Raw genomic sequence first — 115343 nt, forward strand, 5'->3', positions numbered from 1 at the left:
AATATCTCCTTCATCGAGTTGAAGGTTCTCCATCCGGTCGCTTTCCATACGCATCATCAATTCGAGCCTGTCGGCAGAAACTCTTTGAAAATAGGCCGTATAATCGAAGCTCGTGAAGGCATTATCGCTGCCGCCATTGCGCGATACGGTGGCCGAAAACTCACCGGGTTCAAGGGTTTCGGTGCCTTTGAAAAGAAGGTGCTCAAGGAAGTGGGCCACACCGGAAACGCCGGGTTTTTCGTCGGCGGATCCGGCCTTGTACCACACCATGTGCACAACGACCGGGGCGCGATGATCCTCGATCACCACAACGTCCATACCGTTGTCGAGTGTGAAGGATGTCACCTGATCCTTGGCGCGCGCGGGCAATGCGATCACGGCGGTCATCATCAGGCAGGCAAGAAGCAGGCGCATGGAGTCCCTCCAAGGTTTGCATATCCCACGAAGATACGCCCGGACCATCCAGTTTCAAGCGTGTTGACGTAGCTGTGAGCGCCGAGCTCAGTCCACTTTCGGAGGAGGTGCCGTTGGTGTTTCGATGCCCAAACGACGGAGCCTGCGTTGCTCGGCATGGCTGTCCAGCCACTGGCGTTTGTAGGCATCGGTGTAGTCATCGGTCGGACCAAGGCGCAGGATATTCACGCGTCCATGGCGGCGGCGAACTTCCTTGTCTTCGACGGCGAGGGTTTGGCGAATACCAGCCTGCACCCCATAGCGAGAGGTATGCCGTACCAAACCGGCATCCCTTTGAGATGCCGCACCTGCGCCAAGGGCCGCAGGATTGCCGCCGAGGGCGGCCACGCCGTCACCTTTGGGGTTCTGGTCGGTCAGGTTCGCAGCACCCGGCGTGGGCGCGGGCAATGCCGCGTAATCTTCGGGTGCCTGAAGTTTCTTGCCGGGCAGAATCGCAAATTCGTCCGGGCCTTCGCCGGGTTTCTCGATCCGCCTAAGCTGAATATCCTCGCCGCGGTTCGAGCACCCCGCCAAGAGTGCCAGAACAACGACCAATACTGTTGCGCGCGACAAGATCATCGCCCCTCTCCGAAACAATTCGCCCTAGGCTTATCGCATCCAGACGCCAAGGTCACGAGGCGTTTTTCGACTCGGTGCTGAAGATCACCATACCGAAGGCTCCGGCGAAAACTGCGATGTCAGCAATGTTGAATGCATAGGGGTTGTTGATCCCGCAGCACGACATGTTGATGAAATCCGCAACAGCCCCGTACATCAGGCGATCAACGACGTTGCCAAGCGCCCCGCCCACCAGAAGACCGGCGGCGATTTTTTGCCATCGGCCTGCCGGGTCGGCGCGTACCCACCATATGACAGCTGCTGAAATGACCAAGGCAACCGCGATCAAGGTCCAGCGGGTCAATGGGCTGTCCTGGGCCATGAGGCCAAAGTTGATTCCATAATTCCACGCCATCCGCAGATTAAAGTATGGCGGCCAAATATCGATTGCTCCGACCCGCGGCAGCTCGAGCATGTGGACGACGACATACTTCACGACCTGATCCGCGAGAAAGGTAACGGCCGCCACCCAGAAAACGGTGCGCATTGTGCTCTCCTGCCTCGGGCGGCCAAGTCTGGCCACCCTGCTTTTTCTCGTGTTGCGTCGTTTAGTGCCGGAAGTGGCGCATGCCGGTCAAGACCATTGCAAGCCCGGCGTCATCCGCCGCCGCGATCACTTCGTCATCACGCATGGAGCCGCCGGGATGGATCACAGCAGTTGCCCCGGCTTCGGCTGCGGTCAGAAGGCCATCGGCGAAGGGAAAGAATGCATCCGATGCGACGACGCTGCCTTGGGTCAGTGGCGCCGACAGGCCAAGGGCATCGGCCATGTCCTGTGCCTTGCGGGCCGCGATACGGCAACTGTCGACGCGGCTCATCTGCCCGGCGCCAACGCCCACGGTGGCACCATCCTTGACGTAAACGATGGCGTTCGATTTCACGTGCTTGGCAACCTTCCAGGCAAACAGCATATCCGCCATTTCCGCCTCGGTCGGGGCACGCTTGGTCACGACTTTCAGGTCGTCTTGTGTCAGGCGCCCGTTATCTTTGTCTTGCACAAGGAAACCGCCCGATACCTGTTTGAGCGTCAATGCCGCCTCGGCGGGGTTTGCCAGACCTTCGGTCGTCAGAAGGCGCAGATTTTTCTTGGCTGCAAAGATGGCTTTCGCATCCTCGTCAGCACCGGGGGCGATGACGACCTCGGTGAAGATTTTCGAGATTTCCTCGGCAGTCGGGCCGTCAAGCGGCTGGTTCAGTGCTATGATCCCGCCAAAGGCCGACGTGCGGTCACAATCGAACGCTTTGCTATAGGCCTCTTGCAGGGTCGCGCCTTGCGCGACGCCGCAGGGGTTGGCGTGCTTGATGATCGCACAGGCAGGGCCCTCGGCCGTTGCAAATTCGCTGACGAGCTCAAAGGCCGCGTCCGTGTCGTTGATGTTGTTATAGCTCAGTTCCTTGCCCTGATGCTGTGTTGCTGTGGCGACGCCGGGGCGAGCGGAGCCATCCGTGTAGAACGCCGCTGATTGGTGCGGGTTCTCACCGTAACGCAGGGTTTGGGCCAATTGTCCTGCTACAGCACGGCGGCGCGGTGCGGTCTCTTCAAGAGCTTTGGCCATCCATGTCGAAACCGCTGCATCATAAGCGCCTGTCCGGGCATAGGCCGTCAGTGCCAGTTTCTGGCGGAAGGCATAAGAGGTCTGGCCGTCATTGGCAGCAAGTTCGTCAAGCAGGGCCGGGTAGTCCTCGACATCCACAACCACGTTGACGAAGGCGTGGTTCTTGGCTGCGGCGCGGATCATCGCCGGGCCGCCAATGTCGATGTTCTCGATGCAGGTGTCATAATCGGCCCCCTTTGCGACGGTTTCCTCGAAGGGGTAAAGATTGACCACCAGAAGATCGATTGCACCGATGCCATGATCGGTCATCGCCTTGACGTGATCGTCGTTGTCACGCAGGGCCAGAAGCCCGCCATGCACCATGGGGTGCAGGGTCTTGACGCGGCCATCCATCATTTCCGGGAAGCTTGTTACATCCGCCACGTCGCGCACCTCAAGCCCCGCGTTGCGCAGGGTTTTCGCGCTACCGCCAGTGGAGAGGAGTTCGATCCCGCGCTCGGCCAGGGCTTGGCCAAGCTCGACCAGTCCGGTCTTGTCGGAAACGGAAAGTAGGGCACGGCGGACAGGGGCGAGATCGGTCATTGGCAGCAGATCCTTGAGTCTTGAATTTTTGTCATTCGTCTTCGGTCATCAGATCGGGCTCAAAATCATCCTGTGTCAGGTCGCGGATACTTATCGGCGTGTCCTGAGCCTTGGCCAATGACCAACGTATGCGCGTCGCATACTCCATTGTGCGGCCGGATAGAACGATTTGTTTGGTCGCACGTGGCTTGAGGCGCGTTCTTTCGAGGTAGACACTGGATTGTAGCGCCATCTTGGTGCGGCCATCGGTACGAAAAACCCAGATTTCGCCACTCTTGAGGGCCATGGATACTGCCGTGCCCGCCATGTCTAGGGAGGCGTCGACCTCGGGGTGGAGGTGGAACCGGATCTCGAAGGGTATGCCCTCCAGCCGTTTGGCATCCATGGCCTTATCAAATTGCTTTTGGTCCTTGGGCGTCAGCGCCGCAAGCATGTCTTCGCCGGCAACGGCGCGACCGTCGAAGGTCAGGTCGATGATGCGGGCGTGGGTCAGGCCATAGGAGGAAACATATCCATCATGACCGCCCTCAAAGCGCAGGCCGTCGGGGGCCTTGGCCATTTGAATGGGGACGTTCGTGGGAATTTTCGTGAGTAAATCCAAATCCTTACGGGCATTTCCAAGCCGTGAGCTTGAGCGACCGTCAAGCATCAGGGTGGAATGGGAGGGAGTCGCGCGGCCCGCGCGGCGCCAGTCTTGACCGAAATTCGCACCAGAGCCGCAGTTGACGATCAGGGGGCGGCGGCCCGAGGTGAGCTCGAACGCGAGGGTCGAGGCGTGGGCATTGATCGAGGCTGCGCCGCTTGGGGGTGGGGCGGCGTCGATGATCAGGCTGGAGCGGCCCGCGCTGATGCGGGCGTAACCCATTGATAAGCCATCGGATTTACGGCCCTTTACGCCGCTTGTGGCAAGCGCGTTGTCCAAACGCCCTTCAAGCCCGCGCCCGCCACCGTGAAAGCGGGCAAGGCCGCCGTCAGCATGGCGCAGGGTGCGCAGGGTGGGGGCGATACGTTCGATCGCGGCCCAATGGGCATCGCTGGCGGAGCGTCCGGCTTCGCTGAGGGCCATGGCGGCCCATGTCAGCAAAGTGAAAACGTCCAGTAATTCCTCGGGGTTACGGGTTGGAATGCCGCCCTCGTCGTCGATCTGCGACTCACATTCGCGCGACAGGGCGTGCAGGGCCGGATCGACATGGCTTTCCATTCCCTCAAGAGAGAGACCGGCATAGACAAGACCCGTTAACGCCTCGAATCGAGGCAGGCCGGGATGCGCGCCCTTCCAGCGACGTGATAGGAAAATTGTCTGTTGTGCCAATGACTTATAGAAAGCGTCCGAGGCCTCGCGATCCCGCGATTGGAGCAGGAACAGCGCATGTGAAATCCAGCGGATCAGGCGCCGGCCCGTCAGGTCGGGCGTCCAGCCGGGGCCGCGGCCGGGGCCGAAGCGGGTGATCCATGTCCAAAGCCAATCCTGTGCGCGATTGCGGGCGGGAAGATCGCCCGCGGCGGCCAGATCATCCAGCCAGCCAAAGCCGTGCAGGGCCTCGGCGTAGTCGGAATCGGGGGCTTTCAAATCCCAGATGTTGGTATCGGGCTCTTGCAAAAGGTGACCTGAAAACAAGAAGTTACCGGCACAAAGTTGCCGTCCGCGGGCAAAGCTGCCGATGGTGCGCGGCTCGGGGTTGTAGGTGAATCCCGTGGCCGGGCGCGAGAGGGTGGCGCGCTTGGCTTCGATACGATCAAGGATGCGCGATAGCCGCGCCGACAGGTTTACGGGGTGTGACATATGCCTTGCCTCTGAACGCTCTTTCCGGCGCTGTTTTGTGGGGACTATACCGCGAGGGGCCGCGCAAGTCACCGTCGGATTGGCAGATCAGCGGCACCAAGGCGCAATTCTGTACAGTTTGTACAGAGACACCCCGAGTTTTGTACAGAAGTCGACGATGCGCCGAGCAAGTATGTACAAGTTGTACAGAACGCCCGGCGGAAAACCCCACTCAGCGTCGGAGACAGGCGATGTAGAACCCATCCATCCCGCCCAGATCGGGCCAGTGATCGGGGCGCAGGCGAAGGCCGCCTTCTTCGGTGGTCCAGTCGGGGTCAATGCCCGGACGGTCAAGCGCGTCACGATCCACGGTCAGGCCGGGGTGACCTGCGCACGCATCGTCAACCTGACATTCACCTTCGTCCGGCAAAAGCGAACAGGTGCAAAACACCAAACGCCCGCCGGGCTTGAGGAGGGTCAGGGCATGAGCGAGCATGGCCGATTGCAGCGCGATAAGCTCGCCGAACTCAGAGCCGTCCTTGGCGAAGGGCAGATCAGGGTGGCGGCGGATGGTGCCGGTGGCCGAACAGGGCGCATCGAGCAGGATGGCGTCATAGGGCCCGCCATCATGTTCCAGCGCATCGCCGGTAAGGCAATTGGCCGTGAGGCCGCAGCGGGAAAGGTTTTCGGTGACACGCTCCATCCGGCGGTGCGAGAGGTCGAGGGCGGTCACATCGGCCCCGGCAGCGGCGAGTTGCAGGGTCTTGCCGCCCGGTGCGGCGCAAAGATCAAGGATTTTCTCGCCCGGTTGGGGGGCGAGGATTTGCACCGGCAGGGCGGCGGCGGCATCCTGCACCCACCAATCGCCGGTATCGAAGCCGGGAAGGGTGGAGACTTGGGCCGCGTCGGTGAGGCGGATCGAGCCGGTGGGTAGCAATTGGCCGCCCAGTTTTTCGGCCCAAAAGGCGGCGTCGGCCTTTGGCGTGATATCAAGCGGTGCGCCTTGGAAGTGCGCGCGTTCCATGGCATTGACCCGCCCCGCGCCCCATGCGGCCACAAGCGGATCGCGCAGCCATTTGCGCAGGCGGGGAATGCGCAGGTCATTCCATGAGCGCGCGCCATCTTCGGCGGCCTTGCGCAGCACGGCGTTTACCAACCCCTTGAGGTTGCCATAACGTTTGTTGCGCCCGACAAGGCCCACCAGATCGTTGACCACGCCATGGGCATCGCCGCCCATGCACAGTTCGACCGTACCGAGCCGCAGGATGTTGAAGACATGCAGCGGCGGGGGTTTGCGCAGGTGACGATTGAGCAAGCGGTCGGCCCGGTCAATGCCGCGAAGGGTGTCGTTGGCAAGGCGCTGGGCGCGGGCGCGGTCGGCCGGGTCGAGCCGGTCAAGCTTTCCAGCGGCGATGAGATCGGACATGAGCCGCCCTTCACCGATCACCTGATCGAGAAGGTAAACCGCGCTTTGGCGGGCGTTTGGCGCGGGTTGCGGCATGGGAACTCCTTGGACATGGGCGTGGCGCGGCGTATATCAGGGGCAAGTAAGCAAAGGAAGAACCCATGACCGACGAGCAAAAGGACCTTCCCGAGGCGGCCAAGCGGGCCTTGGCCGAGGCCGAGGAACGGCGGCAAAAGGCCGAGGCGCAAGAGATGCCCAAGGAATTGGGCGGACGGCGCGAGGGGCTGGAGCCTGTGCGCTATGGCGACTGGGAAAAGAAGGGCCTTGCGATTGATTTTTGATCGCGTTGGTCTTTGCGGTTGACGCTGGTGTGGGCACCCATAGGTTAACCTTGCGACAGGGGCGCCCCGTATCGGGCTGAGACGGACCCTTGGAACCTGAACCGGATCGTACCGGCGGAGGAAGTCGCGGGGATGACCGGCCTTTTTCGCATTTCGTGGTCTGCTGCCCCGCCTTGATCCGGCGGGAAGGAGAATGACGATGATAAATGCAGAACAGTATCCAGAGACAATGCGCGCCGTGTTGCATGTGAGCATCCGGGGGCGCGCATGAGCGGGCGCGTGGCGAATATCCTGTCGATTGCCGGGTCGGACCCATCGGGCGGCGCGGGCATTCAGGCGGATCTGAAGGCGATTTCGGCCAATGGTGGTTATGGCATGGCGGCCTTGACGGGCCTGACCGCGCAGAACACCCAAGGGGTGCAGGGCGTGGAGCTTGTCGCGCCGGAGTTCGTGGCGGCGCAGGTGCAGTCCATTCGGGAGGACATCCGGGTGGACGCGGTCAAGATCGGGATGCTGGGCACGGTGGAGATCATCGAGGCCGTGGCCAAGGCGTTGGACGGTTTGGAAGCGCCGGTTGTTCTTGATCCGGTGATGGTGGCCAAGGGCGGTGATCGGTTGTTGCACGCGGAGGCGGTGGCCGCGTTGCGCGATACCTTGTTGCCGCGGGCGACGGTCATCACGCCGAACCTGCCCGAGGCGGCGGACCTGCTGGATGAGGGTGAGGCCGGTGGTCTGGACGCCATGGAGCGGCAGGCGCGGGCCTTACTGGACATGGGCGCGCGGGCGGTCCTGTTGAAGGGTGGCCACATGGGCGATGTCGAGGCGGTGGATTTGCTGTGCGAGGGCGAGGGGATGACGCGGTTGCGTGCGCCCCGACATGACACCCGCAATACCCACGGGACGGGCTGTACCCTGTCGTCGGCCTTGGCGACGTGGTTGGGGCGGGGGGATGCCCTTTCGGAGGCGGCGGCGAAGGCCAAGGATTACATCGGCGCGGCGATTGGGGCCGCGGATGAATTGGAGGTGGGGCAGGGCCATGGGCCGGTGCACCATTTCCATGCGGTGTGGCGCGGTTAAAGCGTTTCCAGTTACTGTTGCATCACCAGTACCCTGCCAGGCCTACGGCCTTCTCGGGACATTGGTGAAACACTTTGATTCAAGGTAAACTGGAAACGCTCTAATCGACCTCTGACAGTAGCGCCTGTAGGCCGCTGCGGTAATCCGGGTAGATGAGATCGACGCCCAGTTCGTCCTTCATCCGGGTGTTATCGACGCGTTTCGACTCGGCATAGAAGCTGCGGGCCATGGGCGTCATCTCGGCGGTCGCGAAGTCTTCTTCGGGGGGCAGGGGCGCGCCGAGGAGGTCGGCGGCATAGCCGATCACGTCTTGCGGCGGGGCCGGGTCATTGTCGCAGACGTTATAGGCCGCGCCGGGGTTGGGGCGATTGATCGAGGCCTCAAGGACCTGTGCGATGTCGTCCACGTGGATGCGGCTGAAGACCTGCCCTTTTTTGACGATGCGGCGCGCGGTGCCCTTGCGGACCTTGGCGAAGGGGCCGCGCCCGGGGCCGTAGATGCCCGCCAGCCGGAAGATATGCAGCGGCAGGCCGGGGATGGATTGCCAGTCGGCCTCGGCCTGAACCCGCAGGTGGCCGCGTTTGGTGGAGGGGGTGAGGGGGGTATCCTCGGTCACCCATCCGCCTTGGTGGTCGCCGTAGACGCCGGTGGTGGAGAGGTATCCCGCCCAGTCGAGCCGGGGGGCGAGTTTCGTGATCTCGTCCCGGTACTGGTTTAGGATCGGGTCGCCGTCTTCGTTCGGGCCGGCGGAGATGAGCAGATGCGTGGCCTGCTCGAAAGCCTGCGTGAGGTCATCTCCGGGCCAGATGACTGGCATGATGCCCTCGGCGCGCAGCGCCTCGGCCTTGTCCGCGCTGCGGGTGGTCCCAAAGATGCGCCAGCCTTGGGGCAAAAGTCGGCGCGCGAGCGCGCGCGCCGAATAGCCGTGACCGAATGAAAGCAGTGTTTTCGTCATGCCACATGAATTGGAGATACAGGACGGAAAGGCAAGGGTCAGCTTGCGTAACTGTCGCCTTCTTCGTCCAGAATCGCCTTGAGTTCGGCAAGGTGGCGCGCGTCCTGCTCGGGGTAGTTTTCAAGCTCCTGCGCGGTTTTCTCGGCCACGTCATCGGAGAGGACGCGCAGGGGCTGCCCGGTTTGCAGGGCGCGGATGTAGGTTTCGGCGGCGCGTTCGAAATAATAGAGCCGGTTGAAGGTCTCGGCGACGGTGTCACCGATGATCATGACGCCGTGGTTGCCCATGATCATGACCTTTTTCCTGGGGTCATCGAAAAGCTGGGCGCAGCGCTCGCCCTCGTCCTCGAAGGCCAGCCCGCCATAACCGTCGTCAATCACATAGCGATTGAAGAAGGTGGCGCAGTTCTGGTCGATCGGGGGCAGGCGGCTGTCGGCGAGGCTGGCCAGAACGGTGGCATGGATGGAATGGACATGCATGGCGCAGCGGGCGTGCGGGCAGTGCCGGTGCAACCCGCCGTGCAGGCCCCATGCGGTGGGGTCGGGCGCGCCGGGTTTGTTCAGGGTTTCGGGGTCATTTGCGTCGACTTCGATCAGGTCCGAGGCCTTGATGCGCGAAAAATGCATCTGGTTGGGGTTCATCAGGAACCGCGTGCCATCGTCGTTGATCGAGAGGCTGAAGTGGTTGGCGACGGATTCGTGCATGTTGAGGCGGGCCGTCCAGCGGAAGGCGGCCGCAAGATCGACCCGTTCGTCCCAGTGGGTGAGGTTGGCGGTTTGTTTCGGTGCGTTCATGGGTGTGTCCTTTCGCGGTTTGGCGAAAGGGTCGGGGAGGGCGTTGGGGAAGTCAATGGGGCCTGAGCCTAGTCTTTCGGTCTAGACGGGACCCAGCAGTAGCCATCGGGACACAGAATAAAGCATTCGCGCAGGCCGTGGGGCTTGTCGGTGGGTGGTTGCAGGATTGTGCCGCCTGCGTCCTCGGCCTGCGCCGCCGCCTTTTCGGGATCGCAATCATAGAGCCGGATTTCGATGCCCGCGCCGCGGGGCGGATTTTCTGGCAGGAGGTTCAGCAAGGGGTTTTCGGCATAGGTGCCATCGGCATGTAACTGGAGGATATTGCCGCCATGCGTCATGATCGCGAAATCCTTGCTTTCGCGATGCGATGTCATGCCGAAGACGGTTTCCAGGAAGCGGGCGGTGCGGGGCACGTTGGTCACAAGGATGTTGAAGCCGAAGCCGCGTAGCGAGGCGCCGAACTCTTCCGGGCTGACGGTTTCATAGTCCATTGCGGCCTCCCCTTGGTGTCATCGTCAGGTTGATCGTGCGGTGGGGGCGTGTCAACGTGGGTTCCCGACAGGTTGTGAGAGGAAAGCGAATGGCGAGTGACGATCCTCAGGTTCTGGAGCCGGAGGTGCCTGCACGAGAGGCGTTTACCGATGCGGCGGAGGCGGTGGAACGGCTGGAACTGCTTTATTCCCGCGCGGTCGAGCATCTTTGCGCCGCGTTTCGCGGGGCCATGGCGGGCGATGTGCCACAGGACCGGGTGCGTGCCTATTACCCCGAGATTCGGATCACCACCCAAAGCCATGCGCAGGTGGACAGCCGGTTGAGCTTTGGCCATGTGGCCAACCCCGGCACCCACGCGGCAACGGTGACGCGGCCCGCATTGTTTCGGAAATACCTTGAACAGCAGATCGGGCTTTTGGTGAAAAACCACGAGGTGCCGGTGGAAATTGGCGTGTCGGACACGCCGATGCCGGTGCATTTCGCGGTGGCCAATGATCCGGGCATGACCGTACCACAGGAAGGGGCGGCGCAGTTTACCCTGCGCGATGTCTTTGACGTGCCCGATCTGGCGACGACGAATGATGACATCGTGAACGGGATTTTCCAGTCGGGGGCGGATGGTGTGGGGCCGCTTGCGCCCTTTACCGCGCAACGGGTGGATTATTCGCTGGCGCGGTTGGAGCATTACACGGCGACTGACCCGGGGCATTTCCAGAACCATGTGCTGTTCACCAACTACCAGTTCTATGTCAGCGAATTCGAAGCCTTCGCGCGGCGGGCCTTGGCCGACCCCGAGAGCGGCTATACCTCGTTCGTGGGGACCGGAAATGCCGAGATCACCGGGCCGGACGATGCCCTGGAGGTGCCCGGCAAGCTTCCGCAGATGCCGACCTATCATCTCAAGCGGGCGGATGGATCGGGGATCACGCTGGTCAATATCGGCGTGGGGCCGTCGAACGCGAAGACGGCCACGGACCATATCGCGGTGCTGCGCCCGCATGCATGGGTGATGGTGGGGCATTGCGCAGGACTGCGCAATTCGCAGCAGTTGGGCGATTTCGTTCTGGCACATGCCTATTTGCGGGAGGACCGGGTTCTGGATGCGGACCTGCCCGCCTGGGTGCCAATCCCGGCACTGGCGGAAATCCAGATCGCGCTGGAACAGGCAGTGGCGCGGGAGACCGAGCTTGAGGGCTATGACCTCAAGCGGGTGATGCGGACGGGGACCGTGGCCAGTTTCGACAACCGCAACTGGGAGCTGCGCGAACACACCGGACCGGTACAGCGGTTGAGCCAAAGCCGGGCGATTGCCCTGGACATGGAAAGTGCGACGATTGCCGCCAATGGGTTTCGCTTTCGTGTGCCGTATGGGACATTGCTGTGCGTGAGTGACAAGCCGCTGCACGGGGAGTTGAAATTGCCCGGCATGGCGAGCGATTTTTACAAGGCGCAGGTGGCGCGACATTTGATGATCGGCATCCGTGCGATGGAGACCTTGGCGACCATGCCATTGGAGCGGATTCACAGTCGGAAACTGCGAAGTTTCGAGGAAACGGCCTTTTTATAGGGAAATTCTCAAGAAAATCGTGACAAAATGCAGGAAAACGGCTTGCCTTTGCCCACTATTCGTTGTGTTTAATCGCTATATACAGTTAGATTATGCGCATGAGGCCCAAGAGACGGGCAGACACAGGAGACCAGAAAATGGCAAAACCGATGACCAAAACCCAGCTTGTTGCGGCCCTGGCCGAAGAAATGGGCACTGACAAGAAATCCGCCGGCGGCGCGCTGGATGCGATCGTGAACATCATCACCCGCGAAGTTTCGGGCGGTGGTGCCGTGACCCTGCCGGGCGTCGGCAAGATCTATTGCCGTGAGCGCCCCGAGCGCATGGTGCGCAACCCCGCCACCGGCGAGCAGATCAAGAAAGACGCCGACAAGGTGGTGAAGATGACCATCGCCAAGGCGCTGAAGGACAGCGTGAACGGCTGATCTTGCAAACCTTCGAATTTCAGGAAAGGGTCGCCACAAGGCGGCCCTTTTCATTTTGGGCCATAAGGAACGGGGACAGGCATGGATATTCGCGCAATCGTCATGGGGGTCGCTTTCGCGGTGATGTGGTCGAGTGCCTTTACCTCGGCCCGGATCATCGTGGCCGCGGCGCCGCCGTTGACGGCGCTGAGCCTGCGGTTCCTGATCTCGGGGCTGTTGGGGGTGCTGATTGCCCGGATGCTTGGGCAAAGCTGGCACCTGACGCGCGGGCAGTGGCGGGCGACGATTGTCTTCGGGGTTTGTCAGAACGCGCTTTATCTTGGCCTTAATTTCGTTGCCATGCAGACCATCGAGGCGGGATTGGCCGCGATCATCGCCTCGACCATGCCGCTATTGGTGGGGCTGGCCGGGTGGTTGATTTTCGGGGAACGCATCGGCGCGCTGGGTGTGGTTGGCCTTTTGGCCGGGGTCTTGGGCGTGGTGATCATCATGGGCGCGCGCCTGAGTGGCGGGGGTGTGGACATGTACGGGCTGGCCCTTTGCGTGGCCGGGGTCTTTGCCCTGACCTTTGCCACCTTGGCCGTGCGCGGGGCGACCTCGGGCGGTAATTTCCTGATGGTCGTGGGGTTGCAGATGCTGGTGGGCAGCCTTGTCTTGGGCGGCGCGGCGATGGGGTTGGAGACCATCGTGGTCGACTGGAGTTGGACGCTGATCGCGGCCTTCGCCTATACCACGCTTGTTCCCGGGCTGGCGGCGACGCTGGTTTGGTTCATGCTGGTCAACCGGATCGGGGCGGTGAAAGCGGCGACCTTCCACTTTCTCAATCCCTTCCTGGGGGTGGCGATTGCCGCGGTGATCCTGAACGAGCAACTGGGCCTGCGTGAAGGCTTTGGCGTTGCGGTGATCATGGGCGGTATTCTGGCGGTGCAGCTATCGAAGCAGAAACGCGTGCGCTAATTACAGCGGCGCGTCACGCCTTTTCCAACATCCGCCCCAAGGGGCGCCCGCCAAGGATATGCACATGCAGGTGCGGCACCTCCTGCACGCCGTTATCACCGGCGTTGGAGATCATGCGAAACCCGCCGTCCTCGACCCCCTTGAGTTTGCAGACCTCGCCGATGGTGCGGGTATAATCGGCAATCTCGGCGTCCGAGGCGGTTTGCGCGAAATGATCGTAGCAGACATAGGGCCCTTTCGGGATCACCAGAACATGCACCGGCGCCTGCGGCTGGATGTCGTTGAAGGCAAGGCTGTGCTCGGTTTCCAACACGGTATCGTTGGGAATCTCGCCGCGCAGGATTTTGGCAAAGATGTTCTGATCGTCGTAGGTATAGGGCATTGGGTTGTCCTCAATCGGCAAAGAGATGCTCGGTCCGGGCGATTTCTAGCGCCTTGTCGTGGGGCACATCAAGGAAAGGGGCGATGGCATTTGCGTGTATCTCGCTGTCCTCGCCCTCGCGCAGGATGTGGTGGTTCTCAAACTCGGCATCGCGGATGCGGTCGGATTCGAAAACCATATCGGCGCGGATCGTGGGCAAGAGCCGCTCAAGGGTTTCATCCGGGGTCTGCTCACCCGCAAGGCCCACGCGCATGGCGTGGCCGATCATGTAATCGTCGGAAAACTTGGTTTGAATTTCCAGCAGCTTGGTCACCGACCGATCGCCGCAGAAATCCTGTAGAAGGTCGATGTTGCCCGGGTCCATGCAGACGATCAGGCGGTCGGTGTCGTAATAGTCGAACAACATCCGCATCAGGGCGCGGCGGTGACGGGTGCGTTTGCCCAGCGTGGCCTGAATGCCACCCAAATCGGGAAGCGGCGTCGATTCCTCGTTAAAGAGGTATTCGACGGTGGGAATATTGGTTTGCTGGCGGATTTTATCCAGCAGGCGTTTGGCCACGTGCCATTTCTTGCAGACCACGATCATCAACTCGCGGTCGCGGCCAAGGGTGCTTTCGGTTTCCCAGAAACGCGTGGCGAAGCGGCGGCCGATGCGGCCCCGGCCACTGAGGAACTTGAACAGGCTGCGGCCTTCGTTGGAAATCTTGAACTCGGCCTCATCATTGGCATAGAGCGCGCCGAGGCGGGTCTTGAGTTCGGTTGCCTCGGCGCTGATTTTCCGGGCAAACAGGAAATCCTGACTCAGCAACAGGTCGTAGTGATCGTTGTAGAAGGTCACCGGCATACCGTAGTCGGTGAACATCAGGAAGGTCAGGGTGCGCGTGCGGATTTCCTGTTCCGGGACGAGGTGGCGCACAAGGGTCTGGAAAAAGGTTTCATCGGGAATCCATGTGGTGCGGAAAAAGCGCATCACGTCGCGGCGGCGGCGGGTAAAGTCGATGATCCATTCGATGGTGCGGCGGCGCAGGCACCACCATTGGCTACCGATCTGAACCTGGATGTCCTCGGGAATCCTGCGTGTCAGGCCAAGGCGTTTTTGCAGGTTGTAGGAGGTGTAGAAGCGCCATTTCTGGGTGCGTTCGTTGAAGAAGTGGCGGTAGACCAACCGCTCTTCCTTCATGCCGGTCTTGATCCAGTCACTGTCGAAATAGTCAAAGCTTTCGATGTAATCGACATCGTTGGCATCAAGGAACTCATGCGCATATTGGGCCGATTTTATCGCCGCGCAATCGCCCGACAGCATGTAGAAATGCGTGGCGCGCGGGAATTGATCGACGGCTGCCTCGACCGCGTAAAGCGTGGCCTGCACGAGGGACCATTCCCCCCAGCCGCATTTGATGCGCTTTTTCGCGAAGGTGACGTTGGGATTGTCGGCAAGGCTTTCGCGAATCTTGTTGAAATGTTCGGGTTTGGCGCGGGCGTCGAAATGGATCGACATGTAATCCCCGGCGGCCGTGAGCATGTTGGCCTGCTTGATGATCGCGTCCGGATCCTTGTGGCACAGAAGTATGAACGCGATTTTCGCCATTGCCGAAACAATTTACCTTTATCTGTTTTGCTGTTTACAGTGATAGTCCCGAAGCCGTCCTGAATAAACAGGGTTTCTTTGTATTTTTTAAAGGGTTAAATAACGAACAACCCGGAAAAAGGGATTTTATCGCGGAGGCTGCGAGCATGGGATTTCCCGGAACATGGATGACCGAAAGCGAAAGCGTGGTCTATCGCGTGGTGCCGAAGTGCGCCTGTTCGACCATTGGTCAGATCATGTATTATTCCGATCATGGCGAGTTCTTTGACGGCGACATACACGATGCCGAAACGGGCCTGCACAAATGGGCGCGGGAAGACAGCCAGCCCTTGATCAAGGCGAACGTGAAAACGCATACCTCATATGCCTTCACCTGCGTACGCAACCCCTATACCCGCATTCTGTCCAGCTTCTTCGACAAGATCTGCGGCATCCAGCGGAACGGCAAACGCTATCGCGGTAAGCTGGTGCCGCTTCTGATCCAGAAATACGGGATCGAAGTGGGCGGCGAGGATGGCAAGCAGGAGTTCGACCAGATCCAAAGCTTCCGCCGCTTTTTGTTGTTCGCCCGCGATACCATCCGCTGGCGGCGACCGATGGACCCCGATATTCATTGGTCGGCGATGGCCGGGCATGTCTCGACCTTCATCGTGAATGGCGGCACCTACGACAAGATTTTCTGGACCGAGTCCTTCAACGACGGGATGAGTGAGGTTCTGGATGCGATCAAGACCAAGCACGATGTCGATTTGGAGACCATTCCACGTTTCAACGAAAGCGAGGGGCATGGGCCCAAGCGGGCGCATCAGGTGGAGGACTATTTCGACGATCTGTCGATGCACCTGGTGAAAGAGATTTATCACCGCGATTTCGAGTTGTTCAAATACGACTTTGACGACCCTTCGAACAAGATGCCCATCGGCGAGATCGATCTTGACGAGGTACACGCCAAGCTGGGCGAATGATCTGTTGAAACCAGTGATCTGGGGGCGCTGCCCCCGACGTTGAACCCCTGCGGGGTTCAACGCCTCCCCCGGGGTATTTTCACCAAGAAAAAGCGGCTTACGCTTTGTTAACCCTGCTCTGACTAGAGTGGTCGTGCGGTACAGGCTGGGGAGCCGATGACCGCCCAAGGAAAAGCCGCCGCGCTTTGGTCGGTTTGCATCGGCAGAGGTCCGAACGACGCCGCCAGGCAAGGCATGCTTTCACGGTGCGCCCTGTGCCCCGAGACCGGGGATGGGGCGCACCTTTTGGTTTTTTCTTGGTAAAAATACCCAAATCCGACAGGTGCCGTTGGAGTGGTGGTCGGAGGTTCAGATCAAGCCTTCGGCAGAAAAAAGCGCCTTCACATCAGCCTGCGGACGCGCGCCATAGTGGGTGATGACCTCACCAGCGGCGATGCAGCCCATGCGTCCGGCCACGTCGAGCGGCGCGCCGCTGGCCATGCCGAAGAGGAAGCCGGCGGCGAATTGATCGCCCGCGCCGGTGGTGTCGAGCGGGGCAATCGGGCTGACCGGGACGCTGATGCTGTCGTCGCCTTCGGTGATCACCACGTCATGGCCCGAGCGGGTACAGACGATCAGTCCGCTTTCGCTGGCGGCGTGTTCGAGGGCGGTGCCGAGGTCATCGGTTTCGAAGAGCGATTTCCATTCGTGTTCGTTGCCGAGGACGAAGTCCAGTTCTCCCAACAGTTTGCGGAAGTCGCCGCGGTGGCGGTCGACGCAGAAGGGATCGGAGAGGGAAATCCCGGCCTTGCCGCCACCTGCGCGGCAGGCGCGCGCGGCGGCTTGGAAGGCGTCTTTACCCTTGGGTTTATCGAACAGGTAGCCTTCGAGGAAGAGCAACTCTGCCGCGCCAGCCACGCTATCGTCAACATCGTCTGGGCCGAGTTCGGAGGAGATGCCGAGGTAGGTATTCATCGAGCGTTCGCCGTCGGGCGATACGAAGATCATGCAACGCGAGGTGGGCAGTTCGCCGTTGGGCACGGGTGCATTGACGAAATCGATGCCCTCGTCGGTCATGGCATTGGCATAGTAGTGGCCCAGTTCATCGTCGTGCACGCGGCCGATAAAGCCGGTCTTGAGGCCCATGGCCCCCAGCCCCGCGATGGTATTTGCGACCGAGCCGCCGGGCATTTGCGTGCGGTTTTCCATTTGGTCGAACAGGAATTCGCCGCGCTCTTGCTCGACCAGTTGCATGACGCCCTTGTCGATGCCCATGCGGGTCAGGAAGTGATCGTCGGCCTGGGAGATCACGTCGACCACGGCGTTGCCGATGCCGACGGCTTGGTATTTCGTCATATGGTTTTGTCCTCGAATTGGCAGAGGTCGCGGATGATGCAGGTGGGGCACATCGGTTTGCGCGCCTTACAGTGATAGCGCCCATGCAGGATGAGCCAATGGTGAGCGTGTTGTTGGAAATCCACGGGGATATTGTCTTCGATGGCGCGCTCCACGGCGTCGACGTTCTTGCCGGGGCAGATGCCGGTGCGGTTACCGACGCGGAAAATGTGGGTATCGACGGCCTGTGCCGGGTAGTGCCACCACATGTTCAGCACAACATTCGCGGTTTTGCGGCCCACACCCGGCAGGGATTGCAGGGCGGCGCGGGAGTTGGGAACCATGCCGTCATACTCCTCGACAAGGATTTTCGACAGCTTCATCACGTTCTTGGCTTTGTTGCGGTACAGGCCGATAGTCTTGATATGCTCGATCAGGCCGTCCTCGCCCAGGTCCAGCATTTTTTGCGGGGTGTCGGCGATTTTGAACAGCTCGCGCGTGGCGCGGTTGACGCCCGCATCGGTGGCCTGTGCCGAAAGGGCGACGGCCACGACAAGAGTATAGGCGTTGACGTGCTCCAACTCACCTTTGGGCTCGGGCTCGGCCTCGTGGAAGCGGGTGAAAATCTCGCGGATCGTATGGTAATCTAGCTGCTTGGCCATGGCGCCCCATATGCCCCGAAAGGTGAGGATGCGCAACATTCGGGTCGCGGTGGGGGCGTGGGGCGCTTAATCTGGCGGTCAACAGACATGAGGACCCGCGATGTCAGAAGCCGGATCAGAGCAAACCTATCATTACAACGTCATGCGCCGGGCGCTTGATCTGATGGATGAGGCGGAGGCGCCGCTGTCGCTTGAGGCGTTGGCGGCGCGGATGGATATGAGCCCGGCGCATTTCCAGCGGGTGTTCTCGGCCTGGGTGGGTGTTTCGCCGAAGCGGTATCAGCAATACTTGCGGCTTGGTCATGCCAAGGCGTTGTTGGCCGAACGGCACACGGTTCTGGAGGCCGCGCATGAGGCGGGGCTGTCGGGCACGGGGCGATTGCATGACCTGTTCCTGCGGTGGGAGGCGATGAGCCCCGGCGAGTATGCCCGGGGCGGTGCGGGCCTGACCATTCGCTATGGTTGGTTCGACAGCCCCTTTGGCGAGGCATTGGCCATGGGGACGGACCGCGGGTTGTGCGGCCTTGCCTTTACGGGCGAATTCGGGCGCGATTGGACATGGGAGGATATGGCCGGACGTTGGCCCGGGGCGCGGTTTGAGGAGGTGCCCGAGGCAATTGCCCCATGGGTCGAGGCCGCCTTTGCAGGGCGCGGGGAAGCGGCGCTGCATATGATCGGCGCGCCTTTCCAGATCAAGGTGTGGGAGGCCTTGCTGCAAATCCCGTCGGGGCATGTGACCACCTATTCCGATATTGCGCAGGCCATCGGCAACCCGCGCGCGGTGCGTGCCGTGGGGACGGCGGTGGGGCGCAATCCGGTCAGCTTCCTGATCCCGTGCCACAGGGCCTTGCGCAAGTCGGGGGCCTTGGGTGGCTATCACTGGGGCCTGCCCGTGAAACGCGCCATTCTTGCGTGGGAAAGTGCCCGCGCCGAGGCCTGAACCTGTTAAAATGCGCGAAATGATGCCGATTTCCCCTCGGATTTGCCTTGGGGAATGCCGGTAGGTTGCTTATTTTCATCGTAAGCCCGAGCGTTCGGGCACCATTTTTACGAGGCGATCATGATGCGAGCGAAAAAATCCATTCTGGCCCTGTCGGGCCTGTCCCTTCTGGCCGTGACGGCCTGTACCGATCCGGCGCAGGTGGGCAACGACCCGCGGCAAAACACCAAGGGCGGTGCCGTTCTTGGCGGTGTCATCGGGGCCGGTCTGGGCGCCTTGGTCAGTGATGACAAAGCCAAGGGGGCGATCATTGGCGGCGCGGTTGGCGCGGCCGGTGGCGCCGCGGTTGGCAATGCGCTGGACAAGCAAGAGGCCGAGTTGCGCCAGCAGTTGGACAACGACGATGTGCAGATCACCAACACCGGTGATCGCCTGATCGTGACCATGCCGCAGGATATCCTGTTCGATGTGGACAGTTCCACGGTTTACCCGGGGCTTCGGTCTGACCTTCTGACGGTGGCGGATAACCTGCGGTCCTATCCGGATTCGACGGTGCAGGTGGTCGGGCATACCGATAACACCGGGTCTGCCAGCTATAACCAGGCGCTGTCGGAGCGGCGGGCAAATGCCGTGGCGGACGTGTTGATGGATGGTGGTGTGGCCTTCGAACGCATCCAGACCTATGGCCGGGGTGAGAATCAGCCCGTGGCCTCGAACCTGACCGAGGAGGGCAAGCGCCAGAACCGCCGGGTCGAGATCGTGATCCTGCCGACGGCGGCCTGATCTGAGCGACACGCAAAAGAAAACCCCGGCTGGTTTATAACCTGCCGGGGTTTTTTGTGTCTAAGCAGGGGCTTACATGCTTTCGATCATTTCGGCCTGTTTGACGATCACCTCGGCCTGCTTGATCGACGCGATGTCGACAAGGCGGCCCTTGTAGGTGGTTGCCCCTTCGCCGCGCGCCTTGGCCTCTTCCATGGCTTGCAGGATTTCGCGGGCTTCCTGCACGGCCTCGGCGGTGGGGGTGAAGACCTCGTTCGCAAGGGCGATCTGCTTGGGGTGGATGGCCCATTTGCCGACCATGCCGAGGGTGGCCGAGCGGAGGGCCTGCGCACGGAAGCCTTCGTCGTCGGAAAAATCGCCGAAGGGGCCATCGACCGGCAAGAGGCCGTGGGTGCGGCAGGCCGCGACGATGGCGGTTTGCGCCCAGTGCCACGGATCGGACCAGTATTTCTCGCCCTCGCGGATCATGTAGTAGTTTTCCTGCGTGCCGCCGATGCCGGTGGTGGCCATGCCCATGGAGGCGGCGAAGTCGGCCGCGCCAAGGCTGAGCGCCTGCATCCGGGGGCTGGCGGCGGCGATGGCTTCGACATGGGCGATGCCGGCGGCGGATTCGATGATCGCCTCGAAGCTGATCCGCTTGGCACGGCCCTTGGCGGCCTCGATCGCGGTGACGAGGGCGTCGACGGCATAGATATCCTCGGCGCAGCCCGCCTTGGGGATCATGATCTGGTCGAGGCGGTCGCCGGCTTTCTCCAGCAGATCAACCACGTCGCGGTACCAGTAAGGGGTATCCAGCCCGTTGATCCGGACGCTGAGGTACTTGTTGCCCCAGTCGACATCGTTGATCGCCTGAATGGTGTTTTCGCGGGCGACGTCCTTGTCGGTGGGCGAGACGGAGTCTTCGAGGTCGATGTTGATCACATCGGCGGCGCTGGCGGCCATTTTCTCGAACAGCTTGGTGTTGGAGCCCGGGCCGAACAATTGGCAGCGGTTGGGGCGCGCGGGGGCGGGGGGTTGGAGGCGGAAGCTCATCTCTGACACCTTTTCAAAAGTTTCAAGAACGGTTGCTTCAGCGGTATATAATTGCACACCCACCTGCAACCCGGTTTTGTGACGCAGTGCAGCATCGCGCCAGCCGGTACTTATCGGTGAATCAAAGTTAACATACTGAAATCACGGGAAAACCCCGATCTGCAAACCATCGGTATCGCGTCGGTATTCCGTCGGTGTCGAATGCGGCAGTGCAGCAGATTAACGGGCGGCGTGCATTTCCCATGCCTTTTGGCCTTATTCGCGTCGAGTGGTATCGATGCGACCTTTGCCGTCGGAAACAGAGGTGCAGCGGATCTTCGTCCCGTGGCACTCGGGGGATATGCGACGTGCCTTGATCGACAACTGGCCCCTGTTTCTGGGGATGCTCATGCTGATGGTGGCCAACGGGTTGTTGGTGACCCTGCTGACGATCCGGGGCAGCACCCTTGGATTTTCGGAGCTGGCGATTTCGATCATGCAGGCGGGGTATCCGCTGGGGGCGCTGGTGGGGACGATCCTGACCCCGCGGCTGATCGAGAAAGTCGGGCATATCCGTGTGTTCTCGGCCTTGGCCTCGATGGTGTCGGCGGCGGCGATCATGCACCTTTTGACAAGCGACCCCGTCACATGGACCGGGATGCGCCTGTTGGCAGGCTTCTGTTTTCCGGGGCTTTACGTGATCACCGAAAGCTGGCTGAACGCCAAGACGGAAAACCGCATCCGGGCGCAGGTTCTGTCGGTCTATTTCATCACGCAATCGGCGGGCCCCGCCATCGGGACGGCCATGGTGGGCCTGCCCGACCCGTCGGGCAGTTTGCTGTTTGGCTTGGCATCGATCCTGCTGTCGGTGGCGATTGTGCCGTTGTTGCTGTCAGGCGTCCGTGCGCCGGACTACACGGTGCCTGACCGGATGCCGGTGAAGCGGCTTTACAAGGTGTCGCCTGTGGCGGTTCTGGGAATCGTTGTGACCGCGATTGGCGTTTCGGCATGGTTCATCGCCCTGCCGCTATATGCGTTGCAAGCCGGGTTCAGCGAGGCGCAGGCCTCGGGGGCCCTGGTGGTGGCGATGATCGCCGGGGCGGTGGTGCAATACCCGGTGGGTTGGATTTCGGACCAGACCGACCGGCGTTTCGTGGTCATGGGGTTGGCGACGGTCAGCGTTCTGGCCGCGCTATGGATGATCATGGACAGCGCGCCGGGGCATCTGGTGGCCGGGTTCGCGGTGATCGCGGCGATGACCCTGCCGCTGTATTCGATCCTTGCGGCCCATGCCAACGACCAGTTGAGTGCCGGGCAGATCGTTCCCGCCAGTGGCACGATGGCCTTCCTGATGCAGTTGGGACAGGTCTTTGGCATCTTTATCGGGCCAAACGTGGTGCCCTTGTTAGCGGGGCGGGGCCTGCCGGTCCTGGTGGCGGCAATCGGCGCGATGGTGGTGTTGATCGCCTTGACGCGGAAACTACGCGCCGAAGCGCCGGACGACACCGGGGAGTTCGTGCCGACCGGCGTGATCGGCATGGCGCAACCGGGCATGTTGCAGGCCGAAGTTATGGCCGAAGACGAAGAAGAATCTTCGTGAAACTTGGCGAAACCAAGAAGAACCTTGCGCAAGTTGCGCCTCTCTAGGGGATTTCCGTAGGATTTCGCGCCTTACGCGTCGCAAACTGTCGTGAAGCTTTGATTCCCACTATGAGAGGTGCTGCCATGTCGATGATCGAGACCCCTTACCTGCTGTTTCTGGGTGATGCCCCCGATATGCTGGCGGCCAAGGTGGCCATTGGTATTCGTGACTGGCGGCCCGATAACGCCGTGGGACAGTTTCGGCTTGAGGGCTGCGGGGCCGATCTGGGCCTGACGGACATGACCCTTGAAGAGGCCAAGGCAGCGGGAGCCAAGACGCTGGTGATCGGCGTGGCGAACCGGGGTGGCGTGATTTCGAAAGAGTGGAAAAAGGTTCTGGTGGCCGCGCTGGAAGAAGGGTTCGACCTTGCGGCGGGCCTGCACAACTTGTTGCGCGACGAGCCGGACCTCGTGGCGGTGGCCGAGGCGACGGGCCGCTCCCTGCATGATGTGCGGGTGCCCGAGGTGGAGTACCCGATTGCCGATGGCAAGACGCGGCGCGGCAAGCGGTGCCTGCCGGTGGGGACCGATTGTTCGGTTGGCAAGATGTATACCGCCATGGCGATGGAGCGCGACATGAAGGAACGTGGCATGAAGGCCACCTTCCGCGCTACGGGACAGACCGGCATCCTGATCACCGGGGATGGTGTGCCGCTGGACGCGGTGATCGCCGATTTCATGGCCGGGTCGGTCGAGTGGCTGAGCCCGGACAACGACGAGGATCACTGGGACCTGATCGAAGGACAGGGGAGCCTGTTCCATGTCTCGTTCTCGGGGGTGACCATGGCGCTTATTCATGGCGGTCAGCCCGATGCCCTGATCCTGTGCCACGAGCCGACCCGCGCGCACATGCGCGGCCTGCCGGATTACACGCTGCCGACGCTGGAGGAGTTGCGCGACACGGCGCTGCCCTTGGCGCGGGTTGCCAACCCGGGGTGCGTGGTGGCCGGGGTTTCGGTCAACACGCAGCATATGGGCGAGGAGGAGGCCAAGGCCTATCTGGCCGAGGTCGAGACACGCATGGGCCTGCCCGCGACGGACCCGTATCGCTTCGGGTCGGGCAAACTGGTGGATGCGCTGGCCGCCCTGTGATCTGATCTTGGTGCCGGGTGTTCCCGTCGGATGCCTCCGGCGGGAGAGATACCAAGCGTAAAAACACAATTTTCTATGCACCTATGCATTTTGCACCCGGTAAAACCTCATTTTTATCCACATGCCGTTTTCAGCCAAAATCACCTAACCTGGCTTGCCACTGATGCCGCTGTAGAAATGATCATACTGTGCTTATTTTGTTGAAAAATTGGCGTTTGATCGAATGATAGGTCGCTGATTCAATTTGCCGCTTAGGGAAGGAATGGTGATGAATGGGCCGAGGCAGGAAACACAAGCGGTGTCGGTCTACTAGGGTCTGTGGGCAGAAATCATAAAGCGATGAGAGCTGCGGCGAGGATCTAGTTGGCGGTGTAGCTGCAATCAGTTTTTTTTCGTAAAGTGTGGCTATTCTCCTGAATTCATTCATTTTGGCAAAGTAGTTCTCGACCAAGTGACGCCACTTATAAGTGCTGGCGTCATAGTCACGCTGGCGCTTTCGGTTCGTTTTCGAGGGGGCACTGCGGTTGCCCCTCGCGCGTCGAGTTCTATCATGAGCCAATTAGCATCGAACGCCTAGTCCGCCAGCAGCGTCCCGAACGAGATTTTTCGGATCAAGGGTGAAACGTCTTTTCATTGAAGTGGGACCACTTCATACATTCGTTCAGTGGACGATGATGCGCTGAAAACCAAAATCCATCAACTGAACCTGACTAAGGACACGATCTATTCAAGTAGGCCCGTGCCATGCAAAATTTGAGCGGTTGATTCGTTAAATGTGGCGCAAAAATGGAAACAATCATGGTCCAACAGATTGATCGTCGAGGTGTGCTGCAGGATTCAACAGCCGTAGGTTGAAAAATGGCGTTTTGCTATGAGTGCAGTTGGTTAGGCTGCCGGAATACGGCAATATAATGGCAAAACATGGTAAGCAGGAGCTTTCATATGGCTGTAAGTGAACTTAAGGCCGGGGTTTGGGCTGGGGCGATTGCTATTTCGATTCTGGCCTCGACTGCATCGGCGTCGACACTCTCGTTGACCTATCATGGCGCAACTAGCGGCAATGACAGAAAAACTGTCACAATTAACAAGGCGCCGCCGGATTATCCCGGATCAGGCGAATGGCCGCGAACAGTCGGTGCATGGGGCTTCAAGATGAAGGACTCCTCAGGTTTATTGGGAGATTTTGTTGCTTGGTGCCTGGATGTGGGCGACTTCCTTTCGACCTCACCGACTGATGATAAACCCTACGAAATCACCGAAAACCCATTCACTAACAGTGAAGGACTGACTGACACCCAACAGGTCCGCGTCGAATCCATATTCAATGCGAACTATGGCGGAGTCGATATTGAGGATGGCCTTGAGGCGGCTGCCTTTCAATTGGCATTGTGGGAGGCGCTTTATGACGATGATTATAATCTCACCGATGGTGATTTTAAGGCGAGCGCGAACGCCGGCATCACAAATATAGCAGATGATTATTTAACTTCAGGCGCTTCTTACGACGGCTCGTCAAAGTTCCGGTTCTCATATTTGGAGAGTTCCGGCAATCACAAGTATCAAAACCTCGTCACGGTAACGCCCGTCCCGCTTCCGGGGGCCGCCGGCATGCTCATATTGGCACTCGGCAGCATAGGGCTGGTGAAGCGCCGGTCCAAAGCCATCTAAGCCGTTGTAGGTTGTGGAGGACAACACTCGTCTAGTGGGAATGATCAAAAGTTTTATATAAAAATTGCATGGCAAACGAGTTATCCTGAATCTCCAATCCCACTATCACCGGCTGAATGCCCATGAGTTTTCTAACAGACGTCATATTGCAGGCCAGCACGTGCAAAATTATCCGGATTGGCATAAAGTCAGCCGTGTCACTTTGGAGTCTGTCGCCTTTAATCACGATGTGATGCTTCCGTATGGACACTTTACAATCATGCGTCGGACATTCATTTTTCTGAGTCAAGTTGCACATAAAATTCATCGAAATTTTTGACTCCGTCACCGGTGAACCTGGCCATCCGGCGGTAAATATGTATCCCGGTACCAAGCATCACGAGGCACAAAACTTGGCTCAACCCCCTGAGTCGAGCAGGCTCGGGTGGTCTCATCCACCCCTCTGGCCGTCCGCCTTCGCCACGTGGGAACTGTCTAACGTGCTCAAAGAGTCACGCTATCCCGAACGTGCTTCCGAGCACGTTTCGGGATATTGTTTGGAAAGGCGCACCAGGCCATTCGATCATCTTGGTGAATTAGAGCGGCATTCGCAGGAAATCCTTCTGACGACGCTCAATTGCGAACCTTTGTGGCCTCGCTTAAAATCCATCCCCGAATATGCTTAATAGTGCAAATTTACACCGCAACGCGGCCATATTGTTGCCTGCGTGAAAACAGACACTTTCCTTTGAGCATGTAGATCATGCCCAAAATTTCTGAAAATCTAAGCTTTGTGGAGGGGCCGGTCAATTATCTGTCCGTTTCATTAGTCAAAATTTCGATTGTAGCCCCTCCACACGACCGCGAAAGATTTTAGCTGGGGCGACTTAAGACCCTTTTCAAGAGGACCCACCTGAGCACACCTAACGTGGCCTAAATTAGTAATTGAGTCAGGCTACGGGGTCGCAAATCAAAAGAGAGGCCAGAAGTGGAAAACCGACGGAGAGCCTAAGAAATATGCACACCCAAGACGGCACAACTGATATCCGGTCCTTGTTTCGATTTCACACTGCATGGAGCAAGGTGAAAAGAGAGCGAAGTGAACACTCGATGAGCTTCGAGGATTCCATTAATTTGCGAATTTTTCTTATGACAGACTTCAACGAAGCGAAAAGCTGGTCAGGCCTAATCGAACGCCTGACCGAGAAGGGGTTTCAGCTCGCGTTTCAGGGCGACAGATTGACACTCTTCAACAGGCATACCGGCATTGCCCTCTGCACATGCCGTTTTTTGGGCTTCAGCTTTAGAGAGCTATGTCGCTCTTTTGGAAAGCCGACTGTCATTGCAGGGTCCTGTCAGTTGCTTCCGGAGGCATAGAAGCGCTTAGCAAGAGCTTCTGGGTCAGGTGCATTCCTAAAGTAGAGCAATGTGCGCAGGTAGCGGCCATACTCAGTCTTGCCGAACTGCTCGGCGCGGGTGGCGATCGCCTCGGCGTCAATCCGGCGATTCTCAAAAAGCGATATCATCATGGCCGCCGGTTTGCAGGCCGTGCCGGGCCGGAAGGGTACGCATGAAATTGCCTGCATCGAGCAGGCTGCCATGGGTGCCAGTGTCGAGCCATGCATCACCACGCCTCATTGTCTCGACTCGCAGCTTGCCTGCTTTTGATAAAATTCCAGAAGCGAGGTGATTTCCAGTTCGCCGCGCGAATAGGGACGCACTTCTCGCGTGAGATGGGGGCGTCGCCATTAAGGAAATAGAGTCCGGTAACTGCTTTGGTCGCGTGTGGGCCTGTCACGGAATTGTTCCGCTCCTAAGGCTTGGCATTTTGCTACAACAAGAAACATCATGGCACTGAAATCAACCCCGGAATTCAACGCAGAGGCAGTGCGAGTAGTGTTGACCAGCGACCCACCGCGTAAGCAGGTGGCAGCAGATTTTGGCGTCGGCTTATTGGGGCATGCGTCCAAGGTTGGTATCAGTCAACCTCCATTTTACCTTCCAGTAGTGCTAATCAGATCGAACCTTCACCACTCTATCCAAAATCTGCGGGTCGATCTCAGTTTTCCTGATCATGTTATGGCAGTTCGGTCAAAGTCTGACTATTCAAAAGCCTCTCCCAAAGACCGGCTATGGATTTTCGCATACAAGCCTGGTCCGGACATCGCACCGAAACTCTTTTAGCCACAGCTTTTTGCATCCACGCTAACATCTGAGTGTTTCTCCATGCGGGCCGCAAGCATGATGGCTGTCCCGAGCACACTTACGGCTCCGGAAACTGCGTAAAATATAAGGCACATAAGAATACTATACCCGGTAATACCCGCAAATATTGCTGCAAAAACGCCAAAGAAGATTCCGATCATGATAAGTGCAACCACCATAAGTAACTCCTTGGCAAAACAGCGCTCGATGCGATTCACGGGTCTTGGCATACTGGTATATTCAAACTTCGCCCATACGTTGTGAATTTTTTGTTCAGAATATGGCGTCGTGAGCTAATGAAATGACTGCTTTCCTAGCAAAACGGCCCTATTGTAACGAACATTAGCGGAGATAGGAGCATCTGAAGGACATCAAGGTTTTATAAATTGATCTGGGTAATACCGTTTGCAGTTTTTCTCGGACTGGACGAAGCAAGGGCGGCGGTGTTTCTAAAAAGCCTCCAGCTACATCGGCTGCTGGATTCTCTGGGTGGGCTTTCACCCCGTGTCTTTTAGACTGAAGTAGTCCCAAATAACTGGACAGTCGGCTAAGGTGTATCCCAAACTTTTGCAGGGATACGAGAATGGCAAAGCGCCGGTACTTTACAGACCAGTTTAAGGCCAAGGTAGCGTTGTAAGCACCGCGTGGTGACAAGACCGTGTAGGTGATCGCGGCAACCCCGATCAGCAGATGCAAAGAGTAGCTTAAATTATGCCAGATCCTGTCCGACCAGACCAATGGGTAGTAGCTAAATCTCTGCATTTTTCTGCATATGCAAAGGCAACCCTTACAGCTATGAAAGCTTCCAAGTTTGCTTGTTGCGCAATTTTTGGGCGATTATATACTTAACAAAGCAGGTGGAAAATGTTAGATAAATCAGGACAGGCCGGTGCTGAAGTTGAGATTACTGATGAGATGGTGAAAGCTGGCGTTAGTGCGTTCTTTGATTTTGCGCCTGACGTTCACTTCTGCTGGGGCGGCGACGAGAAATTGGTTGCAAGAATTTATCTGGCAATGAATGCAGTGTCGCCTTCGCGTGATTGTACTCTTTCAAGATTTCGCAAACAAACTGAAAATCGTTATGTAGCTCTACGAGTTCCTCTGCGGGCATCGGGTGTATTTTTTGACGCCCGGTCGCGATAGATGAAGGGGCGGGGCCTACTTTAGGCGTGACTGTATCCCAGTCTTCTTCCAGTGGGTCTTCGTTTCCGTGAGCAACGACTGGATTGTGAGCTATATGGTTTCGATCTCCAGATAGCTCACGAATATATTCAACTAGCGAGTTCCAGAAGCTAACTTCGTGTTCATCCTTTATGCGGATGCGCACTGCGGAATCTACAAAATCAAGGAGACTTGAAAAAGCGCGGAAGCTACTCAATAGTTTGAACGCATCGTCCATTTGCCGAATTCCGAGCGCGGATGCTGCTACGACAGAAAGCTCATGTTCTAAATGGGACCATCTTGAGATTGCTGCGCCTAACGCCCAATATGTTAGAACTTGCCTGCTTTCGTAGGAGGCAAAATTCTTGAGATAAAGGTGCATCGAATTGGGATCGTCATTTGAAGACACGGTAAAGAACCTCTTAAAGATGAAGCCCAAGCCACATGTGGACAAGGGCGAAGATGGAGGCGATAAGAAGAAGGGGCGAGATGAACCCGCCCCTTCCAAGGCTAAACGCTCAGAGAGCGACTAGCAATTTCGGGGCTTTCGACGTGTGTGGCTCGATACCTTAACCGTCTTTTGTCCCGTGGGCTTGGTCTTGCACCCGCAAGACTTCCTGCCTTTGGCTGCCATTGTGCTTCACCTCCTTTCTCGCCAGATTTGGTGTGAATGCCAGTGGCAGCCGCAATATATCGAATGAGAGCAGTAGGAGTCGAATCCTATTTGTTCTTGCTGTGTTCTAACAAGATTTGACGCAACAGGCTTTGGAACGCCTTACGGGACCAAAGCTGATCAGGCACACGTCCGTGTGTCAGTCCGCCGATACGTCATGCGCTTGCCTTCGGCACCTTTAAGGATGGCGTTGGCACGCATTGTATCGTCAACTTGTTTGCTGGCGCGGTTGTTGTAACGGAACTCAAACTCTGCGGCGTAACGGTGCAGGTGTTGACGACCACAGTGCTGATAGACGCCCTTCATGCCGCGCTTGAATACGGAGAAGTAACCTTCAATTGTGTTCGTGTGCACTTCACCGCGAACATACTCGCCAGCGCCGTGGCGTGTGAAATCGTGGTCTGCAAACTCTTTCTTGAGGTTGGCATACTGCCCCGCTTCGTCGGTATAGATCACGGCCTCAGATGCGATGTTCTCGCGCAGGATCGGCAACAGCGTAGATTGCTTGAGGTCGTCCACGACGATGGACTTAGCCATGCCGGTTGAGCGATCCACGAGTGAGAGGATTTTGTATTTGTGAGCGTAGCCACGGCCCTTCTTGGTGCCTTTGGGCTTCTTGGACTTGTCACGGCCAATAAAGGTTTCATCGACCTCTACGGTGCCGCCACCGCCACCAAACGACACTGGGTCGTCATTGCGCATCGCTTCGCGGATGCGGTGGAACATGAACCAAGCGGTCTTGTACGTCACGCCAATGGTGCGGTGCAGTTGATGGGCTGAAATGCCCTTCTTGGAGGAAGCCATAAGGAAGGTGGCAAGCAACCACTTATTGAGCGGAACCTTGGAGCGCTCAAAAACAGTACCGACAGTCACGGTGAATTGCTTGCGGCAATCGCCACACTGGTAGAGACCGGGGCGGTGCTTAGCACCCTCCAGCTTTTTACACTTTTCAGTGCCGCCGCAGTGGGGGCAGAACACACCGTCAGCCCAACGCGAGGCTTCAAGGTACTCGCGTGCGGCGTCTTTGTCGGTAAAAATAGGATCGGTTAGGTTCATGGCTTCAACTCCTTGATACTCATGTGGGAATCAAGGGTTGCTTTGTCAAGTATATAATCGCCAATTTTTGGTGGGGAACTTGCGACAATCAACATCAGTTAAAGAGGCCAGCTGTAATATATGAGCTGGCCAAAATTGATATTACCCCAAACGAGCTCCAGTCACCGTTACTTGACATATAACGAGTATCGCTCTTTCATCAACGATCATATACATATAAAGACCAGATGGCAGCGATTTACCAATCACAATTCAAGCGACAAAAGTGAAGCATGAGCACTGCACTTTACAATGACCATTTCGGATTTCGAGAGCGGCCATTTTCGCTGTCGCCTGACCCGGAGTTCCTGTTTTGGTCCAAGGCGCATACTCGGGCCCTTTTGGTGCTAGAATACGGTCTGTTGACCCGCGCGCCACTGACCGTCGTTTCTGGAGAAGTCGGTACGGGCAAAACCACTTTAATCCAAGAGCTACTGCGCACCATCGAAGATGATGTGACCGTAGGGCTAATTTCGAACGCGCGCGGCGACCGGGGCGATTTGCTCCGTTGGGTTTTGAGCGCATTTGACGTGGCCACACCCGAGGGCGCCGATTATGTGGCGCTGTTTCAGAGTTTTCAGGATTTCGTATTGGCTGAATATGCGGCTAGTCGGCATGTCGCCCTGATCGTAGACGAAGCACAGAATCTTGGGACTGACACGCTGGAGGAGTTGCGTATGCTTACCAACATCAATTCCGGCAAAGACGAGCTGTTGCAGATCATCCTGGTCGGCCAGCCCGAGTTGCGCGACATGATACGTCGGCCAGAATTGCGCCAGTTTGCTCAAAGAGTGACGGCGGCCTATCACTTGGAGCCGATGGACTTGGACACCACACAGGCTTATGTGGAACATCGGTTGCATCATGCGGGCGGCAACGGCAAGGAAATTTGCTACGAGGCCATCCGCCACATCCATGAGGAATCTGATGGTATCCCACGCGTGGTTAACAAGTTGTGCGATCTCGCGCTTGTCTATGCTTCGAGCGCAGGGGAGGAAAAGGTCGGCGCGGGCGCGATCCAGGAACTCGTTCAGGATGGACTGATCCTGAAGCCTTATCGCGAACCTCACTTGCTGACCAACCGGATTGATTGTGACGGAAAGGGTTCCGAATGAACGTTGATTTGGGTTTCTACTGGGCTCTGTTCAAGCGTCGCCTCCCGGTGATGGCGCTCTTTGTTTTGCTGTTTTCTGGACTGGGCCTCGTCACGGCCTTTAAATTGCCAGAAACCTACTCAACCTCTGCTCGACTTTTGTTCGAGGCGCCACAGATACCAGAAAATATGGTTGCCTCCACGGTCCAGACTGACGCAGCCGAGCAACTTCAAGTCATCGAGCAAAGGCTCATGACCCGAGCTAATTTGATTGACATTGCCAACCGTTTCGACGTGTTCGCGAATATGCGTGAGATGGAGCCCGACAGAGTAACCGCTGCGATGCGTGATGCGACTCAGATTCGCCGTAGGGGTGGCGGTCGTGCGATGGCCACAATGATGACAGTCGAGTTTGAGGCGCGCTCGCCACAGATCGCTGCAAATGTTGTCAATGAATACGTCACATTGGTCCTGGAGGAGAACTCTAAATTTCGGACCTCTCGCGCCGAGAATACTTTGGAGTTCTTCCAGCAAGAAGTGAATCGGCTTGACGATGAGCTTGACCGACAGAGTGTGGAAATCGCCAACTTCAAGAGTGAGAACGCCAAAGCTCTGCCCGAAGACCAAGCTTACCGGCTCGGGCGGCAGAACCTACTGCAAGAACGCCTCGATCGACTGTCCAGAGAAATTGGACTTGCGCAGCAGCAACGCGAAAACCTTGAAAAGAGTTTTGAAGACACGAGAACATCTGGAACCTCCGAGCGCAGCGCCTATGAAGAAGAGTTAATCATCGGCAAGGCCGAGCTCGAGCGCTTGCTAGAGACCTATACCGAAAGCAATCCAAGGGTCATTCGGCTGAAGGACCGTATTGAACGTTTGGAAGCGGTTGTTGCCGCACGCGAGTCTGGCAGCGGTCCGGACGAAGAAGATTCTTCTTCGGACCAAGCTCGTTTAGATGCCGCGCTGGCAGAGGTCGACAGCAAGATCAATGCGATGCAGGACCAACTCGAAACCACGAAGGCCGAACTCGAAGAACTCCAAAAGAATATTTCGCGGAGCGCAGCAAACGCGAACCGGCTTGCCGAATTGGAGCGTGATTATAATATCATCCAAAGCCGGTACAATTCTGCGGTGTCCAACCTAAATTCTGCGCGCATGAGCGAGCGTATCGAGGCAACCGCTCAGGGACAGCGGATCAATGTGATTGAGAATGCCAGTGTGCCGCAAGTCCCTAGCGGGCCCAACCGGCCTTTAATCGCGGCTCTGGGTATTTTTACCGGACTTGGTCTAGCCATTGGGTACTTTGTTCTGTTGGAAGCGCTGAACCGAGATATCCGAAGGCCAGCCGAGCTTTCTGAGCGGTTCAACGTCATGCCAATCGCAACGATTCCATATATGGAAAGCCGAATAGCGAAGTTTCTACGTCGCAGTACACTGTTGATGGCGACGCTCGCCGTATTGGTTGGCGTGCCACTGGCGCTTTGGTATATCGATACAAATTATCTTCCTTTGGAAGTGATTGTGCAGAAGAGCCTGGCTAAGCTTGGACTTGGCTAGGGCAGGCGGGAGACCTGAAAACCTAATGGAAAAACTGCAAGCTGCCCTCGATAAAGCCCGTCGGTCCCGCAACGAGCGTAACGCTTCCTCGGAAACGAACCCGGTTACGCCGAAAATTCAGGACAATACGTCTGCCAGTCTTATTGCCCGTTGGCAGGCGCTGACACCCTTCGAGGTGCAAGACAAGCACCTCATACGGCACCGTGTCGTGACCCGTTCAGCTCGAAAAGCGGCGACGCCATTTGATATACTGCGTACAAAGGCGCTTCTGCAAATGCGTCAGAACGGCTGGAAGCGGGTTGCGATTACATCGCCGATGCCGAAATCTGGCAAGAGCACTATGGCTTGCAACCTTGCTTTGGGACTTGGCCGTCAGAACGATTTGCGTTCGATGCTTTTCGATTTGGATTTGCGCGACCCGTCCGTACAAAACTTTTTCGAAACTCGTCCACCACATGGGATTAGCGAGATGCTGAGTGGTGCCGTACCGTTCGAGGAGCAGGCCTTGCGCTATGGCGAGAATGTCGCTGTTTCCATGGCGCAACGCGCCGAGGCTGACCCGACTCGCATTCTGCTGGCCGAGGAAACCGCCGAGAAGCTGGACGAGATCCAGGCGACCTATGAGCCTGATGTGATGATTTTCGATCTTCCCTCAGTACTAGTGAACGATGACTCGCGGGCTTTTCTCAAGAACGCAGACTGCGCTTTGATCGTGGTCCGGGCTGATGCAACGCATTATGGCCAATTCGAGACCTGCCAGCGTGAGGTTGCTGAGCATACCAATGTTCTTGGAGTGGTCTTAAATGCATATCGCCACGACAAACGAGCCGTTGAGACAGCATAACCTGTTCTTTTCGTGCGAACGTCCGGTGTGCTCTCTTCTGACTAAACGACATTTGCGTCGAGCGATACCAAAGTAACCTAGCGAAAACTTCGATCCTTGGGCGGTAAAGCGACCCAAGCGAAGCAGACTATCTGCCTTCGGATTGAGTTCCGCCGTGTGGTGAACCAGTCTGATTTTTGCCTAGGTGTTTAGTCCCGGCATGTGGTGGTCTACTGATCTGTGACCATTAGAAGGATGCATTATGGGACATTCTTCACAGGAGCGCCAAGACCACGCACGCCGTCCGAGCTCTCATACAGCGATCGAAAGCTTCGAACGCGGCGCTGAGCCGGGAACTGGGCATCAACGCCAAAACGGTCGCCAAGTGGCGGAAGCGAGACAGCGTTCAAGACGCCGCGATGGGGCCGAAGCAGGTCCATTCAACGGTTCTCAGCATCGAAGAGGAAGCCGTGATTGTTGCCTTCCGACGCCACACACTGCTGCCACTGGATGACTGCCTCTACGCACTGCAGCCGAGCATCCCGCATCGGACGCGCTCGTCGTTGCACCGCTGCGATGCATAACTTCCGACAGCGATCGTTTCGGTGGGATCGAGACGAACATGTGGCATAATTATGATCTATGATGCACCTCAAGATGTGCAGGCCCAACTCTTTGGAGGTGTGGATTTTGATCTCACGGTGTCTACGATGCTTTGGGCCGTTCAGCGTTACTTAGCGATATTTCGGCATCCATAGGACGTGGATCATATGATAGCTTCTCCGAAGCGACTCGGTTGTAAGTCGCTGAGTTATCTCCAATTGTTGGAAATTTAATCGATTGTTTCTGTTTGCAAAGCAATCAACATCTCATTTTTACGCTTTGGCGGCTGTCATCAGGTTTTTACTCGAAAGTCCTTGAGTAGAAATGGCTTTCTGCGCTACCAATTCTGAAAAGAATGTGGCTCCTTTGAGGCGATTTGAGCATCGATAAATATTACTCTTGGAGGCTTAGTCGTGAAACATGAATACGTTGTTGCCAATAGTTTCTCTCCCGTAACGAAAAAGAATTTATCCTTGAAGTTGCCTGATCAAGGGTATCGAAAAAGTTTTACCCTTGCCAAACGCGCAATAGACTTGGCCTTTGCCGTCTTGGCCTTGCCGATATTGTTGGTGCTTGCCGTCGTGCTGTATCTGGCAAACCCACATTTTAACCCGGGTTCGGTCTTTTTTCGTCAAGTAAGGATGGGATGGGATGGGAAGGCCTTCACCATGTGGAAGTTCCGGACAATGACAGACAACGGCACGAGTGTACGTGATGCCAACGCGCCGCTCGAAGAACACCGAATTACGCCGCTTGGACGCCTTTTGCGCCGTTCCAAGCTCGACGAGTTGCCAAACATTTTGAATATCTTTACGGGTGACATGAGCCTAGTCGGCCCTCGCCCCGACGCATTCGAGCATGCCAACGAATACCTTATTCGTGTGCCTCATTATCGCAAGCGTTTTACCGTGCGACCAGGCATCACTGGGCTCGCCCAGGTGCGGGGAGGCTATGCTGACAACCATCGTGCGGTTGAGCGCAAGGCGCGCTACGATATTTTTTACATCGAAAACGCTAGTTTTCGACTTGAGATGCATGTCATTGCCTCAACTTTTGCGGTGGTTTTCTCCGGGATTGGGCAGCGCTAAACCGTGTCTCTTGAGCAAGTTTCTCAAAACGTCTCCGAGCCGTGGTATCTTGCACAACTCAAGCCGGGCGGCTTTGAGCGTGCGGTCACCAATCTTGCGCGACAAGGTTATGAAAGTTTCATGCCTATGCGTGAAGAAACGCGCCGTCGTGCAGAGCGTTGGGACACAAAGCTCAGACCACTTTTCCCAGGCTATCTTTTCGTCAAAGTGCCTGACGACCGTCAGCAATGGCGATCCATAAACGCGACTTACGGTGTATCACGACTTGTCGCTCTTGATGCGGGACGCCCTACTCAAGTTGCCCCGGAGCTCATCGCGGCGCTGCAAGCCCGCGTCCTTGAGGATGGCAAGCTGAAGCCGACAGCGGAGTTTGACGTTGGCGATAAGGTGCGTGTGGTGTCCGGACCTCTCGCGGATAAGCTTGCCGAGATTGAATCCGTCCCAGAGCAGGGCCGCATCTACGTCCTACTTGAGCTTATGGGGCGCTATACAAAGGCAGTGCTTTCAACCACCGACGTGGAGCGCAGCTGAGAGGCGAGCGCGCTGTGCTGTGCCACTTGCGAATCAGACAAATTGACCGAAGGGGTCACCCGTGCAGATACATTGCGTGTTTGCGGCAAGCCTCTAAGCTATTGCAGACATTTGGCAGTGAACGGCATTGCATGAATGGGGCTTCAAAAGACCAAAGCCTATCGTGAGGCTTGCGTACCGGCCACGTGCCGAAAAAATCCAAACAATGGCGGCCCTGAGCGGGTATTGTACATAGACGGTCAACGCTGTGTGGTCTCCGCTATTGTTATTGTTAAAGTTCTATAAAATAATGGAAAAATCATTTCCCATACATCTGTGACCTTGGTACCGTTCACTCATGAACGCAGTCGATCAGACTGGTCATGTTTGCCGGCCCGCCGTCGTGAGCGCCGGTGCGGTAGCCGTGGAGCAGACGGCCTTCGCGGATAAATATGTCAGGGTGTCGCATCTACGATCTGCAAGATGCCCTGCGGGCCAGTGACTGTGATAAGCGTATGATGTGCGGCTCTACTGGGCATTTGAGCGTTTAGCACTCTTTTTTGAGCTCGTTTGGTATGACGTCCCTCTTCGAAACCTCAGAGACTGGCGGCCAGCAGCGTCTTTGGCAGATCGCATGCCATCCATGCGCCGTAGAAGACATGACAAAGAAATTCTTTCGAAAGAGCAAGAGGTTTATATGTGCGGAATTATAGGAATCTTGGGGCAGGATGAGGTGGCGGGGCGACTCTTGGAGGGGCTCTCCCGGCTTGAGTATCGCGGCTATGACAGCGCCGGGATCGCGGTCATGGACGGGGTCAAGATCGACCTCACGAAGGCGGACGGAAAACTTTCCCATCTTATAGAGAAGGTTGCGCATAATACTCCGGTGGGGCGTCTTGGAATCGGGCACACCCGCTGGGCCACGCATGGTGCGGCGACGGTTGAAAACGCGCACCCCCACCGGGCTGGCAAGGTCACGCTCGTCCACAATGGGATCATCGAGAATTACGCAGAGCTAAAAACCGAGCTGGAATGCGCCGGAGCGCAGTTCGCTTCGGAGACGGATACAGAAGTGCTTGCATCAGTTCTGGACCATCTCCTGAACCAGTCAGACACGCTCGACGAGGCCTGCCAGGCGTTGCTCCATTGTATTAAGGGTAGTTATGCAATCGCGGCGCTCATTGAAGGCTATCCGGACCTGATGTTCGTGGCACGCAATGGCAGTCCGCTCGCCATCGGGTATGGCGGCATAACATCAACCGGTCATAACGAGATATTTGTGGGCTCTGACGCTCTGGCGCTCGCTGGTTTGGCGGCGCGTGTCAGCTATCTCGAGGATGGCGACTCGGCGTTCCTGCGCTCGGACCGAGTTCAGGTTTTTGATCGCGGCGGGGCCGAGGTAACGCGCGAAACGGTTGAGATGCCAGAAGAGGGTTGGGAGGTCGACAAGGGCCCATATCCGCATTTCATGCTCAAAGAGATTCACGAGCAGCCTGAAAGCCTAGCGCGGCTCTTGCGCGAGGTGATTGATATTGAAAGTGGCGCATTGAAAGATATCGTGCCGACAGTTGATTTCCGCGGCGCCGACCGGATCGTTATGGTGGCCTGCGGAACGGCGCATTACGCCACCCACGTCGCGAAGTACTGGATCGAGCGGTTCGCCAGGATCCCAGTTGAAATCGAGATAGCCAGTGAATTCCGATACCGCCCTCGCGTGCATGGTAAGCATGAGATCGCGATTTTCGTCAGCCAATCGGGGGAGACTGCCGACACGCTTGCGGCTCTCAAAGATGTGCAAGGCCATGTGACCAAGACGCTCGCTGTGGTCAACGTGCCGACAAGTACGATGGCGCGAGACGCCGATGCCGTCCTGACAATCGAGGCCGGTCCTGAAATCGGCGTGGCCTCGACCAAGGCCTTCACGGGACAGATGCTGGCTTTGCTGGCTTTGGCTTTGAAGGCTGGGTGCGATCGCGGGGTCGTCGCGCCTGAGATGCTCTCGGCCTTGGTTGACGACCTTGTCACCCTCCCACGGTTGGTCTCAGAAACTCTGGCTTTGAGTGGCGATATTGACCAAATCGCCCGGAACCTTGTCCAAAGCGAGCATGTGCTGTTTCTTGGACGCGGTATTCAATACCCGATCGCGTGCGAAGCAGCGCTCAAGTTTAAAGAGATTACCTATGTCCACGCGGATGGCTATGCCGCGGGTGAACTCAAGCACGGACCCATTGCTCTGGTGGATGACGCAATGCCGGTGGTCGTGTTTGACGGTGCAGATGCACTTACGGAGAAGACAGCGTCAAACGCAGCCGAGGTTGTGGCACGTGGCGCGCGCATGGTGAGGATCGGCGCAAGCGTGGAGGTCTGTGTTGCGGGTGTGCGAACGCCCGCGAGTTCCGAAGTTGTTGAGCCTTTTGTCAACGCGGTTGTATTGCAGTTGCTGGCCTATCAGGCCGCGCTTGCCAAAGGCACAAACGTGGATCAGCCACGCAATCTGGCGAAGTCTGTTACAGTCGAGTGAATTCGGACGATCAGGATGTCGGGTCATGCAAATGCGCGAGAACGCCACGCGAAATGATGTGTTTCCAATTGCGGGCCAATGTCACAGATAAACCACTGGCATTCCAAAAAAAACCATGTTTTCGTTCACATATGAACTCAATTGTCCGTGACAGTTTGAGTCTCTCTGGACCCCTTTGTCGAGCTGGCATCACGGCGAGCCTCGCTGCGGTAGCCGTGGTCTAGCCTGACCTCGATCCATGCCACATCAGAGAGACACGTTCCAACAAGATATGCGCTTTCGCATTCTGCGCCTGCTCGAGAGCGATCCTCAGTTGAGCCAGCGCGCGTTGTCGCGAGAATTGGGGGTCAGCCTTGGCTCGGTCAATTATTGCCTCAAAGCGCTTGTGCAAAGGGGCCAGCTGAAGATCAGCAACTTCCGCGCCTCGAACAACAAGCTCCGCTATGCCTATGTCTTGACGCCCAAGGGCGTTGCAGAAAAGACGGCCCTCACCGGCCAGTTCCTGCAGAGCAAGCTGAAAGAGTACGACGCCCTGAAAGCCGAGATCGAAAGTCTGCAAGAGGAACTCGAATTGGGAGCCGACATGGGGCCCTCGCCATGCGCGCAGGACGGGGCGAGGTCTCGAAAGTGAAACAAGTGATATTCACGCCCCAGACGAGAGCTGAATTTGCAACACCGAGCCTGCGATCAATGACTTTACGCGTTAAATGGATCTGACTTGGCGGAATGTATGGTTCGAAATCAAGGCCTTGATCGAACGTGAGCTTGGGATGTCGAAAGACCTGATGCATGTCCATTTCGGCTTGGGCCTGTTTGTGGCCTTTCGCCGTGCTTTTGCGGAACCGCCACAACGGAATGCTGGTCGCTTGAAGCATTGTGGCGGGCCTTCAGGCGCTGAACGAACTCCTTGATGCTCGGGATCGGACCTACTTGACCGGTTCTGTGAACTGGTCGGAAACAGTCAAAGACTTTGGCACGACGCTCTTCTGGCCCACCGTGCTTCTGTTAAGTTGGCGCTGGATCGGACCAAAGAGATAGAATGCGCAACCTGATACAGAGTATCTTGCCAGGATGGCTTGCGTGAGAATTCTTATCACCGTCAACGCAGCCTGGAACATCTGGAATTTTCGACGGCCCCTCGTCGAATCGCTGCTTGCAGATGGTCATAGGGTCACAATTCTCGCGCCAAAAGATGACACCGTCCCAAAGCTTCAGGCCCTCGGGTGCTCTGTTCGTCACCTTGAGATGAATGCAAAGGGGCTTAATCCCCTTCAGGATACAAAATTGCTACTCCGTCTACGCCAACACTTCCGAGACCTGCGCCCTGACGTAATTCTGAGCTTCACGATCAAGAACAATATTTTTGGGGCGATCGCAGCCAAATCCACACGGATCCCCTTTATCCCAAATGTCACTGGCTTGGGCACGGCTTTCCTCTCGGGCGGGTTTCTGGAAAAGGTGGCGGGTATGCTTTACAAGATAGCTTTCCGTAACCTGCCGATTGTCTTCTTCCAGAATGAGGACGATCAAACATTGTTTCTCGAGCGCGGCCTTGTGACAAACAGTCAAGCGCGCCGCTTGCCGGGATCAGGCATCGACCTCGACCGGTTCGCGGCCGCCGCCTCACCGGCGGAGGATGAAGCGCCAATCTTCTTGATGATTGCCCGACTTTTGCGGGACAAGGGGGTGATTGAATATGTCGAGGCCGCGCGCCGTGTGAAAGCGCGACACGCTCAGGCGCGCTTTCAGCTGCTTGGCGCAACAGATGCCGTAAACCGGACGGCGATTGACGGACAAACCGTGGCAGGTTGGGAGCGCGAGGGTATCATTGAATATCTCGGTACGGTGGAGGATGTGCGCCCGATGATTGAAGCGTCACACTGCGTTGTCCTGCCTTCTTACAGAGAGGGCGCTCCGCGGACGCTTATCGAGGCGGCCGCGATGGCTCGCCCGCTCATCGCGACGGATGTTCCGGGCTGTCGCGCCGTAGTGGACGACAAAACGACGGGCTTTCTTTGTGAGGCCCGCAGCGCAGAGAGCCTTGCCGCCGCCTGTGAGGCGTTCATCAGCCTCCCATCGGAGGAGCGCGCGGCCCTGGGGTGCGCAGGTCGTGCGAAGATGGAACGCGAATACGGTCAAAATATCGTGTTGGACGCCTATCGCGCGGCTCTTCGCGACTTGGGACCCGCGACGTGCCATGTCGCCGCATGAACTTCAACGTATTCAGATTGGATAAAAACGAATGACACGCGTTCTTATTACGGGCACCGCGGGGTTCATCGGCTTTCATCTTGCCAAATATTTGTTGGCAGAGGGGTTCCATGTTCACGGCTATGACGGAATGACGGATTATTATGACGTCACGCTCAAGCAAAAACGTCACGCCATGCTTTTTCAGAATGAGAGGTTTGCGGCGACCGAAGGCCTGCTGGAGAACGAGGAGCGCCTTTGGGCCGTGGCTGAGGAGTTCGCCCCCGACGTGATCGTACATCTGGCGGCCCAGGCCGGCGTGCGCTACAGCTTGGAAAATCCGCGCGCCTATCTCGACAGCAATGTCATCGGCACCTTCAACGTGATGGAAGCGGCCCGAAAGCTTGGAGTGAACCATCTGCTGATGGCCTCGACCTCTTCGGTCTACGGGGCCAATACCGAGATGCCCTTCACGGAGACCGAGAAGGCCGACACGCAGCTGACCATTTATGCCGCGACGAAGAAGGCAAACGAGAGCATGGCGCATGCCTATGCGCATCTCTATGATTTACCGACGACAATGTTCCGATTTTTTACCGTCTATGGCCCTTGGGGACGTCCGGATCTCGCGCTTTATAAATTCGTTGACGCAATTCTGGATGGGCGTTCAATCGATATATACAACCATGGTGATATGTACCGCGACTTCACTTATGTCGATGATTTGGTCCGCGCGATCCGCCTATTGATTGACGCGGTGCCTGAGCGTCCCGCGGAAGGTCTTGTGCCCGATGGTGACAGCCTTTCGCCTGTGGCCCCCTACCGTGTCGTGAACATCGGCAACTCTGACAAGGTGCGGCTTCTGGATTTCGTGGACGCGATCGAGGACTGCCTCGGTCAGAAAGCACAGCGTAACTATATGGGCATGCAGACCGGCGATGTGCCAGCGACCTGGGCCAATGCGGAGCTGCTGAAGACATTGACGGGGTATCGGCCCCAGACGGATTTCCGTGACGGCATCGCGCGTTTTATCGCGTGGTATCGAGACTACTATCAGAAATAAGAAGGTACCAAGCGCTTCATGACGCAGGATTTTGAAAACAAGACCATCGCCGTGATTGGTCTGGGGTATGTCGGTTTGCCGCTCGCGGTGGAGTTCGGCAAGCAGCGGCCCGTCATTGGCTTCGACGTCAAACCAGAGCGCATTGCGGAGCTGCGACAGAGCCATGACGGCACGCGGGAAGTCTCCCCCGAGGACCTTGCGGCGGCCGAGCACCTGACAGTGACGGATGATCCGGCCGAGTTGCATCGCGCCAGCATCTATATCGTGACAGTGCCCACCCCGATCAATACCGCAAAACGCCCCGACCTCACACCGCTGGAGCGCGCCTCGGAGACGGTCGGGCAGGCGCTGGAACCCGGCGATACGGTGATCTACGAATCCACAGTCTATCCCGGCGCCACAGAAGAGGTTTGCGTGCCCATCCTGGAGCGCGTCTCGGGTTTGAGTTTCAATAAGGATTTTAGCGTGGGGTATTCGCCGGAACGCATCAACCCGGGCGACACTGAACGACGCTTGCCCAATATCGTCAAAGTTACCTCCGGCTCAACGCCAGAGGCGGCTAATCGCATCGATGCGCTCTACCGTACGATTATTCCGGCCGGAACGCATAAAGCAGAGAGCATCCGCGTAGCCGAAGCGGCGAAGGTCATTGAGAACACGCAACGTGACCTCAATATTGGCCTGATGAATGAGCTCGCCATCATCTTCAACAAGCTTGGGATTGATACCGAGGCGGTTCTGAAGGCGGCGGGCACAAAGTGGAATTTTCTGCCCTTCCGCCCCGGCCTTGTTGGAGGCCACTGCATCGGTGTGGATCCCTATTACCTTACGCACAAGGCTGAAGAGATTGGCCACCATCCGCAGATCATCCTGTCAGGGCGTCGGATCAATGACGGCATGGGGGCCTATGTGGCAGGGCAACTCGTCAAGGCGCTGATCAAGCGCCGGATCCATGTCGAGGGCGCGCGCGTCCTGGTGCTGGGACTGACGTTCAAGGAGAACTGCCCGGATTTACGCAATACGCGCGTCATAGATGTTATTCGGGAGTTGGAAGATTTTGGCGCGGTGGTGGATGTGTATGATCCATGGGTCGATCCAGACGAGGCTCGGGCAGAGTTTGGGATTGAAATGGTCACGGCCCCAAGCGCTGGCGCCTATGACGCAATTTTGTTGGCCGTTGCGCATGCCGAGTTCAAGGAGGCGGGGGCAGGGCAACTGCGCCGGTATGGCCGCACCGGGCACGCCCTTTACGACCTGAAACACGTGCTATCGCCCACGGAGAGTGACATAAGGCTGTGAGTTTGCGTTATCGGGACTTTGAGGCGGCAGAGTTGCCACGTGGCCACGTTCTCGGTGCGACGTGTTTGGCCCAGCTTTCGATCAGCGTGTCGTTTGGCAAGGTTCTTCGGATGAAATTCCGTTCCGAAATCGGCGGTTCGCGGTCCCTTGAGAAACTTTCGTTGTTGATCGCTCAAGCAGCGTTTGATCGTCAGATCTTTTCCGATGATGTAGCCTTGCTGAATGGCACGGATGTCGATCGACTACAAAACCCCGGCAAACCGGTGACGTTGGAGGGGGCCAAGTGACTTTCGACAGTCCCTTTGAAAACGCCGCGGCGTCCCGCCCCCAGATGAATTGCAGATTGGTAATTTCATGAGCTCACGCAAAGGCATTCTCCTGGCCGGAGGCACCGGCAGTCGCCTCTACCCCGTCACGCAGGCCGTCTCGAAGCAGCTGCTGCCTGTCTACGATAAGCCTATGATCTACTACCCTCTCACCGTCTTGATGCTCGCGGGCATCCGGGAGATCGCAATTATCACCACGCCTGAGGATCAGGTCCAGTTCAAGCGCCTGCTGGGGGACGGCAGCCAGTTGGGCCTGGACTTTGTCTACATCGTCCAGGAAAAGCCCGAAGGTCTTGCGCAGGCCTATCTCTTGGCGGAGGATTTCCTCAAGGGGGTGCCATCCGCCATGGTGCTTGGTGACAATATCTTTTTTGGCCACGGCTTGCCGGAGCTCCTCGCGCGGGCCGGATCCAAAATTGATGGTGGAACCGTCTTCGGATACCGCGTTGCCGATCCTGAACGCTACGGTGTCATTGGCTTCGACGAAAACGGCCGTGCGCTTTCTATCATCGAGAAACCAGAGAAACCGCCATCGAACTATGCCGTGACGGGTCTCTATTTCCTCGACGGCACGGCGGCAGAGCGGGCCAGGACAGTCAGGCCATCGGGCCGTGGAGAGCTTGAGATCACTGGAGTGCTGGACACCTACCTCGCGGAGAAATCACTCGACGTTGAGTTGATGGGCCGGGGGTCTGCCTGGCTGGACACAGGGACGCACAGCTCGCTTCTTGATGCTGGGAATTTCGTGCGCACGCTTGAAGAGCGGCAGGGCATGATGGTTGGCTCGCCTGAAGAAGTCGCCTACCTTGCCGGCTGGATCAGCGAAACGGAGCTTGCACAGAGAGCAGAGATGTTCGGAAAAGGCGCCTACGGAAATGCGCTGAGAGAGTTGCTGCGATGATTTGCAGGTTGAAAGAGCAAGTCGAGGCTCGCGCCTTGGAACCTGTCGATGCCATTGAATATTCCATGATTTGCGTTAACGGGACGTTGACCCCGTTCACGCCGAGATTTTCCCTCATGAACCCTTACAAGGCGAAATCCGGTCATGATTGACGTAACGACCTGGAAAAAGGCGTGGGCGCTTCTCGATGGGCGCGAGAGGCGCAACGCCTGGATCGTGCTCGGCGTCATTATCATCGGAGCCCTGGCGGCCGCCGTGATGGTCAGCTCCGTTATGCCCTTCCTTGCAGTGCTGGCAGATCCGTCGCGCATCGATGAAACACCCGTGCTGGCGTGGATCTATGATGCCCTCGGCTTCACCTCCACCTACGGCTTTCTCATCGGCCTGGGCCTCGCCTCCTTTGCAGTGATTGTCCTGTCGAGCCTGATCCAGATCGCCAGGACTTGGTCCGTGGCGCGCTTCGCAATGATGAGGGTTCATTCCATCAGCCAACGACTACTGGCGACTTACCTCGCGCAGCCTTATGCCTTCTTCCTCAACCGGCATTCGGGAGAAATGGGGCCACGTGTGTTGGCTGAGGCGGAGCAGGTGGTTCAACAGTTCCTTCGCCCAGCGGCGGAGTTCATTGCCGCCTGCCTGACGACACTTGCCATCGTAGGGCTGCTGCTGTGGGTTGAGCCCGTTGTCGCTGCCATTGCCTTCGCCGTCCTTGGTGGCATTTACGGCTTCATTTACATCGGAACAAGGCGCATTCTAAAACGCCTCGGCCAGGTCCGCGTGGAGGCCAATCGCGCGCGGTTTCGGCTTGCCAACGAGAGCCTCACGGGCATCAAGGATATCAAGCTCCTCGGCCGAGAGTGGGCTTATCTCGACCGTTACTCAGGTCCGTCGATCCAAATGGCGCGGACGCAAGTCAGCGTCACCGTACTCTCGCAAGTGCCGCAATTCGTATTGCAGGCCGTAGCCCTCGGGGGGATCATTCTCCTTTGCCTTGTTATGATTGATCCTGATGGCGTCGATTCGGGAGCCGCCCTTGGTGGGCTTCTTCCCGTACTCGGCGTCTTCGCGTTTGCTGGGCAACGCCTGATGCCCGAGCTGTCCAAGCTCTACCGGTCGCTAGCGCAGATCCAGGCGGGATCGGCGGCGGTTGATGCTGTTTATGAGGACCTCATCCTTCGCAAGAGTGCGACCAGTCTCCCGAAGACGAAGGTTGAAGGCTTAGGTCTGAGCCAATTTCTGAAGCTTGATAAGGTCTGCTACAGCTATCCAAACTCGGAACAGGCGGGTGTAAGAGACGTATCCATCACCATCCGGGCAGGTGAGAAAATCGGGATCGTCGGCACCACCGGGTCCGGAAAGACGACCCTGGCGGATGTCGTCCTTGGCCTTCTAGAGCCTGATCAGGGGACATTGGTCGCGGACGACGCCGAGATCACCTCAGAGCAGTTGCGCTCGTGGATGCAAAGCGTGGGATACGTGCCGCAGGATATCTTTCTGACCGACGCAGCCATCGCCGAAAATATCGCTCTCGGCGTGCCACCCGATCAGATTGACCACGATCGCATAAGCAGAGCAGCCCGCATCGCGAGGATCGATCAATTCATCGAGGACGAGTTGCCTGAGGGGTACCAGACGCATGTTGGAGAGAGGGGCGTGCGCCTCTCAGGTGGGCAGAGGCAGCGCATTGGCATCGCGCGTGCGATGTATCACGAGGCAGACCTGATCGTCTTTGACGAGGCGACAAGTGCTCTGGACAACTTGACGGAGGTGGAGGTGATGAAGGCGATCGACGCCCTTCCCGGCGACAAGACAGTGCTTATGATCGCACACAGGCTTAGCACGGTGAAGCGCTGCGATCGCATCATCGTGTTGGACAAGGGGCGCATTGTCGGCTTTGACAGCTGGACCAACCTGATGGCGGGTAATGACACGTTCCGCAGCATCGCGAAACTGGGAGAGGCGGCATGACGGACGTCTTCGTTCCTCCCGTCGTTGACTGCGTCCGTCTTCGCTTGCGTCCTGTTCGGCCCGAGGATGCCACCTATATTTACGGTCTGAGAATGAACCCAGACTATAACCGCCACCTGTCAGAGGTCACGGGCACTGTGGCAGATCAGCGTGCTTGGATTGAGCGCTACAAGGCGCGCGAGGCACAGGGGCAGGAAATCTACTACATTATCGAACGTCTCGGTGATGGTGTTCCATGCGGAACGGTCAGGTTATACGATATCGCGGCCGACAGCTTCACTTGGGGCAGCTGGATCCTAGATGAAAATAAGACGCCCAAGGCCGCACTGGAAAGTGCGGTTTTGGTCTATGTCGTGGCATTCGATCGACTTGGATGCAGTAGAGCCTTATTCGACGTGCGACGCGACAATAGTCGAACGCTTGACTTTCATCGTCGTTTCGGCGCACGCGAAACCCGGTACGATGACTTGAATGTCTATTTTGAATACCCTCGTGCTCATTTCGAGGCCGACCAGGATGGATATATTAGCATTCTAAAACTGGAGGCCGAGACATGACAGAAAAGCGCGGTTTTGTCAGGGAGATTGAACTGCCGCAGATACATGATCCGAGAGGTGACCTGACCTTCGTCGAGGGCGGAAATCACTTACCATTTGACATTGCACGGGTCTACTACCTGTACAACGTGCCCGTCGACGCCGAGCGTGGTGGACACGCCCACAAGGAGCTGGAGCAGGTCGTGTTCGCCCTATCGGGGAGTTTCCGGATCAAGGTGGATGATGGTAACGAGCAACGCGACTACTGGCTACGCGATCCGCGTAAGGGTCTGTTAATTAGCCGTATGATCTGGCGGGAAATGGACAGCTTCAGCCAGGGGGCGGTCTGCATGGTGCTGGCGTCGCAACGATATGATGAGGCTGATTACTATAGGGTCTACGACGAATTTCTAAAATCACTGGGACATGGATGATATGAGTTTCATTTCAAAAGGTCTGCGATTGCTATTTGAGGAAGTTGACTAAAGATGAAACTTCTTGACTGCACCTTCCGCGATGGTGGCTACTATAATGCTTGGGATTTTTCGCCCGCATTGATTTCCGAATATCTTCTGGCAATGAAAGCCGCCCAGATCGACGTTGTCGAACTGGGCTTCCGGTTTCTCGGCAACGATGGTTTCAAGGGAGCGTGTGCCTATACCACAGACGCGTTTTTGCAGGGGATCGCGATGCCCGATGGATTGGATGTCAGCGTGATGGTCAACGGTGCCGATCTTTGCGCGTCTTTGGGCTGCCAAGCCGCCCTGGAACACCTGTTCCCCGAACCTGCCGCGGAATCACCTGTCGACATTGTTCGTTTCGCCTGCCATTTCCACGAGTTGCCGCACGCATTACCTGCAGCGGGCTGGCTATTTGAGCGTGGGTATCGCATTGGGTTTAACCTCATGCAGATTGCTGACCGGAGCGAGACAGAGGTAAAGGATCTTACCCTGATGGCCCGTGATTGGCCGATCGAGGTTCTGTATTTCGCGGACAGTATGGGCAGCATGACGCCGGATGATACCGCCCGCGTTACCAACTGGCTACGTTCTGGTTGGGACGGACCTCTGGGCATTCACACACACGATAATATGGGTCTTGCGCTCTCTAACACCCTGCGGGCGCATAAAGAAGGAGTGAGCTGGCTTGACTCTACAGTTACCGGCATGGGCCGTGGCCCTGGAAATGCCCGTACCGAAGAGTTAGGGATCGAGGCAGAGGCTTTACGTGATCGCAAGGCGAATTTAGTGCCACTCATGAAACTGATCCGCAAGCATTTCGCGCCGATGAAGGCAAAATACGGATGGGGCACCAATCCTTATTACTACCTTGCGGGTAAATACGGGATCCATCCCACTTACATTCAGGAAATGCAGGGGGATACCCGCTATGACGAGGAAGATATTCTCGCCGTGATCGATCATCTGCGTTCTGAGGGCGGGAAAAAATTCAGCCTGAATACGCTGGACGGTGCGCGGCAGTTCTATCATGGCGAGCCGCGCGGCAGTTGGAATCCGGCAGAGCTTATGCAGGGGCGCGAGGTGTTAATCCTCGGGACTGGCCCCGGTGTCGCCGCGCACCGGCAAGCGCTTGAATCCTTCATCCGCCGCGCACAGCCGCTGGTGCTTGCGATGAACACGCAATCGGCGGTGGCCCCTGAGTTGATCGATCTGCGCATCGCCTGCCATCCGGTGCGCCTTCTGGCCGATGCCGAGGCGCACGCTGAGCTTCCGCAGCCGCTGATCACCCCGGCATCGATGTTATCCGAAAGCTTGCGCGCCGAGTTCGGTGACAAGCTTCTTCTGGATTACGGGCTCGGTGTGGCGCCGGGGCATTTCGAATTCCACGTGGACCATTGCGTCGCCCCGGCCCCTCTGGTGCTAGCCTATGCGCTCGCGGTGGCCACCAGCGGACAGGCCAGCAGGATCCTCATGGCAGGGTTCGATGGATATCCTGATGGCGATCCCCGTAACGATGAAACGGCTGGTGTATTCGATGCTTACTGCAGCCATGCACATGAGGAACGTCTGATTTCGATTACGCCAACAAGGCACCGGCTGCGCTGTGCCAGTATCTATGCACCGAAAATCTAAGGCTCTCTGAAATGGACCAAGCCGTAAATGCTCCCGTCACCGCGTTCCTGCCCTGTCGCAAAGGTAGTGAGCGCGTCCCGCGCAAGAACATTCGCCCATTCGGTTCAGTTCGGCATGGCCTGATCGAGATCAAGCTGCGCCAGTTACAGGAGTGCGCGGCAATCGATCATGTTGTCCTGTCGACCAATGATGATGAAATCATTGAATATGCGCAAAGCGTCGATGGACCCGGCCTGACCATACACCGCCGCGCCGAACACCTGTCGTCCAGCGCCACGAGTACGGACGATCTGGTCGGCCACGCCCGGGAGCTTGTCGGTTCGGGTCATATCCTTTGGACGCATGTCACCTCGCCGTTCCTGACCGCGGATCGCTACGACGAGATCATCGCGTCGTACCGTAATGCCTTGACCGAAGGTTACGACTCCCTGATGACCACGACCCTGTTGAGGGCCTTTCTCTGGACCGAGGATGGACCTTTGACATACGATCGGAGCGTCGAGAAATGGCCCCGAACCCAGACCATCACGCCGGTGCACGAGGTCAATAGTGGCGTCTTTCTTGCACCCGTGGAGGTGTATTCCCGCCATCAGGATCGGATCGGTGAGACCCCGCGCCTTTATCCGCTAGATCGTCTGACCGCCTTCGATATCGACTGGGAAGAGGACTTTGTGATCGCCGAACAACTCATGCTGAAACATCTTGTTTCTGCATGACGTTAGCCGAAGGGTACACACGATGAATGGCAAAATCATCCTGCATATCGGGTATCCGAAAACGGCGACCAGCAGCCTGCAGAAGAATGTGCTCATACCACTTCACAAAAAAAATCGGCTGAACTATTTGGGAGAAGAGACGAAAACTCATATGGGAGAGCTTCATCACGATAGCAAATTTGTGAAGAACATTCTTCTTGGGGGGCCGGATGATCTGAAATTTGCCTTTTGTGTTCCGTCGGTCGAATTAATACATAACCGCGATAACAGGATAGATCCGGCCTTCAAGTTGTTGCAGAATAAAGGTTTACTTCAGTCGTTCCTTCAAGACAGCATGGTCAATATCCTATCTTATGAAACGCTTCTGATGCCATACCGCTCCGTTGTAAACTGGAAAAGTTTTAGTCAAAGGCTTTATGGTGCGCTGCCGACCAACAGCCAGGTTCAGATCGTTGTTACCCTTCGAAATCAGCCCTCTTTGATGGAAAGTTTCTTTTTCGAAAAAAGTCTGGGCTATTACCTAAAATCTTCCTTTACGAAACCCCGGCAATTATATTTCCAGAACGAAGATGGAGTGGGCCTGCGCGATAGCGAACAGGTCAACATCTTTGACTTTCGAACAACACTTTCGGAGTACGAAAAAGTTTTTGGTCGGGAGAACATCCACATTCTGTTTTTTGAGGATATCGAAAAGCGACCCGGTGATTACTTTGATGCTTGGGCGAGCCTACTGGACATTCCGGCCTCCGAAATTTCGTATCTGTTTACGGGCGGACCTAGGTCTCGGGTCTCCAAGGCGGACAAGGACCATTTTACATTAAGGGTTTCGGTGTGGGACTACCTGCTCAAGCACAGTTGTTCCAAGGTGATTTCGCCTGTCAGCTCAGGCAAGAACCCCGGACGACCCTTCGCGCTTCGCCTTATAAATGCGGTCAGGCGGCTTCCTTTCGCATCGCGGTGGATGGTCAATGTCAGGATCCCGAAATTCACTGCCTCCGATAAAGCCGCGATTTATCAGCATTTTAAAACCTCAAACGCTGAAGTGGCACGGATGTACAATCTCGATATCGCGAAAATGAAAGCATACGGGTACCTTTAGAATGTGCAAAGTGCTTGGCAATGCGAGGACCCTGATCTTCGATTGCGACGGTGTCGTGCTTGATAGCAATCGCCTCAAGACTGAGGCGTTTTACACCGCGGCACGGCCTTACGGGGACGCGGCGGCACGGGCGCTGGTGGAGTATCATGTCTCCAATGGCGGCGTATCTCGCTATATCAAATTCGCGCATTTCCTGAAGTACATCTTGCCGGAGTGTCCCGGTGCCGAGACTGGCCCCGACCTGGAAGGATTGCTGTCCGTCTACTCCGACACGGTGCGTACGGGCCTCATGACGTGCCCAGTAGCAGACAGGTTGGAAGAGTTGCGCGCAGCGACGCAAAAGGCATGCTGGATGATGGTTTCCGGCGGGGACCAGTCGGAGCTGCGCGAGGTTTTTGCTGCCCGGAACATCGACGGATATTTCGATGGTGGCATTTTTGGCAGCCCGGAGACAAAGAACGAGATTATCGCGCGCGAGACCGAGGCGGGAACAATCCGCCGTCCTGCGGTTTTTCTCGGCGATAGCCGTCTGGATTACGAGGTTGCCAGGTGGGCGGAGCTGGATTTCGTTTTTGTGGAAGGCTGGTCTGAATGGCAAGAAGGGGCGCGAATGGCAAGTGAGGGCAGGTTTGCAATGGTGCGGACCCTACCCGAATTTCTTGAGGTATGACATGGCAATAAAAGAAACAGCAAAAGCCGTGACGCCGCCGACCATACTTCGGGGGGCGCGGACCCTGCGCCAGCGTTTGCGCAAACTACCTTTGGCAGTAGCCAAACAGACAATGGCATGGAAAGCTCCCATTCTCCATAGGCGCCTTCTGACCCGATATCGTTGTGCACGTCCGATCCGGGTTATGTTCTTGATTCATAACACGGGTTCATGGAAGGTCGGGCCGATTTTTGCTCGGATGATGGACGACCCCGATTTCCAGCCGCTTGCCGCTGTCTGTCCTACTACGGGCGGAGAGCTTGCAGCGGTGGAGCGCCACACCGCGGATCTTGCGCGTCGCTATCTTGAGGCACAAGGTTTTCCTTATGTCGACTTCACTGTTTGTGATGCGGAACAAACCCGCGCGGAAATTCATAAGCTCAACCCTCATCTGGTATTTTTTACTGACCCGTACAAAGCAGTGCCGAAACACCTTCGTCATGAGCTGTTGGCCTCACGTTTGACCTGCTATGTACCCTATCATCATCAGGTGATGAGCTATGCGAACAATCACCAAGAATATAACAAAGATTCAGATAACGCTTTCTGGCGTATTTTCGTGCCGCATGAGGAGAGTAGGAGAAATTATGGAACGAACCGTATTCGCGGCGATGCTGGCGTAATTGTTACAGGCTTTCCGGCCTGCGAGCCTTTGTTAGACCAGACTGCTCCGCGCTATCCGTCGCCTTGGAAACTACAAGAACGACCCAAGAAACGAGTGATTTATGCACCTCACTGGCTTTGGAGCCCAGATATGAAAATGGCGACTATTGACACCTTCGGTGCAGTCATGTTGCGCATTGCTGAACGATACCGTGATGATGTGCAATGGGCCCTGAGGCCTCATCCAAATCTGAGGCCTAGGTTGATGAAGGATTCTGAATGGGGTCCAGAGCGGACGAAAAAGTTTTTTGATTTCTGGCAAAATTCGGATTTCTGTCAAATACATGAAGACAATTATATTCCCTTGTTTCAGACATCAGATGCGATGATTCACGACTCCGGCTCATTTCTCGCGGAGTATCTTTATTTGCGGAAACCTGTGATGTACCTCATGAGCGAACAAACGTCTGGAAAATATTTCAATGATTTCGGTCGACGTGCCATTACCGCTTGTGATGTTGGCCGAAGTGCTAAAGACATCGAGGAATTTCTGGAAAGGCTGCTGATGGAAGATACGAAAAACATTGAGCGTGATAGATTTTTCAATGAAGAAATCTTGAATCATTTCAAGATGAAACCTTCAGTGAAGATATGCCAAGAGATCAAAAACGCCTTCTCATGATTTAGCATTTCAAAGATTCACAAAAATGGTTACCTTTCTCGACCTACACGCCGCTTACCTCGAACTCAAACTCGAGATAGATACTGCTGTTGCCAACGTGCTAGACAGCGGGCGGTACGTTCTCGGCCCCGAGGTGGAGGCATTTGAGGTGGAATGGGCGGACTATTGCGAGGCGCGGCATGCAGTCGGGCTGGCCAATGGACTCGATGCTTTGACGCTGGCCCTGCGCGCGCTTGAAATTGGACCGGGCGACGAGGTGATTGTGCCCTCCAATACCTTTATCGCAACCTGGCTCGCTGTCTCAAAGGTTGGGGCGACGCCGATCCCGGTAGAACCGGACCCTGCCACTCACAATATCGACCCGAACCGTATCGAGGCCGCGATTACGTCGCGCACATGCGCGTTGCTGCCGGTTCACCTATATGGGCAGCCCGCTGACTTGGACCCAATTCTTGAAATTGCCTCTCGCAACAGGCTGCGCGTGATTGAAGACGCGGCACAGGCACACGGTGCACGCTACAAAGGCAGGCGGATCGGAGCGCATGGTGATATTGTCTGCTGGAGCTTCTATCCAGGAAAGAACCTTGGAGCGTTGGGAGATGCCGGCGCGATTACGACTGACGATAAGGCTCTGGCCGAACGGGTCGCACTATTGCGCAACTACGGCTCTCGACAAAAATACGTGAACGAAGAGGCGGGGGTGAATTCGCGCCTTGATCCGCTGCAGGCTGCCGTGCTGCGGGTGAAGTTGGAGGTTCTAGACGACTGGACCAATCGACGACGTGCGATCGTGGCGAGGTATGCCGAAGGGTTGACTAACAGCGATCTGATCTTGCCACATGTGCCGGACTGGGCTGAGCCGGTTTGGCATCTCTACGTCGTACGCAGCTCAGAGCGCGACGCGCTGCGGGCGCGGCTCACAGGGGCTGGCATTGAAACGCTAATTCACTATCCTATCCCGCCGCACATGCAGGAAGCCTATGCCGGACTTGGCATTGCGCCAGACGCTCTCCCGCTCGCCCGGAATATGGCGCAAGATGTGCTCAGCCTGCCGATCGGGCCACAACTCGGTCTCGACGAAGCCTGCAGCGTCATCGCTGCGGTAAAAGCAGGCTGATCATTATGCGCGGCCTGTTGGGCGCTTATCTAGTATGGCGCTCTTGCGCTAAGCGGCGATGGAACAAGATGCGCTATTTGTGGATAGCAAAGGCGTTTGAGAGAGCCGGCAAGCGTGGATCGTTCGGTCGGAACATTCGGTTCCATGGCGATCTGCGGATCGAATTGGGCGAGCAAGTGGCAATTCGCGATGGCTGCCAATTCGGGGGTAATGGAACGTTGCGGGTCGGTGACCGGACAGCGATAAATGCAGAATGCATCTTGACTGCGCTGGACAGCATCGAGATCGGGTCGGATGTAATGCTTGCCCCCCGGGTCTATATCCTTGATGTCGACCATCGCTTCACAGACCGGTCCATTCCAATTTCAAAACAGGGATATGATGTGGCCCCCGTGACGATTGGCGATGGAGCTTGGATCGGTACAGGCGCTGTGATTACCAAGGGTGTCACCATAGGCGAAGGTGCAATTGTTGGCGCCAACAGCGTTGTAACCCGTGATATACCGCCTTTCACGATCGCCGCCGGTTTGCCCGCTCGTCCGATTAAAAAACGCCCAAAGTAAAAATCTTACAAGAGCTTTTGGGGCTATTGAGGTGCGACCAGATTTGTGGATGCTTTGCTTAATAATTTTGGAAGCAAACAAAGATGCAAATATCAACGCAAATTCGCCACTTAGGACCTTCACAAGCCATGATCGATAACCCCCTCGTTTCTGTCATCATCCCGTCCTACAACCACGCTCAGTATATCGAGTATGCAATCGAGAGCGTCTTAGCCCAGACTTATCCGAACATAGAGTTGATTATCGTTGATGACGGTTCCTCGGATAACAGCCACGAGGTGATCCGCAAATATGAAGAACATCCTCAGATCCGCATCATCTTGAATAAAAAAAACAAGGGGCAGAGCGCCGTTATCAACCAGGCTCTGGCCGCATCGAGCGGAAAATACATTGCAATCTTGCCGTCGGATGACTGGTTCCTGCCAGAAAAGATCGCCCTACAAGTTGCAAAGATGGAAGCGTGCGACCAAGAGGTCGGAGTCGTCTATGCTGCGGGGGCAAGGTATTTTGAAGACACTGAAGAGACGGCAAATGTTTATCTCCCGGTCCATACGGGCTGGATTGCGCGCAACTTGATCGAATGGGGTAATTTCATCTATCCGGTTACTCCACTCTACCGTCGTGATGTCTTTGACAAGGTGCGGCCCAGCGAACAGTTTAAAGCCGAAGGCGAGGCTATCCATCTAAGAATCGCGATTCATTTCCGGTACGAGTACGTTGATGCGGTCGTTGCGATAATGCGAGATCATTCTTACAATATCGGTAAAGATGCTACTACGCTTAACGAAGAGCTGGCCAAGCATCGTGAATGGTATTTTTCGCTTCCCGAACTACCCGATGATATCAAAGCGTTGAAGAAAGTTTCACTTTTGCGGCTTTACCGCGTCAAAGCTATGCAGCTTATAATTGACCGAGGAGAAGGCAAAACCGGTCGCATCAATATTACAAAAGCATTCAAACTTGCTCCTCTGGACACTTTGCGGCGGCCGAAGCTTGTTGCAGCCTTCATGTTATCATTTTTGCCCCGCCTTTGGCTAATTTCATTCAAGAAAATCAGGCGATCTGAATTGTTTTCAAAGGCCAAATTTTAATTGTCACGACCAAATTTTTTCATCGTCGGAGCACCAAAATGCGGAACAACCGCTTGGGCCTACTATTTGTCTGGGCACGCTGATATCTGTTTTTCGAAGAACAAAGAGCCGCACTATTTCAGCACTGATTTTGATGGGTTTCGCTGGGCACGTTGCGAGGAAGATTACTTGTCGTTTTTCGAAGGCTGCGAATGCGAACGCGTGATCGCGGAAGCCTCGGTTCAGTACTTATACTCGGCCGATGCGGCACGAAATATTGCAGCCTTCAATCCGGATGCGCGTATCTTAGTCATGCTGCGTAGGCCAAGCGCCTTTATCCGATCCTATCATAACCAGTTGTTGCTGAATTTCGACGAAACGATCGAAGATCTGCAGACCGCATGGGATCTGTCGGGTCACCGGTGCTCCAGCTCGATTCCTGCAGAAAACCGCGAACCTTCATTTCTGAACTACAAGCGGGTTGGCCTTTTTTCTGAGCAATTGGCCCGTTACTTTGAATACTTCGACAGATCGCAAATTAAAGTTACTTTCATGGAGGATTGGATCCAGAAGCCCCGTGGACTCTACCTGGACTTAATGGAATTTCTTATGATTGACGATGATGGAAGAACAGATTTCTCGCGAGTACATGCCGCCAAGCATGTGTCTAGCCGCATGCTGCATCGAATCACCCAACGGCCCCCTTTCGCGCTAAAAAAAGCGGTTGGTTTGATCAAGCGAATTCCTGGGATGGAAGATTTTAAACCCTCTCATATTTTGCGCAAAATTAACACGCGGCGGGGATACAGCTCGTCCGAATTCAACACCGAACTCGCCGAGAAGATCGATCTCTATTTCGCCGAAGATCAAGCGCGATTGCAGAAAATGCTTGAGAGATGAAATGAAAGTTTTGCCAGCAATCTTCAAGCGCTTGGGACGGGTCGCTTCACAATTACGGCTTAAAATATTGTGTGGCGCGCGTGAGATTGAAGCCGGCGGTGGTTGTAGCCTGTCAGCAAATGTCCGACTGCGCGCCACGGACGGTGGGACTGTGCACCTCGGGGAAGGTGTGGCCATTGACCGCTTTGCCGATATTACCGCCAAGCATGGACGGCTGGTGGTCGGTCGGTTCTCCTATATCGGACAGTATAGTGTGATTTGCAGTCGTGACGCGATCATTATCGGGTCGAATTGTCTGATTGCCGAACATGTCACGATACGGGATCAAGATCACCGTTTCGGCCCGGGGCTGGTCACGGCAAAGGCCGGGTTCATCACTGCGCCCATCAACATCGGCGACAACGTCTGGCTGGGTGCGAAGGTGACCGTCACAAAGGGCGTCACCATCGGGCCGGGCAGTGTAATCGGTGCCAATTCGGTCGTGACCCAAGACATTCCCGCCAATTCCGTGGTTGTCGGCGTCCCAGCCCGGGTGCTGCGATCGTTGCCCGATGCTAGTGCGGAATGAAAGTTCTTCATGTCATCGATAGCTTGGGTCGTGGTGGCGCTGAACAGTTGCTGTCAACCCTACTACCGGAATTGCGACGTCAAGGTTTAGACGTATGTGTCTTGGTACGAGGCGGTGCTATGGATCTTGCCCCTCAGATCAAGGCTTCGGGAATTCCCGTCAGGCAGCTAGCTGCGAGGCACCGCTGGAATTTGATCGGTATGGCTCGTGAAATCGCTCTCATCGTCCACAGCGAAAAAGTCGATTTGGTACATGCCCACCTCTACTTTCCAGTGGTAGCGACAGCGTTGATGCGGTTTTTGCGGTTGGCTCCTGTACGCACCTGCGTAACCTTTCATAATCTTGCCTACGCTGGGGCAAATCGGCCCACTTTGGCTTTGGATATGCGTCGCAGGTTGGCTGCCTTTCTTTGCCAACGGGGCATTGATCGCTGTCTGGGTGTGTCGGGTGAGGTGGCCAGACATTTCCGAGCGGCCTATTCCTTGCGGCAGATTGAAGTTCTGCCCAATCCGGTCGATGTGGCGGCGTTGCGAACGCTGGTGGCTGATAAGTCGCCAAGCACCGCGTTGGATAGCCATTGCAGCATCGTCCTACCCGGGCGCATTGTGCCAGAGAAGGGCCATGCAGATCTAATAGAGGCGCTGGTAATTCTGAAGGGAAAAGGCTTGACGCCTGCGGTCATCATAGTGGGTGATGGCCCACTTAGAAGCAATGTTGAGGCGCAAGTGCATAACCTAGGTTTGACAGATCACGTCACATTCACTGGTCAGCAGGATCATGCAGCACTTATGGCCATTATGGCGGATGCAGAAATAGTGGTGGTGCCTTCGCGGTTCGAGGGCTTTGGTCTGACCGCTTTGGAAGCTATGACGCTGGGTCGGGCAGTCGTCGGCAGTCGCGCAGGCGGTCTTCCTGAAACAATTGGTGGAGCTGGTATTCTGGTTCCAGTAGCCGATCCTGCCGCGCTTGCGCAGGCGCTAGCGCGGCTGTCCCACGATCCAGAGCTGCGCGCACGATTGGGCTCCGAAGCGGCCTACCGCGCCGCGACCCAATTTGACCTGCCCACGGTTTCGGCCCGCCTAATAACCATCTATGCTGGATTGCTCGGAGCAGCTAAAACAACCCCTAACCGAAAGTGAAAAGCATGGCCCGTGTCCTCTACGTCTCCTACACCGGCCTGCTCGATCCTCTCGGCCAAAGTCAGGTGCTTCAATATGTCTTGGGCTTGGCGCGAGATCATCGCATCACATTGCTGACCTTCGAGAAACCAGACGCCCTCGCCAACGAGCCAGAACTCGACGCCCTTGCGGAAAGGTGCCGTGTGGCCGGCATAGATTGGCACCGGCTGACCTATCACAATCGTCCAGGGATACCGGCGACGATCTACGACATCGTCCTTGGGATACGCAAAGCGACCGCTTTGGCTCGTACCGGCCACATCCAGATTGTCCATACCCGCTCCTATATCGCGGGACTGATTGGACTTGCCGTCAAGCGCCGTACAGGCGCCCGGTTTATCTTCGACATGCGTGGGTTTTGGCCGGATGAGCGCGTAGATGGTGGGATATGGAAACCCAATTGGCTACGATATCGCGCGTTCAAGTGGGTCGAACGGCGGCTCTTTCTTGGTGCGGATCATGTCGTCTCGTTGACCCGTGCGGGCGCTCGCGAGATCGAGAAGTTTGACTATCTGCAAGGCATAGCTCCGCCGATGTCTGTGATTCCAACCTGCACTAATCTCGAGCTTTTCCGCCCGGTGGAGCCAGTTGAGTCGCCCCAAGGAAGCTTCACGCTTGGCTATGTTGGCTCTGCAGGGAGTTGGTACATGTTTGCGGAAGTGGCGCAGGCCGTGCGCATGCTCTTCGACATGCGCCCGGACGCACGTTTCCTTGTGATCAACAAGGGAGATCATGATGCGATCCGCAACTGGTTAAGCGAGGCGGGTGTCGACCTAGAGCGGGTCGAAATCCGGGCCGCGCCCTATTCGGAGGTTTCGGAACAGATTGCGCGCATGGATGCAGGTATTTTCTTCATTAAGCAGGTTTGGTCGAAGCGGGCATCCAGCCCGACCCGGTTGGGTGAGTTCTTGGCCTGTGGCAAGCCGGTCCTCGCCAATGGCCAAGTTGGCGACGTTGAGGAAACAATCGTCGAAACAGACACCGGGGTTGCCATCAATGCATTTGACGAACAGACGCAGCGTGATGCGTTGGTCGACCTCATAGAGCGCACAAAGGAACCAGGCCTCGCCGCCCGGTGCCGGCAAGCCGCCGAAGAACACTTCGCGCTTGAGACGGGTATCTTAGATTATAGCAAAGTTTATCGAAATCTTGCAGGAACCGAGAACGAAGTTTCAGTTAGAGGCACGGCTTGATGCCAACCCCGCTGAAAGTCTTGTTTCTCACGCGCTACCCTTACGAGGGCGCAAGCAGTCGCTATCGTGTTTTCCAATATCTTCCACATCTGGAGCGTCTTGGAGTGGCCTGTACGGTGCAGAGTTTTATGGACAGCCAAATGTATGAGCTCAGTTTCACGCCTGGCCGAACACCCGCAAAATTCGCCGCAACTCTAAAAGCTGTGTTCAGCCGTATCTGGACGCTCCGGAATTTCAGACAGTACGATATTATCTATATGCAGCGAGAACTCCTGCCCTTTGGTCCTCCAGTTCTTGAACGTCTCATGAAAGCATCCGGCGCATGTCTGATGTTCGATTATGACGACGCCCTGTTCATCAAGAAGCCCAGCAGATACAGCCGTCTAGCAACGCTGATGCGGTCTCCTCAAAAAGCTCTGAAACTCTTTCGTCTTTGTGACTGCGTTATTGCGGGAAATGACTGGCTGCGCGATAAAGCTATAGATGCAGGTGGGGTGGCGGTCACCGTGGACGTAGCCGAAGACACGGATCGCATTCGCATGCGGCCTTCGCACACCAGTTCCGATGAGATTGTCATTGGGTGGCTGGGCTCGAATTCCACGGTCAAGTACTTGCGCCTGATCGAGCCTGTTCTGCGAAAGATTTCCGAGCGATATCCGCATGTGCGCTTCGAGATCGTGGGGGGCGGAGAGTTTGATTTACCAGGTTTGCCTGTGACACATACCAATTGGTCGCTCGACGGCGAACTGGAGGCCCTCAACCGATTTTCGATTGGACTGATGCCGTTGCCGCTCGAAGAGTGGTCTCGTGGGAAGTCGGGTGGCAAAGCGAGAACTTATATGGCGGCAGGCGTTCCCGCCGTCTGTACGGGTATCGGCTATAATCTAGAGCTCATAAAGCACGGTGAAACGGGCTTTTTGTGCACGGTGCATAGTGATTGGGAAAGGGCCCTGTCGGAGCTGATCGAAGACCCGGGTCTTCGTCAGCGCGTAGCGGAGTCCGCGCGGCGCGAAGTTGAGGAGCGATTTTCACCAACCAAACAAGCCACCGCGCTTCGGGACGTGTTCGATCAAGTACTTGCTACAAGGGAGGGTGGACAATGAACGCTGTGAATATCCTTCCGCCCGCGTTTGTTCTTGGGCTCTCACCAACTGGGCTTTACGCCATCAGGGAATTCGGGGTTGAGGGTATACCCGTGATCGGGGTGGCGACGGAGCGACAAGCCGGGTCTGCCTCTCGATACCTTCAGGATGTCATTCTTGAGCCGGACGAGGACCGTCGCGTGGAAGAGCTTATCCATCGCGCCGGCAGGGAGCACAGAAAGCCTATACTCATACCGACGTCGGATCAGGATCTGGAGTTCATCATCCGTCATCGACAGCGACTAGCGGGATCATTCGTTTTCCAAGAGTCCTATCGGGATGGTGTGGCGGCACGCATCCTGACCAAGGCAGACTTTTATCGTCTTTGCGCCGAGCATGGCGTCGACTACCCGAGCCTTTATGAAATCGAGAAGCCCGATATGCCTTCACTGGCGGGCTCGCTTAACTTTCCCGTCCTGATCAAGCCTAGCAGGATCCATGACATCAAGTCAGAGATGGCTGGGCAAAAAGGCTGGGTTGCACAGAATGCAGCAGATTATGCACGCATGATGGAACTGATCCCCGATCATGCGGGAACTTTGCTGGTTCAGGAGATCGTGCCCGGCCCTGAATCCGAGATCACACTGTTCGCGGCCTACTTCGACGAAAAGGGGTGCGCCCACCAATCCTTTACCTGCCGAAAACTTCGGCAATTTCCCCCGGGGTTTGGCTCAGCCTCACTGGTCATCAGCGAGGACGAGCCAGAGACACGTGAGATCGCTGAGAATTTCCTTCGAGAAATTGGGTTTCGGGGAATTGCGGCGGCAGAATTTAAAAGAGACCCCAGGACTGGCAAAAGGAAGATCATAGAAATCAATCCGCGCCCGTCACTTTGGTTTTCAGCCTCTACAGCCGCGGGAAAGAGCGTTGCTCTGGCCGCCTATCGAGACCTCACGGGCGTTGGCCCCCTGCCTGAAGACCGCGAACAGAGGAATGGAGTTGTCTGGCGTTATGCACTCAAGGATTTTTACTCGGCGACGTTTTATCGCTTAAAAAACGACTTCGTCCTCCCGCCACCCAAAATCGCTGCCGCCAGACATGCTAGTAAACGAGTGTCGGCGGTCGGGGTGCCGGGTGACCGCGCGCCTGCTTGGGCCGAGTTGAAGAGCTATCTGCGCAAAGGACTTCGGCGTCTGCTTCCGCGAAAGCGCAATAAGTGAAAGGTCCAGGTTTAAAGTGACCGGCAAGTTTATCGTTTCCTTGGATTTCGAACTCATGTGGGGTGTCCGCTACCATATGGGCAGGGATGACTACGGTGATGCTGTACTCGGAGGGCGGCAAGCGATCCCGGAAATTCTGAAGCTTTTTTCGCAGTATGGGGTACATGCAACTTGGGCGACTGTCGGCCTGCTTTTTGCTCGCACGCGCAAGGAAATGCTCGACTACATACCGGATGACCTGCCGAAATACACAAACGCATCGCTTTCAAACTATGAAGCGATCCAAGGCGACATCGGAGAAAATGAGAAAGAAGACCCCTATCATTTTGGGAGATCACTTCTTGACCTTGTGGCGGAAACACCGGGCCAGGAGGTCGCAACGCACACATTCTCGCACTTCTATTGTCTGGAGGACGGACAAACACTGAGCGCCTTCAAGGCTGACATCCAGTCCGCAAAAGCGATTGCGAAAAGTGCTGGTCATGAGTTGAAGAGTATCGTCTTTCCGCGAAATCAGTATCATGACGATCACGTGGAAATTTGCGTGGCAGAAGGCATCACCACCTTTCGCGGGCAACCGGACGTGTTTGCGTACCGAACCATGGCCAATCGTGACGTGACCCCACTTGTTCGCGGTGTGCGCCTGTTGGATAGCATCATGCCCGTTGTCCCCCGGACTGATCCGCGTCGGCCCAAACAATGTGCTGGGGCAACCGACGTAAAAGCCTCTCGTTTCTTGAGGCCTTGGCGGTCTTCCTTGCCCGCATATTCGACCTTGCACCTAAACCGTATTCGCTCTGAGATGAGAACTGCCGCACAGCAAGGACGCCAGTTTCATCTTTGGTGGCATCCTCACAATTTTGGCCGAAATGCCCGGGAAAATCTCATGCAACTCGAAAAAGTACTCGAAGAGTATGCACGATTAAGATTATCCCACGGCATGGAAAGCGTGACCATGTCGGACGCTGCGCGTGAAACGCAGCTCGTTAGGGGTGCCAATTGTTAGTTTATCTTGGCGTGTTTTTCGTGCTGGCCTTAGCTGCCCTGAACATTCAAGGACGAGGTCAGAAAACTGTTCTCATAATGTTTGCACTATTCCTCCTTTGGTTCATGGGCGCGCGGAATGAGGTTGGGTGTGATTGGTGGGGATATCTTCATCGGTTTCGTATAACGCAGCTGGATCAGTCGCTGAGCGCCTTGATCAAAGATTTTGATGAACCGGGTTTCTGGCTCATGACAAAATTCGTTCGTGAAAATGATTTGTCTTACATGTGGCTGAATATGTTTGCCTCGGCGATCATAGTCAGCTGTATCGTGATATTCTGCCGCGCCCACCGGGATAGCCTGATGATCCTTGCGCTGCTTTTCCCAGTGGTGATCGTCCAACTTTCAATGTCCGGTATCCGGCAGGGTCTTGCCACGGGATTTCTTATGGTGGCGTCTGTGGCCTGGATGCGTGGCTCAAAACTCTGGACCGCTATCTGGATCGCCCTTGGAGCACAATTCCACACGAGTATAATCATGTTTCTGCCGATTGCTGCATTGGCAGGACGCAAGGTCACTACGGCATGGCTTTTTGGCTCTGCCGTTATCCTTGGACCTTTGGCCGTGGTACTTTTGGGGGATCGCTTCGAGACTTATAGTGACAGGTATCTTGACAACAGTGACATCACGTCCGGTGGAGCACTTATTCGGTACGTTCTCCTATTAATCCCCGCGATCTTCTTTCTGAAATATCGAACGAGATTGCAGAGCGCCTTCCCTGAGTCTTTCGAGCTCATGCGTTTGACGACAGCCATCACGTTTTCGTTGATCCCTGTAGCAATCTTTTCATCTATTCTTTTGCACCGAGTGATCTACTACGTCATGCCTTTAAGTATCGTGACTTTTGTCGCACTCGCACGTGTCGCGTTTCCCAGATTGAACAGGGGGTTTGTTTTTGCGCTGCCCGTTTTGGTTTACGGCTCCTATCAGGCCTTGTGGTTTCTCAGCTCGCGGCACGCCAATATCTGCTATCTTCCCTATAAGAACTTTTGGGGCTTTTAGGTGATAGTCGGCTGCTGGAATATAGACATGTTATGGCGTATGCGCCTTATCGCTTGTAGAGACTGCGGACCAGAAATGCTCAATATTCGGGAATTTACATATATTTCGGATCGGGCATAACGCCTGCCTTTCGATCAAAACCGCCTCATGGACACAGTTTTCTTTGTTTTCTCCAAGATTGTCTGGGCGCTGCTGCGGCCCGAGACGCTATTTCTATTGGTGCTTTTTTTGTCATGGGGTCTGACTTGGCTGGGTCGAAATAGCGCTGCAAAAAGAACTCTGGGTCTGACGGTCAGTGGGTTAGTGCTTGTCGCAGTGTTTCCGTTAGCTGACCTTCTAATGGGACCTCTGGAACGTCGGTTTGTTGTACAGCCGACAGTCCAAAATGTGTCTCGCATCATTGTGCTGGGAGGTTCGGAAGTTCCGGATTTGACCCTCGCCTGGAACCAAGCTCAAATCAACGAAGCCGGAGAACGCTACTTGGCCGGCATTTCTCTCGCAAATCGCTTTCCTGAAGCTGACCTTGTGTTCTCAGGGGGCAGCGGTGCACTTGTTTCCTCAGAGCTCCGCGAAGCCGGTATTGCTGAGATGATTTTCCTGAGTGCAGGGATCGCTCTTGACCGACTTTATATCGAAAGCGCCTCTCGCAACACCGCGGAAAACGCCCGCAACACGCTCACGCTTTTTCAGGATGTCCCACAGGGGCAGATCTTGTTGGTGACCAGCGCTGCGCATATGCCACGGGCCATTGCAAGTTTCTGTACCGCCGGTTGGCAAAATCTTGTCGCTTGGCCCGTGGACTTTCGAAGTGGTGCATTCTGGGACCGTGTGGGCTGGAACCTTGCGGGCAATTTGGAAGATCTCAACAAAGGGGCCAAAGAATGGATTGGGCTTTTAGCCTATCGCTGGACCGGTCGAATTTCAGCAGGTTTTGAGCAGGGCTGCGGGCAGGAAACATTGGAATAGGTCCATTTCTGGTAAATTCGAGCCGTATGTTAGCCTGACAGTTCTAAAGATAGTTGGTGGCGAACGCTCATTCATGCCTTTGAAGATCGGTGGCGCCAAGGGAATTTGGGATCCTTCGAACACTCGAAGTAGCATGTATGGCGTCCTATAATTTTTCACGACGCTTGCGCTAATAAAAATATCTGAGACACATGTATAAGTGGCCTCGAGAGTCTTTGAATGAAAAAAATGCTTATTGTTGATTTAGATGGCACTTTGCTCAAATCGGATATACTGCATGAAAGCTTCTGGTCCGCTTTCGGTAAGGATTGGCGTAGTCCGTTTCTCGCAGCAGTTGCTCTCAGTCAGGGCAAAGCGGCTTTGAAAGCCTATCTCGGCTCAGAAGCTACTATTGATGTAAGCACGTTGCCATATGACGATGAGGTTCTTGCTTATATCCGTGCTTTTCGTAAAAACGGTGGGCGAGTGGCGCTGGTGACGGCGTCCCATCAAACGCTCGCAGAGAATATTGCCGAACACCTGCAGATTTTTGATGAAGTGCATGGTTCAGACGGCGCGCATAATCTCAAAGGGGCGAACAAAGCAGAGTTCTTATTAGAACGATTTGGAGACGAGGCATTCTGTTATATGGGCGATGCGCATGCTGACCTGCCTGTCTGGCAAGCATCCCAAAAGATAGTAACGGTAAATGCGCCGTCGTCCTTGCGTCAAAAAGCCGAAGCTTTCGGCAAACCCATCGAGCACTTGGCAACGACATCAAGATCGATAAGCTCTTACATCAAGGCGCTGCGCCCGCATCAATGGCTTAAGAACATTCTGATATTCCTACCGATGCTTGCCGCGCATCAATTTGACACAGCGACCTTACTGAGCAGTATGCTGGCATTTCTTGCCTTCAGCCTTGTCGCCTCCAGCGTTTATGTTCTGAACGATCTGCTGGACCTGAATGCAGACAGAGCGCACCCCAGAAAACGCCTGCGCCCTTTCGCGTCAGGAGCTGTACCCATTGCACATGGTAGCATCGTGGCTCCAGCGTTGCTTTTAGGGGGTGCGCTTATTGCAGCCTTCTTGGGTTGGGCATTTTTGCTGGTATTGGGTGTTTATTTCGCACTGACAACAGCCTATTCGCTCACACTGAAATGTCAGGTTGTCCTAGATATATGTATATTGGCAGGGCTCTATACCATCCGCATCATCGCCGGGGGTTTTGCCACGGGCGTTGAACTTTCGGTTTGGATGCTAGCCTTTTCGATTTTCTTTTTCTTGTCGCTGGCAGCCGTGAAGAGACAAGCCGAACTTGTTGATATGGCAGAGCAGGGCACGTTAAAGGCGAAAGGGCGCGGCTATCATGTGGAAGACTTGCCAATCATCAGCATGATTGGCTTGACGGCTGGCTATATCTCCGTGTTGGTGATGGCGCTTTATGTGAATTCACCAGCCGTACAGCAACTCTATGTCTTCCCTTATGCACTTTGGGGCATCTGCGGGGTGCTGCTCTACTGGCTGACAAGGATAGTTCTGATTACCCATCGTGGTGCCATGCATGATGACCCGGTGCTCTTCGCTTTAAAAGACAGGGTGAGCCAAATCTGTTTTGTCCTTATGCTTGCCTTTGCAGCTACGGGAGCTTCGTTGTGACTTTACACACCTTGGTTCTGCGCTATTCGTTCTTTTCTGTCTTTGCGACACTTGCCAATCTTTCTACGCAGCGACTGGTGCTCTTCTTGGGAGACAGCGGCACCCTCTTCGCGTTGGCGGTTGGTGTGGGTACATTGGTTGGGTTAGTACTCAAATACGTTTTGGATAAACGCTGGATATTTGACGATATGAGCGCCGGCGTCAAAGCGCATGGCAAAAAATTCTCCCTCTACAGTGCTATGGGCATTGTAACGACAGCGATTTTTTGGGGTACTGAAACCGCGTTTTGGCTTGTCTGGCAAACAGATATGATGCGTGAGCTTGGAGCCATTATCGGGCTCAGCATTGGATATGTCGCAAAATACAACTTGGACCGCCGCTTTGTGTTTACTGACGCACGATTGGCACAAGCTCAATGAAACTATCGGGATGGGGAAGGTACCCAACGATTGACGCTCAAGTGACGGCACCGCGGAGCACAGATGAGTTGGCAAACCTTGTGAAGGAAGGCAGCGCGATTGCCCGTGGTAATGGGCGTGCCTATGGCGACAGCGCTGTCAGCCCGACAAACACTATTCATATGAAGCACTTCAATCGCATGTTGGCGTTTGATGAAGAATCCGGGCAGCTGGTTGCTGAAGCAGGGGTGCTGCTTGCAGACGTGATTGAGGCGTTTCTACCGCGCGGCTGGTTCCCATCTGTGACACCAGGCACGAAGTTCGTCACTTTGGGCGGCATGATTGCGGCTGATGTACATGGGAAAAACCACCACAAGGATGGGAGCTTTGGCTCTTATGTAGACTGGATAGACATTTTTACGGCCGACGGCACTGTGCAGCGATGCTCGCAGACAGAAAACACAGAGCTGTTCGAATGGACGATCGGGGGCATGGGGCTGACAGGGGTAATCTTGCGAGCTGCTATTCGTCTGCGCCCTGTGACTTCAGCTTGGATAGAGCAGACAACGTTAGCGGCAGACAATATAACCCATGCCATCGAGCTGTTCGAAAACTCGCTTGATGCGACCTATTCCGTTGCGTGGATTGATTGTTTGCAGACCGGAGAAGAGTTGGGGCGTTCCCTTGTGATGCTCGGAGAACATGCTCAGGCTACCTCCGTGCCGTTGCGGTATCGCAAACAGCCATTTCAGATGCCCGCGAAACGTAAGCTGAACATTCCTGTCGACGTTCCTGGTTGGGTTTTAAACAGCTTTAGCGTTCGTGCCTTCAACGCCCTCTACTACTGGAATGGAAAGCGCAGACCTAAGAGGCAGATTGTGGACTGGGATAGCTACTTCTACCCTCTCGATTCGGTACTGGGTTGGAACAAAATCTACGGACCTCATGGCTTTGCGCAGTTTCAATGCGTTATCCCGCTCAGCCAGGCAGAAGACGGGCTGACCGAGCTTCTTGCTGCCATAGCAAGCGCTGGTGCAGGTTCTTTTTTGGCAGTTCTCAAGCGATTTGGCGCACAGGAGAGTAGGTTCTCATTCCCAATGGAAGGCTATACGCTTGCGCTGGACTTTCCTGTGAACAGGAAATCATTGGCATTGATGAACGAGTTGGACAGTATCACATTGCAACATAACGGGCGCTTCTACCTGGCAAAGGATAGTCGCATGCAGCGTGATGTGTTCTTGCAATCTGACCGCCGTGCTGAAGACTATTCAAAATATCGGCGAGATGAGAGTGTATCGGCTGCTTATAGCTCTGCACAGTCAGAAAGGCTTGGATTGTGAGAAATGGGGCTGTTCTTATTCTTGGTGCGCGAAGTGATATCGCCATGGCGCTCGCGCATCGATTTGCCAAAGCCGAATACGATATTCAACTGGCTGCGCGAAACGCTGAAAGCTTGGACGCAAGCCGCTGCGACATTGAGCTTCGGTATAAAGTTACAGTGAGGCTGCACGAATTTGATGCTTTAGACATCACTTCTCATAAAGGCGTTCTAGAAGACTTGGCTGAATTGCCAACTATTGCGGTCTGTGCTGTTGGCTACATGGGTGAGCAAGCACAGAGTGAGCGAGATACTAAAGCTGCAATAAAGGTACTGCGTAGTAACTTCGAAGGTCCCGCCAGTATACTCGCCGAACTCGCCAATAAATTCGCGCAGCGTGGTTCTGGTACTTTGGTTGGCATAAGTTCTGTTGCGGGCGAACGCGGCAGGGCAACCAACTATGTGTACGGCTCCGCCAAGGCAGGCTTGACTGCTTTTCTGTCGGGGTTACGAAACCGGCTCGCGAAGAAAGGCGTGCATGTCGTTACTGTGTTACCTGGTTTTGTGGCAACGCAAATGACCGATGGCATGGACTTGCCAGCGAGATTGACAGCTGAGCCGGATGAAGTGGCGGACGCTGTGTTCAAGGCCGTTCGGAACCGGAACAATATAATATATGTAAAGCCAATATGGCGGCTCATAATGGTGATTATTAGAAATATTCCTGAACGAATTTTCAAGAGAATGAAGATATGAGTGCCTCAAAGGGTACAAGTTCTCCCTTTATGACCATGCTCATCTTCTTCTTGGCGATGTGTTTTTCTTTTTTTGTGCTGAACAGGTGGGCTGTTTCCGACCTAGGCCTGCTGTCTTATGGCAGGGTTTGGCAACTCTATATTTCTTATACTGATTTCGGATTTTTCCGCCGTGGGCTCATAGGGACACTGTTGTCTGAAACGGGTATCAACTCCATTTTTTCAAATGAATACGTCTTTGCACTCCTTATTCATCATGTCGCTGTGGAGGCGCTTGCTCTGCTGACAGCCTGGTATTGTATAAAGGAGAAATTGGCCAATCCGTTGTTCCTGATTGGCGTCGCGTTTTCGCCTGCTTTCATAATCCATTCCGGCTACACAACCGGCGCGCTTGATGTTTTTGTTTTGCTGTTTGCTGTCGTCAATATTCTATACATTAGGAATGTGTATCTATTCAGCATTATCCTAGTTGCAGGGATATTTACACACGAGCTATTCATCTTCACGTTACCAGCACAATTTTGGGCATTTTATTACTTCAAAACGCTCAAGATAGAAAAAACACTTGGTCCCATCGATTACATTCCCATCGTTTTTGCCATCCTCGCCACTTGCATTGTTATTTTTTTCGGGCGCGTAGACCTGCCCGAGCCTGAATTTAAAGAGGTTATGAGCAGTCGTCTGCCGAACGCGTTCAACAAGCATCCATTTTGGAGTGGATATTTTGAAGTTGGTGCCCCGTTTGAGCAAACTATTTATTCGGCATATCGTCTTCTCTCAAGTTTGAATAGTGGGGAGGTGGCCTTTGTGCTTCTTCCTTTGGTGTATGTGGTTTTTCTCACTTTGAGAGCCTTGCAGTATGTCAATGGATACGGTGAATCTGCTCTCCTTTTTGCTGCCATATCAGCACCATTGTTGACGTCGCTAGTTGCAACGGACCTACACAGATGGGTCGCGATGAGCGCAAACATGGCGCTTTTGCTCACGCTGCTTTTGGCTTCACGGGATGGTGCTACAATATCGAAGTGGAATATTCCGATTGCTCTCTTCTGCTTTTTAGCGCCGTTTGGGGCGGCTGAATTGGAGCGACCCTTTCCCCTTCACCAGTTTGTGCTTGAGGAAATGATGACGGACTGACTTACCATTCACGGGTGACAAACAAGACTAACTTTCAGTAGTGTGCTGAATGATTGCTGGGCACTCGAAAAATGGTGTTTTGTGGCTTCGACAAAGTTAACCATCGGATTTCAATATTTTGTACTTTGTTCGGGGCCGACCTATGAGGGGACGCGCCGGCGCGTGAACAGGATCGGCGTATAAGGCCACCCGGGAACTCTGAGTTCGGTATGATATAGGATAAAAGCGATTTTGCTATGCGAGTTTATCACGTTGGTTTGAAGTGCGAGAGAAGCGATTTGCTTGTCGTCAATTGGCATGTAGAAATAGTGACGCAGGCTCATAAGTGTCTAAATCAGGAGAAAAATTAGGTCCATGTCGACAATAACGGATCAAGACTACTTAGCCAAAACCACAGGCGGATGGTTGAGCTGGGGACTATTCTGGCTGATTGTGATCACGCTTGCTGCAGGACTGCTTTTTTGGTCCGGCTTCGAAATCTTGTTTGAAGCCTGGAGTAGGCCGGAGTACAGTCACGGGCCGCTGATCCCTGTGCTTTCGGCGCTGATGTTCCTGCGTGAACTAAAGCAATTCCCGCCTCAACCTGGGCCAAAGAATGACCGATGGCCAGGCGTGTTCGTAGTTTTGCTCTCGGTTATGGTAATGGCGCTGGGTACACTCCTGAAGTTAGACTCTCTGGAGGCCTACGCCATCATTATCTGGGTGGCGGGCATCTTACTTATCAGCTTTGGCTGGAGGACCGGTAAGCATTTTTGGCCCCCGGTGCTTCATTTGGTCTTCATGCTGCCATTGCCAGGCCTGCTTTATTATGAAGTCTCTACGGTACTGCAGCTTGTGTCTTCTGAGCTGGGGGTTTGGTTCCTTCAGCTTGCTAATATCCCGGTCTATCTCGATGGGAATATTATCGACCTTGGGGTTTTGAAATTGCATGTCGCAGAGGCCTGTTCTGGACTGCGCTATCTTTTTCCAATCCTCAGTTTTTCGTATATTTTCGCGCTTCTTTATCAAGGCCCAAAATGGCACAAGGTTTTGCTTCTTTTGGCAGCTGCGCCTATCGCCGTCTTCATGAACTCGGTGCGCATTGCGCTGGCCGGCATTCTTGTGCAGCGTTTTGGGCTTGAATGGCTCGAAGGGTTCACTCATTTCTTTGAGGGCTGGGTGATCTTCATGTCAAGCGTGTTGATCCTTTTCGGTTTTGCGTGGGTCTTGCTCAAACTAAACCCTCGCAAGATGAGTTTGGTAGAGGCGCTTGATCTGAATACAGAGGGGGTCTTTCCCCAGCTCACCCGGCTGAAGCTGACGCAGGCCTCTCCGGCGCTAATTACCGCAACCATATTGATGATCATTTTCGTCATCGCCTGGCCACTGGTCCCGGATCGCAATCATGCCGCACCGGATCGGCCCAGCTTTGCTGTGTTTCCCAAACAGGTTGGAGACTGGCGCCAAGTTGGACAGGAGCAAAGTTTTACTCCCGAAGTGGAACGAATCTTGGCTGCTGATGATTACCACGCGGTACAGTTCGGTCAGTCATCAAGCTCGCCCACGATAGACTTTTTTACGGCGTGGTATGAGGATCTGGCCGAAAATGGTGTGATGCATACACCTGAAATTTGCTTGCCCGGTGCGGGCTGGGAAATTGCCAAAGTGGACATGGTTGATATTGCCGGCGACCTGGGCCTGAATTCCCCATACAAGGTAAACCGGATTATCATCCAGAAGGGGTCACAACGAAGTCTGGTATACTACTGGTTTACACACATGGGTCATGCGATCCCGCGCAGTGCGTCCGCGAAGTTCAGTGTGCTTACCAGAGGGGTGATGGCTGGTCGCTCTGACGGAGCTATCATCAGGCTAATTGGCCCGATCAGAGAGGGCCAGTCGGAGGAAGTTGTCGAAGCGCAGATGAACGATCTGCTGAAAGAGCTTCTTACCGAATTACCGCGGTTCATACCTGGCCGATAACGGTGCGCCCTTGGCCTGCAGCCTTCGAAACAGCCTGGCGTGATTACTTAACGGAGATGGTTCATCTCGCGGGGTCTTCACATTTTCTGTTCAAATCCTTAGCTAGATTTGGTCTTTGGCGAAAAACCTCATAATTCCGAGGTGTTGAGCACCGGGTTTATTTCAATGGCTTGGAGTTGATCCCCGCGTGGAATAGCCCCCTGAAAGTGGTCCACCAACTGGGATAGATTGTCCCGTAAATTGGAGGATCAGCGATGGCTGGAAAACGAGAGAAGCCCGAAGAGATTGTATCGAAGCTTCGGCAAGTTGAAGTTCTGCAGGGACAAGGCGCGACGATTGCCGAGGCGGTGCGCCAGATCGGCGTGACGGAGCAGACGTTCTATCGATGGCGGAAGCTTTATGGCGGGATGCAACGGTCTCAGCTCGTTCGGCTGAAGGAGCTTGAGAAGGAAAACCAGCGGCTTCGGCGGGCGGTGTCGGACCTGACGTTGGACAAGCTGATCCTGACAGAGGCCGCGAAGGGAAACTTCTGAGCCCTTCACGTCGCCGCAAGTGCATCGACCATGTGCGGCGGGAGCTTGGCGTATAGGAACGCCGCGCCTGAACCTCCGGGTTTCCCGGAGGCTCCAAATCGAGGAAGGATTGGAGCCATGGAAAAAGACAACAGAGCGAACCGCTATTCACCTGAGACACGCGCGAGAGCCGTGCGGATGGTGGTCGACAATCAGGGCAACTATGAGAGCCAGTCAGCAGCGATCAAGGCGATTGCGCCGAAGATCGGCTGCGGCCGCGACACATTGCGGCGTTGGGTTCAGCAGGAGGAAACCGACACGGGCTGCCGAGATGGCGTGATGTCAGAGGAACGGGCCCGGATCAAGGATCTGGAACGCGAGGTTCGGGAGCTTCGGCAGGCCAACGAAATCCTGAAGAAGGCATCGGCGTATTTTGCCCAGGCGGAGCTCGACCGCCCACTGAAACGATGATCGGGTTCATCGATGATCATCGGGCCGAGTATGGGGTCGAGCCGATCTGCCGGGTTCTGCCGATCGCCCCCTCGACCTTCTACGAGCACAAAGCTATCGAGCGTGACCCGGTTCGTGCCTCGGATCGCGCCAAGCGAGATGCTGAGTTGCGATCCGAGGTTCAGCGTGTTTGGGATCAGAACTTCAAGGTCTACGGGGTGCGCAAGGTGTGGCACCAAATGCGGCGGGAGGGCTTCGATGTGGCCCGCTGCACCGTGGAACGGCTGATGCGGGAGCTGGGTATACAGGGCGTCGTTCGTGGCAAGCCGCAGAAGACGACGAAGCCCGATAAGGCGCTGCCATGCCCAAGGGACAAGGTGAACCGGCAGTTCCGGGCGCCAGCGCCCAACACACTGTGGGTCAGCGACTTCACCTACGTGTCGACCTGGCAGGGCTTCGTTTCGTTCCGGGGCTTACGCGGCCCCACCGGGGCCACGGTCCCCTACACCCTTCGTGATCGACACCTTCGCCAACGTTCGGCAGGTGCCTCGAACCGGTGGCGGCATCCTGCCTAACGTTGGCTGGCGGGCGTCACGCTCGCCGCAGACCCAGTTCGTGCTGGATGCCCTGGAGCAGGCGCTTTACGAGCGGCGTCCAGACGGCGATCTGATCCATCACAGCGACCGGGGCAGCCAGTATGTGTCGATCCGCTATACCGAGCGCTTGGCCGAGGCCGGGATCGAACCCTCGGTGGGCAGTGTAGGTGACAGCTATGACAACGCGCTGGCGGAAACGATCATCGACCTATTCAAAGCGGAGGTCATTCACCGCTTGGGGCCGTGGAAAACCGCAGATGCGGTCGAGTGGAAACCCTGAAATGGGTCGACTGGTTCAACAATCGCCGCCTGCTGCAACCCATCGGGAACATCCCACCAGCAGAGGCCGAGGAGAAGTTCTATGAACAGTGCAACGAGTTCGATAAAGTCGCGTAAAACGGAGTAATCAGCCTCCGGCAAAACCGGGGCGGTTCAGGGGCCCGCACCTGACAGCATCAGAGCGGCGCACGCGGCGAGGGTTCTAAGGTTTCGGTGCATCAGGACGCGATGTCCCTAAAAATCTACATGTGGCCCTTCCGCGGACCTCCATCCCTAAATAAAGTGAAGCATAATAAGAATAAGGCGCGCACCAGTGTGCGACGCCAGGAGGAGAAAAACGAAAACGTGGCAACCGAAAGGAGCAAGGGATGCCCAATGACATATCACCCCGAGACCCGGGCCGTTTCGGGCTCGAGAGTTTCGCGCAGGTCCTGCCCGAGCGAGACCCTATCACCGGCGAGGACCCCGGTTCCTTTGATGGCTTTCATGAGGGCATGATGCGTTCGCTTGCCCCGCTGACGCCCTATGAGTGCGTCATTGCCGAGAACCTCGTCGCCATCGAGTGGGAACTCCTCCAGCACCGACGCATGCGAGACGCATGCCTGCGACAGACTATACGCGGCGCGATCCGCGACGCCGTTGTCGCACAGCGCAAGGCAGCACATGAAGACGCCCTTGACGTGGCGTGGGATCGCTTCATCGAGGACGGCGGCGATGAAGACGATTGGGAAGAGCCCGTCACGTTCGACGGGGAGGCCGCGGAACGCGCCGGCGACGACCTCGCCACGCGCGCGATCTCCCACGACCGCGACGTCCAGGCCACCGCCTACGCCGAGATCGCCGAGCTTGGCCAGGACCCCGTCGAGGTGATGAGCGCGGCCTACCGGGACTTTCCTAGTCCGGCAAAGCGTCACGACGCACAGATCCTGGACCTTGAGCGGCGGCGGCGCGACGTTAAGCGGGATTATGACGCCTTGCAGGCCGCGCGCCCTCTGGACGGCGCGGTTATCGAGGGATGACGGACGACGTCCTCACCGCGCGCAACCGCGCCAACGCGCAGAACAGCACGGGCCCCAAGACAGAGGCCGGCAAGACAAAGGTCGCGGGTAACGCCAGGCGCCACGGCGCCACGTCGCGCCCCGATCCCGACCAGGTTGCCACCTGGCTCGCCATCATCCTGGATCGCCCCGAGCTGACCTCCCGGGATCTCCTGCCCGAGGACGACGCCGGGTACCGCGCCCTGGCCCTGGCCGAGGCCGAGGTGCGCTTTATCATGGCGCTGCAGGCCCTGCAGGAGTTCGAGGCGGGATGCGCGGCATCCGACGAAATCACGCAGGATCTGCGGGAGGTGGGCCAGGGGATCATGCAGGAGCTCATCGATGATGGCGGTACGAAACGGGAGGTTCGCTCCGGGACCGCTCTTATGGACCACATTCTCCAGCACGAAGCGCAGGAAACCCATTCTGGCGGCAAACGGCACCGGCTTCTCAAGCGCTACCTTGCCGAGGCAAAGGCGCAGCGCCGCAAGGCTCTGGCCGCCTGGCTCGCGGTCGCGGCCTAGGGGGGATGCGGCCGCCGCGCCGCGTGAGGGCCGATTTCCCGAAACAAAGCCAAATTACCACCTTGGGTTGTAATTCGGGCTCAAACGTCCGATAACGCTGATCATCACAAATAGTCCTGAACGAGTTTATGGTAAAACGGTGTCTGTGCCCCACTTTTTTTGCTTCTCCAGTTTCTGCGAGGTCATCCCTGTTGTTGAACAGGGAAGTATTTTCTCCATGGAGACTACGGCGGAGTTTCTCAGGTCGCTTGGTGTGGTGATCTACTTGGGTGGTCGGCGGCGCTGGCCTGAAGAGGTCAAAGCACGGATTGTTGCGGAAACGCTTGAGCCCGGTATCACGGTAAATTCGGTTGCGGCAAAGTATGGGGTTCGCGCGCACACTTTACGCCATCAAGCTGAAATGCATGTGCCCCACAGCCATCATTTACACTGGCTGGCAGAAGGAGAGTATGAAGTGGGGCGGGAAAAACTACGCACCGTTCCAGGAGTTCTCGGCCGATCAGGCGTTCGCAGTCTTCTTCTGGTGGCTACGCAGCCAAGTAAGTCCGCCGAGGCCACTGAGTAGGAGCGGGAGGTCGGCTGGGAGGGTGATAGGGGCGGCCGGGTTGTATTCATAAGCTAATGAAAGACTACCAGATGCTTCCCACATGGATGACAGGCCTGAGGTTGCTGTCCCCATCTGCTCAAAGAGACTAGTGTAGATACTAAAGTCAAACTGCATAAACTCAATTAAGGTGGAGCCAGAGCCTCCAAACGGAAAACATCTCTGATGTCCCAAATTATCTGACGACGCACAATTTGGCGGAATATCGCCATGGCGCTGGTGGCAGCCGGCTTGTTGACCGTGCACGTGTATATCACCTTAATCAGGCGGCGCTGTTTTTGAACGGACTTACTGAGCAGCCTTTATGAGCGCTCAAGCGACAAAACTATTGCCAGCCCAAGCTTCAGTCAATGGGGTCAAAATGGTTGGCCTCTTCAGTCCCCAACCGCTTCTACAGTGTTAACTGCTCCTGCGGTGCCAGTGATTGCGTTAAGTGTTTTGGTCCACTGCACGAACGGTGCCTCTGTCACGTAGATCGCGTCGCCATCGCGAATGTCGAAATCCTGTGCGAGGGGAATACCGTTCGGTTCCGTGAGATTGAGCACGTAGATAACGCTTTGCTCACCAACAAAATCGTTGCGGTCGAGCATCTTATTGACAGTTTCAGAATCTTGCTTGCGTATCACAAACAGACCAGTTGGATCGGCCGTTTGGCTATTCAGACCTCCGGCCTGCGCGATCGCCTGAAGCGCTGATAGCTGTCTCATCCCAAAGGGAACATTCGCCTGTTTTCCGGTTGAACCAAGGACAGTGAAAACGCGAGGATCACGGTTAACAAAGATCCTGTCCCCTGCGTGTAGCTTGAGGTCGTATTCCGGATAGTCATAGACATCCTCAAACCAGATCTCACCCTTGTGTTGATGGCGCAAAACTTTGACGCGGGTCATTTCGGGAGGGGTCGTGATTCCCCCGGCAGTAGCCAGCATTTCCATCAACCTGCGGCTGGATCGTTCTATCGGATATACCCCTTGTGCAGCGATGCCATTTCCAAGAACCGAGACCGTTTCATCGTCACCGGCGGCCCGTTGGACCAAGACCTGTGGCTCCGGTGTGAGGGCTTCCAGTTTCCGAGTTATAATCCGGCGCAACGCCTCTGTTGTATTGCCTGCGGCGCGGATTCGTCCGGCATAGGGAATGAAAACGAAACCAGCTTCATCAACCTCGAGAGAGTTGAGGGTTGAGGTCCCGCCATTTCCACGGCTGAGCACACCCTCGTCCACGTTTTCGTAAATCGTAAAAGAGAGTGTGTCCCCTGGGCGGATTATGCCTAGCGTCGAGGAGGCGTGCTTTATGATGCTATCAGGAAAGCCAGATTTGGGTTGAACCGCAACCAAACGGTTAACGCGTTCATCCACCTCAACGATTTGGGTCTCGTTGATTTCTCCATCAAGACTACGGATCTCACTTTTGGTTGGGCCAGGTCGTGGCAGACCGCATGCACCGAGGGCAGACACAAGGACGGCAACGACCAAGAGTTTTGTCATGCGAATAGACAAACTTTCCATGTAACGACTTCCGATCCTTTTGTGTCTTATCTACGGCACTCTTATCGCAAAGAGCTATCGACTTTTAGCGGCATGATTGAGATCACTTAAAGGCAAAACAGAGGGGGATTGGCAATCTATAGCAAGCAATTTTTTTGCTGTGTTGCACATAAGATTCATCCCAAGAACCCGGCTCGTTGCATCCAAGTCGAATTGTCACTAGTTGTGCAAAGCAGACATGTCACTAACAGCGATGACGAGCGCAAAGCCTGCCAGGGTGACGACATCAGGTCTCGTAGGCATCCTGACCTGCCACTGAATTCTCATCTACCCGTAGTCGGAGCCCTTCAATATGGCGGTCATAAGACTAGGACATTCTGGCAGCAGAAGACTGGGTTCAATTCATGTCATTCTTCGAATGGAAAGGCCTTATTTCAGTTCTCTGTTGTGCCACTGTTTTGCAGGCTCTGTACTAAGGTTCTTGCGTCTTCTATCTGGGGCCGAGTGTCGGTTGGGCCTGCGATCTCCACTGCATTACGGAATTGTACAAGCGCTTCCTGAGGGCGGTCTAGCGCATGGTAAACTTGGCCCAGGTGGTACTGTACAATAGCGTCGCTTGGCAGTCCTTGTGCTGCCGCTTCGAGATAAGGCAGAGCCTCGGCGCTGTTCCCGCGTCGATGGACGATCCAGCCATAAGTATCCTGCAGCGCGGGTGCACTGGCGTCACGCAGGCGCCGAGCAATGGTCCAGGCGCGCTCCAAGCTATCCTCATCATCGCGATAGGTGGCGAGCAAGCTCGCAAGATTGTTGGCCACAACAACTGAGTCGGAGTTCTTTTCGTAGAGTGTCTGGTAAATCGCGATTGCTGAATCTATATTCCCGTCGCGCTCCTGGAAAGAGGCTTTAGCCCAGAGCAGATCTGCGTCTTCCGGTGTGTGGCTCAGGCCCTTATCAATCAGGGCTTTGGCCGCCTCGCGATCCCCTTGCCTCATTTGCAATCGCGACAGTTCACGCCATAGTTTTGGCCGGGCCGGATTTGCAGCAAGGAGATCGCGATAGAGTGCCTCGGCTGTGTCCAGATTGTCGTTTGCTACATGGACGGCGGCCAGAACCACATCCAGCGCCTCGCTGTCGGGAGTTTCCTGTTTAAGTTCCTCTGCGAGAGCGAGGGCGCCGGCTCTGTCACCGGTACCTAGCCTGGCGCGAACGAGGGAAATCTTTGTGGCAAGAGTTGCCTCAGCTTCGTTGTTTAAGCTTTCCAGGAAGGACATGGCCTCGTCAACGCCCTGCTGCTGATTGAGCCGCTCAGCTTCAATCCCATTGGCAGCCTGAATGGCCCTTTCACTGCCTAGACGGCGCAACGTGTCGACGACGCCTCGAACACGGCCGAAATCTTCCATACGAAGATAGAGTTGCCCCAGAGCGATTAAGATGTCGGTATTGGATGGAGCGAGGCGTAGCGCGGCCAACAAGATGTCTTCTGCAGGGAGATAACTTTCCTCTCCAATCAGTACTTGGGCAAAGCGGAGGGTCTCTTCTGGGGCATTCCCGGATGCCTCCACAGCTTGGGCCAGGAAATCTCTAGCCAGTTCCTGTTGTCCTCTACGCGCATAGGCTCTTGCCATCAAAGTCATCGCTTCGGCGTTTTGAGGTGTCTGGTCGAGCGCCATCCGAAGTCCACCGATCGCGGCATCGATATCGTCAGCCTCGATTTGCCAAGCGGCCTGCATCTTGAGTGCCTCGGGATGCGTCGACTCTTCGGCCAAAACCTCCTCGACGTGGGTACGAGCGCCAACCTCGTTACCGGTGGCGAGCAGCATTTTGGCCAAGGTGATCTTGATGTCTCGGGACTGTTCTGACGGGTCGGACTCGGCGAGTACGTCCTGAAGCGCTGCAATCGCTTCTGTGCGGTTTCCTAAGGAAAAATCGAAACGGGCTTCGATGATTTGGAAGGGCACCGGATCGGAGCGCTCGGAGATGGCCTTCTCGATCTCGGCCCGGACGGATTCGGTGTCACGGAATTCCATGAGGAAACGGATTAGATCAACTGTCGGGCCGGGATCTTCAGATGCTGAAGCGATTGAAAGGTCACGCAGAAGGGCTTCTGCTGCATCCAGATTGTCCCGTGAGAGAAAAAAGCGAATTAGCGTAGCCTTGTGCGCTGGATCATCTGGGAAAAGTTTGATCATCTCCCGCAGCTGCGTCTCTAAAGCACTCATATCGCCCAGCATGGCCAACACTCGCAAACGCTCTTTGTGATAACGACTGTTTGTGGGGTCGTCAGCGATCATCCAATCGATTTCAGCAAGCGCTCGAGTGAAATCTTGCTCGCGAATTGAGTTATCCATGAGGATATTGCGCAGCAGTACATTTTTGGGTTGCTCGGAGAGCAGCACATCGGCTTGGCTCCCCAAGTTGCGGCGCGCGGCGGCGTCATCATCACGGATTGCTGCTCGATATTCGCGGACAAGGGCGATCGCCTCGACGCGTGGGTCATTGGCAGCTAATTCCTCGGCACGCGCACCATGCCGATCCAACTCGTCCCAACTCCCAAACTCGAAGGCCATCTCGGCAAGATTGATGCGGCTTTCAAGATCATCAGGATCCTTCTCGGCCAAGAACAGATACTGACGATAAGCGCCTCGGCGGTTGCCCCGTTCAAGTTGTAGCTCTGCCATTGTTCTGCGCGCATCCGTGTGGCCGCTATCCAGGTCAAAAACATTGCGCAACTCCACCATCGCGCGGTCAACATCGCCTTCCTCTACGAGCGAGATGGCGCTCTGGAAGTGTTCCTCGGCCCGCTCTTCCGCAGACTTGCAGCCGGACAAAAACAAGGCGCTGATCACCAAAAGCACCGCGGGGGAGAGTTGGCTAAGAATACGCACAGGTAAAATCCTCAATTGGGGGTCATGGAAAGGTTCAAACGCATACCAAGTTTATTTCGCATTTTGTCGCTGAATTTGCCTTTCCCGACAAGACCTAGCCTTTGTTTTTATGGGATTTCTTAAGTTTTGCCTTTGAAATGGCGTCTATTTGTGGATGATCCAAGCAGTTCCAAGATATTGTTTACCGTTTTGGACCCGCGATTGGATGGCCCCATGTTTACGCTTCTCAGAGCTGACAATATGATACCAGTGCCATGCTAAGGCCCTATGACTGTGAGCGGGTCTAATATTTTCTTCTGTGACGTGCGTCTCGTCTCAAATCCCCCTCGTCCATTTGCACTCATGTCTGCAGAGGGCGACGGGTAGACCTTAATTATGTTCCCCACTCATCAGCATTGCTGAGGTTTGCCGCGACAATTTGTTGGCCAGCATCTTTATTGCAGCACCTCTCGAAGTACTTGATCAGAGGGCGTCGTCCTCTGCGAACTCCACGGAATTTGCGCGACAAGGTAATTTTGTTTCTTATGAACGCTTTGTTCAACCGTCCAGACAGATCGTCGGCTCAGTTGCTGGCCATAATTTGCTAGGCAAAAACGTGATAACCCATGTTGCGGTAAACTTACTGAATTCGATGAGGTCAATTTGGAACTTGTCATATTCATTTGAAGGATCTGAGACCACCCGTACAACTGATGTAGGGGCGATTGCTTGCTGCAACGCCACCGATGCGCGAGCCATATGCCTTTGGGACGTGATAAGCGCGACCTCTTCAATTTTCGGCTCACCTTCCAGCCAGCACGCCGCCTCAAGGGCATTCTCGAACGTCGAATGGGCATCAGGAGCAAGGACGATGCGTTCATTTGCAATCCAATTGGCCTGCTCAGAGTTCGGATCAAACAGCTCAGGGAATCGGGCGGGAATCAACCCAGAGGTACGGTTTGCACCTGTAATAAATAATCGATCTACACGTCCTGAAGAAAGCAAATCCAGCCCAAGGTCAATGCGATCATAGGCGCCTGTAAACACGATTGCTGTGCGTGGGAGATCATCGCTCGGATAATGAATGTCTGCTCGGGACACAAAGTCAAAAAGCAGCAAAAATAATAGCACAGCAGCAACCCCCATGATGGAAAGTAAACGAGTATTCATAGCGACAATGTCAAAAATCAATCGCAGAAGCTATGACACGTTGGGTGCCGGTTCATTGTTTTTCTTTCTTTTCGCCCAATTTGTCAGTGAACTTGGGCTGCTGTAAGCAGACACCGGCATTGTAAAGCTTCAAGCTAAGTGATTTTTTGCTCTTCGGACAGGTAACGTGGTCAGCCAGTGTACAGGCAAGTCTCAGAGGTACTCGTGCATTCTGACAAACTAGGTCAGAAGAACAGGATGTCTGTTGCGATGCGTGCTCTCAACCTCCTCTTCAAAGGGAACGGAGGCGCCAATCCAAGGTTTGGGCGTGCTTGGCATGGCTTCGCTCTGGCAATCTCGGGCACAGGATGCCGTCAGCATTCGTCGCTTCAAACGCATCACTTTTCAGAAGATAATTTGACCTTAGCTTAATCTGATCCATCCCCCCCCATCGACTGAATGTAGAAAATCGGTAGGACGTTGCTGTAATCTCCTCGCTTGAATTACCCTTGGATACCTAATGGCGAGGCCGTCGCGGAGAGCTTCAGTGCTCCTTTAACGGCTTGCGGGTAATTAAGAGCGCTGCCATCCAGCCGACGACAAACCCTCCCAAATGCGCTTGCCACGCAAGCTGTCCATCCATTGCCCACCACAACACGAAGTTCAACCCTGCCAGCAGCAGTATTACCTTTACGATGTGCCGGCGCCCTTCACGATCGGTGTGGGTGTCCACGTATTCCCAAGCGAGGATCGCACCCAGAAGGCCAAACAACGCACCCGATGCGCCCACCATGGGGCGCAGACCATGGGCAAGCAGGGCAAACACTGCAGCGCCCCCGAGGCTAGCCCCCGCATAAATGATAACGAAGCTGACTTGACCTACTTGGTTGAGGACGGCACGGCCCAGCGACCACAGGGTGATCATGTTCACGGCAAGATGCACAAACCCGGTATGAAGAAATCCGTAAGTAATGAACATCGCAATGGGCTGTGCGGTGTAGTTGGGTTTCCAGTTATAGAGAAGCCCGGGCCAGAACGCTCCATAGTCATAAACTAAACGTCGCAATTGGGCGGGCTTGATCATGTAGAGCTCGCTTGAGGTCAGGGCGAGTTCAATCACGCAGCACACAGTGATGAGGCCCAAAAGGAGTATATGTTTCGAATTCAGCTTCGCCTCCAACGTTTTGTAGATTCGGGTTGCGATGCCTGCTTCTCCCGGACCTACCAACCGATTCTTGGTAGATAATCAACCCAATGAGCAATCTAATTATTTCCAGGTCGCCCGCAATAAGCCCCCCTTTGACCAACTGTTTCCTGAATTCCGACAATCCTGAACATGTTTGCTCTATTCGGTGCCTCAAAGTTCCCTTTGCCGACATGCCATGTTGACATTAATGCACGAGGACTCTTATCATCCAGAGAGAAGTTAATAGCGGCGTCTTGCCTTGCCAAACGAAATTAGCAAGTCATTGCTGCATAATTTTGTGGGGAAAAGCTATGAAGAGTATAAATATTTATATGTTGGCGACAGCAACAGCGGTTTGTACTGCAGTGCCGGCTTCAGCGGCAACGGTGGTGATTGACGATTTTAGTACATCGGGTGCCGTAGCCTCTAACTTTGGCGGCAATCCAGCTACGGATTCCCAAAGCACTGCTGGAGCGGATATTATCGGTGGCGAGCGGGATCTCTGGGTCTCGACTGATGGTGGCGACAGTTTCGGTTCGCAATTTGAGGCATCGGCTTCGGACGGCGAACTCAATTTCACCAACGGAAGCGGGACGACGGGTCAAGCGATCGTGATTTACGACGGTAACGGTGCTGGGGCGACCGCGCAAACATTCAGCTTTAACAGTGTCCCAGGTCCAGACGCGCCTGATTTCCCAAAAGCGTTTTCTGCGAGTGTCCCAGTCGACACTGCCGGTTTGGGTGGGCTGGATTTCCTACAGGGAAACACGATTACAAATCGCCGATTCGAATTTGATGTCACTAGTTTCGATGCCGACGGGGTGCTCCAGTTTGAGGCGTATGTATGGGACACGACCGGTGACTTGGCTCGTTTTTCTGAAACGTTGATCAATCCTTCATCAACAGATGAGCTTGATTTTTCAACTACTCTGAAGTTCGACGAATTTACCGGGGTCATCGATTGGACTGATGTTGGAGCAGTAGCCTTTTCAGTTGAATCTGAGACAGCGGAATTTGATGGGTCGATTGGGTCAATCTCTGTTGTCCCGCTGCCGGCATCAGCCTTGCTGCTGCTTGGTGGACTAGGCGGTTTCGCCGCAGTTGGAAGACGTCGGCGTCGTAAAGCCTGAAAACGGTACGCCCGTTTGAGACAAACGGTATGAATAGAAAATTGGTAGGCCATGAGGGTTTCAGACTCTCATGGCATTTTTCGTTGTATTTTGAAGAACTCGAGAAGGGTTTAATTGTAGGTGACTGGTATGCCCGATCTTTTTGACAGCCTTATCGGAAATTGGAAAATGCCATACTCCGGAATGGGTTGACTTATCCCAAAAATATTTGAAATAGGGCGGTTCATTTCTGGGCAATGAAAGAAATGCCAGCGATCTTCATTTTGCCTGACCCACGGTCCATCCGTACTCAGTTACATGTACTCGACTCTTGATCTGTTGCGCGGCATTTCGCCGGATCAATGAGGCCCAACTTGTATTAGAATCTGTCCTAAGCTATCCCTTTAAGAAATTGGGGTATAACCAAGACAGGCAGGCAACCATGGCGGATCCAAACAATTCTCATCCTTTTCTGGCACGAACTGAAATCTCTGGATCTAACAGGCGTAAGCCTGCGCGCGGATCCATTGGGTGTGAGGCATGCCTGGGACGGGGCGCCGGAAAAACTGTGCGCTGAGCAACTTTGGCGACTGTAGTTGTTGGCATTGGTTTCATTTCATACACAGTTCTGGTCAAAATTACAGACCGTTTCCGTCCAACTTCCGCCCGATTCTTTTGCTGAGTTATGGATTAATAACCAATTCTTGGTCAAAGATGATCGGAGAGCAGAATGAATGGACTGAACCCAACGCGTGCGAGCCTCCTCGAAACCTTCGGGCTGGATCTTGAACTCTCCCATGGCACGGGCTGCCAACTGATCGATGATGGTGGGCGCAGATATTTGGATTTTCTGTCTCAGTATGGCGCTTTGCCTTTTGGCCATAATCCGTCGGAAATCTGGTACGCACTGCACAAACAACAGAGCCTTTTTAGGCCCGCTATGGTGCAGCCGCTGCGCGCGCTTGAAGCTGAACGTTTGGCTGACCGGCTTGCCAGCATTGCTCCGCATGATCTGGGCGTGGTGACCTTGGCGAACTCGGGCGCTGAGGCGGTCGAGGCCGCGATCAAGCTTGCAAGGGCGCGAACTGGCCGCGACCACATTCTGTCGACCCGTAATGGGTTTCATGGCAAGACCATGGGGGCGCTGTCGGCCACCGGCAAGCCTATGTATCAAAAAGATTTTGGCGGACCTGCGCGCGGCTTCGACTATATTGATTTTGGTGATCTCGAGGCGCTGGAAGCAGAGCTATCAGCCAATCACGAACGCATCGCAGCCTTCATCGTTGAGCCTATTCAGGGCGAAGGGGGTGTGGTCTGCCCTACAGAACGCGGATATCTTGATGCGGTTATCGCGCTTTGCCGCAAGTATGGCGTGCTAAGTATTATCGATGAGATTCAGACCGGACTGGGTCGTACTGGCCGCCTGTTTGCTTGCGAAGACTGCAACGAGGCGCCTGATATGCTGCTCCTCGGCAAGGCATTAGGCGGTGGTCTAATGCCGATTTCTGCCGTCATCGTCCGGCCCGAGGTCTGGGATGATCGTTTTGGTTTCCTGCACAGCTCGACCTTCGCCAACAACAACTTGGCCTGTGCCGCGGCGAATGCCACACTAGACTTACTCTTAACAGATGACCGAGCCATGATTAAAGCGGTGGCGCAGAATGGCCAATATTTCCAGGACCAGCTAGAGGATCTTGAGCAACGCTTTCCTGAGGTGTTGAGCGGAGTTCGCGGGCGCGGTTACATGCGAGGGGTTGAATTCCAAAAACCGTTCGAACGGGGCGATTCTGCGTCCATGGCCTTTTGCGGGCTGAATGGCGGTTTCATTGGGCTCTTGAGCTCATACCTGCTCAATGTCGAGGGAGTCTTGACGGCTCCTGTCTTCAACGACGCCACAGTGATGCGCTTACAGCCTCCTTTGATCGCTGGTCGGGCCGAGATCGATCAATGTGTCAACGCGCTTGAGGCCACCTGTGACGTGCTCGACCGCGGAGATTATCGCACGCTTATGAGGCATCTAGTGACGCCGAAGCGTCATGCGAAACTGGCTGAAACAGAGCCATACGTGCCTCAGCAGGGTCCAGCCCGAACTGTTCCTAAGCCGACGCCTGGACGCTTCTGCTTCCTAATCCATTACACTCAGGAAGAAGACCTTTTGCGCTCCGATCCTTCTTTTGCCGATTTCACACCTGAGGAACGCGCCAACTGGATGGAGTGGGTCAAGAAGGTTGGTCCAGGTTTCGCATGGCCGGTTTCGGGCGGCACCTCCCACACCGGGGCCAAGGCCGATGGTATGATCATGTCCGTTCCACTCCTCCCCAAAGACATGATTGGTAAGGGCCGCAAAGACGCACGAAACATGATAAAGGCGTCCGCCGATATGGCGGCCGAGTTCGGAGCGAACCGGTTTGGCTTAGGGGCCTTTACCTCAATCGTGACCAATGGCGGTGCCGCAGTCTCAGGGCGCGGAGTGCCGATTACCAGCGGTAATACACTTACCACAGTGTCTGGCGTGACAGCTCTTGAAAGAGCAGCCCAGCGTGTCGGGATTGATCCGGCCAGTGCACATGTGGTTGTGGTAGGAGCAACCGGTGCCATCGGTCGGTTGGCTAGCTTGATGCTCGCCCGTCGGGCAGGCCAACTGACTTTGGTAGGTAACGCCGGTAACAGGCAAGCGCAGCAGTTCTTGGACCGGGTCACTGATGAGGTGGTGCACACATTGTCCAAAGAATCCCCGACACTAAGAGCAGGCGGATTGAGTGCTGCTGTGAAGACCCTGCTTCCTCAGCAAGGCACAGAATTGACCAGGGGGGTGGCAGAAGACTTCACCCGAGCCTGCGTAGAAAATGGCCGACCAGTCCCGATCAGCGCGACGACAGACCTGAACAGCGCGCTAGAGACGGCGGATCTGGTCCTTGTGGCTACTAGCTCTGAGGTGACAGTTCTGGATCCGACAGACCTTCGGCCGGGTACGATCGTATGTGACGTAGCGCGGCCCCCCAATGTGGCCCAAGCTGATCTTTCGGAAAAAGGCGTACTCGTCTTTGACGGTGGTCTAGTCAGCCCCCCATTTCCCGTGAACCTCGGGCCTTTCCAGAATCTGCCCGATGATCTGTGCTGGGGCTGCCTCGGTGAAACCATGCTCCTGGCGCTTGAGGGAGAGACAGACGATTACAGCCTCGGACGGGATCTGAGCCTAGCGGACGCAGATCGTATATCCGAAATGGCTCGCCGGCATGGCTTCGAGCCCGCCGAGCCTCAGTGGTATGGTCAATCTTTGGAGGATGCCGATTTTGCACGGGTGGCTGAGGCTCTGATGCAGCGGCAGATATCCGAGGGTTCTACAAAGTCGATCGCGACATTGCAGCCGGCAGAATGATGCATCTCCTCTAGCACATATTGGTCCTCCATATGGTGCAATAACGCCAACCTTCGCAGGCGCCGAATTAGTTATCATGTAAGGGCAGGCAGTGATGCAGAAGACAAGCGCCGACTTTTGCACGCTCTTATGGCTACAAACGAAGGCCAATTCGTCATTGGTTTAAAATTTAACTCCGCCGATGACGTTCCAAAAGATGCCGAGCACGTCGATGCGGCGGGCGTTTATGAAAAGGCAGGTGAACGCCAATTCCTTCACCTCTCCTCAGGGTGCTACCTCTGTTCTTGCCGGATCACTTCGGCGACGGCACCTCGCCTCAACTGAGCTTCGGCCTCTCAGTCGTGATCAAAGGTTGCCAGCAGCACCACTGCGACGTCAAGGCGCAGGTTGTGCGGAGTGCGGGTCGGATGCCCGGTATTCATTGCAGTTTGCGTGTGACTTTAATTCCCCGCGGGAGCACCCGGACATAGAGACGCGCGATGCTACAGGCCTACTGCGCCGCGCCAAACTGCAATATTTGCGTCACCCAGTGTCGCCGCTAGGGGTTTCCAGTAGTCTGTTGGGCTTTGCGAAAGCGTTAGCCATAAAAACAGCGACATTCTGGCAAAGAAAAAGTGCATACAACACAGGGCCGAAGGGCATTACAAGAAGTAATCTAAAACAAAACCCAGATCCTCGTACACTCATGTCTATGCTCATTTTCGCAAGTAGGCGTATTTTGTGCAAGTGCCTTCACTCCGCCACGTGGCGGAGGGTCGGTATGTGCCGGTCGCCGTTTCCAATCTCGTACTGCGTTGTCCGGTCGTTAGGATCATGCGAGACAAAGTCCGTGATGCCACTGTCCGAATGGTGTCGTTCCCACCCCGATAGCGTTCCACTCTCGTCATAGCGCGCCTTATCTGTCCACGCGGCTGACCAGAAAAGCACTGGGTCGAAATAGGCGTCGCGCCCGCTTGCATCGTAATCAATAGACAAAAGCCGTTTCTCGCCGTCTTTGCCCTTCGTATATCGGCGCACTTGGTGTTCGGGGAAGTCAATAGAGATCATCGCTGGGGCGCTGTCGTGAACGCCATTATCTGCGAAAACCCCAATATCGACTCGTGAAACGCGGCGTTCGCTAAAACTCTTGCCATGGGCGACCAGTTCGGTCCACGGGTCATGCCAGGCAATACGGATGCGGGCCGTACGGCCATCAGCTCCTTGCGGTTCAATCCAGACGCGCTGTGGGTCGCCGCGTAGCAATCGCCACTCGAAAGTTAAGGGCCGCTCGTTCGGTGCAGACGTGTCCTCGGCTGTAATCAACAACTCGCGTTTCCAAGCAAAGCCCCGCCACAAACGTCCGATCGCGGCAGGGGTATCTAGAAGGCGTTCGTCCAGCTTGGCAAGGCCAGCGGCTGCAGAGAAATCCTCATCAATGACCCGCAACCGCACCAGCGGTGGGGTATCTTCCGGACGCAAGTTCGCGGCTTGCGCCACCATTCGGCCCGTGCGAATGAGTCGACTGTCGAATGCAGGCGGATGCGCCTTTCCTGACAAATAATCCGCTCGTGTTGAGACGGTCTTAAGGTTCCGGCGCAGGATCATCTGAATGGTTGGGGCGATTAGACGTTTCTCACTCAGGTATTCAAATGTATCGCGGGGCAGGGCGGCGAGGGTCAGGGCTACAGCATTGAGGAACGGCTGGTCTGAGAACGATGACCCCTGACTAATGATCATGTAGGGCCAGTTGACTGGGAAACGATCCTCGGCGTCGTAATCGCGGTGCTCAGGATAGACGTAAATATGGTTGTTTGCGTAAAGGGCCGTTGTGGCAGCGCGCCAGAAAGCACTCGTCATCGCAAGGCGCGGTAGGCTGCGAGGTGCTGCACCGCCCGTCATTGCCGTTGAAGAATTTCCTAACACGACGGCAGGAAATATGACACGGCCTGCAAGGCCAAAGTCGAGGCCATTGGCGGCAAGATCGGAGCTGTACTTCAGGTGCGAAAGGTTTGGATACAGGTTTGGGCTAAGGGATGAGTGGCCACGGTCGCGGTTATCGTAGAGGACACCCGTGAAGCCGTTGATGTCACCCTGACCTTTGAAAACCCTTAAGAGCCTTACACCGTCCTCGGTATTCTGGGCGCCTACTATGGGCAATTCCTCGTCGGGCTTGGGTACTTCGACCCCCGACGCTGCCCAGACACCGGGCTGTATCTGAACCATATCATTCTTGGTCAGAAGTATCTCTCTGGCGTCGACTGGCAGACTCAGCAAAACCACGATTAATTTGGTGCACAGGACCTTGAGTAGGATAAGCCTTTTTTGCATCTGAAAATATCCGCCGGACCTGCCCATCGCTGCGTTGTGAATTGTCATAGCCTCCCCGGTATGTGTCAATATGCACTTGCCAAGTTATTCTCGGCCGGTTGCGAGGGGCGGTATGAATGCTTTAAGGATGCCATCTCTGCGGCATAGACATTTCAAAGCCGTCATGGCGTTTGCATGACGATGGCGGTAACAAGTAATGGCGAGCGCGAAAATTGTGTTGCCGCAGTACTCGCCAGCTGCTGTTTGAAGCAATGTAATCGTGATCCTTGGGTTCAGGAAACAGTATGCCTGCCGTTGGGGATTTGAAGCTCACATGTTGTCTGACCATCATGGCTACCAATGCGAACAGCCAGCACCTGATTTTGATTGCGCGACCACCAGCAATGTCCCATAACTGAACCGCCCCGGTTTTCCCGGAGGCTGATTAATTCGTTTAACGCGACTTTATCGAACTCGCTGCACTAATCATAGAACTTCTCCTCGGACACTGCTGATGGGATGTTTTCGATGGGTTGCAGCAGGCATCGAATGTTGGCCCTGGATCCATTCCAACTGCGCCACGCCCCACAAATGACTGCGGGCATCCTCCAGTACCCTCAGAAAGCCTGTCAGAGCATTTTTTCGGCGTCGGGCAATGCGGGCCTGTTCATTTGTTCCTCATCGGCAAGCTCTACTGCCTCCGTGGCGGGAGCAGCAGGCACCGCATCGTGCCATGGCATTAAACCGCCTGACGTAATCTCCCCAAAACTGCTGTTTGAATGTTACCCAGTCGTGAGTGTTAGAGGCAATTCTGAACTTCAATTATTCGGGATTGTCGCTGTCGGGGGACGCAAGCCTGATGCCCTGAACTAGGAACTGACAGGGTTGTGCAGGTGAAAGGACTGAGGGAGATTGCTTTGATTTATGAATTGAAGAAGCAGGGCATGAGCGTCTTTGTGATTGCGGGCAAGGTTGGCTATGATGGCGGTCATGGACTTCCTATGAAAGGTGCGTCCACCCAGTCAGTTACGGTTCGAGGCCGGTTCGAGATCCCACCGTCACATTTTTTATCCAAGAATGATTTTTAAAAGTATCAAGATTCGGTTTATGTAACTTTCAGCTGACGCAGCCGCAGAATACCACCAAGACCAAGCGCCGAGAGCAGTAGTGGCAGACCAGCGGGAAGCGGGATAATGCCGTACCGTCCATAAACCGATAGATGGCTGAGGTCTTTATTGTTAAGTCCGCTGGTCTCCCAGTGACCATCTTCAGCGAGACTTACGTCTTCATACAAATAAGAAATGAAATTATTTCCTGCTTTCAGTACGATCATAACGTCTTCAAAGGAATCAAGACTGCCAGGTTTCATATTCCAAGTGCCATCGGAATCATTTAAACCTTCCACCGTCAATCCAATATTATCTGTTGTCTCGTCTTCATCGACTTTGTCATAGAAAATCCACCCTGTGAGACCAAAAATACCAACGGTCGCGTCGGGGCTGACAGAGTCGTCATCGGGTCTATGGCCGGGGTCAAATGTATCGGTGTTGAAGTTGACTTTATTGTCGTTTTTGGGATCAGGATTATACGCTCCGAAACAGGCCGCTGATGCTTCGGTCAAATCATTGTTAGAGCAGGTAGCATCGTTATACCAAGTCGCCGCCTGAACTCCGGAGACGCCGAGCATTACCAAGTTGACTACCGCTAACGTCGTTATTGCCAAATTACTAAACATATCTACCAACCCCTCTATTAAATATCTATGGTGCTGGCTCAAGCGCCCCAATCTTAGAAAATCCGTTGACGCTAGTGCACATGAAGTTCGCTAAATTTTGCCACATTCGGTCGGGAGAATCGAATCTAATCAAATATTTGACGGATATCTGCCTCAAAACACAACTTAGGATGAAGATTGCTCAGGAGAATTTCGACCACAGGCGGTAAAGGCCGGCTAGAATAACGGCTGCTGTATGTTTGCGTCATGCACAATTCTCGATTTTAATTGCTATGTGTTCCCAACTGGAAACAAAGAGATGTGGTTGCCCCTTCGTGCGCGCAGTGATTCGCCTGAAATGCACTGACTGTAAGTTGGCAAACTGCCGATGGGTCCGGCGCAGATAGGCTGCCAAAGCCTTGCGATCCTTCTAGGAGCAAAAGTTCAGAGAATGGCACACCAGATACACAATGCAAGTCTAGGCCATGGAGTCAGGAAAGGCCGCCGTGACCGCATCCGGAAAGCGCTTAAGCCATCCACGACCGCGATCAGGATGTCGTGGACGCCAAGGTTCTTCAGCTCGTTCATAATCGAGAACCAGAATTTGGCGCCTTCGTTCTCGGCAATCAATAGGCCCAGAACCTTACGTTGGCCATTGCGGGTGAAGCCGAGGGCGATACAGTCGGCCTTGTTCTTGACCGTCTGGCTGTCGGCATCTCGGATCTCATCAGTTGCGCGTCGACGAGCACGATGGGATCCATCCTGAACAGTGCCAGTGATTACCATTCGCAGACCTCGTCCAGCACGACATCGGTGACTCGGCTGAAACAGGTTGGGCGAGACATTCGGGCCATAGAGATCGAGCAGCTATGCCTAGATGTCCCGCACCCCCAGCCCGGCGGAGTTGAGCCCGATGATCTTGTTATCCATGCCGTCTATCCGAGGCTGGCCCTTCTTCATCAGTTCCGGCTCGAAGCTGCTGTCCTGGCCCCACATGATCGCCACAAGCAATTCCTCGTCTTGCCCCTCCAGAACCTTGGTCGATGTTCCGTTATGCCGTTTGGGTTGGCCTGACTGCGCACACTCACCATCTTCATGGCCGAGATCCCTGGTCAGTTCGGCCCCAAGCATCCGCTTCATGAGCTTAATCTTCAGCTTTTTCATCAGCCCAGCGTCGCCAAGCAGGTTTTCAGGGCGCTCCACGCCCTTCAGCCGTTCATCGAGGATTTCTTTCGAGATGGTCAGTCATGCGCCTTTTGGTGAAGCATGAGCCGGATCAGTCATAAATAGGTCGTACACTCTCCGAACAATTCAACAAATCTGATACCGTTTTACCCATTATTGCGACGAGTTTATGACTTTCGGCTGCCGTGCCGACCACGAATTCCCTTTCGCCACATTGGATTTCAAACCCCAATGTCCAGAATGCAATGAAGCAGTCCCACTTTTCGGACAGTATTGCAGCTTCACTAAGGTGTATCGGGTTTAGGCTACATGCTGCTTCTTTTTGTTCCAAGCCTACCCAATATGCGTCGTCATGCGTCTGCCGATCAAGGGCGGAATGGGGCCTTTTGGTATTGTAGAAGGTCATCCAGGTCGATCCGGTGAACTGGCTGCCTTGATCCGTATTCATGATCTCGGGCGGGCCATGTTTGGCGACGGCCTCGCTCAAAGCCTCAACACAGAAGTCGGCGTGCATCGTGTTCGACAACCGCCAGCTCAGCACCTTGCGCGTGGCCCAATCCATGATGACCACCAGGTAGAGAAAGCCGTTCTTGTCAGGCACGAACGTGATATCGGCGCACCAGACCTGATTGGGGCGATCGATCTGCATCTTTCTCAGCAAATACGGGAAGACCGGATGCCGGAGATGCGGCTGACTGGTTCGGGGGGGTTTGTAGATTGCCTCCAAACCTATCTTCGCCATCAGCCGCCTTACACGATGCCGTCCTATGGCGATCCCTTCCCGGCGCAGATAGGCTGCGATCTGGCGGCTGCCGAAGAACGGATATTTGGCGAACACCCGATCGCTCTCTTTCATCATCGCCAGCGTGTCAGCATCGATCCCGACAGGCGTGGAATAGAACGCCGGCCGGCTGAGCCGCACCAGCTTGCATTTTTGACTGATACTGAGCTGCAGGTAGTCCCGCTTGTTCATCGCGGTTGGCATGTCACTCGGACCGATGGCGTTCGATGCCAACCTTCTCGGGGCTCATCGCTTCAGCCCTTCCGACAAAAAATCATTCTCGACCGCGAACCTTCCTATCTTGGCGTGCAGCTCTTTCACCTCGGCTTCGGTCGGGCCGCTCTGCTTGCCACCCGAGAACACATCAGCAATGCCCTCAATAGCTTGTTGCTTCCATGTGCTGACTTGGTTCGGATGCAGTTGATGCTTTGCCGCGACCTCCTACACGGTCTTGTCACCACGCGGCGCTTACAACGCTACCTTGGCCTTAAACTGGTCTGTAAAGTTCCGGCGCTTTGCCATTCTCGTATCCCTGCAAAAGTTTGGGGTACACCTTAGCCGACTGTCCGATTTTCTGGCACCACTTCACACATGGGGCGTTGCGGGAATATCGTTATCGGCGAGGAAATTGCGCATCGCCATCTTGTTGAGCGGGCCGCCCTTTGCATTCGGAAACAGATACCCTTTTCGAGAATGCGGTTCCGCCAACTCGATGACATGTCGCGCCTCATAACTGAGAGGATCAGTAAACCCTTGGTCGTTATCTGCCCGGCCCTTGACGTGGAGTGGTGGGATTTCCCAAACGGGACCCAGGACTTGCTCGAAACGCATGTTGTTGACAGAGTCCGCGCGAACCCCCGTCAGGATTAGCATTCTCATTGCCAGTTGTACCGGGTCATCATCTGAAAGGGTTGCATAAAACGCAGGGAGATCTTGCCAAGGAAGTGCCAAATGCGGTGTCGCGCGCTTCTTGTTTTCTTTGAGAATGATAACCGCATCTTCGATAACAGCCCGGTTCAAAAGGAAACATTATTGCGCGCGCGTATTTGAAAACGCTTCTCAGCCGTGGAACAGCCTTCTTGGCGGTCACCGGTTTTTCGTGCCAGATCGGAATCAGGGCATGTGTGATGTCGTCCTGATCGATTTTTACTATTGGCATTTTCACTAGATTTGACAAAACGTGCAGCCGTAAGGGGGGTGAACCATTCGCCATCCGAGCCATTGTGTTTGAGGCTCTCTTTGTGTGGCTCATAAGCCATCTAGGCCAGAGGCTAGAGCCGACCTTATTTCAGGTTACCTTGTTGAATCCCGAGACGACGCTGTTTGATGGGGTCTGTATCATTGCTGACCTGCTCTCGGGCCGATGCTGCTTTCTTGCGAGCCTCGGCAAGGCTGACCCGTCCGAATGATCCGAGTCCTATCTCTCGTTGGCGGCCCCAAAGGGTAAAGCGGCAGACCTATTGCGCGCCACCATCGGCGCGCTTATGAAGCCAAAGGCCTTGCTCATCACAATGTTTGCCTGCAGGCAGAGATCTGAGTTGTACGACTGTAAATGCATTAGATTTTGCCATGATATTATCCCTTCTTTTCTATACTTTCTGGCGTGAAACTGCCGGGCTCATTCCGGGATGTGATAATACAATAAATCACGGAAATTTAAGGAAAATTAATTCCGGTGGCACCCAATGAGAACGTATGACACAAAAAGGATACCCCTCCGGCGGGGATATTTGGAAAAAGAAGAAAGGGCAGGGGCATGGATATTACAGTGACGCGCGATGTTTTCCGGCTGGCGCAGGTTTTTACCATCAGCCGGGGCTCGCGCACGCTGGCCGAGGTTTTGACCGTTCGGGTGAGCGAGGGCGGCGTGACCGGCTGGGGCGAATGTGTGCCCTATGCGCGGTATGACGAAACCTTGGAGTCGGTGACGGCAGAGATCGAAGGGTTGCCTGAGGTCTTTGACCGGGCGGCGTTGCAGGGTTTGTTGCCTGCCGGGGCCGCGCGCAATGCGGTGGATTGCGCCCTGTGGGATCTGGAGGCCAAGCAAGCGGGCAAACGTGTTTGGGAGTTGGCCGGGTTGCCCGCGCCGGGGCCGGAGGTGACGGCCTATACCCTGTCGCTGGATGAGCCCGAGGCGATGCGCGCGCAGGCGGCGGAGCATGTGCACCGACCGCTTTTGAAGATCAAGCTGGGCACGCCGGATGACATGCCACGTCTGGAGGCGGTGCGCGCCGGTGCGCCCGAGGCACGGATCATCGTGGATGCAAACGAGGGCTGGTCGGCGGAGGTTTACGCCGATCTGGCGCCGCATCTGGTGCGCCTCGGCGTGAGTCTTGTGGAGCAACCTTTGCCCGCGGGGGAGGACGAGGCCCTGATCGGGATGGAGCGGCCCGTGCCGGTCTGTGCCGATGAGTCCTGTCATGATCGGGAAAGCCTGCCGGGGCTGAAGGGCAAGTATGACGTGGTGAACATCAAGCTGGACAAGACCGGGGGCCTGACCGAGGCCTTGGCCCTGCGCGAAGTGGCTTTGGCCGAAGGGTACAAGGTGATGGTCGGCTGCATGGTCGGCAGCTCGCTTGCCATGGCGCCTGCGACATTGGTGGCGCAAGGCGCCTTGGTAACAGACCTTGACGGCCCGCTTCTTCTGGCAGAAGACCGGGACAACGCTTTGATATTCGATGAGGCCGGGGTGCATCCGCCCAAAGCGGCGCTCTGGGGCTGAGGAGAGACGACATGACCCGAACCGTTTACGTGAATGGTGAGTACCTGCCGGAGGGCGAGGCCACGGTTTCGATTTTCGACCGTGGGTTCCTGATGGCCGATGGGGTGTACGAGGTGACCAGCGTGCTGGGTGGCAAGCTGATTGATTTCGCGGGTCATGCGAAGCGATTGGAACGCTCGCTGAACGAGCTGGACATGACGTATCCGCCCGAGTTCGACGATCTGCTGGAGATTCATCGCGAGTTGGTGACGCGGAACGGGATCGAGGACGGGTTGATCTATCTTCAGGTCACGCGCGGCAGCGATGGCGACCGCGATTTCGCCTTTCCCGACGCCGAGACCACCCGGCCCACCGTGGTTCTTTTCACCCAGTCCAAGCCCGGCCTTGCCAACAGCCCGCAGGCGGACAAGGGGTTGAAGATCATCAGTATCGACGACGTGCGCTGGGGCCGTCGGGATATCAAGACGGTGCAACTTCTTTACCCCTCGATGGGCAAGATGATGGCCAAGGCCGCCGGGTGCGACGATGCCTGGATGATCGAGGATGGCTTTGTCACCGAGGGGACCAGCAACAACGCCTATATCGTGAAGGGTGGCAAGATCATCACCCGGCAGCTTTCCAACGACATCCTGCACGGGATCACCCGTGCCGCCGTGCTGCGCTTTGCGCGGGAGGCGCAGATGGAGGTCGAGGAACGCTCGTTCACCATCGACGAGGCGAAAGAGGCGGACGAGGCTTTTGTCACCTCGGCCAGTGCCTTTGTCATGCCGGTGGTGGAAATCGACGGTGACAGCCTTGGGGGTGGCACACCGGGGCCGGTGGCCAAGCGGCTGCGTGAGATTTACCTTGATGAGAGCCTGAAAGCCGCGATCTGACACGGCGGACAGGCGGACAAGGGCAACAGGCCGCGCTTCAAGGCGTGGCCTGTGTTCGTGTTTCAAGACCGACTTGAACGCATCCGCGCCCAAGCGCATGTTGTGAGCCACAGACAGGAGGACCCCATGGACGACCAGACCCGTATCGAATTGGAAGCCGCTGCCTTCCGCGCCTTGCGCGAGCATCTGATGGAAAAGCGGACCGATGTGCAGAACATTGACCTGATGAACCTTGGCGGGTTTTGCCGCAATTGCCTGAGCCGCTGGTATCAGGAGGCCGCGAACGCGCGCGGCATCGAGATGTCCAAGGATGAGGCGCGCGAGATTTTCTATGGCATGCCTTATGACGAGTGGAAGGCCAAGTATCAGACCGAGGCCAGCACCGATCAGCAGGACGCCTTCAAGAAATCCTTTGCCGAGAACGTGGGCGAGGGCGGTTGAACCCTTTCAAACGCGCCCTTTCGCCCCATGTTATATGGTAAACAGGACACGGGAGGGCCGAATGGCGAAATACGAGAAGAACCCGGATGCTATCGCGGCGCTGGAGCCTGAAGAGTTTTGGGTGACTCAGGAAAACGGAACCGAGCGCCCCGGCACCGGCAAGTACCTTGAGAACAAGGAGCCGGGGATTTACGTGGATGTTGTCTCGGGTGAGCCTTTGTTTGCCTCGGCGGACAAGTACGAATCGGGCTGTGGCTGGCCGAGTTTCACCAAGCCGATCGAGCCCGCGCATGTGAATGAGCTGACCGATACCAGCCACGGCATGGTGCGAACCGAGGTCCGCAGCACCCATGGCGACAGTCACCTTGGCCATGTCTTTCCCGACGGGCCGCAAGATCGCGGCGGGCTACGCTATTGCATCAACTCCGCCGCCCTGCGGTTCATCCATCGCGACGAGATGGAGGCCGAAGGGTATGGCGATTACCTGGATCAAGTGGAGGACGTGAGATGAGCGAACGTGCAGTTCTGGCCGGTGGGTGTTTCTGGGGAATGCAGGATTTGATCCGGGGTATGGATGGGGTGATCTCGACCCGGGTGGGATACACCGGGGGCGATGTGCCCAATGCAACCTATCGTAACCACGGCACCCACGCCGAGGGGATCGAGGTGATGTTCGATCCTGAACGGATCAGTTACCGGAAGTTGTTGGAGTTCTTTTTCCAGATCCATGACCCCACCACGCTGAACCGGCAGGGCAATGATGTGGGGCTGAGCTATCGTTCGGCCATCTATTATTGCAATGACGAGCAGAAGGCCGTGGCGCAGGATACCATTGCCGATGTGGAGGCCAGCGGTATCTGGCCCGGCAAGGTGGTGACCGAGGTGGAGCCGGTGGGTGATTTCTGGGAGGCCGAGCCGGAGCATCAGGATTATCTTGAGCGCTTCCCGAATGGGTACACATGCCATTTCCCGCGCGCTGATTGGGTATTGCCCAAGCGGGATGCGGCGGAATAGCGGGCCTGCGGCCCGGGAGGAATAGCCCTGCGTGATCGTCGCGCGGGGCTTTTGTGTGCTTTGCCCATGGAGTTGCGGGGTCAATCGTGCAGACACAGGGGCAGTTCAGGGTGATTGACCTTTGCCGCATCGGGGCGCATGGGTTGGTCATTAGGAGATGCGCCAATGAGTCCTTTCAAGGGTATTGCCCTGAAACTCTGTTCCGTGATGTTGTTCGTGGTGATGTCGGCCTTGATCAAGGCGGCGTCCGATACTGTTCCGCCCGGTGAAGCGGTTTTTTTTCGCTCGTTCTTTGCCATTCCGGTGATCCTGACATGGCTGGCCCTGCGCGGTGATCTGCGCACCGGACTGAAGGTGAAATCGCCCATGGGGCATTTCTGGCGCGGGGTGGTGGGCACCACGGCGATGGGGCTTATGTTTGCCGGGCTGGGCCTGTTGCCCCTGCCCGAGGTCACGGCGCTGGGCTATACCGCGCCGCTGTTGACGGTGGTCTTCGCCGCGATGTTTCTGGACGAACGGGTGGGCCTGTTCCGCATCGGGGCGGTGGCGCTGGGCATGATCGGGGTCTTGATCGTGCTGTCGCCGCGCCTGAGCACCCTGTCGGGGCCGACCGTGGAAACAGCGCAGGCTGTGGGGGCGGTTCTGGTGTTGTTGGGGGCGGTATGTGCAGCGCTGGCCCAGATTTATATCCGCAAGCTGGTGGCGAGCGAGGAAACAAGCGCGATCGTGTTCTACTTCTCGATGACCTCGACGTTGTTGTCGCTGCTGACCATTCCCTTTGGATGGGCAATTCCGGGTGGAACAGAGACGATTTACCTGATCCTTGCGGGGCTTTTGGGTGGCACGGCGCAGATTTTCCTGACTTCGGCCTACCGCTTTGCCGATGCCAGTGTGGTGGCCCCCTTCGATTATGCCTCGATGCTGTTTGCCTTGGGGATCGGCTATGTCTTTTTCGACGAAGTGCCGACCGGGCCTATGCTGATCGGCGCGGGTCTGGTGATCCTTGCCGGGATCATCATCATCCTGCGTGAACGGCACCTGGGGTTGAAGCGTGGCAAGGCGCGGGCGTTGCGCACGCCGCAGGGTTAGAGCCTATTGCCCCGTCAAATGCGCCGCCGCATAGGGCGGCCAGAGCCACGCGCGCCGCAGGCGGCCCAAGGGGAAGCGCCGGGGCGGTTTGCGCATGATTTCGGGGTACATGGGTGTCGGCGTCTTGTCTTGCGCCAGATCGGCAAGGAGTGTCCCTGCGTGGCTGCCCATGGCAACGCCGTTGCCCTGATAGCTAAGCGCGGTGAAGGCGCTGGGCATCTCGGGGATCGGGCCGCAATAGGGGGTCATATCGCGTGAAACGCTCAGCAAGCCATTCCAACTGTAGGGCGTGTCGATATGCGCCCAGGCGGGGAACATCCGTTCGAAATGCTGGCGGATGGTGCGGTGCATCCGCGCGTCCCATTTGGGCGAACTGAACAAGCCGCCGCGCATCCCGAACAGGAACCGGCGGTTCGGCATCAGGCGGAAGTAATGCAGGAAGAACCGCTCGTCATAGGCCATCTGCTCGGTGGACCAGCCTTGGGCGGCGATTTCTTCCTCCGATAGCGTGCGGGTGACCAGCACGTTGGATTGTGCGGGCAGGTAGCGGGCGCGCATCCATTCGGGCAGGTCATCCGAGGAATAGCCGTTGGTCGCCACGATCAGGCGCTTGGCGGTGATCTGTGCACTGTCGCTGTGCAGGGTGAAGCCCTGTCCGTGGTCGATGCGGCGCACCGGACTGTGGGAAAAGATACGGGCGCCCGCATCGGTTGCGGCACGGGCGAGGCCAAGGGCGTATTTTGCCGGGTTGAGGCCAAAACCCACCGGGATCGACATACCGCAATGGAAAGGCCCTGACATGCCAAGCCCGGCCAGTTGGGCGTTCTGGTGGATGTCGGGGGTGATGCCGAGGTCGGAGTGAACGCGCTCGGCCTCTTTTTCGAATTCGGTAAGGGATTTGGGTGTAAAGCCCATGATGGTTTCGCCGTTGGAATGGCGGTCAACGTCAAGACCCAGGCGGGTGATCAGGGAGTCGACGGTTTCGACCGCGGCCATCTCGGTCTGGCGGGCCTCGACGCGGGCGGCTTCGCCGTGCAGGCGGGCGATGACGCCGTCGGGGGCCCCGAACCCACCCAGACAGCAAAAGCCGCCGTTGCGGCCCGAGGCGCCCCACCCGGGGCTTTGCGCGTCAAGCACCACCACATCGGCACCGCCCTCGGCCAGATGCAGGGCGGCGGACAGGCCGGTGAAGCCCGCCCCGATCACCGCCACATCGCAGGACAGGGGACCGGAGGCCGTAGACAAGGCCGGATCAGAGACTGTATCGGCCCAATAGCAGGCTGCGCGCGGGCCTGCGCCATAGGTATACGGTGGAAAGACCTGTTTCATGCGCGCTCGGCGGCGCGTTCTTCCGCCTCTTGCCTCAGGGCCGCGCGCTTGGTGATCAGCGAGGCGGTGATCACCCCGACGGCGACAATCGCGATCAGCAAGGTCGAGAGCGCGTTGATTTCCGGGCTGACGCCAAGGCGGATCGACGACCAGATCTTGATCGGCAGGGTGGTGGCCGAGGGGCCGGCGGTGAACGACGCGATCACCAGATCGTCAAGCGAGAGGGTAAAGGCCAGCAACCAGCCCGAGATCACGGCAGGCGCGATGATCGGCAGGGTGACAAGACGGAAGGCCTCCATCGCGGTGCAGCCCAGATCAAGCGCGGCCTCTTCGAGGGAGCGGTCGAAACTGACGAGGCGCGAGGAGACCACTACCGAGACATAGCACATCGAGAATGTCGTATGGGCAAGGATGATGGTCAGCACCCCGCGATCCAGCCCGATCCCGATGAACAAGAGCAGCAGCGACAGGCCGGTGATCACCTCGGGCATGACAAGCGGTGCATAGATCATGCCGGAAAACAGGGTGCGGCCCGCGAAACGCCCCGCCCGGACCAGCACATAGGCGGCCATGGTGCCAAGCACCGTGGCAATGGTGGAGCTGATGACCGCCACCTGAAGCGTGACCCATGCGGCATCCAGAAACGCCTCGTTCTGCAGCAGGGTGCCGTACCACTTGGTCGAGAACCCCGCCCAGACGGTGACGAGCTTGGAGTCGTTGAAGCTGTAGACGATGAGGATCACCATCGGCAGGTAAAGAAAGGCAAAGCCAAGCGTGAGGGACGTGGCATTGAACCATGTGAAACGTCTCATGCGATGTCCTCCGGCATGCCGATTTCTTGAAAAGAAATCGGTCCGAAATCTTTTGAAGATTTCGGCTGTGTCGCGGTCCTCATTCCTCGGCCTCCCGCTGTTTCTGTTCGTTGCGCTGGAACAGGATGATCGGCACGATCAGGATCAGCAGCAGGATCACCGCCACGGCCGAGGCCACCGGCCAATCGCGGTTATTGAAGAATTCCTCCCACAGGACCTTGCCGATCATCAGGGTGTCGGACCCGCCCAGAAGCGCGGGAATGACGAATTCACCGATGGTCGGGATGAAGACAAGGAAACACCCCGCGATGATCCCATTGCGGGACAGCGGAAAGGTTACCAGCCAAAACGCCTGCATCCGGGAACAGCCCAGATCCTCGGCGGCTTCCAGAAGCGAGGCATCCATCCGTTCAAGCGTGGAATAGATGGGCAGGATCATGAAGGGAAGGTAGGTATATACGATGCCGATATAGACCGCCGTATTGGTGTTGAGGATCATCAGCGGTTCGGAAATCAGGCCCATGCCGATAAGCAACTGGTTCAGGTAGCCTTCGGTCGAGAGAATCCCCATCCACGAATAGACCCGGATCAGGAAACTGGTCCAGAACGGCAGGATCACCAGCATCATCAGGGTGGGCCGCCAGTGGTCGGGCGCGTTGGCCATGCCATAGGCAATGGGGTAGCCCACCAGAAGCGTGCAGAAGGTGGCGATCACGGCAATTTTCACCGATGACAGGTAGGCCTTCCAATACAGGTCATCGGTGGTCAGGAAGGTGAAATTCTCGAAATCCAGACTGCCGAAGAAAGATTTTATCCCCTCCCACCCGGTGGTGAGGTCCAAAGTCGGGCTATAGGGCGGGATCGACAGGGCATAGTCGCTGAGCGAGATTTTCAGCACGATGATGAAAGGCACCAGGAACAGCGCCAGAAGCCACAGGTAGGGGACAGCGATAAGGGCCACGCGCCGCATGATCAGGCCTCCAGCAAGACGGCGGCGGTGTCTGTCCAGGAAATCCAGACCTCGTCTTCCCATGTGAAGGAGCGGCGCGACAGGCGGCGGGTATTGGCGGCCTGCGCCTTGATGATCTGCCCATTGGGCAGTTCGACGTGATAGGTCGAAAGGTTCCCCAAGTAAGCAATATCAAGGATCTTGCCCTTGAGGGCGTTGCGCTTGTCGTCTGGCTTTTCCGCCGAGATAGAGACTTTTTCGGGCCGAATGGCGAGGGCCGCGCGACTGCCGTCGGCAAGGTCTGTATCGGTTTCGGCATGCAGGGTGGGCTGATCTTCGGCAAAGGCCACGTCATAGCCCGCGCCATTGCGGGTAACGGTGCCTTCGATGATCGTCACGTCGCCGATGAAATCGGCCACGTAAACGGTATTGGGGTTTTCATAGATGCGGGCGGGGGTGTCGGCCTGAATGATCCGGCCATGATCCATCACCGCCACGCGGGAGGCCACGGTCATTGCCTCTTCCTGGTCGTGGGTGACGATCACGAAAGTGGTGCCCGTGGTTTCCTGAATGTCCATCAATTCGAACTGTGTATCCTGCCGCAGCTTGGCATCCAGTGCGCCCAGTGGTTCGTCGAGCAGCAGCAGCTTGGGCGCCTTGGCAAGGCTGCGGGCCAAGGCCACGCGCTGCCGTTGCCCGCCGGAAATCTGGTGCGGTTTGCGCTTTGCGAATTTCTCAAGCCGGGTGAGTTTGAGCATCTCGGCCACCCGGTCGCCGATGGCGTCGCGGCCCATGCCGTCGCGTTTCAGGCCGAAGGCGATATTGTCCCAGACCGACAGATGTGGAAACAGCGCGTAGGACTGGAACATCATATTCACGGCGCGCTTGTTGGGGGGAATCGGGGCGATGTCCTGCCCATCCAGCCATATGGTGCCTTCGGTCGGCGCCTCGAACCCGGCCAGCATCCGCATCATGGTGGTCTTGCCACAGCCCGAGGGGCCCAGCAGGGCAAAGAATTCTTTCTCGTAGATGTCGAATGTCTGATCGTCGATCGCGGTGAATTCACCGAACCGCTTGGTTACGCCCTTGAACTGGATCAAGGGTTTGGCCGCAGGGTCATTCCAAGGCTCGAAAACTGTCTGGCTCATACCTGTCCCACCTCAAGACTGAAGCGGCCCGCGCAAGCGGTGTTGCGCGGGCCGGATTGCAGGGCGTCAGGTGCCCGATTTGATGCGGGTCCAAAGGCGCGTCACGACGCGCTGGGTGCGCATGTCGTAGGGCTTCTTGATATAGGTGTTATCAAGCGTCTCTTCGGACGGATAGATCGCCGGATCGTTGATCACGTCCTCGTTGAGGTATTCCTGCGAGGCCTTGTTGCCGTTGGCGTAGTAAACATAGTTCGTCGCCTGCGCCATGTTCTGCGCGTCCATGATGAAATTCAGGAAGGCATGTGCGCCCTCGGGGTTGGGGGCATCCACCGGAACGGCCATCATGTCGAACCACATCACCGCGCCCTCCTTGGGCGGGTTGTAGGCGATCTCGACGCCGTTATCGGCTTCGGCGGCACGGTCCCGCGCCTGCAACACATCCCCTGACCAGCCGACAGCCACACAGATGTCGCCATTGGCCAGCGCATTGATGTATTCGCTGCTGTGGAATTTCTGAACGTAGGGGCGGACCGACATCATCAACTCGCCCGCGGCGTCCAGTTCGTCAGGGTCGGTGGTGTTGGGGTCATGGCCCAGATAGGTCAGGGCCGCAGGCACCATTTCATCGGGGGCATCAAGGAAATGCACGCCGCATTCGGCCAGTTTTTCCATGTTCTCGGGTTCGAAAATCAGGGCAAGGCTGTCAATCGGGGCGTCCTCGCCCAGAACTTCGGCCACCTTGCCGGTGTTCACGCCAAGGCCCGTGGTACCCCACATGTAGTTGATCGCGTATTCGCTGATCGGCACGTCGGAGCCATAGCCCTTGAGCCGTTCCTTGATCACGTCCCACAGGTTGTCCGAGTTGGGCAACTTGTCATAGTCCAGCTTCTGGAAGGCACCGGCCTGAATTTGCCGCAGCAGGAAGCTGCCGGTCGGCACCACCACGTCATAGCCCGAGCCGCCGGCCAGCATCTTGGTTTCCAGCAACTCGTTGCTGTCGAAGACGTCGTAAACCAGGTCATATCCGGTTTCCTCTTCGAACTTGGTCAGCAGCTCTTCGTCGATGTAATCGGACCAGTTGTATACGCGCACCTCTTCGGCCTGGGCGGTCATTGCGCCCAAGGCCAGGGTGGCGGTTGCGGTCAGAATCAGGTTTCTCATCATTGGTCTCCCGTTGGATGGCATCCTTGTTGGTGCCTTGGCGACGGATTTGATCAAAAAATTCCGCCTATGGCAATATGGTAATGTTTTCACGCAGTGGCTAAACTCGCAAGCGATGACAAACACGCACTGCGCGCAGGGGCCGAAAGCATGACCAAAGTTGCACATAATTTGACCGCCCAAGCCGGGTCGGGAAGGCGTCTTCCCGCGCATGAGGTGATCTATCGGCAATTGCGCGCACTGGTGCTGTTCGGCGATCTGGCTCCGGGGCAGGCGGTGACCATTCAGGGCCTGACCGACCGGCTGGGCGCGGGGATGACGCCCGTGCGCGAGGCGATCCGCCGCCTGACCGCCGAGGGCGCCTTGGAATTCCAGGGCAACCGCCGGGTCTGTGTGCCGCTTCTGAGCGCGGCGAACGTCAGCGAATTGATCCTTGCGCGCCAATGGCTTGACCCTCATCTTGCCCTGCGCGCGACCGAGCGCGCGGCGCCTGCCGACCTGGACCACCTCGAACGCCTCGATACCGAACTCGATGCGGCGATTACGCGGGGTGATCTGCGGGGGTATCTCGAGTCGAATTACCGGTTTCACAAGGAGCTTTACGATCTGGCCGAGGCGCCGATCCTGTCGGATATGGCAGATGGTCTGTGGCTCCGGTTCGGGCCGTCGCTCAGGGTCGTTTGCGGGCGGATGGGAACCCAGAATCTGCCCGACAAGCATAAGGAACTTTTGGCCGCCATGCATGCCCGCGATGCGGAAGGCGCGGCACGGGCGATCCGCGAGGATGTGATCCAGGGAATGGAGCAAGTGCGCCAGTCACTGGACGATCCGGGCGGGTGATACTGATTCGATTGACAGGGAATAATTTGATCATATTCTGGGCAAAAGGGGCCGCACATGGCCCGACTGTCCCGAATCGCTGATATCGAAAGGCCCGGTCATGACCCTGATCACCAACCATATGCCCACCGCCGAATTGCAGGCGCTGGATGCCGCGCACCATATGCATCCCTTCACCAACGGGGACGAACTCAACGCCAAGGGCGCGCGGGTGATCACCCGCGCCAAGGGCGTGACCCTGACCGATAGCGACGGCAACGAGATTTTGGATGCCATGGCGGGGCTGTGGTGTGTGAACCTTGGTTATGGGCGCGACGAACTGGCCGAGGCCGCCGCGCGGCAGATGAAGGAACTGCCCTATTACAACACCTTCTTCCAGACGACCCATGTGCCGGTGATCGCCCTTTCGGAACGTCTGGCGCAGCTGGCCCCCGGGGATCTGAACCACGTGTTCTATGCCGGGTCGGGGTCCGAAGCGAACGACACCAACATTCGCCTTGTCCGCACCTATTGGGCGCAAAAGGGCAAGCCCGACAAGAACATCATCATCAGCCGCAAGAACGCCTATCACGGATCGTCGGTGGGCAGCGCCAGCCTTGGCGGGATGCAGGGGATGCACGCGCAAGGCGGGCTGCCGATCCCCGACATTCACCACATCAACCAACCCAACTGGTGGGCCGAAGGGGGCGATATGACGCCCGAGGAGTTCGGCCTTGCCCGCGCGCAGGAGTTGGAAGAGGCGATTCTGGAATTGGGTGAAGATCGCGTCGCCGCCTTCATCGGCGAGCCAGTGCAGGGTGCGGGCGGCGTGATCGTCCCGCCCGAAACCTACTGGCCCGAGATTCAGCGGATTTGCGACAAATACGGTATCCTGCTGATCGCCGACGAGGTGATCTGCGGCTTTGGCCGTACGGGGCAATGGTTCGGCTCGCAGACCTATGGCATCCGCCCGCATATCATGACCATCGCCAAGGGGCTGAGTTCGGGCTATGCGCCCATCGGTGGCTCCATCGTCTGTGACGAGGTGGCCGAGGTGATGAACGCCTGCGAATTCGCGCATGGCTATACCTATTCGGGCCATCCCGTGGCCTGTGCCGTGGCGCTCGAGAACCTGCGTATTCTGGAGGAGGAAGGCATCGTCGACCGTGCCGGCTCCGAAACCGCGCCCTACCTCAAGCAGAAATGGGAAGGTCTGGTCGATCACCCGCTGGTGGGGGAGGCCAAGATTGCCGGGTTGATGGGCTCTATCGCGCTGACGCCGGATAAGGCCACCCGCGCGCAGTTCGCCGCCGATGCGGGCACCGCCGGGTTGATCTGTCGCGAGGAATGTTTTGCCAACAACCTGGTGATGCGTCACGTGGGCGACCGGATGGTGATCTCGCCGCCCCTGGTCATCACCAAGCCTGAGATCGACACCCTGATCGACCGCGCCACCACGGCGCTGGATGCCGCCCACGCGCGGTTGCAGGACGAAGGTTTGATGAAGGCCGCCAGTTAAGACCTGCGTTAACTCTTCGTTCATCTCGCTGCGGCAGGGTTTGCCCATGTCGCAGCGCAACGCCTTTTCCGAGATGCCCCTGCCGCTTTTCGAAAGCGACGAAGCGCCCGCCGTTCCGGTGGCGGACGGGGGCGCCTTGCCGTCCTACATCAAGGATCATCGCAAGCGGCTCAGGGCGCGGTTTCTGGAGGGCGGCGCGCAGGCCATGCCGGATTACGAGCTTTTGGAACTGGTCCTTTTTCGCGCTATCCCGCGCCGGGATGTGAAACCACTGGCGCGGGCATTGCTGGACCAGTTCGGGGATTTCAACGGGGTGCTTTCCGCCCCGCCCGAGCGCCTGTCGCAGGTTCCGGGCGTGGCGGAGGCGGTGATTTGCGAGTTGAAGGTGATCGAAGCCGCCGCGCATCGGTTGTCGCGCGCCCGGGTGATGCAGCGGCAGGTGATCTCAAGCTGGGATGCCCTGCTGGATTATTGCCACACCACCATGGCGCATCGCGAGACCGAGCAGTTTCGGGTTTTCTATCTTGACCGCAAGAACGTTCTGATTGCCGATGAAGAACAGGCCAAGGGCACGGTGGATCACGTGCCGGTTTATCCGCGCGAGGTGGTCAAACGGGCGCTGCATTTGAATGCCAGTGCGCTGATCCTCGTGCATAACCACCCTTCGGGCGACCCGACGCCGTCAGAGGCGGATATTGCAATGACGGCGCAGGTGGCCACGGCGGCCGAGGCGCTGGGCCTTGCGCTGCATGACCACATTATTATCGGCAAATCCTGTGAACTCAGCTTTCGGGCCGAGGGGTACATCTAACGCACCCAGACCTCGACCCGGCGGTTCACCTGCCGGCCCCATGCGCTGTCATCGCAGGCCATGGGCATCGCCTCGCCAAAGGCTTCGACCTCAAGCTTGATGCGCGCGAGGTTGGCGGTTTCGGCGGCACTTGTCACCGCGTCCCGCACGGTTTTGGCCCGGCGCATGGCGATGTCGCGGTTGGCAGCGGCGGGGCCTTCGCCGTCGCTGAAGCCCACGAAAACCAGCCGCCGCGCATCGTACAGCCCCACCTCCATCGCACGGGCCAGTTGCCGCACGTTCGACCGTGATTGCGCATCCAGTCGCGCGGACCCGGCCTCGAACCGGAAGGTCGTGGTCAGCCGCCGCAAGGGGGCCAGCGTTTTGACCATGCGTTGCAATTCTTCCAAGCCCACTTCGCGGCCTGCGCGGGCGATGGCATTGGCAAAACGATCGCCCTGCGCGTTGATCTCGACCTCCTCGGGGGATTGGTCGACGAACCCGGCACGCCGGATTACAAGTTGGGCCGAGGGGTCGCGCATATAGGACAGGAATTCGCGCACCAGCTTGGGAAAGCGGCGTGCGGGGGTGTAAAGAAACAGCGGTGCGGTCAGGGGGTAATCCTCGGTCTTGACGGCGCGGCGGGTGGCCCGCAGGGCAAAGCCGCAGTCGCCCTTGAGGGCCAGTTCCCACGTGTTGCCGGTTTCCGAATGGCTGGTCACACCAAGCGCGAAAGGATCATCGGCCACGGCCTTGATCAGGGCGGGGGTGTCTTCGTGGCGCAGGGCGCGTTCGATCAGCGGCTTGCGAAGCGGGGCAAGCAGGCGATCCTCGGTGGCCTGCCCCAAACCCGAGCGCGCATCGCGCAGGTGAACGGCAATCGGCGCGTCCGGCCCCCCCAGATCGCGCCAATTGTCGATCTCCCCGGCCAGAACCCGGGCCAGATCGGGCACGGTGATTGCCTGCACCGGGTTGCTGGGCGCGACCACGGGCACCAGCGCATCCAGGGCCAGAACCCGGCTTCGGCCCCGTGCATCGAGGTCTCCAAGCCCGGCCTTGCGGGCGTGCGACACCTCGTTGCGCCGCGCCTCGCGCAGGGCCATCACCATATCCGCCTCGTTGGCCAGCAGGTCGGCAAAGCCCTCGTCGGTGTTGTTCAGGCGAAAGGTGAACTCGCCGATCAGGCGCTCAGTTTCGCCATCCGTCAGGGCATAGGTGAAGCTTTTGCCGTTCTCATTGACCCGCTCAAGGCCGTAATCGTTGCGTATTGCGAAGGCCTCGATCAGGGCGGGCATCAACACGCGCCCAATCACCGGCGCGCCCGACAGGGTGACGCGCGCGACGTAATTTTCAAGGTTGGGGCATCCCGGCCCGTCGCACAGCACGCCCGAGCCATCCACCGTCAACTCGCCATAAACCGTGTCGACGCGGTAAAACTCACCGTCGAACCCCAGAAGATTGCCGGAAATCTCGACATCGCCATCGCGCGAGGTCAGGGTGACATCCTGCGCAAGCCCGGCGGTTGCCATACAAAAAAGAAAAAGTGCGGCGCTGAACGCCGCACGTACCAATGACATCGATAGGCCCCCGGTTTCTGCGGATCAGTTTTGCGCGATCTTCAGGTTATTGAACATGTTTTTCAACACCAGATAGTCACCAACCGCGTCACATTCGGGCATGGCAAGCACAAGGTCGCTGGCCTCGGGGGCCTCAGTGCCGGAAATCCGCAGGCTTTGTGCCTCGATGTCGCGGCCACAATTGGCGCGTGTTACCTCGGCCTCAAGGCTCAGGTCGATCTCGCCGTCCTGTTGGGCGGTCATGGTGGGGAAGGTATAGACCTCGGCCATGCGCGCGCTGTCCATGCCGGTCGGGCCAAGCCGGGTGATGAACCCGCCTTCGCCACGCGCGGCGGTGCCCATGTCGCGGGCCGCCCCGGCCCAGACGTGCCCGGTGTCGCCGTAATCTGCACCGTACTCAAGGGCGTGTACCTGTAGGCCCGATTGTCCCTGCCATTGCACGACATAGCGGTCGTAATACTCCACCGAGGAGACCACGGCATTGGCCACGGCCCCGTCACCATCGGGAAAGGCCGCGATGAATATGGCGTTTTCCGCAAGCGCCGGAACCGTCATATGGCTTGTGCCCGCATCATCCGTGACAGAGGTGAACATCAGCCCGTTATGGTGCAGCGTGAAACGCTCGTTCACCATGCAGGGGGCTTTCAGCTCAAGCTCTACCATGGCGGCTGCCGTCGGTGTTGCGGTCAGTTCGAAGTCACAGGAAAATTCCGGGGCGGGTTCTTCGCGCGGCAAGTCGCCGACCGGGGCCTCGGATGCCGCGGCATCGTCAAAGGCTGTCCGCGCCAAGGGCTGGTCCGGCAGCCTTTGGGGCTGTGGCGCGGCTTTCGGAGGGGTGACGCCGTCGGCGGCAGTCAATTGAATGTCCGAGATCTGAAACCTGCCGTCATTGGTCAAACCGGCCCCTTGGGTGGATGTGCCGGTGATGACCGAAGACTCGACCGGTTCGGGGGCAAGTCCCGGCTCGGGCTTGTTCTGTTGTGCATTCATTTGCATCAGAAATCCGATGCCAAGCGCGCAAAACAGGGTGCCGCCAGCGGTGATATAACGCGTTGCCTTGGACATGACATTCTCCTGAACCTGAAAAGGATCAGGGGGAAACATAGCCAAGGAAAAAGGCCGCCATGTGGCGGCCTTGCGGAGTCTTTAGGGCTGCACCAAGGGCCGAAACCCTAGGCCAAGCGTCCGTGACAATGCTTGAATTTTTTACCTGATCCACAGGGGCAGGCCTCGTTCCGGCCCGGGTTGCCCCATGTCGAGGGGTCGGTCTCGTCAAAGTTCTGCGCGGTGCCTTCCTGCCCGGGTTCGGCCACCTTGCTGCCCGGTTGGCGGGCCTTGGCGGCCTCCTCCATCTGGGCGCGCTGTTCCTCGATCTGGGCCAGCATGGCCTGCTGTTCTTCTTCGGTCATGGGCCGGATCTGCGACAGGCGTTGGGTCACGTCCTGCCGCAGGCTGTCCAGCATGGTTTCAAACAGTTGGAAGGCTTCGTTCTTGTATTCGTTCAGCGGATCGCGCTGTGCGTAGCCACGGAAGCCCACGACGCTGCGCAGGTGCTCCAGCGTCAGAAGGTGCTCGCGCCATTTCTGGTCGATGGCCTGCAAGAGGATCTGTTTTTCGATGGCGCGCATGTTCTCGGGGCCGAAGGCCGCGGCCTTCTGCGCCATCATGTCGTCGGCGGCATTCTCAAGGCGTTCGGCGATGTCATCGTCGTCCACGCCTTCCTCATCGGCCCAGTCCTTAACCGGCAGGTCCATGTTGAGCTGTTCCATGACCGCGGCATGAAGCCCCTCGGTATCCCACTGATCGGCATAGGTTTTCGGCGGCATGTATTCTTCGACCAGATCGTCGATCACCTCGCCGCGCATGTCCTGTACGATTTCCGACAGGTCCTCGGCCTTCATGATATCCAGACGCTGGTTGAAGATCACCTTGCGCTGTTCGTTCATCACGTCGTCGAACTTCAACAACTGCTTGCGGATGTCGAAGTTGCGCCCTTCCACCTTGGCCTGCGCGCGTTCCAGCGATTTGTTGACCCATGGGTGAACGATCGCCTCGCCTTCCTTCATGCCCAGCGTGGACAGCACCTTTTCAAGGCGCTCCGAGCCGAAGATGCGCATCAGGTCGTCATCCAGCGACAGGAAGAAGGCCGAGCGCCCCGGATCCCCCTGACGGCCCGACCGGCCGCGCAACTGGTTGTCGATCCGGCGGCTTTCGTGGCGTTCGGTGGCCAGCACGAACAGGCCCCCGGCCTCTTTCACCGCTTCCTCGTCCTTGGCGTGCTCGGCTTCGATCTTTTCGCGGATCGCTTCGGGGTCGCCCTCGGGGCTGGCCTCCAGCGCCTCCATGATCTTGAAATCGACATTGCCGCCCAGTTTGATGTCGGTGCCGCGCCCGGCCATGTTGGTGGCGATGGTCACCGCGCCCAGCTTCCCGGCATCGGCGACGATCTGCGCCTCCTGCTCGTGCTGGCGCGCGTTCAACACGTTGTGCTTGATCTTCGCCTGCGTCAAAAGCTGGCTCAGCACCTCGGATTTTTCGATCGAGGTGGTGCCGACAAGGATCGGCTGACCCTTCTCATGCGCCTCGCGGATCGACTCCACGATGGCGTTGAATTTCTCCTGCGCGGTGCGATACACCGCGTCGTCCTCGTCAAGTCGCGCGATGGGCTTGTTGGTGGGCACCTCGACCACGCCAAGGCCGTAGATTTCGGCGAATTCCTCGGCCTCGGTGGCGGCGGTGCCGGTCATCCCCGACAGCTTTTCATAAAGGCGGAAATAGTTCTGGAAGGTCACCTGCGCCAACGTGACGTTCTCGGGCTTGATCTCACAGCCTTCCTTGGCCTCGATGGCCTGATGCAGGCCCTCGGACAGGCGCCGCCCGGCCATCATCCGGCCGGTGAACTCGTCGATCAGCATCACCTCGCCGTCGCGCACGATGTAATCGCGATCCTTCAGGAACAGTTTATGCGCCCGAAGCCCCTGGTTGACGTGGTGCACGATGGTGGTGCTTTCGGGGTCGTAAAGCGATTGCCCCTCGTCCAGCAGACCCTTGGAATGCAGCAGTTCTTCCAGATACTCGTTGCCTTCATCGGTGAAGGTCACGCTCTTGGCTTTTTCGTCGATGGTGTAATGCTCGTCCGTCAGATCGGGAATCAGCGCATCAATCGCGACATACAGGTCGCTGCGGTCCTGCGCCGGGCCGGAAATGATCAGCGGCGTCCGCGCCTCGTCGATCAGGATGCTATCCACCTCGTCGACGATGGCAAAATGGTGCCCGCGCTGGCTCATTTCCTCAAGCGAGGATTTCATGTTGTCGCGCAGGTAATCGAAGCCAAGCTCGTTGTTGGTGGCATAGGTGATGTCGGCGGCATAGGCCTGTTGTTTTTCATCGTCGGGCTGCTGCGGATAGACCACCCCGGTGCTCAGGCCCAGGGCACCGTAAACCTTGCTCATCCACTCGGCGTCGCGGCGGGCGAGGTAATCGTTGACCGTCACGATATGCACGCCCTTGCCGGTCAGCGCGTTGAGGTAGGCGGGGAAGGTGGCAACAAGGGTTTTGCCCTCGCCGGTCTTCATCTCGGAAATATTGCCTTGGTGCAGGAAGATACCGCCCATCAACTGTACGTCGAAGGCCCGCAGGCCCAGTGTGCGGCGTGCCCCTTCGCGACAGTTGGCAAAGGCCTCGGGCAGGATGGCATCAAGGCTTTCGCCGTTTTCGATCCGGGCTTTGAATTCCGCCGTTTTCTCGATCAGCCCGTCGTCGCTCAGGGATTCGTACTCGGGTTCCAGTGCGTTGATCTTGGCGACCAGAGGGCGTGTCGCCTTGATCTTGCGGTCATTCGCGGTGCCGAAGATCTTCTTGGCGACGGTTCCAATACCCAACATGTGCTATCCGTTCCGGTCTTTTGCTTTTTCGTGAAAGGCAATTGCTTGCCCCGTCTGGCCCGCCACCCTAGAACAGGCATGGAATGGCGGCTTTGCCTTGGCTTTCAAGGCGATGTAAGGGGCCGCTGAATAAGTGTCAACGTCACGCAAGGCCGCGTGCCGGGCAGCCTCGAACGCAAGGAAAGGTCTTTCATGCTTATCCGTCCGTCTTTTTTCTCCGCCGCCGCACTCGCCCTGGGGCTTGCCACCGCCGCCCCCGCCACGGCACAGGATGCGCCCGACCCCGAAACCGTGGTGGCCACGGTGGATGGCACCGACATCACGCTGGGCCACATGATCGCCCTGCGCTCCAGCCTGCCACAGCAATACAACCAACTGCCCCCCGAGGTGCTGTTCAACGGCATTCTTGAGCAACTGGTACAGCAAACCCTGCTGATGCAGGATTTCGAAGGCGAGCTTTCCCGCCAGGCCGAGCTGTTGATCGAAAACGAACGCCGCGCCGTGATCGCCGGTGAGGTCATCACCGATGTGATGGGCGGCGATCTGGATGCCGAGGCCGTGCAGGCCGCCTATGACGAAAAATACGGCAGCGCCGAGGAAGAAACCGAATACAGGGCCGCGCATATCCTCGTCGAGACCGAGGAGGAGGCAAAGGCCCTGATCGAAGAACTGGAAGGCGGGGCCGATTTCACCGCGCTGGCACAGGAAAAATCCGTCGGCCCGTCGGGCGCCAACGGCGGCGATCTGGGCTGGTTCGGTGAGGGCACCATGGTGGAATCCTTCTTCAACGCCGTGACCGAGCTTGAGGTCGGCGCCCTGTCCGCGCCCGTGCAAACGCAATTCGGCTGGCATGTGATCAAGCTCAACGAAACCCGGATCAAGGAACAGCCCAGCCTTGATGAGGTGCGCGCCCAACTGGAAGAGGAACTGCGTCAGGCCGCCTTCGAAGAGCATGTCAAAACCCTTGAAGCCGGGGCCGAGATTGAGCGCGCCGATACTTCGGGCATCGACCCCACGGCCATCAACGACATGACCCTGCTGGAGGACTGATCCATGGGTGCCACGCCGCCGCGTTCCCCCTTGGCCCCTGCGGCCTTTCCCGCATTGCCCGAGGTGGGCGGGCTCAGTCTTGCCACCATCGAAGCCGGCGTTCGTTACGAAGGCCGGACCGATGTGATGCTGGCGCGGCTGGCCCCCGGAAGCGTGGTTGCCGGGGCCTTTACCCGCTCGGCCACGCGCTCGGCCAACGTGCTGGATTGTCAGGCCAAGATCGGCACACACTCCGACGAGGGGGCGGCGATCATCGTCAATTCCGGCAACTCAAACGCCTTCACCGGCAAGGCCGGGGATGGCTCGGTTTCCGCGATTTGCGAGGCGGTGGCGAAAGCCACCGGCCTGCCCGCTTCGCGCGTTTTCACCTCGGCCACCGGGGTCATCGGCGAACGCCTGCCGCATGACCGGATCACCGGCAAGGTCAAGGATCTGACTGCGGCCCTCGGCTCCGCCTCGCTCGAAGATGCCGCCACCGCCATCATGACGACCGATACCTTCCCCAAGGGCGCGGGCACCACGATTCACATTGACGGGCAACCCGTGCATATCGCGGGCATCGCCAAGGGTTCGGGCATGATCGCGCCGGATATGGCGACGATGCTGGTCTATATCTTCACCGATGCCGCGATTGATCAGCCGACCTTGCAAACCATGGTTTCGGCCCTCAACGACAAGACCTTCAACTGCATCACCGTCGATAGCGACACCTCCACTTCCGACACGCTTCTGGTGGGGGCCACCGGGGCCTCGGGCATCCGCGTGACCGACACCAGCGTCGGCTTCATGGAGGGGCTGCGCAGCGTGATGTTGGACCTTGCCCATCAGGTCGTGCGCGACGGCGAGGGGGCCACGAAATTCGTCGAGGTTTCGGTTACTGGCGCGGCCAGCGATGCCGATGCCCGCACCCATGCGCTTGCCATCGCCAATTCGCCCCTCGTCAAAACCGCCATCGCGGGGGAAGACCCCAACTGGGGCCGGGTGGTCATGGCCGTCGGCAAATCCGGCGCCAAGGCCGACCGCGACACCCTGTCGATCTGGTTCGGCGACACGCTGGTCGCCAAGGATGGTTGGGTCAGCCCCGACTACAGCGAGGAAAAGGCCGCCGCCTACATGAAGAACTCCGAACTGGTGCTGCATGTGGACCTTGGCCTTGGCGGCGGCACCGCCCATGTCTGGACCTGCGATCTGACCCACGGGTATATCGAGATCAACGCGGATTACCGTTCATGAAGACCGTTCTTGTCTCGGCCGTGGCCCTGATCGATGTCGATGGCCGTATCCTTCTGACCCAACGCCCCGAAGGCAAATCCATGGCGGGCCTGTGGGAGTTTCCGGGCGGCAAGGTGGAACCCGGCGAAACCCCTGAACACGCCCTGATCCGTGAGTTG

At 56.7% G+C, this 115343-nt stretch carries 101 protein-coding genes, 7 pseudogenes, 1 riboswitch and 1 other annotated feature (2 of these 110 only partly in view); of the genes and pseudogenes, 70 read left to right on the plus strand and 38 right to left on the minus strand.

The genetic code is table 11. From position 1 onward, the window contains the following. The 6 genes from FDP25_RS09365 to FDP25_RS09390 form a co-directional block, all read right to left on the minus strand. Nucleotides 1-414, minus strand: partial view of a M16 family metallopeptidase gene (locus tag FDP25_RS09365; RefSeq protein WP_154151078.1) — the beginning only. 918 nt of this gene lie to the left of the window's left edge; the window shows 414 of its 1332 coding nt (coding positions 1-414); it begins with the start codon at nt 412-414; its stop codon lies off the left edge, out of view. An 87-nt stretch (nt 415-501) separates the two neighbouring features. Next, a complete protein-coding gene (locus FDP25_RS09370; protein ID WP_154151079.1) occupies nt 502-1032 on the minus strand; it encodes a DUF3035 domain-containing protein in 531 nt (176 codons plus the stop codon). Nucleotides 1033-1084: 52 nt separating this feature from the next. Beyond that, on the minus strand, nt 1085-1558 hold the full coding sequence (lspA, locus tag FDP25_RS09375) for a signal peptidase II (protein WP_154151081.1): 474 nt from the start codon (nt 1556-1558) through the stop codon (nt 1085-1087). Between the two features lie 61 nt (nt 1559-1619). Beyond that, nucleotides 1620-3209, minus strand: a complete 1590-nt coding sequence (gene purH / locus FDP25_RS09380) for a bifunctional phosphoribosylaminoimidazolecarboxamide formyltransferase/IMP cyclohydrolase (protein WP_154151083.1) — start codon at nt 3207-3209, stop codon at nt 1620-1622. A 31-nt stretch (nt 3210-3240) separates the two neighbouring features. Continuing rightward, nucleotides 3241-4992 carry a heparinase II/III family protein gene (locus FDP25_RS09385; protein ID WP_154151085.1) on the minus strand — a complete coding sequence of 584 codons (1752 nt, stop codon included), beginning with the start codon at nt 4990-4992 and terminating at the stop codon, nt 3241-3243. Nucleotides 4993-5203: 211 nt separating this feature from the next. Then, nucleotides 5204-6472: an RsmB/NOP family class I SAM-dependent RNA methyltransferase gene (locus tag FDP25_RS09390; protein ID WP_154151087.1), complete on the minus strand. Its 1269-nt coding sequence runs from the start codon at nt 6470-6472 to the stop codon at nt 5204-5206. Between the two features lie 65 nt (nt 6473-6537). On the opposite strand from FDP25_RS09390, the gene FDP25_RS09395 reads away from it, so the two are divergent. Together FDP25_RS09395 and thiD are read left to right on the plus strand one after the other, a co-directional pair. Continuing rightward, nucleotides 6538-6717, plus strand: coding sequence for a DUF1674 domain-containing protein (locus FDP25_RS09395; protein ID WP_154151089.1), 180 nt, complete (start codon nt 6538-6540; stop codon nt 6715-6717). A gap of 47 nt (nt 6718-6764) precedes the next feature. Continuing rightward, nucleotides 6765-6857: riboswitch (TPP riboswitch) on the plus strand. A 127-nt stretch (nt 6858-6984) separates the two neighbouring features. Beyond that, the gene (gene thiD, locus FDP25_RS09400; RefSeq protein ID WP_154151091.1) at nt 6985-7794 is read left to right on the plus strand and encodes a bifunctional hydroxymethylpyrimidine kinase/phosphomethylpyrimidine kinase; all 810 of its coding nucleotides are present in this window, start codon (nt 6985-6987) and stop codon (nt 7792-7794) included. Nucleotides 7795-7894: 100 nt separating this feature from the next. Here the strand turns inward: thiD and FDP25_RS09405 are convergent, their stop codons facing one another. The 3 genes from FDP25_RS09405 to FDP25_RS09415 form a co-directional block, all read right to left on the minus strand. Further along, complete coding sequence (locus tag FDP25_RS09405) at nt 7895-8749, minus strand: SDR family oxidoreductase (RefSeq protein WP_154151092.1); 855 nt, start codon at nt 8747-8749, stop codon at nt 7895-7897. Nucleotides 8750-8787: 38 nt separating this feature from the next. Beyond that, nucleotides 8788-9543 carry a class II aldolase and adducin N-terminal domain-containing protein gene (locus FDP25_RS09410; RefSeq protein WP_154151094.1) on the minus strand — a complete coding sequence of 252 codons (756 nt, stop codon included), beginning with the start codon at nt 9541-9543 and terminating at the stop codon, nt 8788-8790. Between the two features lie 68 nt (nt 9544-9611). Further along, complete coding sequence (locus FDP25_RS09415) at nt 9612-10034, minus strand: VOC family protein (protein WP_154151096.1); 423 nt, start codon at nt 10032-10034, stop codon at nt 9612-9614. An 89-nt stretch (nt 10035-10123) separates the two neighbouring features. On the opposite strand from FDP25_RS09415, the gene FDP25_RS09420 reads away from it, so the two are divergent. From FDP25_RS09420 to FDP25_RS09430, 3 genes are all read left to right on the plus strand, one after another. After that, nucleotides 10124-11602: an AMP nucleosidase gene (locus FDP25_RS09420; protein WP_154151098.1), complete on the plus strand. Its 1479-nt coding sequence runs from the start codon at nt 10124-10126 to the stop codon at nt 11600-11602. 137 nt (nt 11603-11739) lie between these two features. Continuing rightward, a complete protein-coding gene (locus FDP25_RS09425) occupies nt 11740-12027 on the plus strand; it encodes an HU family DNA-binding protein (protein ID WP_154151100.1) in 288 nt (95 codons plus the stop codon). A gap of 81 nt (nt 12028-12108) precedes the next feature. Then, nucleotides 12109-12984: a DMT family transporter gene (locus tag FDP25_RS09430; protein WP_154151102.1), complete on the plus strand. Its 876-nt coding sequence runs from the start codon at nt 12109-12111 to the stop codon at nt 12982-12984. Between the two features lie 13 nt (nt 12985-12997). On the opposite strand, the gene FDP25_RS09435 is transcribed toward FDP25_RS09430, so the two are convergent. Together FDP25_RS09435 and FDP25_RS09440 are read right to left on the minus strand one after the other, a co-directional pair. After that, nucleotides 12998-13366 carry a histidine triad nucleotide-binding protein gene (locus FDP25_RS09435; protein WP_154151104.1) on the minus strand — a complete coding sequence of 123 codons (369 nt, stop codon included), beginning with the start codon at nt 13364-13366 and terminating at the stop codon, nt 12998-13000. 10 nt (nt 13367-13376) lie between these two features. Further along, complete coding sequence (locus FDP25_RS09440; RefSeq protein WP_154151106.1) at nt 13377-14954, minus strand: DUF5928 domain-containing protein; 1578 nt, start codon at nt 14952-14954, stop codon at nt 13377-13379. Nucleotides 14955-15100: 146 nt separating this feature from the next. On the opposite strand from FDP25_RS09440, the gene FDP25_RS09445 reads away from it, so the two are divergent. Next, complete coding sequence (locus tag FDP25_RS09445; protein WP_154151108.1) at nt 15101-15919, plus strand: sulfotransferase family protein; 819 nt, start codon at nt 15101-15103, stop codon at nt 15917-15919. Nucleotides 15920-16267: 348 nt separating this feature from the next. Here the strand turns inward: FDP25_RS09445 and FDP25_RS09450 are convergent, their stop codons facing one another. Together FDP25_RS09450 and nth are read right to left on the minus strand one after the other, a co-directional pair. After that, nucleotides 16268-17254 (minus strand): adenosine kinase, encoded by a 987-nt coding sequence (locus FDP25_RS09450; RefSeq protein ID WP_154151110.1) that lies wholly within the window; start codon nt 17252-17254, stop codon nt 16268-16270. Next, nucleotides 17251-17895, minus strand: a complete 645-nt coding sequence (nth, locus tag FDP25_RS09455) for an endonuclease III (RefSeq protein ID WP_154151112.1) — start codon at nt 17893-17895, stop codon at nt 17251-17253. Before nth ends, FDP25_RS09450 begins: the two co-directional genes overlap by 4 nt. A 100-nt stretch (nt 17896-17995) precedes the next feature. Between nth and FDP25_RS09460 the strand changes: the two genes are divergently transcribed. Both FDP25_RS09460 and FDP25_RS09465 read left to right on the plus strand, forming a co-directional pair. Next, nucleotides 17996-18835: a methylated-DNA--[protein]-cysteine S-methyltransferase gene (locus FDP25_RS09460; protein WP_154151114.1), complete on the plus strand. Its 840-nt coding sequence runs from the start codon at nt 17996-17998 to the stop codon at nt 18833-18835. Nucleotides 18836-18955: 120 nt separating this feature from the next. Continuing rightward, complete coding sequence (locus FDP25_RS09465) at nt 18956-19618, plus strand: YiaD family glycine zipper/OmpA-like lipoprotein (RefSeq protein ID WP_154151116.1); 663 nt, start codon at nt 18956-18958, stop codon at nt 19616-19618. A gap of 72 nt (nt 19619-19690) precedes the next feature. Here the strand turns inward: FDP25_RS09465 and FDP25_RS09470 are convergent, their stop codons facing one another. After that, nucleotides 19691-20650, minus strand: a complete 960-nt coding sequence (locus FDP25_RS09470) for an L-malyl-CoA/beta-methylmalyl-CoA lyase (RefSeq protein WP_154151118.1) — start codon at nt 20648-20650, stop codon at nt 19691-19693. 277 nt (nt 20651-20927) lie between these two features. Here FDP25_RS09470 and FDP25_RS09475 point away from each other — a divergent pair, with 277 nt between their 5' ends. From FDP25_RS09475 to FDP25_RS09485, 3 genes are all read left to right on the plus strand, one after another. Beyond that, entirely contained in the window at nt 20928-22229 is a 1302-nt protein-coding gene (locus FDP25_RS09475) for an MFS transporter (protein ID WP_246175803.1), read from the plus strand. Between the two features lie 131 nt (nt 22230-22360). After that, entirely contained in the window at nt 22361-23362 is a 1002-nt protein-coding gene (gene dgcN / locus FDP25_RS09480) for an N-acetyltransferase DgcN (protein ID WP_154153348.1), read from the plus strand. 942 nt (nt 23363-24304) lie between these two features. Beyond that, nucleotides 24305-25030 (plus strand): hypothetical protein, encoded by a 726-nt coding sequence (locus FDP25_RS09485; RefSeq protein WP_154151120.1) that lies wholly within the window; start codon nt 24305-24307, stop codon nt 25028-25030. A gap of 1334 nt (nt 25031-26364) precedes the next feature. Here FDP25_RS09485 and FDP25_RS17455 read toward each other — a convergent pair. The 5 genes from FDP25_RS17455 to FDP25_RS09505 form a co-directional block, all read right to left on the minus strand. Continuing rightward, on the minus strand, nt 26365-26538 hold the full coding sequence (locus FDP25_RS17455) for a hypothetical protein (RefSeq protein WP_172982779.1): 174 nt from the start codon (nt 26536-26538) through the stop codon (nt 26365-26367). Then, nucleotides 26519-26647: a hypothetical protein gene (locus tag FDP25_RS17460; RefSeq protein WP_425500509.1), complete on the minus strand. Its 129-nt coding sequence runs from the start codon at nt 26645-26647 to the stop codon at nt 26519-26521. Before FDP25_RS17460 ends, FDP25_RS17455 begins: the two co-directional genes overlap by 20 nt. Before the next feature lie 542 nt (nt 26648-27189). Further along, a complete protein-coding gene (locus FDP25_RS09495) occupies nt 27190-27393 on the minus strand; it encodes a hypothetical protein (protein ID WP_154151124.1) in 204 nt (67 codons plus the stop codon). Between the two features lie 752 nt (nt 27394-28145). Further along, nucleotides 28146-28757, minus strand: a complete 612-nt coding sequence (locus FDP25_RS09500) for a hypothetical protein (protein WP_172982780.1) — start codon at nt 28755-28757, stop codon at nt 28146-28148. Nucleotides 28758-29168: 411 nt separating this feature from the next. Further along, a complete protein-coding gene (locus FDP25_RS09505) occupies nt 29169-30104 on the minus strand; it encodes an IS1595 family transposase (RefSeq protein ID WP_154151128.1) in 936 nt (311 codons plus the stop codon). Nucleotides 30105-30376: 272 nt separating this feature from the next. Here FDP25_RS09505 and FDP25_RS09510 point away from each other — a divergent pair, with 272 nt between their 5' ends. The 44 genes and pseudogenes from FDP25_RS09510 to FDP25_RS09725 all read left to right on the plus strand — a co-directional run bounded on the left by FDP25_RS09510 (nt 30377) and on the right by FDP25_RS09725 (nt 75597). Beyond that, a complete protein-coding gene (locus FDP25_RS09510; RefSeq protein ID WP_154151130.1) occupies nt 30377-31258 on the plus strand; it encodes an ExeA family protein in 882 nt (293 codons plus the stop codon). Further along, complete coding sequence (locus FDP25_RS09515; protein WP_154151132.1) at nt 31255-32793, plus strand: GumC family protein; 1539 nt, start codon at nt 31255-31257, stop codon at nt 32791-32793. Before FDP25_RS09510 ends, FDP25_RS09515 begins: the two co-directional genes overlap by 4 nt. A 25-nt stretch (nt 32794-32818) precedes the next feature. Further along, nucleotides 32819-33637, plus strand: a complete 819-nt coding sequence (locus FDP25_RS09520) for a CpsD/CapB family tyrosine-protein kinase (RefSeq protein ID WP_154151134.1) — start codon at nt 32819-32821, stop codon at nt 33635-33637. A gap of 248 nt (nt 33638-33885) precedes the next feature. Beyond that, nucleotides 33886-34191, plus strand: a pseudogene (locus FDP25_RS17220) (IS481 family transposase); the annotation flags it as partial. 441 nt (nt 34192-34632) lie between these two features. Continuing rightward, a complete protein-coding gene (locus tag FDP25_RS09530) occupies nt 34633-35307 on the plus strand; it encodes a sugar transferase (RefSeq protein ID WP_343032009.1) in 675 nt (224 codons plus the stop codon). Nucleotides 35308-35310: 3 nt separating this feature from the next. Next, nucleotides 35311-35838 carry a transcription termination/antitermination NusG family protein gene (gene nusG, locus FDP25_RS09535; protein ID WP_154151136.1) on the plus strand — a complete coding sequence of 176 codons (528 nt, stop codon included), beginning with the start codon at nt 35311-35313 and terminating at the stop codon, nt 35836-35838. A 676-nt stretch (nt 35839-36514) separates the two neighbouring features. Further along, nucleotides 36515-38338 carry a glutamine--fructose-6-phosphate transaminase (isomerizing) gene (glmS, locus tag FDP25_RS09540; RefSeq protein ID WP_154153354.1) on the plus strand — a complete coding sequence of 608 codons (1824 nt, stop codon included), beginning with the start codon at nt 36515-36517 and terminating at the stop codon, nt 38336-38338. A gap of 271 nt (nt 38339-38609) precedes the next feature. Then, nucleotides 38610-38969 carry a MarR family EPS-associated transcriptional regulator gene (locus tag FDP25_RS09545; RefSeq protein WP_246175804.1) on the plus strand — a complete coding sequence of 120 codons (360 nt, stop codon included), beginning with the start codon at nt 38610-38612 and terminating at the stop codon, nt 38967-38969. A 449-nt stretch (nt 38970-39418) separates the two neighbouring features. Next, a complete protein-coding gene (locus tag FDP25_RS09550; protein WP_218939969.1) occupies nt 39419-40549 on the plus strand; it encodes a glycosyltransferase family 4 protein in 1131 nt (376 codons plus the stop codon). 31 nt (nt 40550-40580) lie between these two features. Continuing rightward, nucleotides 40581-41591 carry an NAD-dependent epimerase/dehydratase family protein gene (locus tag FDP25_RS09555; RefSeq protein WP_154151142.1) on the plus strand — a complete coding sequence of 337 codons (1011 nt, stop codon included), beginning with the start codon at nt 40581-40583 and terminating at the stop codon, nt 41589-41591. 18 nt (nt 41592-41609) lie between these two features. Next, nucleotides 41610-42890, plus strand: a complete 1281-nt coding sequence (gene tviB / locus FDP25_RS09560) for a Vi polysaccharide biosynthesis UDP-N-acetylglucosamine C-6 dehydrogenase TviB (RefSeq protein ID WP_154151144.1) — start codon at nt 41610-41612, stop codon at nt 42888-42890. Continuing rightward, nucleotides 42887-43177: a hypothetical protein gene (locus FDP25_RS09565; RefSeq protein ID WP_154151146.1), complete on the plus strand. Its 291-nt coding sequence runs from the start codon at nt 42887-42889 to the stop codon at nt 43175-43177. Before tviB ends, FDP25_RS09565 begins: the two co-directional genes overlap by 4 nt. Before the next feature lie 67 nt (nt 43178-43244). Continuing rightward, nucleotides 43245-44117, plus strand: coding sequence for a glucose-1-phosphate thymidylyltransferase RfbA (gene rfbA / locus FDP25_RS09570; protein ID WP_154151148.1), 873 nt, complete (start codon nt 43245-43247; stop codon nt 44115-44117). A gap of 144 nt (nt 44118-44261) precedes the next feature. After that, entirely contained in the window at nt 44262-46085 is a 1824-nt protein-coding gene (locus FDP25_RS09575; RefSeq protein ID WP_154151150.1) for an ABC transporter ATP-binding protein, read from the plus strand. Next, nucleotides 46082-46642 carry a GNAT family N-acetyltransferase gene (locus FDP25_RS09580; protein ID WP_154151152.1) on the plus strand — a complete coding sequence of 187 codons (561 nt, stop codon included), beginning with the start codon at nt 46082-46084 and terminating at the stop codon, nt 46640-46642. The genes FDP25_RS09575 and FDP25_RS09580 overlap by 4 nt, the downstream gene beginning before the upstream one ends. Next, nucleotides 46639-47055, plus strand: a complete 417-nt coding sequence (locus tag FDP25_RS09585; protein ID WP_154151154.1) for a sugar 3,4-ketoisomerase — start codon at nt 46639-46641, stop codon at nt 47053-47055. Before FDP25_RS09580 ends, FDP25_RS09585 begins: the two co-directional genes overlap by 4 nt. A gap of 54 nt (nt 47056-47109) precedes the next feature. Beyond that, on the plus strand, nt 47110-48714 hold the full coding sequence (locus FDP25_RS09590) for an aldolase catalytic domain-containing protein (protein WP_154151156.1): 1605 nt from the start codon (nt 47110-47112) through the stop codon (nt 48712-48714). 11 nt (nt 48715-48725) lie between these two features. Continuing rightward, nucleotides 48726-49430, plus strand: a complete 705-nt coding sequence (locus FDP25_RS09595) for an acylneuraminate cytidylyltransferase family protein (protein ID WP_154151158.1) — start codon at nt 48726-48728, stop codon at nt 49428-49430. 22 nt (nt 49431-49452) lie between these two features. Continuing rightward, on the plus strand, nt 49453-50529 hold the full coding sequence (locus FDP25_RS09600) for a hypothetical protein (protein ID WP_154151160.1): 1077 nt from the start codon (nt 49453-49455) through the stop codon (nt 50527-50529). A 10-nt stretch (nt 50530-50539) separates the two neighbouring features. Next, nucleotides 50540-51199, plus strand: a complete 660-nt coding sequence (locus FDP25_RS09605; protein ID WP_218939970.1) for an HAD family hydrolase — start codon at nt 50540-50542, stop codon at nt 51197-51199. A 1-nt stretch (nt 51200) separates the two neighbouring features. Beyond that, a complete protein-coding gene (locus tag FDP25_RS09610; RefSeq protein ID WP_154151164.1) occupies nt 51201-52523 on the plus strand; it encodes a CDP-glycerol glycerophosphotransferase family protein in 1323 nt (440 codons plus the stop codon). Between the two features lie 25 nt (nt 52524-52548). Next, nucleotides 52549-53640: a DegT/DnrJ/EryC1/StrS family aminotransferase gene (locus FDP25_RS09615; protein WP_154151166.1), complete on the plus strand. Its 1092-nt coding sequence runs from the start codon at nt 52549-52551 to the stop codon at nt 53638-53640. 68 nt (nt 53641-53708) lie between these two features. After that, complete coding sequence (locus FDP25_RS17325; protein ID WP_281350458.1) at nt 53709-54203, plus strand: acyltransferase; 495 nt, start codon at nt 53709-53711, stop codon at nt 54201-54203. A 128-nt stretch (nt 54204-54331) separates the two neighbouring features. Further along, nucleotides 54332-55294, plus strand: coding sequence for a glycosyltransferase family 2 protein (locus FDP25_RS09625; RefSeq protein ID WP_172982781.1), 963 nt, complete (start codon nt 54332-54334; stop codon nt 55292-55294). Beyond that, a complete protein-coding gene (locus tag FDP25_RS09630) occupies nt 55295-56173 on the plus strand; it encodes a sulfotransferase domain-containing protein (RefSeq protein WP_154151172.1) in 879 nt (292 codons plus the stop codon). Nucleotides 56174-56324: 151 nt separating this feature from the next. Beyond that, nucleotides 56325-56741, plus strand: a complete 417-nt coding sequence (locus FDP25_RS09635) for an acyltransferase (RefSeq protein ID WP_218939971.1) — start codon at nt 56325-56327, stop codon at nt 56739-56741. After that, nucleotides 56738-57880 carry a glycosyltransferase family 4 protein gene (locus tag FDP25_RS09640; RefSeq protein WP_154151176.1) on the plus strand — a complete coding sequence of 381 codons (1143 nt, stop codon included), beginning with the start codon at nt 56738-56740 and terminating at the stop codon, nt 57878-57880. The genes FDP25_RS09635 and FDP25_RS09640 overlap by 4 nt, the downstream gene beginning before the upstream one ends. A gap of 5 nt (nt 57881-57885) precedes the next feature. Next, nucleotides 57886-59112 carry a glycosyltransferase family 4 protein gene (locus FDP25_RS09645; RefSeq protein WP_154151178.1) on the plus strand — a complete coding sequence of 409 codons (1227 nt, stop codon included), beginning with the start codon at nt 57886-57888 and terminating at the stop codon, nt 59110-59112. Continuing rightward, nucleotides 59112-60215 carry a glycosyltransferase family 4 protein gene (locus FDP25_RS09650; RefSeq protein WP_154151180.1) on the plus strand — a complete coding sequence of 368 codons (1104 nt, stop codon included), beginning with the start codon at nt 59112-59114 and terminating at the stop codon, nt 60213-60215. Before FDP25_RS09645 ends, FDP25_RS09650 begins: the two co-directional genes overlap by 1 nt. A gap of 179 nt (nt 60216-60394) precedes the next feature. After that, nucleotides 60395-61414 carry a carboxylate--amine ligase gene (locus FDP25_RS09655; RefSeq protein WP_154151182.1) on the plus strand — a complete coding sequence of 340 codons (1020 nt, stop codon included), beginning with the start codon at nt 60395-60397 and terminating at the stop codon, nt 61412-61414. Between the two features lie 16 nt (nt 61415-61430). Beyond that, nucleotides 61431-62420, plus strand: coding sequence for a polysaccharide deacetylase family protein (locus FDP25_RS09660; RefSeq protein ID WP_154151184.1), 990 nt, complete (start codon nt 61431-61433; stop codon nt 62418-62420). Beyond that, on the plus strand, nt 62414-63460 hold the full coding sequence (locus FDP25_RS09665) for an EpsG family protein (protein WP_154151186.1): 1047 nt from the start codon (nt 62414-62416) through the stop codon (nt 63458-63460). The genes FDP25_RS09660 and FDP25_RS09665 overlap by 7 nt, the downstream gene beginning before the upstream one ends. Before the next feature lie 147 nt (nt 63461-63607). After that, on the plus strand, nt 63608-64426 hold the full coding sequence (locus FDP25_RS09670; RefSeq protein ID WP_154151187.1) for a YdcF family protein: 819 nt from the start codon (nt 63608-63610) through the stop codon (nt 64424-64426). Between the two features lie 219 nt (nt 64427-64645). Then, nucleotides 64646-66064 (plus strand): UbiA family prenyltransferase, encoded by a 1419-nt coding sequence (locus FDP25_RS09675; protein WP_343032011.1) that lies wholly within the window; start codon nt 64646-64648, stop codon nt 66062-66064. Continuing rightward, a complete protein-coding gene (locus tag FDP25_RS09680; protein WP_343032012.1) occupies nt 66061-66483 on the plus strand; it encodes a GtrA family protein in 423 nt (140 codons plus the stop codon). The genes FDP25_RS09675 and FDP25_RS09680 overlap by 4 nt, the downstream gene beginning before the upstream one ends. After that, nucleotides 66480-67802 (plus strand): FAD-binding oxidoreductase, encoded by a 1323-nt coding sequence (locus FDP25_RS09685; protein WP_154151190.1) that lies wholly within the window; start codon nt 66480-66482, stop codon nt 67800-67802. The genes FDP25_RS09680 and FDP25_RS09685 overlap by 4 nt, the downstream gene beginning before the upstream one ends. Further along, complete coding sequence (locus FDP25_RS09690; RefSeq protein ID WP_343032013.1) at nt 67799-68536, plus strand: SDR family oxidoreductase; 738 nt, start codon at nt 67799-67801, stop codon at nt 68534-68536. The genes FDP25_RS09685 and FDP25_RS09690 overlap by 4 nt, the downstream gene beginning before the upstream one ends. Before the next feature lie 29 nt (nt 68537-68565). Further along, nucleotides 68566-69672, plus strand: a complete 1107-nt coding sequence (locus FDP25_RS09695; RefSeq protein ID WP_154151194.1) for a hypothetical protein — start codon at nt 68566-68568, stop codon at nt 69670-69672. 354 nt (nt 69673-70026) lie between these two features. Next, nucleotides 70027-71634 carry a VPLPA-CTERM-specific exosortase XrtD gene (gene xrtD / locus FDP25_RS09700; RefSeq protein WP_154151196.1) on the plus strand — a complete coding sequence of 536 codons (1608 nt, stop codon included), beginning with the start codon at nt 70027-70029 and terminating at the stop codon, nt 71632-71634. A 254-nt stretch (nt 71635-71888) separates the two neighbouring features. Continuing rightward, nucleotides 71889-72220: pseudogene (locus FDP25_RS09705) on the plus strand (transposase); the annotation flags it as partial. A 64-nt stretch (nt 72221-72284) separates the two neighbouring features. Continuing rightward, nucleotides 72285-73588 (plus strand): annotated as a pseudogene (locus FDP25_RS09710) (IS3 family transposase). Next, nucleotides 72572-72688, plus strand: a sequence feature (AL1L pseudoknot). Its footprint overlaps the pseudogene before it by 117 nt. A 251-nt stretch (nt 73589-73839) precedes the next feature. Continuing rightward, the gene (locus tag FDP25_RS09715) at nt 73840-74490 is read left to right on the plus strand and encodes a hypothetical protein (protein WP_154151198.1); all 651 of its coding nucleotides are present in this window, start codon (nt 73840-73842) and stop codon (nt 74488-74490) included. Next, the gene (locus FDP25_RS09720; RefSeq protein WP_154151200.1) at nt 74487-75032 is read left to right on the plus strand and encodes a hypothetical protein; all 546 of its coding nucleotides are present in this window, start codon (nt 74487-74489) and stop codon (nt 75030-75032) included. Before FDP25_RS09715 ends, FDP25_RS09720 begins: the two co-directional genes overlap by 4 nt. A 139-nt stretch (nt 75033-75171) precedes the next feature. Then, a complete protein-coding gene (locus tag FDP25_RS09725) occupies nt 75172-75597 on the plus strand; it encodes a transposase (RefSeq protein ID WP_343032014.1) in 426 nt (141 codons plus the stop codon). A 413-nt stretch (nt 75598-76010) separates the two neighbouring features. Here the strand turns inward: FDP25_RS09725 and FDP25_RS09730 are convergent, their stop codons facing one another. From FDP25_RS09730 to FDP25_RS09745, 4 genes are all read right to left on the minus strand, one after another. Next, nucleotides 76011-77120, minus strand: coding sequence for a polysaccharide biosynthesis/export family protein (locus FDP25_RS09730; protein WP_246175805.1), 1110 nt, complete (start codon nt 77118-77120; stop codon nt 76011-76013). A gap of 434 nt (nt 77121-77554) precedes the next feature. After that, on the minus strand, nt 77555-80005 hold the full coding sequence (locus tag FDP25_RS09735) for a tetratricopeptide repeat protein (protein ID WP_343032015.1): 2451 nt from the start codon (nt 80003-80005) through the stop codon (nt 77555-77557). Between the two features lie 537 nt (nt 80006-80542). Continuing rightward, nucleotides 80543-81175, minus strand: a complete 633-nt coding sequence (locus FDP25_RS09740; protein ID WP_172982782.1) for a YdcF family protein — start codon at nt 81173-81175, stop codon at nt 80543-80545. Between the two features lie 502 nt (nt 81176-81677). Beyond that, nucleotides 81678-82313 (minus strand): rhomboid family intramembrane serine protease, encoded by a 636-nt coding sequence (locus tag FDP25_RS09745; RefSeq protein WP_246175806.1) that lies wholly within the window; start codon nt 82311-82313, stop codon nt 81678-81680. Between the two features lie 317 nt (nt 82314-82630). Between FDP25_RS09745 and FDP25_RS09750 the strand changes: the two genes are divergently transcribed. Together FDP25_RS09750 and FDP25_RS09755 are read left to right on the plus strand one after the other, a co-directional pair. Further along, nucleotides 82631-83449, plus strand: coding sequence for a VPLPA-CTERM sorting domain-containing protein (locus FDP25_RS09750; protein WP_246175807.1), 819 nt, complete (start codon nt 82631-82633; stop codon nt 83447-83449). 709 nt (nt 83450-84158) lie between these two features. Beyond that, nucleotides 84159-86807, plus strand: a complete 2649-nt coding sequence (locus FDP25_RS09755; protein ID WP_154151206.1) for an aminotransferase class III-fold pyridoxal phosphate-dependent enzyme — start codon at nt 84159-84161, stop codon at nt 86805-86807. A 732-nt stretch (nt 86808-87539) separates the two neighbouring features. Here FDP25_RS09755 and FDP25_RS09760 read toward each other — a convergent pair. Beyond that, nucleotides 87540-89162 (minus strand): hypothetical protein, encoded by a 1623-nt coding sequence (locus FDP25_RS09760; protein WP_154151208.1) that lies wholly within the window; start codon nt 89160-89162, stop codon nt 87540-87542. Nucleotides 89163-89986: 824 nt separating this feature from the next. Here FDP25_RS09760 and FDP25_RS09765 point away from each other — a divergent pair. Continuing rightward, nucleotides 89987-90181, plus strand: coding sequence for a hypothetical protein (locus tag FDP25_RS09765; RefSeq protein ID WP_154151210.1), 195 nt, complete (start codon nt 89987-89989; stop codon nt 90179-90181). 17 nt (nt 90182-90198) lie between these two features. Here the strand turns inward: FDP25_RS09765 and FDP25_RS09770 are convergent, their stop codons facing one another. The 6 genes and pseudogenes from FDP25_RS09770 to FDP25_RS17475 form a co-directional block, all read right to left on the minus strand. After that, on the minus strand, nt 90199-90780 hold the full coding sequence (locus FDP25_RS09770; RefSeq protein WP_172982783.1) for a hypothetical protein: 582 nt from the start codon (nt 90778-90780) through the stop codon (nt 90199-90201). Between the two features lie 460 nt (nt 90781-91240). Continuing rightward, nucleotides 91241-92052 (minus strand): annotated as a pseudogene (locus tag FDP25_RS17465) (transposase); the annotation flags it as partial. A 247-nt stretch (nt 92053-92299) separates the two neighbouring features. Continuing rightward, nucleotides 92300-93295: pseudogene (locus FDP25_RS09780) on the minus strand (IS3 family transposase); the annotation flags it as partial. Between the two features lie 63 nt (nt 93296-93358). Further along, nucleotides 93359-93793, minus strand: a complete 435-nt coding sequence (locus FDP25_RS09785) for a site-specific integrase (RefSeq protein ID WP_154151214.1) — start codon at nt 93791-93793, stop codon at nt 93359-93361. Nucleotides 93794-93818: 25 nt separating this feature from the next. Beyond that, nucleotides 93819-94025: pseudogene (locus FDP25_RS17470) on the minus strand (hypothetical protein); the annotation flags it as partial. Nucleotides 94026-94056: 31 nt separating this feature from the next. Continuing rightward, nucleotides 94057-94215, minus strand: a pseudogene (locus FDP25_RS17475) (Arm DNA-binding domain-containing protein); the annotation flags it as partial. A gap of 314 nt (nt 94216-94529) precedes the next feature. On the opposite strand from FDP25_RS17475, the gene dgcA reads away from it, so the two are divergent. The 6 genes from dgcA to FDP25_RS09820 all read left to right on the plus strand — a co-directional run bounded on the left by dgcA (nt 94530) and on the right by FDP25_RS09820 (nt 98914). Then, nucleotides 94530-95495, plus strand: a complete 966-nt coding sequence (dgcA, locus tag FDP25_RS09795) for an N-acetyl-D-Glu racemase DgcA (RefSeq protein ID WP_154151216.1) — start codon at nt 94530-94532, stop codon at nt 95493-95495. 11 nt (nt 95496-95506) lie between these two features. Next, on the plus strand, nt 95507-96370 hold the full coding sequence (locus tag FDP25_RS09800) for a D-amino-acid transaminase (RefSeq protein ID WP_154151218.1): 864 nt from the start codon (nt 95507-95509) through the stop codon (nt 96368-96370). 126 nt (nt 96371-96496) lie between these two features. Next, nucleotides 96497-96811 (plus strand): DUF1244 domain-containing protein, encoded by a 315-nt coding sequence (locus FDP25_RS09805; RefSeq protein ID WP_154151220.1) that lies wholly within the window; start codon nt 96497-96499, stop codon nt 96809-96811. 61 nt (nt 96812-96872) lie between these two features. Then, nucleotides 96873-97322 (plus strand): peptide-methionine (R)-S-oxide reductase MsrB, encoded by a 450-nt coding sequence (gene msrB / locus FDP25_RS09810; protein WP_154151222.1) that lies wholly within the window; start codon nt 96873-96875, stop codon nt 97320-97322. Continuing rightward, nucleotides 97319-97825 carry a peptide-methionine (S)-S-oxide reductase MsrA gene (msrA, locus tag FDP25_RS09815; protein WP_154151224.1) on the plus strand — a complete coding sequence of 169 codons (507 nt, stop codon included), beginning with the start codon at nt 97319-97321 and terminating at the stop codon, nt 97823-97825. The genes msrB and msrA overlap by 4 nt, the downstream gene beginning before the upstream one ends. Before the next feature lie 165 nt (nt 97826-97990). After that, entirely contained in the window at nt 97991-98914 is a 924-nt protein-coding gene (locus FDP25_RS09820; protein WP_154151226.1) for a DMT family transporter, read from the plus strand. 3 nt (nt 98915-98917) lie between these two features. Here FDP25_RS09820 and FDP25_RS09825 read toward each other — a convergent pair whose 3' ends face one another. The 5 genes from FDP25_RS09825 to FDP25_RS09845 form a co-directional block, all read right to left on the minus strand. Then, nucleotides 98918-100243: an NAD(P)/FAD-dependent oxidoreductase gene (locus FDP25_RS09825; protein ID WP_154151228.1), complete on the minus strand. Its 1326-nt coding sequence runs from the start codon at nt 100241-100243 to the stop codon at nt 98918-98920. Next, nucleotides 100240-101055, minus strand: coding sequence for an ABC transporter permease (locus tag FDP25_RS09830; RefSeq protein ID WP_154151230.1), 816 nt, complete (start codon nt 101053-101055; stop codon nt 100240-100242). The genes FDP25_RS09825 and FDP25_RS09830 overlap by 4 nt, the downstream gene beginning before the upstream one ends. Before the next feature lie 79 nt (nt 101056-101134). Beyond that, the gene (locus FDP25_RS09835; protein WP_154151232.1) at nt 101135-102025 is read right to left on the minus strand and encodes an ABC transporter permease subunit; all 891 of its coding nucleotides are present in this window, start codon (nt 102023-102025) and stop codon (nt 101135-101137) included. A gap of 2 nt (nt 102026-102027) precedes the next feature. Further along, nucleotides 102028-103152, minus strand: a complete 1125-nt coding sequence (locus tag FDP25_RS09840) for an ABC transporter ATP-binding protein (RefSeq protein ID WP_154151234.1) — start codon at nt 103150-103152, stop codon at nt 102028-102030. 66 nt (nt 103153-103218) lie between these two features. Continuing rightward, nucleotides 103219-104316: a polyamine ABC transporter substrate-binding protein gene (locus tag FDP25_RS09845; protein WP_154151236.1), complete on the minus strand. Its 1098-nt coding sequence runs from the start codon at nt 104314-104316 to the stop codon at nt 103219-103221. A 147-nt stretch (nt 104317-104463) separates the two neighbouring features. On the opposite strand from FDP25_RS09845, the gene FDP25_RS09850 reads away from it, so the two are divergent. The 3 genes from FDP25_RS09850 to radC all read left to right on the plus strand — a co-directional run bounded on the left by FDP25_RS09850 (nt 104464) and on the right by radC (nt 107462). Further along, nucleotides 104464-105153 carry a GntR family transcriptional regulator gene (locus tag FDP25_RS09850; protein WP_154151238.1) on the plus strand — a complete coding sequence of 230 codons (690 nt, stop codon included), beginning with the start codon at nt 104464-104466 and terminating at the stop codon, nt 105151-105153. A gap of 100 nt (nt 105154-105253) precedes the next feature. Beyond that, nucleotides 105254-106651, plus strand: a complete 1398-nt coding sequence (locus tag FDP25_RS09855) for an aspartate aminotransferase family protein (RefSeq protein ID WP_154151240.1) — start codon at nt 105254-105256, stop codon at nt 106649-106651. Nucleotides 106652-106697: 46 nt separating this feature from the next. Then, on the plus strand, nt 106698-107462 hold the full coding sequence (radC, locus tag FDP25_RS09860; RefSeq protein ID WP_154151242.1) for a RadC family protein: 765 nt from the start codon (nt 106698-106700) through the stop codon (nt 107460-107462). Here radC and FDP25_RS09865 read toward each other — a convergent pair. The 3 genes from FDP25_RS09865 to secA all read right to left on the minus strand — a co-directional run bounded on the left by FDP25_RS09865 (nt 107459) and on the right by secA (nt 112902). Beyond that, nucleotides 107459-109018, minus strand: coding sequence for a substrate-binding domain-containing protein (locus FDP25_RS09865; RefSeq protein WP_154151244.1), 1560 nt, complete (start codon nt 109016-109018; stop codon nt 107459-107461). The two genes, radC and FDP25_RS09865, sit on opposite strands and share 4 nt — an antisense overlap. A 24-nt stretch (nt 109019-109042) precedes the next feature. After that, nucleotides 109043-110083 carry a hypothetical protein gene (locus FDP25_RS09870; RefSeq protein WP_154151246.1) on the minus strand — a complete coding sequence of 347 codons (1041 nt, stop codon included), beginning with the start codon at nt 110081-110083 and terminating at the stop codon, nt 109043-109045. Between the two features lie 107 nt (nt 110084-110190). After that, nucleotides 110191-112902 (minus strand): preprotein translocase subunit SecA, encoded by a 2712-nt coding sequence (secA, locus tag FDP25_RS09875; RefSeq protein WP_154151248.1) that lies wholly within the window; start codon nt 112900-112902, stop codon nt 110191-110193. A gap of 192 nt (nt 112903-113094) precedes the next feature. Between secA and FDP25_RS09880 the strand changes: the two genes are divergently transcribed. The 3 genes in view from FDP25_RS09880 to mutT are tightly spaced (at most 3 nt apart) and all read left to right on the plus strand, a layout consistent with a single transcriptional unit that may run on beyond the window. Beyond that, nucleotides 113095-113952: a peptidylprolyl isomerase gene (locus FDP25_RS09880; RefSeq protein WP_154151250.1), complete on the plus strand. Its 858-nt coding sequence runs from the start codon at nt 113095-113097 to the stop codon at nt 113950-113952. Nucleotides 113953-113955: 3 nt separating this feature from the next. Continuing rightward, on the plus strand, nt 113956-115185 hold the full coding sequence (gene argJ, locus FDP25_RS09885) for a bifunctional glutamate N-acetyltransferase/amino-acid acetyltransferase ArgJ (protein ID WP_154151252.1): 1230 nt from the start codon (nt 113956-113958) through the stop codon (nt 115183-115185). Continuing rightward, nucleotides 115182-115343, plus strand: partial view of an 8-oxo-dGTP diphosphatase MutT gene (gene mutT / locus FDP25_RS09890; protein ID WP_154151254.1) — the 5' end (the start) only. Its footprint extends 237 nt past the window's final position; 162 of the gene's 399 nt are visible here — the first part of the coding sequence; its start codon is at nt 115182-115184; its stop codon lies off the right edge, out of view. Before argJ ends, mutT begins: the two co-directional genes overlap by 4 nt.

This window comes from Roseovarius bejariae (assembly GCF_009669325.1).
Classification (GTDB): domain Bacteria; phylum Pseudomonadota; class Alphaproteobacteria; order Rhodobacterales; family Rhodobacteraceae; genus Roseovarius; species Roseovarius bejariae.

Coding starts and splice junctions, on each gene's coding strand:
- FDP25_RS09465 (WP_154151116.1), top strand. CDS start 18,956: ATGATGCGAGCGAAAAAATCCATTCTGGCCCTGTCGGGCCTGTCCCTT.
- FDP25_RS09855 (WP_154151240.1), top strand. CDS start 105,254: ATGACCCTGATCACCAACCATATGCCCACCGCCGAATTGCAGGCGCTG.
- FDP25_RS09425 (WP_154151100.1), top strand. CDS start 11,740: ATGGCAAAACCGATGACCAAAACCCAGCTTGTTGCGGCCCTGGCCGAA.
- FDP25_RS09395 (WP_154151089.1), top strand. CDS start 6,538: ATGACCGACGAGCAAAAGGACCTTCCCGAGGCGGCCAAGCGGGCCTTG.
- FDP25_RS09800 (WP_154151218.1), top strand. CDS start 95,507: ATGACCCGAACCGTTTACGTGAATGGTGAGTACCTGCCGGAGGGCGAG.
- FDP25_RS09830 (WP_154151230.1), bottom strand. CDS start 101,055: ATGAGACGTTTCACATGGTTCAATGCCACGTCCCTCACGCTTGGCTTT.
- FDP25_RS09435 (WP_154151104.1), bottom strand. CDS start 13,366: ATGCCCTATACCTACGACGATCAGAACATCTTTGCCAAAATCCTGCGC.
- FDP25_RS09715 (WP_154151198.1), top strand. CDS start 73,840: ATGCCCAATGACATATCACCCCGAGACCCGGGCCGTTTCGGGCTCGAG.
- FDP25_RS09865 (WP_154151244.1), bottom strand. CDS start 109,018: ATGTCATTGGTACGTGCGGCGTTCAGCGCCGCACTTTTTCTTTTTTGT.
- FDP25_RS09495 (WP_154151124.1), bottom strand. CDS start 27,393: ATGGTGGTTGCACTTATCATGATCGGAATCTTCTTTGGCGTTTTTGCA.
- msrB (WP_154151222.1), top strand. CDS start 96,873: ATGGCGAAATACGAGAAGAACCCGGATGCTATCGCGGCGCTGGAGCCT.
- FDP25_RS09675 (WP_343032011.1), top strand. CDS start 64,646: ATGAAAAAAATGCTTATTGTTGATTTAGATGGCACTTTGCTCAAATCG.
- FDP25_RS09415 (WP_154151096.1), bottom strand. CDS start 10,034: ATGGACTATGAAACCGTCAGCCCGGAAGAGTTCGGCGCCTCGCTACGC.
- FDP25_RS09695 (WP_154151194.1), top strand. CDS start 68,566: ATGACCATGCTCATCTTCTTCTTGGCGATGTGTTTTTCTTTTTTTGTG.
- FDP25_RS09610 (WP_154151164.1), top strand. CDS start 51,201: ATGGCAATAAAAGAAACAGCAAAAGCCGTGACGCCGCCGACCATACTT.
- FDP25_RS09515 (WP_154151132.1), top strand. CDS start 31,255: ATGAACGTTGATTTGGGTTTCTACTGGGCTCTGTTCAAGCGTCGCCTC.
- FDP25_RS09770 (WP_172982783.1), bottom strand. CDS start 90,780: ATGCTCGGCGTCTCCGGAGTTCAGGCGGCGACTTGGTATAACGATGCT.
- FDP25_RS17325 (WP_281350458.1), top strand. CDS start 53,709: ATGCGCTATTTGTGGATAGCAAAGGCGTTTGAGAGAGCCGGCAAGCGT.
- FDP25_RS09385 (WP_154151085.1), bottom strand. CDS start 4,992: ATGTCACACCCCGTAAACCTGTCGGCGCGGCTATCGCGCATCCTTGAT.
- FDP25_RS09595 (WP_154151158.1), top strand. CDS start 48,726: ATGGACCAAGCCGTAAATGCTCCCGTCACCGCGTTCCTGCCCTGTCGC.
- FDP25_RS09640 (WP_154151176.1), top strand. CDS start 56,738: ATGAAAGTTCTTCATGTCATCGATAGCTTGGGTCGTGGTGGCGCTGAA.
- argJ (WP_154151252.1), top strand. CDS start 113,956: ATGGGTGCCACGCCGCCGCGTTCCCCCTTGGCCCCTGCGGCCTTTCCC.
- purH (WP_154151083.1), bottom strand. CDS start 3,209: ATGACCGATCTCGCCCCTGTCCGCCGTGCCCTACTTTCCGTTTCCGAC.
- dgcA (WP_154151216.1), top strand. CDS start 94,530: ATGGATATTACAGTGACGCGCGATGTTTTCCGGCTGGCGCAGGTTTTT.
- xrtD (WP_154151196.1), top strand. CDS start 70,027: ATGTCGACAATAACGGATCAAGACTACTTAGCCAAAACCACAGGCGGA.
- FDP25_RS09720 (WP_154151200.1), top strand. CDS start 74,487: ATGACGGACGACGTCCTCACCGCGCGCAACCGCGCCAACGCGCAGAAC.
- FDP25_RS09645 (WP_154151178.1), top strand. CDS start 57,886: ATGGCCCGTGTCCTCTACGTCTCCTACACCGGCCTGCTCGATCCTCTC.
- dgcN (WP_154153348.1), top strand. CDS start 22,361: ATGATCGAGACCCCTTACCTGCTGTTTCTGGGTGATGCCCCCGATATG.
- FDP25_RS09430 (WP_154151102.1), top strand. CDS start 12,109: ATGGATATTCGCGCAATCGTCATGGGGGTCGCTTTCGCGGTGATGTGG.
- FDP25_RS09850 (WP_154151238.1), top strand. CDS start 104,464: ATGACCAAAGTTGCACATAATTTGACCGCCCAAGCCGGGTCGGGAAGG.
- FDP25_RS09510 (WP_154151130.1), top strand. CDS start 30,377: ATGAGCACTGCACTTTACAATGACCATTTCGGATTTCGAGAGCGGCCA.
- secA (WP_154151248.1), bottom strand. CDS start 112,902: ATGTTGGGTATTGGAACCGTCGCCAAGAAGATCTTCGGCACCGCGAAT.
- FDP25_RS09755 (WP_154151206.1), top strand. CDS start 84,159: ATGAATGGACTGAACCCAACGCGTGCGAGCCTCCTCGAAACCTTCGGG.
- FDP25_RS09505 (WP_154151128.1), bottom strand. CDS start 30,104: ATGAACCTAACCGATCCTATTTTTACCGACAAAGACGCCGCACGCGAG.
- FDP25_RS09825 (WP_154151228.1), bottom strand. CDS start 100,243: ATGAAACAGGTCTTTCCACCGTATACCTATGGCGCAGGCCCGCGCGCA.
- FDP25_RS09390 (WP_154151087.1), bottom strand. CDS start 6,472: ATGCCGCAACCCGCGCCAAACGCCCGCCAAAGCGCGGTTTACCTTCTC.
- FDP25_RS09445 (WP_154151108.1), top strand. CDS start 15,101: ATGGGATTTCCCGGAACATGGATGACCGAAAGCGAAAGCGTGGTCTAT.
- FDP25_RS09650 (WP_154151180.1), top strand. CDS start 59,112: ATGCCAACCCCGCTGAAAGTCTTGTTTCTCACGCGCTACCCTTACGAG.
- thiD (WP_154151091.1), top strand. CDS start 6,985: ATGAGCGGGCGCGTGGCGAATATCCTGTCGATTGCCGGGTCGGACCCA.
- FDP25_RS09580 (WP_154151152.1), top strand. CDS start 46,082: ATGACGGACGTCTTCGTTCCTCCCGTCGTTGACTGCGTCCGTCTTCGC.
- FDP25_RS09805 (WP_154151220.1), top strand. CDS start 96,497: ATGGACGACCAGACCCGTATCGAATTGGAAGCCGCTGCCTTCCGCGCC.
- FDP25_RS09520 (WP_154151134.1), top strand. CDS start 32,819: ATGGAAAAACTGCAAGCTGCCCTCGATAAAGCCCGTCGGTCCCGCAAC.
- FDP25_RS09500 (WP_172982780.1), bottom strand. CDS start 28,757: ATGCACCTTTATCTCAAGAATTTTGCCTCCTACGAAAGCAGGCAAGTT.
- FDP25_RS09585 (WP_154151154.1), top strand. CDS start 46,639: ATGACAGAAAAGCGCGGTTTTGTCAGGGAGATTGAACTGCCGCAGATA.
- FDP25_RS09600 (WP_154151160.1), top strand. CDS start 49,453: ATGAATGGCAAAATCATCCTGCATATCGGGTATCCGAAAACGGCGACC.
- FDP25_RS09685 (WP_154151190.1), top strand. CDS start 66,480: ATGAAACTATCGGGATGGGGAAGGTACCCAACGATTGACGCTCAAGTG.
- FDP25_RS09405 (WP_154151092.1), bottom strand. CDS start 8,749: ATGACGAAAACACTGCTTTCATTCGGTCACGGCTATTCGGCGCGCGCG.
- FDP25_RS09730 (WP_246175805.1), bottom strand. CDS start 77,120: ATGACAAAACTCTTGGTCGTTGCCGTCCTTGTGTCTGCCCTCGGTGCA.
- radC (WP_154151242.1), top strand. CDS start 106,698: ATGTCGCAGCGCAACGCCTTTTCCGAGATGCCCCTGCCGCTTTTCGAA.
- FDP25_RS09760 (WP_154151208.1), bottom strand. CDS start 89,162: ATGACAATTCACAACGCAGCGATGGGCAGGTCCGGCGGATATTTTCAG.
- FDP25_RS09475 (WP_246175803.1), top strand. CDS start 20,928: ATGCGACCTTTGCCGTCGGAAACAGAGGTGCAGCGGATCTTCGTCCCG.
- FDP25_RS09440 (WP_154151106.1), bottom strand. CDS start 14,954: ATGGCGAAAATCGCGTTCATACTTCTGTGCCACAAGGATCCGGACGCG.
- rfbA (WP_154151148.1), top strand. CDS start 43,245: ATGAGCTCACGCAAAGGCATTCTCCTGGCCGGAGGCACCGGCAGTCGC.
- FDP25_RS09880 (WP_154151250.1), top strand. CDS start 113,095: ATGCTTATCCGTCCGTCTTTTTTCTCCGCCGCCGCACTCGCCCTGGGG.
- FDP25_RS09870 (WP_154151246.1), bottom strand. CDS start 110,083: ATGTCCAAGGCAACGCGTTATATCACCGCTGGCGGCACCCTGTTTTGC.
- nth (WP_154151112.1), bottom strand. CDS start 17,895: ATGGCCAAGCAGCTAGATTACCATACGATCCGCGAGATTTTCACCCGC.
- tviB (WP_154151144.1), top strand. CDS start 41,610: ATGACGCAGGATTTTGAAAACAAGACCATCGCCGTGATTGGTCTGGGG.
- FDP25_RS09370 (WP_154151079.1), bottom strand. CDS start 1,032: ATGATCTTGTCGCGCGCAACAGTATTGGTCGTTGTTCTGGCACTCTTG.
- FDP25_RS09410 (WP_154151094.1), bottom strand. CDS start 9,543: ATGAACGCACCGAAACAAACCGCCAACCTCACCCACTGGGACGAACGG.
- FDP25_RS09450 (WP_154151110.1), bottom strand. CDS start 17,254: ATGACGAAATACCAAGCCGTCGGCATCGGCAACGCCGTGGTCGACGTG.
- FDP25_RS09420 (WP_154151098.1), top strand. CDS start 10,124: ATGGCGAGTGACGATCCTCAGGTTCTGGAGCCGGAGGTGCCTGCACGA.
- FDP25_RS09840 (WP_154151234.1), bottom strand. CDS start 103,152: ATGAGCCAGACAGTTTTCGAGCCTTGGAATGACCCTGCGGCCAAACCC.
- glmS (WP_154153354.1), top strand. CDS start 36,515: ATGTGCGGAATTATAGGAATCTTGGGGCAGGATGAGGTGGCGGGGCGA.
- FDP25_RS09750 (WP_246175807.1), top strand. CDS start 82,631: ATGAAGAGTATAAATATTTATATGTTGGCGACAGCAACAGCGGTTTGT.
- FDP25_RS09575 (WP_154151150.1), top strand. CDS start 44,262: ATGATTGACGTAACGACCTGGAAAAAGGCGTGGGCGCTTCTCGATGGG.
- FDP25_RS17460 (WP_425500509.1), bottom strand. CDS start 26,647: ATGAGGCGTGGTGATGCATGGCTCGACACTGGCACCCATGGCAGCCTG.
- FDP25_RS09470 (WP_154151118.1), bottom strand. CDS start 20,650: ATGAGCTTCCGCCTCCAACCCCCCGCCCCCGCGCGCCCCAACCGCTGC.
- FDP25_RS09615 (WP_154151166.1), top strand. CDS start 52,549: ATGGTTACCTTTCTCGACCTACACGCCGCTTACCTCGAACTCAAACTC.
- FDP25_RS09460 (WP_154151114.1), top strand. CDS start 17,996: ATGTCAGAAGCCGGATCAGAGCAAACCTATCATTACAACGTCATGCGC.
- FDP25_RS09625 (WP_172982781.1), top strand. CDS start 54,332: ATGATCGATAACCCCCTCGTTTCTGTCATCATCCCGTCCTACAACCAC.
- msrA (WP_154151224.1), top strand. CDS start 97,319: ATGAGCGAACGTGCAGTTCTGGCCGGTGGGTGTTTCTGGGGAATGCAG.
- FDP25_RS09820 (WP_154151226.1), top strand. CDS start 97,991: ATGAGTCCTTTCAAGGGTATTGCCCTGAAACTCTGTTCCGTGATGTTG.
- FDP25_RS09545 (WP_246175804.1), top strand. CDS start 38,610: ATGCGCTTTCGCATTCTGCGCCTGCTCGAGAGCGATCCTCAGTTGAGC.
- FDP25_RS09835 (WP_154151232.1), bottom strand. CDS start 102,025: ATGCGGCGCGTGGCCCTTATCGCTGTCCCCTACCTGTGGCTTCTGGCG.
- FDP25_RS17455 (WP_172982779.1), bottom strand. CDS start 26,538: ATGATGATATCGCTTTTTGAGAATCGCCGGATTGACGCCGAGGCGATC.
- FDP25_RS09670 (WP_154151187.1), top strand. CDS start 63,608: ATGGACACAGTTTTCTTTGTTTTCTCCAAGATTGTCTGGGCGCTGCTG.
- lspA (WP_154151081.1), bottom strand. CDS start 1,558: ATGCGCACCGTTTTCTGGGTGGCGGCCGTTACCTTTCTCGCGGATCAG.
- FDP25_RS09485 (WP_154151120.1), top strand. CDS start 24,305: ATGGCTGTAAGTGAACTTAAGGCCGGGGTTTGGGCTGGGGCGATTGCT.
- FDP25_RS09590 (WP_154151156.1), top strand. CDS start 47,110: ATGAAACTTCTTGACTGCACCTTCCGCGATGGTGGCTACTATAATGCT.
- FDP25_RS09845 (WP_154151236.1), bottom strand. CDS start 104,316: ATGATGAGAAACCTGATTCTGACCGCAACCGCCACCCTGGCCTTGGGC.
- FDP25_RS09555 (WP_154151142.1), top strand. CDS start 40,581: ATGACACGCGTTCTTATTACGGGCACCGCGGGGTTCATCGGCTTTCAT.